Origin of the sequence: Nocardioides donggukensis, assembly GCF_014842875.1 — a bacterium.
GTDB classification, from domain to species: Bacteria; Actinomycetota; Actinomycetes; order Propionibacteriales; family Nocardioidaceae; genus Nocardioides; species Nocardioides donggukensis.
The window spans coordinates 227,720-341,460 of sequence record NZ_JACYXZ010000002.1; the positions used below are offsets into that span (position 1 = coordinate 227,720).

107 protein-coding genes and 1 tRNA gene (2 of these 108 running past the window's edge) are annotated in these 113,741 nt (G+C 72.9%); 77 read left to right on the forward strand and 31 right to left on the reverse strand.

Going from position 1 to position 113,741, the window contains the following annotated elements:
* Together IE331_RS07455 and IE331_RS07460 are read left to right on the forward strand one after the other, a co-directional pair.
* Positions 1-544 carry the end of an LLM class flavin-dependent oxidoreductase gene (locus IE331_RS07455; RefSeq protein ID WP_192142160.1) on the forward strand. It extends 584 nt beyond the left edge of the window, so only the last 544 of its 1,128 coding nucleotides appear in the window; its start codon lies off the left edge, out of view; it ends in the stop codon at positions 542-544.
* Positions 541-1,164 carry a CE1759 family FMN reductase gene (locus tag IE331_RS07460; protein WP_192142162.1) on the forward strand — a complete coding sequence of 208 codons (624 nt, stop codon included), beginning with the start codon at positions 541-543 and terminating at the stop codon, positions 1,162-1,164. The genes IE331_RS07455 and IE331_RS07460 overlap by 4 nt, the downstream gene beginning before the upstream one ends.
* Before the next feature lie 28 nt (positions 1,165-1,192).
* Here IE331_RS07460 and IE331_RS07465 read toward each other — a convergent pair whose 3' ends face one another.
* Entirely contained in the window at positions 1,193-1,714 is a 522-nt protein-coding gene (locus IE331_RS07465) for a YbhB/YbcL family Raf kinase inhibitor-like protein (RefSeq protein ID WP_192142164.1), read from the reverse strand.
* Positions 1,715-1,764: 50 nt separating this feature from the next.
* Between IE331_RS07465 and cobT the strand changes: the two genes are divergently transcribed.
* From cobT to IE331_RS07485, 4 genes are all read left to right on the forward strand, one after another.
* Positions 1,765-2,823, forward strand: coding sequence for a nicotinate-nucleotide--dimethylbenzimidazole phosphoribosyltransferase (gene cobT / locus IE331_RS07470; protein WP_201931374.1), 1,059 nt, complete (start codon positions 1,765-1,767; stop codon positions 2,821-2,823).
* Positions 2,820-4,040: a uroporphyrinogen-III C-methyltransferase gene (gene cobA / locus IE331_RS07475; protein WP_192142168.1), complete on the forward strand. Its 1,221-nt coding sequence runs from the start codon at positions 2,820-2,822 to the stop codon at positions 4,038-4,040. The genes cobT and cobA overlap by 4 nt, the downstream gene beginning before the upstream one ends.
* A complete protein-coding gene (locus tag IE331_RS07480; RefSeq protein WP_192142170.1) occupies positions 4,033-4,836 on the forward strand; it encodes a TrmH family RNA methyltransferase in 804 nt (267 codons plus the stop codon). Before cobA ends, IE331_RS07480 begins: the two co-directional genes overlap by 8 nt.
* A 65-nt stretch (positions 4,837-4,901) precedes the next feature.
* Positions 4,902-5,327 carry a hypothetical protein gene (locus tag IE331_RS07485; protein ID WP_192142171.1) on the forward strand — a complete coding sequence of 142 codons (426 nt, stop codon included), beginning with the start codon at positions 4,902-4,904 and terminating at the stop codon, positions 5,325-5,327.
* A gap of 10 nt (positions 5,328-5,337) precedes the next feature.
* Here the strand turns inward: IE331_RS07485 and IE331_RS07490 are convergent, their stop codons facing one another.
* On the reverse strand, positions 5,338-6,690 hold the full coding sequence (locus IE331_RS07490) for an HNH endonuclease (protein ID WP_192142172.1): 1,353 nt from the start codon (positions 6,688-6,690) through the stop codon (positions 5,338-5,340).
* A gap of 84 nt (positions 6,691-6,774) precedes the next feature.
* Entirely contained in the window at positions 6,775-7,656 is an 882-nt protein-coding gene (locus IE331_RS07495; protein WP_192142173.1) for a haloalkane dehalogenase, read from the reverse strand.
* A 41-nt stretch (positions 7,657-7,697) separates the two neighbouring features.
* On the opposite strand from IE331_RS07495, the gene IE331_RS07500 reads away from it, so the two are divergent.
* Positions 7,698-8,450 carry a GTP pyrophosphokinase gene (locus tag IE331_RS07500; RefSeq protein WP_318646793.1) on the forward strand — a complete coding sequence of 251 codons (753 nt, stop codon included), beginning with the start codon at positions 7,698-7,700 and terminating at the stop codon, positions 8,448-8,450.
* 7 nt (positions 8,451-8,457) lie between these two features.
* Here the strand turns inward: IE331_RS07500 and def are convergent, their stop codons facing one another.
* Positions 8,458-9,078: a peptide deformylase gene (def, locus tag IE331_RS07505; RefSeq protein WP_192142174.1), complete on the reverse strand. Its 621-nt coding sequence runs from the start codon at positions 9,076-9,078 to the stop codon at positions 8,458-8,460.
* Between the two features lie 82 nt (positions 9,079-9,160).
* Between def and IE331_RS07510 the strand changes: the two genes are divergently transcribed.
* Both IE331_RS07510 and IE331_RS07515 read left to right on the forward strand, forming a co-directional pair.
* Positions 9,161-10,537 (forward strand): acyl-CoA dehydrogenase family protein, encoded by a 1,377-nt coding sequence (locus IE331_RS07510; protein ID WP_192142175.1) that lies wholly within the window; start codon positions 9,161-9,163, stop codon positions 10,535-10,537.
* Positions 10,537-11,751, forward strand: a complete 1,215-nt coding sequence (locus IE331_RS07515; RefSeq protein ID WP_192142177.1) for an acyl-CoA dehydrogenase family protein — start codon at positions 10,537-10,539, stop codon at positions 11,749-11,751. The genes IE331_RS07510 and IE331_RS07515 overlap by 1 nt, the downstream gene beginning before the upstream one ends.
* A gap of 10 nt (positions 11,752-11,761) precedes the next feature.
* Here IE331_RS07515 and IE331_RS07520 read toward each other — a convergent pair whose 3' ends face one another.
* Positions 11,762-12,049: a YiaA/YiaB family inner membrane protein gene (locus IE331_RS07520; RefSeq protein ID WP_192142179.1), complete on the reverse strand. Its 288-nt coding sequence runs from the start codon at positions 12,047-12,049 to the stop codon at positions 11,762-11,764.
* A gap of 93 nt (positions 12,050-12,142) precedes the next feature.
* On the opposite strand from IE331_RS07520, the gene IE331_RS07525 reads away from it, so the two are divergent.
* The 3 genes from IE331_RS07525 to IE331_RS07535 all read left to right on the forward strand — a co-directional run bounded on the left by IE331_RS07525 (position 12,143) and on the right by IE331_RS07535 (position 16,271).
* Positions 12,143-13,456 (forward strand): DUF2252 domain-containing protein, encoded by a 1,314-nt coding sequence (locus IE331_RS07525; RefSeq protein WP_192142181.1) that lies wholly within the window; start codon positions 12,143-12,145, stop codon positions 13,454-13,456.
* Positions 13,457-13,482: 26 nt separating this feature from the next.
* Complete coding sequence (locus tag IE331_RS07530; protein ID WP_192142183.1) at positions 13,483-14,919, forward strand: GuaB1 family IMP dehydrogenase-related protein; 1,437 nt, start codon at positions 13,483-13,485, stop codon at positions 14,917-14,919.
* A 134-nt stretch (positions 14,920-15,053) separates the two neighbouring features.
* Complete coding sequence (locus IE331_RS07535) at positions 15,054-16,271, forward strand: CAP domain-containing protein (RefSeq protein ID WP_192142185.1); 1,218 nt, start codon at positions 15,054-15,056, stop codon at positions 16,269-16,271.
* Here the strand turns inward: IE331_RS07535 and IE331_RS07540 are convergent.
* Complete coding sequence (locus IE331_RS07540; protein ID WP_192142187.1) at positions 16,189-16,863, reverse strand: LysR family substrate-binding domain-containing protein; 675 nt, start codon at positions 16,861-16,863, stop codon at positions 16,189-16,191. The two genes, IE331_RS07535 and IE331_RS07540, sit on opposite strands and share 83 nt — an antisense overlap.
* 95 nt (positions 16,864-16,958) lie before the next feature.
* On the opposite strand from IE331_RS07540, the gene IE331_RS07545 reads away from it, so the two are divergent.
* The 8 genes from IE331_RS07545 to IE331_RS07580 all read left to right on the forward strand — a co-directional run bounded on the left by IE331_RS07545 (position 16,959) and on the right by IE331_RS07580 (position 23,938).
* On the forward strand, positions 16,959-17,144 hold the full coding sequence (locus tag IE331_RS07545) for a hypothetical protein (RefSeq protein WP_192142189.1): 186 nt from the start codon (positions 16,959-16,961) through the stop codon (positions 17,142-17,144).
* Between the two features lie 75 nt (positions 17,145-17,219).
* Complete coding sequence (locus IE331_RS07550; protein WP_192142191.1) at positions 17,220-17,945, forward strand: response regulator transcription factor; 726 nt, start codon at positions 17,220-17,222, stop codon at positions 17,943-17,945.
* A 162-nt stretch (positions 17,946-18,107) separates the two neighbouring features.
* Positions 18,108-19,184, forward strand: coding sequence for a sensor histidine kinase (locus tag IE331_RS07555; protein ID WP_192142193.1), 1,077 nt, complete (start codon positions 18,108-18,110; stop codon positions 19,182-19,184).
* Between the two features lie 110 nt (positions 19,185-19,294).
* On the forward strand, positions 19,295-19,750 hold the full coding sequence (locus tag IE331_RS07560) for a hypothetical protein (protein ID WP_192142195.1): 456 nt from the start codon (positions 19,295-19,297) through the stop codon (positions 19,748-19,750).
* A 107-nt stretch (positions 19,751-19,857) separates the two neighbouring features.
* Entirely contained in the window at positions 19,858-20,565 is a 708-nt protein-coding gene (locus IE331_RS07565; RefSeq protein ID WP_192142197.1) for a type 1 glutamine amidotransferase domain-containing protein, read from the forward strand.
* Between the two features lie 42 nt (positions 20,566-20,607).
* Positions 20,608-21,027 (forward strand): PPOX class F420-dependent oxidoreductase, encoded by a 420-nt coding sequence (locus tag IE331_RS07570; protein ID WP_192142198.1) that lies wholly within the window; start codon positions 20,608-20,610, stop codon positions 21,025-21,027.
* Between the two features lie 110 nt (positions 21,028-21,137).
* Positions 21,138-22,571 (forward strand): M1 family metallopeptidase, encoded by a 1,434-nt coding sequence (locus tag IE331_RS07575; protein WP_201931376.1) that lies wholly within the window; start codon positions 21,138-21,140, stop codon positions 22,569-22,571.
* Positions 22,572-22,759: 188 nt separating this feature from the next.
* Positions 22,760-23,938 carry an IS481 family transposase gene (locus IE331_RS07580; protein WP_201931378.1) on the forward strand — a complete coding sequence of 393 codons (1,179 nt, stop codon included), beginning with the start codon at positions 22,760-22,762 and terminating at the stop codon, positions 23,936-23,938.
* Positions 23,939-23,995: 57 nt separating this feature from the next.
* On the opposite strand, the gene IE331_RS07585 is transcribed toward IE331_RS07580, so the two are convergent.
* Positions 23,996-24,081: transfer RNA gene (locus IE331_RS07585), tRNA-Leu, on the reverse strand.
* 80 nt (positions 24,082-24,161) lie between these two features.
* Between IE331_RS07585 and IE331_RS07590 the strand changes: the two genes are divergently transcribed.
* Both IE331_RS07590 and IE331_RS07595 read left to right on the forward strand, forming a co-directional pair.
* Positions 24,162-25,478 (forward strand): M20/M25/M40 family metallo-hydrolase, encoded by a 1,317-nt coding sequence (locus IE331_RS07590; RefSeq protein WP_192142200.1) that lies wholly within the window; start codon positions 24,162-24,164, stop codon positions 25,476-25,478.
* A 403-nt stretch (positions 25,479-25,881) separates the two neighbouring features.
* Complete coding sequence (locus tag IE331_RS07595) at positions 25,882-27,399, forward strand: HNH endonuclease signature motif containing protein (RefSeq protein WP_192142201.1); 1,518 nt, start codon at positions 25,882-25,884, stop codon at positions 27,397-27,399.
* Positions 27,400-27,840: 441 nt separating this feature from the next.
* On the opposite strand, the gene IE331_RS07600 is transcribed toward IE331_RS07595, so the two are convergent.
* Both IE331_RS07600 and IE331_RS07605 read right to left on the reverse strand, forming a co-directional pair.
* Positions 27,841-28,068, reverse strand: coding sequence for a DUF5703 family protein (locus IE331_RS07600; RefSeq protein ID WP_192142202.1), 228 nt, complete (start codon positions 28,066-28,068; stop codon positions 27,841-27,843).
* A gap of 5 nt (positions 28,069-28,073) precedes the next feature.
* Complete coding sequence (locus tag IE331_RS07605) at positions 28,074-29,024, reverse strand: aldo/keto reductase (protein ID WP_192142203.1); 951 nt, start codon at positions 29,022-29,024, stop codon at positions 28,074-28,076.
* A gap of 94 nt (positions 29,025-29,118) precedes the next feature.
* On the opposite strand from IE331_RS07605, the gene IE331_RS07610 reads away from it, so the two are divergent.
* Positions 29,119-29,943 carry an undecaprenyl-diphosphate phosphatase gene (locus IE331_RS07610; RefSeq protein WP_318646794.1) on the forward strand — a complete coding sequence of 275 codons (825 nt, stop codon included), beginning with the start codon at positions 29,119-29,121 and terminating at the stop codon, positions 29,941-29,943.
* A gap of 3 nt (positions 29,944-29,946) precedes the next feature.
* Here IE331_RS07610 and corA read toward each other — a convergent pair whose 3' ends face one another.
* A complete protein-coding gene (corA, locus tag IE331_RS07615; protein ID WP_192142204.1) occupies positions 29,947-30,927 on the reverse strand; it encodes a magnesium/cobalt transporter CorA in 981 nt (326 codons plus the stop codon).
* A gap of 33 nt (positions 30,928-30,960) precedes the next feature.
* Between corA and IE331_RS07620 the strand changes: the two genes are divergently transcribed.
* The 4 genes from IE331_RS07620 to mshC are packed head-to-tail and all read left to right on the forward strand — an operon-like array spanning position 30,961 to position 34,251.
* The gene (locus IE331_RS07620; RefSeq protein ID WP_192142206.1) at positions 30,961-31,668 is read left to right on the forward strand and encodes an MSMEG_4193 family putative phosphomutase; all 708 of its coding nucleotides are present in this window, start codon (positions 30,961-30,963) and stop codon (positions 31,666-31,668) included.
* Positions 31,669-31,677: 9 nt separating this feature from the next.
* Positions 31,678-32,256, forward strand: coding sequence for a DUF3090 domain-containing protein (locus IE331_RS07625; RefSeq protein WP_192142208.1), 579 nt, complete (start codon positions 31,678-31,680; stop codon positions 32,254-32,256).
* A complete protein-coding gene (locus tag IE331_RS07630) occupies positions 32,246-32,998 on the forward strand; it encodes an SCO1664 family protein (RefSeq protein WP_201931380.1) in 753 nt (250 codons plus the stop codon). Before IE331_RS07625 ends, IE331_RS07630 begins: the two co-directional genes overlap by 11 nt.
* Before the next feature lie 26 nt (positions 32,999-33,024).
* Entirely contained in the window at positions 33,025-34,251 is a 1,227-nt protein-coding gene (gene mshC, locus IE331_RS07635) for a cysteine--1-D-myo-inosityl 2-amino-2-deoxy-alpha-D-glucopyranoside ligase (RefSeq protein WP_192142210.1), read from the forward strand.
* A gap of 19 nt (positions 34,252-34,270) precedes the next feature.
* Here the strand turns inward: mshC and IE331_RS07640 are convergent, their stop codons facing one another.
* The gene (locus IE331_RS07640; protein WP_192142212.1) at positions 34,271-35,119 is read right to left on the reverse strand and encodes a PAC2 family protein; all 849 of its coding nucleotides are present in this window, start codon (positions 35,117-35,119) and stop codon (positions 34,271-34,273) included.
* 145 nt (positions 35,120-35,264) lie between these two features.
* Between IE331_RS07640 and metH the strand changes: the two genes are divergently transcribed.
* Positions 35,265-38,993, forward strand: coding sequence for a methionine synthase (metH, locus tag IE331_RS07645; protein WP_192142222.1), 3,729 nt, complete (start codon positions 35,265-35,267; stop codon positions 38,991-38,993).
* A gap of 51 nt (positions 38,994-39,044) precedes the next feature.
* Here metH and IE331_RS07650 read toward each other — a convergent pair whose 3' ends face one another.
* Complete coding sequence (locus IE331_RS07650) at positions 39,045-40,469, reverse strand: sugar transferase (RefSeq protein ID WP_192142224.1); 1,425 nt, start codon at positions 40,467-40,469, stop codon at positions 39,045-39,047.
* Positions 40,470-40,547: 78 nt separating this feature from the next.
* On the opposite strand from IE331_RS07650, the gene IE331_RS07655 reads away from it, so the two are divergent.
* From IE331_RS07655 to IE331_RS07685, 7 genes are all read left to right on the forward strand, one after another.
* Positions 40,548-41,714, forward strand: a complete 1,167-nt coding sequence (locus IE331_RS07655; RefSeq protein WP_192142226.1) for a cellulase family glycosylhydrolase — start codon at positions 40,548-40,550, stop codon at positions 41,712-41,714.
* Positions 41,711-42,859 carry a glycosyltransferase family 4 protein gene (locus tag IE331_RS07660; RefSeq protein ID WP_192142228.1) on the forward strand — a complete coding sequence of 383 codons (1,149 nt, stop codon included), beginning with the start codon at positions 41,711-41,713 and terminating at the stop codon, positions 42,857-42,859. Before IE331_RS07655 ends, IE331_RS07660 begins: the two co-directional genes overlap by 4 nt.
* 83 nt (positions 42,860-42,942) lie before the next feature.
* On the forward strand, positions 42,943-44,979 hold the full coding sequence (locus tag IE331_RS16950) for a polysaccharide deacetylase family protein (RefSeq protein WP_192142230.1): 2,037 nt from the start codon (positions 42,943-42,945) through the stop codon (positions 44,977-44,979).
* Positions 44,976-46,424: an O-antigen ligase family protein gene (locus tag IE331_RS07670; protein ID WP_192142231.1), complete on the forward strand. Its 1,449-nt coding sequence runs from the start codon at positions 44,976-44,978 to the stop codon at positions 46,422-46,424. The genes IE331_RS16950 and IE331_RS07670 overlap by 4 nt, the downstream gene beginning before the upstream one ends.
* Positions 46,421-48,559 (forward strand): glycosyltransferase, encoded by a 2,139-nt coding sequence (locus IE331_RS07675; RefSeq protein ID WP_192142233.1) that lies wholly within the window; start codon positions 46,421-46,423, stop codon positions 48,557-48,559. The genes IE331_RS07670 and IE331_RS07675 overlap by 4 nt, the downstream gene beginning before the upstream one ends.
* A 13-nt stretch (positions 48,560-48,572) precedes the next feature.
* Positions 48,573-50,012, forward strand: coding sequence for an oligosaccharide flippase family protein (locus IE331_RS07680; protein WP_192142237.1), 1,440 nt, complete (start codon positions 48,573-48,575; stop codon positions 50,010-50,012).
* Complete coding sequence (locus IE331_RS07685; RefSeq protein WP_192142239.1) at positions 50,009-51,181, forward strand: aminoglycoside phosphotransferase family protein; 1,173 nt, start codon at positions 50,009-50,011, stop codon at positions 51,179-51,181. The genes IE331_RS07680 and IE331_RS07685 overlap by 4 nt, the downstream gene beginning before the upstream one ends.
* Here the strand turns inward: IE331_RS07685 and IE331_RS07690 are convergent.
* The 4 genes from IE331_RS07690 to IE331_RS07705 are packed head-to-tail and all read right to left on the reverse strand — an operon-like array spanning position 51,159 to position 55,921.
* Positions 51,159-52,442: a hypothetical protein gene (locus IE331_RS07690; RefSeq protein WP_192142241.1), complete on the reverse strand. Its 1,284-nt coding sequence runs from the start codon at positions 52,440-52,442 to the stop codon at positions 51,159-51,161. The genes IE331_RS07685 and IE331_RS07690 overlap by 23 nt on opposite strands.
* On the reverse strand, positions 52,439-53,614 hold the full coding sequence (locus IE331_RS07695) for a GNAT family N-acetyltransferase (protein WP_192142244.1): 1,176 nt from the start codon (positions 53,612-53,614) through the stop codon (positions 52,439-52,441). Before IE331_RS07695 ends, IE331_RS07690 begins: the two co-directional genes overlap by 4 nt.
* 10 nt (positions 53,615-53,624) lie before the next feature.
* Positions 53,625-54,791 carry a hypothetical protein gene (locus IE331_RS07700; protein ID WP_192142246.1) on the reverse strand — a complete coding sequence of 389 codons (1,167 nt, stop codon included), beginning with the start codon at positions 54,789-54,791 and terminating at the stop codon, positions 53,625-53,627.
* 5 nt (positions 54,792-54,796) lie between these two features.
* Positions 54,797-55,921: a GNAT family N-acetyltransferase gene (locus IE331_RS07705; protein ID WP_192142248.1), complete on the reverse strand. Its 1,125-nt coding sequence runs from the start codon at positions 55,919-55,921 to the stop codon at positions 54,797-54,799.
* A 234-nt stretch (positions 55,922-56,155) separates the two neighbouring features.
* On the opposite strand from IE331_RS07705, the gene IE331_RS07710 reads away from it, so the two are divergent.
* The 4 genes from IE331_RS07710 to IE331_RS07725 are packed head-to-tail and all read left to right on the forward strand — an operon-like array spanning position 56,156 to position 61,477.
* Positions 56,156-56,749 carry an RNA polymerase sigma factor gene (locus tag IE331_RS07710; protein WP_192142250.1) on the forward strand — a complete coding sequence of 198 codons (594 nt, stop codon included), beginning with the start codon at positions 56,156-56,158 and terminating at the stop codon, positions 56,747-56,749.
* Complete coding sequence (locus IE331_RS07715; protein WP_192142252.1) at positions 56,746-57,372, forward strand: hypothetical protein; 627 nt, start codon at positions 56,746-56,748, stop codon at positions 57,370-57,372. The genes IE331_RS07710 and IE331_RS07715 overlap by 4 nt, the downstream gene beginning before the upstream one ends.
* Positions 57,369-60,212, forward strand: coding sequence for a CHAT domain-containing protein (locus tag IE331_RS07720; RefSeq protein ID WP_192142254.1), 2,844 nt, complete (start codon positions 57,369-57,371; stop codon positions 60,210-60,212). Before IE331_RS07715 ends, IE331_RS07720 begins: the two co-directional genes overlap by 4 nt.
* The gene (locus tag IE331_RS07725; protein ID WP_192142256.1) at positions 60,209-61,477 is read left to right on the forward strand and encodes a S8 family peptidase; all 1,269 of its coding nucleotides are present in this window, start codon (positions 60,209-60,211) and stop codon (positions 61,475-61,477) included. The genes IE331_RS07720 and IE331_RS07725 overlap by 4 nt, the downstream gene beginning before the upstream one ends.
* Positions 61,478-61,529: 52 nt before the next feature.
* On the opposite strand, the gene IE331_RS07730 is transcribed toward IE331_RS07725, so the two are convergent.
* Positions 61,530-61,973 (reverse strand): ferritin-like domain-containing protein, encoded by a 444-nt coding sequence (locus IE331_RS07730; protein WP_192142258.1) that lies wholly within the window; start codon positions 61,971-61,973, stop codon positions 61,530-61,532.
* 147 nt (positions 61,974-62,120) lie between these two features.
* On the opposite strand from IE331_RS07730, the gene IE331_RS07735 reads away from it, so the two are divergent.
* From IE331_RS07735 to IE331_RS07760, 6 genes are all read left to right on the forward strand, one after another.
* A complete protein-coding gene (locus IE331_RS07735) occupies positions 62,121-62,819 on the forward strand; it encodes an HAD family hydrolase (protein ID WP_225579816.1) in 699 nt (232 codons plus the stop codon).
* Between the two features lie 130 nt (positions 62,820-62,949).
* Positions 62,950-64,596 (forward strand): ABC transporter substrate-binding protein, encoded by a 1,647-nt coding sequence (locus IE331_RS07740; RefSeq protein ID WP_201931381.1) that lies wholly within the window; start codon positions 62,950-62,952, stop codon positions 64,594-64,596.
* Between the two features lie 85 nt (positions 64,597-64,681).
* Positions 64,682-65,686, forward strand: coding sequence for an ABC transporter permease (locus IE331_RS07745; RefSeq protein ID WP_192142262.1), 1,005 nt, complete (start codon positions 64,682-64,684; stop codon positions 65,684-65,686).
* The gene (locus IE331_RS07750; RefSeq protein WP_192142264.1) at positions 65,683-66,633 is read left to right on the forward strand and encodes an ABC transporter permease; all 951 of its coding nucleotides are present in this window, start codon (positions 65,683-65,685) and stop codon (positions 66,631-66,633) included. Before IE331_RS07745 ends, IE331_RS07750 begins: the two co-directional genes overlap by 4 nt.
* Positions 66,634-66,638: 5 nt before the next feature.
* Positions 66,639-67,649 carry an ABC transporter ATP-binding protein gene (locus tag IE331_RS07755; RefSeq protein WP_192142266.1) on the forward strand — a complete coding sequence of 337 codons (1,011 nt, stop codon included), beginning with the start codon at positions 66,639-66,641 and terminating at the stop codon, positions 67,647-67,649.
* Entirely contained in the window at positions 67,646-68,689 is a 1,044-nt protein-coding gene (locus IE331_RS07760) for an ABC transporter ATP-binding protein (protein ID WP_192142268.1), read from the forward strand. The genes IE331_RS07755 and IE331_RS07760 overlap by 4 nt, the downstream gene beginning before the upstream one ends.
* 1 nt (position 68,690) lies before the next feature.
* Here the strand turns inward: IE331_RS07760 and IE331_RS07765 are convergent, their stop codons facing one another.
* Positions 68,691-69,593, reverse strand: coding sequence for a RecB family exonuclease (locus tag IE331_RS07765; RefSeq protein WP_192142270.1), 903 nt, complete (start codon positions 69,591-69,593; stop codon positions 68,691-68,693).
* Positions 69,594-69,668: 75 nt separating this feature from the next.
* On the opposite strand from IE331_RS07765, the gene IE331_RS07770 reads away from it, so the two are divergent.
* The 4 genes from IE331_RS07770 (at position 69,669) to IE331_RS07785 (ending at position 74,047) form a co-directional block, all read left to right on the forward strand.
* Positions 69,669-70,832, forward strand: coding sequence for a site-2 protease family protein (locus IE331_RS07770; RefSeq protein ID WP_201931384.1), 1,164 nt, complete (start codon positions 69,669-69,671; stop codon positions 70,830-70,832).
* Positions 70,833-70,883: 51 nt separating this feature from the next.
* Positions 70,884-71,840, forward strand: a complete 957-nt coding sequence (locus IE331_RS07775) for a tRNA (adenine-N1)-methyltransferase (RefSeq protein ID WP_192142272.1) — start codon at positions 70,884-70,886, stop codon at positions 71,838-71,840.
* A gap of 98 nt (positions 71,841-71,938) precedes the next feature.
* On the forward strand, positions 71,939-73,678 hold the full coding sequence (gene arc, locus IE331_RS07780; protein WP_192142274.1) for a proteasome ATPase: 1,740 nt from the start codon (positions 71,939-71,941) through the stop codon (positions 73,676-73,678).
* 15 nt (positions 73,679-73,693) lie between these two features.
* The gene (locus IE331_RS07785; RefSeq protein ID WP_192142276.1) at positions 73,694-74,047 is read left to right on the forward strand and encodes a hypothetical protein; all 354 of its coding nucleotides are present in this window, start codon (positions 73,694-73,696) and stop codon (positions 74,045-74,047) included.
* A 19-nt stretch (positions 74,048-74,066) separates the two neighbouring features.
* Here the strand turns inward: IE331_RS07785 and IE331_RS07790 are convergent, their stop codons facing one another.
* Entirely contained in the window at positions 74,067-74,693 is a 627-nt protein-coding gene (locus IE331_RS07790; protein ID WP_192142278.1) for a class I SAM-dependent methyltransferase, read from the reverse strand.
* Positions 74,694-74,751: 58 nt separating this feature from the next.
* On the opposite strand from IE331_RS07790, the gene dop reads away from it, so the two are divergent.
* The 13 genes from dop to IE331_RS07855 all read left to right on the forward strand — a co-directional run bounded on the left by dop (position 74,752) and on the right by IE331_RS07855 (position 87,982).
* Positions 74,752-76,260: a depupylase/deamidase Dop gene (gene dop / locus IE331_RS07795; protein WP_192142280.1), complete on the forward strand. Its 1,509-nt coding sequence runs from the start codon at positions 74,752-74,754 to the stop codon at positions 76,258-76,260.
* 62 nt (positions 76,261-76,322) lie between these two features.
* Positions 76,323-76,526 (forward strand): ubiquitin-like protein Pup, encoded by a 204-nt coding sequence (locus IE331_RS07800; RefSeq protein WP_192142282.1) that lies wholly within the window; start codon positions 76,323-76,325, stop codon positions 76,524-76,526.
* A 4-nt stretch (positions 76,527-76,530) separates the two neighbouring features.
* Positions 76,531-77,373, forward strand: coding sequence for a proteasome subunit beta (gene prcB / locus IE331_RS07805; protein ID WP_201931392.1), 843 nt, complete (start codon positions 76,531-76,533; stop codon positions 77,371-77,373).
* Between the two features lie 14 nt (positions 77,374-77,387).
* The gene (prcA, locus tag IE331_RS07810) at positions 77,388-78,218 is read left to right on the forward strand and encodes a proteasome subunit alpha (protein ID WP_192142284.1); all 831 of its coding nucleotides are present in this window, start codon (positions 77,388-77,390) and stop codon (positions 78,216-78,218) included.
* A gap of 53 nt (positions 78,219-78,271) precedes the next feature.
* On the forward strand, positions 78,272-79,633 hold the full coding sequence (pafA, locus tag IE331_RS07815; RefSeq protein ID WP_192142286.1) for a Pup--protein ligase: 1,362 nt from the start codon (positions 78,272-78,274) through the stop codon (positions 79,631-79,633).
* Positions 79,634-79,699: 66 nt separating this feature from the next.
* Positions 79,700-80,668, forward strand: a complete 969-nt coding sequence (locus IE331_RS07820; RefSeq protein ID WP_192142288.1) for an FKBP-type peptidyl-prolyl cis-trans isomerase — start codon at positions 79,700-79,702, stop codon at positions 80,666-80,668.
* Between the two features lie 31 nt (positions 80,669-80,699).
* On the forward strand, positions 80,700-81,683 hold the full coding sequence (locus IE331_RS07825; RefSeq protein ID WP_201931404.1) for a helix-turn-helix transcriptional regulator: 984 nt from the start codon (positions 80,700-80,702) through the stop codon (positions 81,681-81,683).
* Positions 81,680-82,660 carry a helix-turn-helix transcriptional regulator gene (locus tag IE331_RS07830; RefSeq protein WP_192142290.1) on the forward strand — a complete coding sequence of 327 codons (981 nt, stop codon included), beginning with the start codon at positions 81,680-81,682 and terminating at the stop codon, positions 82,658-82,660. Before IE331_RS07825 ends, IE331_RS07830 begins: the two co-directional genes overlap by 4 nt.
* Before the next feature lie 35 nt (positions 82,661-82,695).
* A complete protein-coding gene (locus IE331_RS07835) occupies positions 82,696-82,998 on the forward strand; it encodes a Sec-independent protein translocase subunit TatA (RefSeq protein ID WP_225579671.1) in 303 nt (100 codons plus the stop codon).
* A gap of 7 nt (positions 82,999-83,005) precedes the next feature.
* Positions 83,006-83,848, forward strand: a complete 843-nt coding sequence (gene tatC, locus IE331_RS07840; RefSeq protein WP_192142292.1) for a twin-arginine translocase subunit TatC — start codon at positions 83,006-83,008, stop codon at positions 83,846-83,848.
* A 30-nt stretch (positions 83,849-83,878) separates the two neighbouring features.
* Positions 83,879-84,307 carry a hypothetical protein gene (locus tag IE331_RS07845; RefSeq protein WP_192142294.1) on the forward strand — a complete coding sequence of 143 codons (429 nt, stop codon included), beginning with the start codon at positions 83,879-83,881 and terminating at the stop codon, positions 84,305-84,307.
* Between the two features lie 10 nt (positions 84,308-84,317).
* Positions 84,318-85,199, forward strand: a complete 882-nt coding sequence (locus IE331_RS07850; RefSeq protein WP_192142296.1) for a diacylglycerol/lipid kinase family protein — start codon at positions 84,318-84,320, stop codon at positions 85,197-85,199.
* Complete coding sequence (locus IE331_RS07855; protein ID WP_192142298.1) at positions 85,196-87,982, forward strand: DEAD/DEAH box helicase; 2,787 nt, start codon at positions 85,196-85,198, stop codon at positions 87,980-87,982. The genes IE331_RS07850 and IE331_RS07855 overlap by 4 nt, the downstream gene beginning before the upstream one ends.
* On the opposite strand, the gene IE331_RS07860 is transcribed toward IE331_RS07855, so the two are convergent.
* Positions 87,969-88,541 carry an urease accessory UreF family protein gene (locus IE331_RS07860; protein WP_192142300.1) on the reverse strand — a complete coding sequence of 191 codons (573 nt, stop codon included), beginning with the start codon at positions 88,539-88,541 and terminating at the stop codon, positions 87,969-87,971. The two genes, IE331_RS07855 and IE331_RS07860, sit on opposite strands and share 14 nt — an antisense overlap.
* Positions 88,542-88,684: 143 nt before the next feature.
* Positions 88,685-89,623 carry a 5'-3' exonuclease gene (locus IE331_RS07865; RefSeq protein ID WP_225579672.1) on the reverse strand — a complete coding sequence of 313 codons (939 nt, stop codon included), beginning with the start codon at positions 89,621-89,623 and terminating at the stop codon, positions 88,685-88,687.
* A gap of 62 nt (positions 89,624-89,685) precedes the next feature.
* On the opposite strand from IE331_RS07865, the gene IE331_RS07870 reads away from it, so the two are divergent.
* Positions 89,686-90,126, forward strand: coding sequence for an Lrp/AsnC family transcriptional regulator (locus tag IE331_RS07870; RefSeq protein WP_192142302.1), 441 nt, complete (start codon positions 89,686-89,688; stop codon positions 90,124-90,126).
* Here the strand turns inward: IE331_RS07870 and IE331_RS07875 are convergent.
* Both IE331_RS07875 and IE331_RS07880 read right to left on the reverse strand, forming a co-directional pair.
* A complete protein-coding gene (locus IE331_RS07875) occupies positions 90,116-91,243 on the reverse strand; it encodes a MalY/PatB family protein (RefSeq protein WP_192142304.1) in 1,128 nt (375 codons plus the stop codon). The two genes, IE331_RS07870 and IE331_RS07875, sit on opposite strands and share 11 nt — an antisense overlap.
* A 23-nt stretch (positions 91,244-91,266) precedes the next feature.
* The gene (locus IE331_RS07880; RefSeq protein WP_192142306.1) at positions 91,267-92,727 is read right to left on the reverse strand and encodes a KamA family radical SAM protein; all 1,461 of its coding nucleotides are present in this window, start codon (positions 92,725-92,727) and stop codon (positions 91,267-91,269) included.
* Positions 92,728-92,881: 154 nt separating this feature from the next.
* Between IE331_RS07880 and kdd the strand changes: the two genes are divergently transcribed.
* From kdd to IE331_RS07920, 8 genes are all read left to right on the forward strand, one after another.
* The gene (kdd, locus tag IE331_RS07885) at positions 92,882-93,937 is read left to right on the forward strand and encodes an L-erythro-3,5-diaminohexanoate dehydrogenase (protein WP_192142308.1); all 1,056 of its coding nucleotides are present in this window, start codon (positions 92,882-92,884) and stop codon (positions 93,935-93,937) included.
* A complete protein-coding gene (locus tag IE331_RS07890) occupies positions 93,934-95,472 on the forward strand; it encodes an amidohydrolase (protein WP_192142310.1) in 1,539 nt (512 codons plus the stop codon). Before kdd ends, IE331_RS07890 begins: the two co-directional genes overlap by 4 nt.
* Positions 95,469-97,043 carry a lysine 5,6-aminomutase subunit alpha gene (gene kamD, locus IE331_RS07895; RefSeq protein WP_192142312.1) on the forward strand — a complete coding sequence of 525 codons (1,575 nt, stop codon included), beginning with the start codon at positions 95,469-95,471 and terminating at the stop codon, positions 97,041-97,043. Before IE331_RS07890 ends, kamD begins: the two co-directional genes overlap by 4 nt.
* A complete protein-coding gene (kamE, locus tag IE331_RS16955; RefSeq protein ID WP_192142314.1) occupies positions 97,040-97,777 on the forward strand; it encodes a lysine 5,6-aminomutase subunit beta in 738 nt (245 codons plus the stop codon). The genes kamD and kamE overlap by 4 nt, the downstream gene beginning before the upstream one ends.
* Positions 97,777-98,163 (forward strand): 3-aminobutyryl-CoA ammonia lyase, encoded by a 387-nt coding sequence (gene kal / locus IE331_RS07905; RefSeq protein ID WP_192142316.1) that lies wholly within the window; start codon positions 97,777-97,779, stop codon positions 98,161-98,163. The genes kamE and kal overlap by 1 nt, the downstream gene beginning before the upstream one ends.
* Before the next feature lie 416 nt (positions 98,164-98,579).
* Positions 98,580-100,151, forward strand: a complete 1,572-nt coding sequence (gene lnt / locus IE331_RS07910; RefSeq protein WP_201931407.1) for an apolipoprotein N-acyltransferase — start codon at positions 98,580-98,582, stop codon at positions 100,149-100,151.
* Positions 100,148-100,912 carry a polyprenol monophosphomannose synthase gene (locus IE331_RS07915; RefSeq protein ID WP_192142320.1) on the forward strand — a complete coding sequence of 255 codons (765 nt, stop codon included), beginning with the start codon at positions 100,148-100,150 and terminating at the stop codon, positions 100,910-100,912. Before lnt ends, IE331_RS07915 begins: the two co-directional genes overlap by 4 nt.
* Positions 100,909-101,442, forward strand: coding sequence for an FxsA family protein (locus IE331_RS07920; protein ID WP_192142322.1), 534 nt, complete (start codon positions 100,909-100,911; stop codon positions 101,440-101,442). The genes IE331_RS07915 and IE331_RS07920 overlap by 4 nt, the downstream gene beginning before the upstream one ends.
* A gap of 16 nt (positions 101,443-101,458) precedes the next feature.
* On the opposite strand, the gene IE331_RS07925 is transcribed toward IE331_RS07920, so the two are convergent.
* From IE331_RS07925 to IE331_RS07935, 3 genes are all read right to left on the reverse strand, one after another.
* Positions 101,459-101,839 carry an RNA polymerase-binding protein RbpA gene (locus tag IE331_RS07925; RefSeq protein ID WP_192142324.1) on the reverse strand — a complete coding sequence of 127 codons (381 nt, stop codon included), beginning with the start codon at positions 101,837-101,839 and terminating at the stop codon, positions 101,459-101,461.
* 220 nt (positions 101,840-102,059) lie between these two features.
* Positions 102,060-103,466, reverse strand: a complete 1,407-nt coding sequence (locus tag IE331_RS07930) for an MFS transporter (protein ID WP_192142326.1) — start codon at positions 103,464-103,466, stop codon at positions 102,060-102,062.
* A 4-nt stretch (positions 103,467-103,470) separates the two neighbouring features.
* Positions 103,471-104,295, reverse strand: coding sequence for a glycerophosphodiester phosphodiesterase (locus IE331_RS07935; RefSeq protein WP_201931408.1), 825 nt, complete (start codon positions 104,293-104,295; stop codon positions 103,471-103,473).
* 48 nt (positions 104,296-104,343) lie between these two features.
* Here IE331_RS07935 and IE331_RS07940 point away from each other — a divergent pair, with 48 nt between their 5' ends.
* Entirely contained in the window at positions 104,344-104,604 is a 261-nt protein-coding gene (locus tag IE331_RS07940) for a TFIIB-type zinc ribbon-containing protein (protein ID WP_192142330.1), read from the forward strand.
* Positions 104,605-104,638: 34 nt separating this feature from the next.
* On the opposite strand, the gene IE331_RS07945 is transcribed toward IE331_RS07940, so the two are convergent.
* A complete protein-coding gene (locus IE331_RS07945) occupies positions 104,639-106,165 on the reverse strand; it encodes a UDP-N-acetylglucosamine 1-carboxyvinyltransferase (protein ID WP_192142332.1) in 1,527 nt (508 codons plus the stop codon).
* A 110-nt stretch (positions 106,166-106,275) separates the two neighbouring features.
* Here IE331_RS07945 and IE331_RS07950 point away from each other — a divergent pair, with 110 nt between their 5' ends.
* The 3 genes from IE331_RS07950 (at position 106,276) to IE331_RS07960 (ending at position 109,072) form a co-directional block, all read left to right on the forward strand.
* On the forward strand, positions 106,276-107,292 hold the full coding sequence (locus IE331_RS07950; protein ID WP_192142334.1) for a zinc-dependent alcohol dehydrogenase family protein: 1,017 nt from the start codon (positions 106,276-106,278) through the stop codon (positions 107,290-107,292).
* Positions 107,293-107,324: 32 nt separating this feature from the next.
* Positions 107,325-107,870: a hemerythrin domain-containing protein gene (locus tag IE331_RS07955; RefSeq protein ID WP_192142336.1), complete on the forward strand. Its 546-nt coding sequence runs from the start codon at positions 107,325-107,327 to the stop codon at positions 107,868-107,870.
* Positions 107,871-108,208: 338 nt separating this feature from the next.
* Positions 108,209-109,072, forward strand: a complete 864-nt coding sequence (locus tag IE331_RS07960) for a putative protein N(5)-glutamine methyltransferase (RefSeq protein WP_192142338.1) — start codon at positions 108,209-108,211, stop codon at positions 109,070-109,072.
* On the opposite strand, the gene IE331_RS07965 is transcribed toward IE331_RS07960, so the two are convergent.
* On the reverse strand, positions 108,999-109,541 hold the full coding sequence (locus tag IE331_RS07965; RefSeq protein ID WP_192142340.1) for a hypothetical protein: 543 nt from the start codon (positions 109,539-109,541) through the stop codon (positions 108,999-109,001). The two genes, IE331_RS07960 and IE331_RS07965, sit on opposite strands and share 74 nt — an antisense overlap.
* A gap of 70 nt (positions 109,542-109,611) precedes the next feature.
* On the opposite strand from IE331_RS07965, the gene IE331_RS07970 reads away from it, so the two are divergent.
* Positions 109,612-111,984, forward strand: coding sequence for an ATP-binding cassette domain-containing protein (locus tag IE331_RS07970; RefSeq protein WP_192142342.1), 2,373 nt, complete (start codon positions 109,612-109,614; stop codon positions 111,982-111,984).
* A gap of 34 nt (positions 111,985-112,018) precedes the next feature.
* Here IE331_RS07970 and IE331_RS07975 read toward each other — a convergent pair whose 3' ends face one another.
* From IE331_RS07975 to IE331_RS16505, 3 genes are all read right to left on the reverse strand, one after another.
* Positions 112,019-112,261 carry a helix-turn-helix domain-containing protein gene (locus IE331_RS07975; protein WP_192142344.1) on the reverse strand — a complete coding sequence of 81 codons (243 nt, stop codon included), beginning with the start codon at positions 112,259-112,261 and terminating at the stop codon, positions 112,019-112,021.
* Positions 112,261-112,740 (reverse strand): DUF2975 domain-containing protein, encoded by a 480-nt coding sequence (locus tag IE331_RS07980; RefSeq protein ID WP_192142346.1) that lies wholly within the window; start codon positions 112,738-112,740, stop codon positions 112,261-112,263. Before IE331_RS07980 ends, IE331_RS07975 begins: the two co-directional genes overlap by 1 nt.
* 68 nt (positions 112,741-112,808) lie before the next feature.
* On the reverse strand, positions 112,809-113,309 hold the full coding sequence (locus IE331_RS16505) for a sortase domain-containing protein (protein ID WP_201931417.1): 501 nt from the start codon (positions 113,307-113,309) through the stop codon (positions 112,809-112,811).
* Positions 113,310-113,678: 369 nt separating this feature from the next.
* On the opposite strand from IE331_RS16505, the gene IE331_RS07990 reads away from it, so the two are divergent.
* Positions 113,679-113,741: the 5' portion of a peptidylprolyl isomerase gene (locus IE331_RS07990; RefSeq protein ID WP_192142349.1), read on the forward strand. The gene runs 627 nt beyond the window's last position; only the first 63 of its 690 coding nucleotides appear in the window; its start codon is at positions 113,679-113,681; its stop codon lies beyond the right edge, outside the window.

Sequence of the window (113,741 nt, forward strand, 5' to 3'; positions counted from 1 at the left end):
CGGCTTCTTCGCCAACCACATCTTCTGGCCGGCGTCGCACACCCGTCAGATGGTGGCGCTGTACCGACGCCGCTTCGAGCACTACGGTCACGGCTCCGCGGACCAGGCGATCGTGGGCCTGGGCGGGCAGGTGTTCATGCGGCACAACAGCCAGGACGCGGTGCGCGAGTTCCGCCCGTACTTCGACAACGCCCCGGTCTACGGCCACGGACCCTCCCTCGAGGACTTCACGTCGCAGACCCCGCTCACGGTCGGCTCGCCCCAGCAGGTGATCGAGCGCACCCTGGGTTTCCGGGAGTACGTCGGGGACTACCAGCGGCAGCTGTTCCTGATGGACCACGCGGGGCTGCCCCTGAAGACGGTGCTGGAGCAGCTCGACCTGCTCGGCGAGGAGGTCGTGCCCGTGCTCCGTCGCGAGTTCGCCGCCCGGAAGCCCGTCCACGTGCCGGACGCACCCACCCACGCGACACTCCGGGCGGCCCGTGAGCACGCCGCACCGTCCCTGGACGAGCTCGGCGCCCGCGCCGTGGCGGCCGAGCGATGACCCGGCACGTCGTGGTGGTCTCCGCCGGGCTGGGGGTGCCGTCGTCGACCAGGCTGCTCGCCGACCGGCTGGCCGCCGCCACCGAGGCCTCCCTGGCCGCCCTCGGTGAGTCGGTGGCGACCCGGATCGTCGAGCTGCGGCCACTCGCCCATCCGCTCGCCGACCACCTCCTCACCGGATTCCCCGCGGGGGACCTCGTCGAGGCGGTCGCCGCCATCCGCCGGGCGGACGCCGTGATCGCGGTGACACCCGTCTTCAGCGCGTCCTACAGCGGCCTGTTCAAGTCGTTCTTCGACGTGCTGGAGCCGGGCACGCTGGCGGGCACGCCGGTGCTGCTCGCCGCGACCGCGGGCACCGCCCGCCACTCACTGGCGCTCGAGCACGCCCTGCGCCCCCTGTTCGCCTACCACCGGGCGCTCACGGTGCCCACCGCGGTCTTCGCCGCCAGCGAGGACTTCGGCAGCGCCGCCGACGGTCGACTCGCCGACCGGGTGGCGCGGGCCGCGGGCGAGCTGGCCGACCTCGTGGCCGGGCGACCGCTCGGGCCCGAGGACCCCGACCCCGACGGTCTCGACGATCTCGACGAGCCGGAGCCCTTCGAGACGCTGCTGGGTCGCTAAGACGGGCGCCCCGTGGGGCGCCCGCGCCTCAGTGCGCGTAGGTGCCGGTGATGATCGCCCGGCCCAGGGTCTTGAAGGCCAGGTTGAACGCGACCACCGCGGGGCTCGAGTCGCCGTCGACACCGAGGTGCCGCTCGCCGACCGCGTGCACCACGAACTGGTAGCGGTGCACCTGGTCGCCCGGCGGGGGAGCGGCGCCCATGAAGCCCTTCCCGCTGCCGTCGTGTCGCACGTGGAAGGCGTTCCCCGGCAGCTCGCCCTCGGCGGCACCGGTCTCGAGGGAGGTCACCTCCGCCGGCAGGTCGACCAGGACCCAGTGCCAGAACCCGCTCGGGGTGGGGGCGTCGGGGTCGAAGCAGGTGACCACGTAGGACTGCGTGCCCTCGGGTGCGCCGGACCAGCTCAGCTGGGGCGAGGTGTTCCCGCCGTCGGCCACCTGGTCGGGCTTCAGCGGCTGGCCGTCCGTGACGTCGGTGCTGGTCACCGAGAACGACGGCACCGCAGGCAACAGGTCGTAGGGGTCGGGGGCGACAGGTCGGTCGAGGCTCATGCTCCGAACCTAGTCACCCGGCCCCAACCCCGTCGATGGACAATGGCGCGGTGACCACCGAGCCGCTGCTCCCCGCTGCCCTCGCGGCGATCCGCCCCCTGGACGCCCCTGCGATGGAGGCCGCGCGCCGTCGGCAGGCCGAGCTCACCAAGCCGGCCGGGTCGCTCGGCGTCCTGGAGGACGCCTCGGTGCGGCTGGCGGGGATCCACGGGACCTGCCCGCCGCCGTACCCCGACGAGTTCGTGGTCGCCGTGTTCGCCGCCGACCACGGGGTCGTGGCGAGCGGGGTCACGCCGTGGCCCCAGGAGGTCACCGGCGCCATGGTGGAGAACTTCCGCAGAGGTGGCGCCGCCGTCAACGTCCTCGCGGCCGAGGCGGGTGGCACCGTCGTCGTGGTCGACATCGGGGTCGTCGGCGACGTCGACGAGGACGCCGTCGTCTGGTCCCGCAAGGTGCGTCGCGGGACCGCCGACCTGGCGCACGGCCCCGCCATGAGCCGGACCGAGGCCGAGCAGGCGATCGAGGTGGGCATCGGGGTGGCGGCCGAGCTGGTCGACGCCGGGTACGGCGTGATCGCGACCGGCGACATGGGCATCGGCAACACCACGGCGTCGGCCTGCCTGGTCGCGCACTTCACGGGGCTGCCGGCCGAGGAGGTCACCGGACCTGGCACGGGCGTGGACGACGCCACCCTCAAGCACAAGACGGACCTCGTGGCCGGCGCCGTGGGTCGGCTCGCCGAGGACGCCGACCCCATCGACGTGCTCGCCGAGGTCGGGGGGCTCGAGCACGCCGGCCTGGTCGGGCTGGTGCTCGGCGCGGCCTCCCGACGGGTGCCCGTCGTCCTCGACGGCGTCATCGCCGGTGCTGCCGCCCTCGTCGTGCGGGCCCTGGCCCCGGACGCGGTCGACCACTGCTTCGCCGGGCACCGCAGCACCGAGCCCGGCCACCACGCCGCGCTGGCGCTGCTCGGCCTGCGCCCGCTCGTCGAGCTCGACCTCCGGCTGGGGGAGGGCACCGGTGCCGCGCTGGCGTTCCCGCTGGTGCGGGCCTCGGCGGCCGTGCTCCGGGACATGGCCACCTTCGACGACGCGGGGATCGGCTCGTGAGCGACCACCCGTCGTACCCGCCCTACCCCTCCGGGCTCCGGCTGGCCGGGCGCCGGGTCGTGGTGGTCGGCGGTGGGCACGTGGCCCAGCGCCGGGTCCCGGTGCTGATCGGGGCCGGCGCCGAGGTGCACGTGGTCTCACCCGAGGTCACGCCCGCCATCGAGGGCCTGGCGGCGGAGATCACGATCGCCCTGCGCCCGTTCCGGGAGGCAGACCTGGACGGTGCGTGGTACGTCATCGCCGCGACCGACGACCGGGCCGTGAACGAGGCGGTCTCCCTGGCCGCGGAGGAGCGCCGGATCTTCTGCGTCCGTGCCGACGACGCCCGTGAGGCCTCCGCCTGGACCCCGGCGATCGGCCGGCACGAGGGGCTCACGGTGGCGGTGCTGGCCAACCGCGAGCCGCGCAGGTCGGCCGGGATGCGCGACGAGATCATGCAGGCCCTGCGCGAGGGCGTGATCAGCATCGCCCAGGACCGGACGCCCGGCGTGGTCCTGGTCGGCGGCGGGCCGGGGGACCCCGAGCTGGTCACGATCGCCGCCCGCAACGCGCTGGCGTCGGCCGACGTCGTGGTGGCCGACCGGCTCGCGCCGCGCGAGCTCCTCGACGAGCTGGCCCCGGGGGTCGAGCTGATCGACGTCGCGAAGCTGCCCCGCGGACGGTCCGCCTCCCAGGAGGAGATCAATCGGGTGCTGATCGAGCACGCCCGCGCCGGCAAGCGGGTGGTCCGGTTCAAGGGCGGTGACAACTTCGTCTTCGGCCGCGGCTACGAGGAGGTCCTCGCCTGCGCCGAGGCCGGGGTCCCGGTGACCGTCGTGCCGGGGCTGACGTCGGCCATCTCGGTGCCCGCCCGGGCCGGCATCCCGGTCACCCATCGCGGGGTCGCCCACGAGTTCACGGTCATCTCGGGGCACCTGCCCCCCGGACATCCGGACTCGCTCGTCGAGTGGCCGGCCGTGGCCGCGCTGCGAGGCACCGTGGTGCTGCTCATGGCCGTGCAGAACGCGCCGGCGATCGCCTCGGCCCTCATCGCCGGGGGTCGATCGAGGGACACCCCGGTCGCGGTCGTCATGGAGGGCACGATGCCGGGGGAGCGGACCGTGCGGTCGACGCTGGCGGGCCTCGAGGCCGACCTCGAGGCCGCCGCGGTCCGGCCCCCGGCGATCATCGTCGTCGGCGACGTGGTCGCCGTCTCCGCGCCGGGTCACGATGGCTGAGCTGATCCGGGTCGCGGACGGCGCCGACCCGCGTCTCGCGGACTACCGCGACTTGCGGGACGTCTCGTTGCGCAAGCACCTCGAGGCCGAGCACGGGCTCTTCCTCGCCGAGGGCGAGAAGGTGGTCCGTCGGGCGCTGGAGGCCGGCTTCCCGGCCCGGTCCTTCCTCATGGCCGAGCGGTGGCTGGAGGGCCTCGCGGACGTCCTGGACCGCTCCGACGCGCCCTGCTTCGTGGTCGAGGAGAAGCTGGCTGAGGAGGTCACCGGCTTCCACGTGCACCGTGGGGCGCTGGCGTCGTTGGAGCGGCGGCCGCTGCCCTCGCTCGACTCCGTGCTGGCGGGCGCCCGCTCGGTGCTGGTGCTCGAGGACATCGTCGACCACACGAACGTGGGTGCGATCTTCCGCAGCGGTGCCGCGCTGGGCTTCGACGCGGTCCTGCTCTCGCCGCGGTGCGCGGATCCGCTCTACCGGCGTGCGGTGAAGGTGGGGATGGGCGCGGTGTTCTCCGTCCCGTGGACCCGTACCTCCGACTGGGCCGGCGCCCTGCCCGCCCTCTCCGAGCGGGGCTTCACGACGGTCGCCCTCACTCTCGCCCCCGACGCGGTGCCGGTCGACCGAGCGGTCGCGGGGCTCGACCGGGTCGCGCTGGTGCTCGGCTCGGAGGGGCACGGACTCTCACCGCGCTGGGAGCAGACCGCCGACCGGCGGGCCACGATCCCGATGCGCGAGGGGATCGACTCGCTCAACGTGGCCGCGGCGACGGCGATCGCCTGCTACGAGACGGCCCGGCGCTGACGGCCCCGGCGCGGGGGAACCCCTCGGAGCGCTGCGGCGTCACACCCACCATGATGATTCTCGGGATGATCCACCGTCACCGACAGACCGCACCCGCCTCCCGCGTCCGGCTCGCGGGCGCGGCCCTGTGTGGCAGCCTGCTGCTGGGCGCGTGCGCGCCCACGCAGGACACCGGTGCCGACAGCGGAGGAGACGACGCGCCCATGACCCCTCCGACCGCGTCGGCGCCGGGTGCCGACTCCGACCCGGCCCGCGCCGCGGTGGCCGACCTCGCCGCCGAGCTCTCCGTCGAGGACGCGGCGATCACCGTGGACTCCGTCGAGGACGTCACCTGGCGCGACGGCAGCCTGGGGTGCGCCGAGCAGGGCACGATGTACACGCAGGCCCTGGTCGAGGGCACGAGGATCACGCTCTCGGTCGACGGCGAGACCTACGAGTACCACGCGGGAGGGGACCGTCCCCCGTTCCTGTGCCCGGACCCCACCGAGTGACCGACGAAGGTCAGGACGCCGTCAGGTGGTCCACGAGCGCGGCCTCCAGCCGCGCGGGTGGGGAGGTGTCGCGCCTACCGGGCAGCGGCGGGGAGTGCGTGCGGTAGGCGTGCCCGGCCGGCGTCACCGTGACCACGGTGTGCCGGGGCTCGGTGAGCATCGGCGCCGCGACCCACCCGGGCGCCTCCTTGGCGTAGTTGCAGGCCTCGCAGAGGCCTTGGGCGTTGACGGCCGAGGTCTGCCCACCCTCGCGCACCGGCACGACGTGGTCGCGGTGCCGGATCGGGGCGTCGCACCACGGGGTGCGACAGGTGTCGCCGTCCCGCACCGCGATCAGCTCGGCGAGCCCGGCGGGGAAGGTGCGGGACATCGACTCCATGGCGACCAGGTCGTGGTCCGCCGGGAACGCGAACACCCGGCGCAGGCTGGCCAGCCCCTCCCGGGTCGCGCGCCGCACCACGTCGCGGCACAGCGAGGCAGGCAGGGAGCCGGCGCCCCGCAGCTGGCCGGGCTCGTCGCTCGAGCCGAACAGGGTCTCGGTGCCGACGACCAGATTCACCCGCACCCCGACCGGCCGGACCGGATCGGCGCCGGTCACGCGCTCGACCAGCACGTCGGCCTTGACCTGGTCGCGGGTGCGGCCGTCGCCCGCAGCCCGGGCCGAGTCGGCCGCCTCGCCCAGGGCCTGCAGCACCGTGGCGTAGTGCTCCTGCCGGACGACTGCCGAGATCCGGGCGGTGCCGTCGTGCAGCGTGCGGGCGGTCACCCGGCGGGCGGCACGGGCGGCCGCGAACCGACGGCCGGTGGCCGCCGCGTCCACCCGGTGCACGATCCGGCGCACCTGCTCGCGGAGCTGGCGGTCGCCTCGGTGCGGGACCGATCGATCCCTCGCCAGCTCGACGTCGACGGCACGACGGTCCGCGGCGCCCAGCTGCGCCGTCTCGTCGGCGATCACCATGGCCCGCGACTCGGAGAGGTCCCCGCAGCTGAGCGCGCCCAGTGTGTGGGGGAGGTCGCAGGTCAGTGCCCGGGCGAGCTCGAGGTGCCGGCGTCCTCGGTGCGGGCCCTCGCGCCGCGCGAGGCCGACCTGTGCCCCGATGCTCACGTCCGGGTCGAGACGGCGGCCGCCGCAGATCGTGGCAGCCTCGATCCCGGCCGACTGCGACCGGGCGAGGGCCTGGGTGATCCTGGCCTGAGCCCCGGCCGCGGCCGCCTTGATCCGCTCCAGTGCCTCCAGCCGGCCGACCCGCTCCTCGTCGTCGGCCGCCCTCTCGATCATCGCCAGCCGCTCCACCAGCTCGCCGAGGTCCGAGGTCGAGAGTCGGCTCCGGGCGGCTTCGAGGATGAGACGCGGTTCGCTCATGTGTTCGAGTGTAGGCGTGCCCACCGACAATGCCCTGATCCTGCTGACGCCGGGTGGACCGCCTCCTCCGGGGGCCGGTCCGCCTCAGGGCGTCCGGCGGTCCGTCAGCCAGGCGGCGATGGCCTCGCCGATCTCGTCCGGGCTGTCCTCCTGGATGAAGTGCAGGCCGGGGACGGTGACCTCGGTCTGGTTCGGCCAGGTGCGGGCGAACTCGCGCTGCGGCCCGGTCAGGATCGTGCCCGGATCGGCGTTGACGAAGAGCTTGGGCACCTGCGAGGCGGCCAGCCACTCGGCGTACGACGCGACGATCTCGGCCACGTCGGCGGGCTCGCCGTCGATCGGGATCTGGCGCGGCCAGGTCAGGGTGGGACGGCGGTCCTCGCCGGGAGTGGCGAACGGACGGCGGTACTCCTCCATCTCCTCGTCCTCGAGGGTGCGCAGGATCGACGCCGGCAGGATCGCCTCGACGAACAGGTTCTTCTCCAGGACCATCGACTCACCCGCCTCCGAGCGGAGGCCCTGGAAGATGCCCCGAGCCGACTCCGGCCACTCCTCCCACGTGACCGGTCGGACGATGGCCTCCATGTAGGCGATGCCGGCGACCCGGTCGCGGTGCCGGTTCGCCCAGTCGAAGCCCAGTGCCGAGCCCCAGTCGTGGACGACCAGCGTGACCCGGTCCCCGAGGTCGAGCCGGTCGAGCAGTCCGTCGAGGTGCTCGCGATGCTCGACGAACGTGTAGGAGTCGGCGCCGGGGTCGTCGAGCTTGTCCGAGTCGCCCTGTCCGAGGAGGTCCGGCACGATGCAGCGGCCCCGACCGGACAGGTGCGGGAGCACGTTCCGCCAGAGGTACGACGAGGTCGGGTTGCCGTGCAGGAGCACGATCGGGTCGCCCGTTCCGACCTCGTGGTAGGCCATCCGCCTGCCGTGGACGGTCAGGTACTGCTTGCTCAGCGCCGCGGTGCTCATGTGCGCGAGTCTCGCACGCGGCGACGCCCTACGGTGGTGTGGTGGACCTCGACAACGGGCAGCCGATCGACCTGGAGACCCTCAGCGACCTGCACCAGCTGAGGGAGCAGTTCACCCGCTTCATGATGCAGTACAAGTTCGGCATCGACGAGGTGGCGACGAAGATCTCGATCCTGCAGGAGGAGTTCGCGCACCTGCACTCCTACAACCCGATCGAGCACGTGCAGTCCCGCCTCAAGTCGCCCGAGTCGATCATGGAGAAGGTGGCGAGGCGCGGGTGCGGCCCGACGTTCGAGGAGATCCGCTCGGAGATCACCGACATCGCGGGAGTGCGGGTCACCTGCAGCTTCGTCTCCGACGTCTACCGGGTCTACGAGATGCTGGCCGACCAGCCCGACCTCACGGTGCGCCAGGTCAAGGACTACGTCGCGCAGCCCAAGCCCAACGGCTACCGCAGCCTGCACGCCCTCGTCGAGGTCCCGGTCCACCTGTCCGACCGGATCGTGCCGGTCGTCATCGAGGTCCAGCTGCGCACCGTCGCCATGGACTTCTGGGCCAGCCTCGAGCACAAGATCTACTACAAGTTCGACGCCGCGGTGCCCCAGGAGATGGTCGACGAGCTGCGCGAGGCCGCCCACACCGCGGCCGACCTGGACCACCGGATGGAGGTCCTGCACCGGCAGCTGCACGGCGATGCCGCCGCGCCTCGCGACCCCGCCTCGAGCGTCCTCGTGCCGGACGACCGGGTGGTCGCCCTCCTGCACAGCATGCGCGCGCAGGACGAGACCCGCTGAGTGCCGGTCAGGTCCGGTCGTCGGCCGGCCAGCCGTCCGGGAACTCCTCGACGGCCTTGTCGTGCTGCTTGCCGAGCCGCTTGCGCGCCTTGGCGCTGAGCCGGTCGCCGAAGACGGTCCCGTTGGTGTGGTCGGTCTCGTGCTGGAGCGCCCGGGCCAGCAGCCCGTCGCCCTCGAACCGCACCGGCGAGCCGTCCAGGCCGGCCCCCTCGACGACGGCCGCGTCGGGGCGGGCGCACTCGACGTAGGCGCCCGGGAACGACAGGCAGCCCTCGTCGTCGTCGTCGAGCCGGCGGTCCTTGCCCTCCGGCAGCGTCAGCACCGGGTTGCAGACGACGCCCTGCACCTGCCGTCCGGACGCGTCCGGGCAGTCGACGACGAAGACCGCCAGGTCGACCCCGATCTGGCAGGCGGCCAGGCCGACGCCGTCGGCGGCCCGCATCGTGGCCACCATGTCCGCCACCAGGGCGGCGAGGTCGTCATCGAACGCCGTGACCCGCTGCTGCGGTGCGTGCATGACCGGTGTGCCCCAGCGGGTGATCGGGCGGACCGTGCCCCCCTCGGGGAGCGGTCCGTACGGCGCGTGCGGGGCCGGCCCGGCAGGGTCCCCGGGAGTCGTGATCGCCATGGTCGCCCAGTCTAGGGCGGCGTGACCCGGGTCATGGACGCGAGGTGTGGCGCGAAGTGTAACTCCGAGTTACATTTCGATCATGTCCCTCATCAAGGCAACCAGGAGCGCGGTGTCGCCGGGTGGCAAGCACGGCGTGAGCGGCACCGAGTCCCGCGATCCGATCGGCTACGCCGTGCTGGCCCTCAACAAGCTCGCGCAGAGCGAGCTGATCGACCGGCTCGGCCTCCGCCGCCCGGCCGAGCGGGGCGTGTTCACGGTGACCCGCGGGGGGTTCCGGGCCGCCGGTGCCGCCAGCCGGGCGTTCACGCGCCGGGGCCGGCCGGGCCACCCGGGCCTCCGGGTCCCGTCGGCGAACCCGAGCGGCGTCTTCGACCTCACCCCCACCGAGGACGAGCAGATGCTGGTCGACGTGGTCACCGAGCTCGCCGCCGAGGTCCTGCGCCCCGCCGCCGCGCAGGCCGACGAGACCTGCCTCGCCCCCGAGTCGCTGCTCGCCGCCAGCCAGGAGATCGGCCTTCCGATCCTCGGGGTCCCCGAGCAGCTGGGCGGGATCTCCGAGGAGCGCTCGGCGGTCGCCGGCACGCTGGTCGCCGAGGCTCTGGCCCGGGGCGACATGGGCCTCGCCGTCGCCACCCTGGCCCCCGGTGCCGTGGCCACCGCACTGTCCCTGTGGGGCACCGACGAGCAGCAGGCCACCTACCTCCCCGAGTTCACCGGTGACGACGTCCCGGCGGCCGCCCTCGCGCTCACCGAGCCGGGCGTCCTCTACGACGTGCTGTCGCCGGCGACCACCGCCACCCGCACGGCTGACGGCTTCGTCCTCGACGGCGTCAAGAGCCTGGTCCCGCGGGGCGCCGACGCCGAGCTGTTCGTCGTCGGCGCACAGCTCGAGGGTCGGCCGGTGCTGTTCCTGGTCGAGTCCGGAGCCGACGGCCTCGAGGTCGAGGGCGACCCGGCCATGGGCCTGCGCGCCGCCGCCATGACCCGGGTCCGGCTGTCCGGCGTCCGGGTCCCGGCCGGCGCCGTGCTCGGCCAGGCCGACGGGTCGACGTACACCGAGTGCGTCCGACTCTCCCGACTGGCGTGGTGCGCCCTCGCGGTCGGCACCGGTCAGGCCGTGCTCGACTACGTGACGCCGTACGTCAAGGAGCGGGAGGCGTTCGGCGAGCCGATCGCGCACCGGCAGTCGGTGGCGTTCATGGTCGCCGACATCGGCATCGAGCTCCAGGCGATGCGGCTGCTGACCTACCGGGCCGCCGCCCGCGCCGCGCAGGGCAAGGACATCGGCCGGGAGGTCGCGCTGGCCCGCAAGGCCTGCGCCGACCACGGGATGCGGATCGGCCTGGACGGCGTCCAGCTGCTCGGGGGCCACGGGTTCGTCAAGGAGCACCCCGTCGAGCGGTGGTACCGCGACCTGCGGGCCATCGGCGTCATGGAAGGAGGGGTGTTGGTCTGATGATCAACCTCGAGACCCCCAGGAAGCACCGGGCGCTGGTCGACCAGGCCCACCAGGTCGCGATGAACATGCTGCGGCCGATCTCCCGCAAGTACGACCGTGCCGAGCACGAGTACCCCAAGGAGCTCGACATGCTCGCGGCCATGATCGACGGGCTCTCCGAGTCCGGCGCCTCCGAGGGCGCCGGCGCCGCCGGGGTACGCCGCGACGAGGGCGAGCCGGACCGGGGCCCCAGCCGGAACGGCGCGAACCTCGCCTCGGTGCTCTCCGTCGCCGAGATGTGCTGGGGCGACGTCGGCCTGCTCCTGAGCATGCCCCGCCAGGGCCTCGGCAACTCCGCCATCGCGTCGGTCGCCAGCGACGAGCAGCTCGAGCGGCTCCGGGGCACGTGGGCGGCGATGGCCATCACCGAGCCCGGCATCGGGTCGGACTCGGCGAACATCACCACCACCGCCCGCAAGGACGGTGACGAGTACGTCCTCAACGGCGAGAAGATCTTCGTCACCTCGGGTGAGCGCGCGGACAGCGTCGTGGTCTGGGCGACCCTGGACAGGTCGCTGGGCCGGGCGGCGATCAAGTCCTTCGTCGTCACCAAGGGCACGCCCGGGATGCGGGTCGAGCGCCTCGAGCACAAGCTGGGGATCAGGGCCTCGGACACCGCGGTGATCATCTTCGAGGACTGCCGGGTGCCGGCCGAGAACCTCCTCGGCACCCCCGACGTCGACGTCAAGCAGGGCTTCGCCGGCGCGATGGCCACCTTCGACAACACCCGGCCGCTCGTCGCCGCGATGGCGATCGGGTGCGCCCGGGCCGCGCTCGACCTGACCCGGGAGCTGCTGGCCGACGCCGGCGTCGTCGTCGACTACGACCGGCCGGCCCAGACCCAGTCGGCTGCGGCCGCCACCTTCCTCCGGCTCGAGTCCGACTGGGAGGGCGCCCGGCTGCTCACGCTCCAGGCGGCCTGGATGGCCGACAACCGGGAGCCGAACTCGCTGGAGGCCTCGATGGCGAAGGCCAAGGCCGGTCGCGTCGGCTCGGACGTCACCCTGAGCTGCGTCGAGCTGGCCGGGGCGGTCGGCTACTCCGAGGGCGAGCTGCTGGAGAAGTGGGCGCGGGACTCCAAGATCCTCGACATCTTCGAGGGCACCCAGCAGATCCAGCAGCTCATCGTCGCCCGCCGGCTGCTCGGCCTGTCCAGCGCCCAGCTGCAGTAGGGCGGCGCGCTCAGCCGAGCTGGTTGAAGGGGTCGTGCTCGGCCAGGATCTTCTCGACGCGGGCCTGGTCGAGCCGCGACACCACGGCCGAGCTCTCGTGGGCGTCGCGCACGCACTTGGCGAGCGTGAAGGACGACGTGGTGAGGAACAGGGTGGCGATGCCGAGGAAGGCGCGGATCCAGGGGTCGACGGGCAGGTAGAGGATCGCCCAGAGGATCGCCAGCAGGGCGATCCCGAAGGAGATCGCCGCCTGTGCGTAGAAGGCGTTGGTCATCGTGGTCTTGGGTGTGTTCGTCATGCCACGAGACTCCCGCGTCGCGCCCCGCGGGGGACCCGCCCGCGCACCCAACTGCGACTGAGTACCCGACCCCAGGCGTGGCAGGGTGGGGGGATGACCACCACGGACAAGCGCACCGACCGGATCGTCAGCGTGCTCGACGACGCCTTCGCGGACCTCATGAAGGCCGATCCCGTGGCCTTCCGGGGGAAGTACCGCAAGATGGCGGCCGACCCGCACTCGTTCTTCCGCGGCACCGCCTGCCTGTTCTACGCCGACGTGACCGGGATGGAGGACCCCTACGTCACCGACCGGAGCGACCGGATCTGGATCCACGGGGACCTGCACGTCGAGAACTTCGGGACCTACCTGAACTCGGACGGCCGGATGGTCTTCGACGTCAACGACTTCGACGAGGCGTACGTCGGCCACTTCACCTGGGACCTGCAGCGCTTCGCCGCCTCGCTGGCTCTGGTCGGCTGGCAGAAGGCACTGCCCGAGGACGACGTACGCCGCCTGATCGGCCGCTACCTGCGCGCCTACCTGTCCCAGGTCGACCACTACCGCCGCACGGAGGACGACGAGGACTTCGCGCTGCACCTGGACAACACCAGCGGGCCCATCCACGACGCGCTGGTGACCGCGCGCTGCCGCAAGCGGGCCGACCTGCTGGCCGGCACGACCGCCCGGGAGGCGGGGGAGCGGCGGTTCCGCGAGGACCCGACCATCCGGCGGCTGAAGAAGACCGAGCGGGAGAAGGTGGTGGCCGCGTTCGGCCGCTACCTGGAGACCATCCCCGCGGACAAGCGCTACGACCGCGACCTGTTCTACGAGCTGCGCGACGTCGTCGGGAAGTCGGGGTTCGGGATCGGGAGCGCCGGGCTGCCCGCCTACAACCTGCTCGTCGAGGGATGGAGCGAGGCGCTCGACAACGACGTGGTGCTGACCATGAAGCAGGCCAACGTCCCGGCCGTCAGCCGCTTCGTGGACACCGCGAGGGTCGAGTCCTACTTCGCGAACGAGGGGCAGCGGACCGTGGTGAGCCAGCGGGCCCTGCAGGTGCACACCGACCCGATGCTCGGGCACACCACGATCGACGGTGCGGGGTACGTCGTCGCCGAGCTGTCGCCGTACGAGGTCGACCTCGACTGGGACGACCTCACCGAGCCGGACGACATCGCCCAGGTGGTCGAGCTGCTGGGGCGGGCCACCGCCAAGATCCACTGCGCCTCCGACGAGGACAGCGAGCAGGACCTGGTCGACTTCCAGGTGGAGGACGCGATCGCCGACGGGCTGGACCGGCGCCGCAAGGAGTTCACGGCCTGGGTGACCGACTTCGGCCTCGAGTACGCCGACCGGGTGCGCGAGGACCACGCGTTGTTCGTCGCGGCCTTCCGTGAGGGCCGGATCGGGGTCTCCGCCACGTAGCCGGACCGGGCGGTAGATTCGTCGACGTGCGCTACCTCGACGACGCGGCCCCGCCGCACGACCTGACCTACGACGACGTCTTCATGGTCCCGCGGCACTCCGCGGTCGCCAGTCGGTACGACGTCGAGCTGGCCACCGACGACGGCACCGGCGCGACCCTGCCACTGGTCGTGGCCAACATGACGGCGGTGGCCGGCAAGCGGATGGCCGAGACCGTGGCCCGGCGCGGTGGGCTGACCGTCATCCCTCAGGACATCCCGATCCCCGTGGTGGCCGAGGTGGTCAGGTTCGTCAAGTCCCGGCACCTGGTGTTCGACACCCCGATCGAGCTGACGCCGCACCAGACGGTGGCCGAGGCGCTCGCGCTCATCCCGAAGCGCTCCCACGGTGCCGCCGTGGTCGTGCAGGAGGGGCGTCCGGTCGGCGTGGTCGGCCTGGCCGACTGCGGGGAGGTGGACCGGTTCGCCCAGGTCCAGGACGTCATGGACCGGCAGCTCGTCCGGCTGGCCGCGGACGCCGACCCGCGAGCGGCCTTCGACGCCCTCGACGCCGCCCGGGTCCCGCTGGCCACGGCCGTCGACGAGGAGGGACGCCTGCTCGGGGTGCTCACCCGGATCGGTGCGCTGCGGGCCACGCTCTACCGTCCCGCCGTCGACGGCGACGGCGCGCTGCGGGTCGCCGCGGCGGTGGGGGTCAACGGGGACGTGGCCGCCAAGGCGAAGGAGCTGGTGGCCGCGGGGGTCGACTGCCTGGTCGTCGACACTGCCCACGGCGACCAGGACCGGATGGTGGAGGCGCTGCGGGCGATCCGGGCCGGCGATCCGGGCGTGCCCGTCGCCGCGGGCAACGTGGTCTCGGCCGAGGGGACCCGCACCCTTATCGAGGCCGGCGCGGACATCGTCAAGGTCGGCGTCGGCCCCGGCGCGATGTGCACCACCCGGATGATGACCGGGGTCGGCCGGCCCCAGTTCTCGGCGGTGGCCGAGTGCGCGGCCACCGCCCGCGGCCTGGGTCGACGGGTCTGGGCCGACGGTGGGGTGCGGCACCCGCGCGACGTCGCCCTGGCCCTGGCGGCAGGCGCGTCCTCGGTGATGATCGGCTCGTGGTTCGCCGGCACCCACGAGTCCCCGGGCGACCTGATGGTCGATCCGGACGGGCGCGAGTTCAAGGTGTCGTTCGGCATGGCCTCGGCCCGGGCTGTCGCCAACCGGACCACGGGGGAGTCCGCCTACGACCGGGCCCGCAAGGGGCTCTACGAGGAGGGGATCAGCTCCTCGCGGATGTACCTCGACCCGCAGCGACCGGGCGTGGAGGACCTCATCGACCAGATCTGCTCGGGGGTCCGGTCGGCCTGCACGTACGCCGGCGCCACCACGCTCGGCGAGCTGCACGAGCGGGCCGTGGTCGGCCTCCAGTCGGCCGCCGGGTTCCACGAGGGCAGGCCCCTGTCGTCGAGCTGGTGAGTCCCGCGGGCCCCACCGGTCACGACTAGACCACCGGATCCCCTTTTCACTCTTCGTCACACGCGCCACGCGCGCCCTCAATAGCATCCCCATGCTCGCTGATGACGCAGCGACACGCGACTTGGGGACGATTCATGAGACTTCGTGCAGCGTTGGTGGCCTGCCCGACGGTGGTGGGGGCCGTCGTCGCGCTGGGGGTCCCGGCCCAGGCGGTCGACTCCTCGAGCTACCAGCACCACCGGGCTCGCGCCGAGTCCGTGATCGACGGCTTCTACGACAGCTGGCTGGTGCACGAGCAGGCCCCCTTCTCCTGGAGCGGCGACGTGTCCGCATGCCGACCGGGTCGGCCCTCCGACGCGGTGACGGCCTCGACGTTCGCCCAGATCAACTACTTCCGGGCGGTGGCCGGGCTGCGACCGGTGGGGGTGCTCGGCGACCTGGACGGGGCGGTCCAGCAGACGGCGCTGATGATGGACGCCAACCGGGCCCTCAGCCACGACCCTCCGCAGTCCTGGGCCTGCCGGACCAAGCTCGCGGCCCGCACGGCCGGTCGGTCCAACCTGGCCCTGGGCAGCACGGTGCGCGGAGCACCCGCGATCACGCAGTACGTCCTCGACCCGGGCCGGCACAACAAGCAGGTGGGCCACCGCCGCTGGCTCTTCAACCCGCGGACCGCGCGCATGGCCAGCGGCTCCACGCGTCGGGCCAACGCCCTCGCCGTGGTGGGGATGCCGCAGCACAGCGAGCCGGTGCCGTCGTACGTGCCCTGGCCCGCCCGGGGTGCCTTCCCCTCGCCGCTGGAGCCGCGCGGGCGCTGGTCCCTCAGCGCCTCGCGGCCGGGGACCGACTTCTCCCGGGCGCGGGTCCGGGTCCTCGGTCCGAAGGGCAACCGGATCCCGCTGACCCGCCGGAAGGTGAAGGACGGCATGGGCCCCAACACCCTCGTCTGGCAGATGTCGAGGGTGAAGCGACCCTCCGTCGGGCAGGAGCTGAGCTACCGGGTGCGGGTCACCAAGGTCCGCCGGAACGGCCGTCGCCTGGACCCGGTGAGGTGGACGGTGACGCTGGTCCGCCCGGACCGGCCGGTCCTCAGCACCGCGGCGCCGACGATCTCCGGGACCCCCGAGGTCGGGAGCACCCTGGTCGTCTCCGACGGCGCGTGGTCACCGGCGCCGAGCAGTCTCGAGCACCAGTGGTTCCGCGACGGCGAGCCCCTCGTCGGACAGGTCCACCGGTTCTACCGGCTACAGGAGCGCGACGCCGGGACCGTCATCTCCGTCCGCGTCCGCGCCGGGGTCCGCCACTACGTCTCCGGTCGGGTGACGGCGCAGGTGTCGGTGCCCGGTCGCTGACCGGTCCTCGCGAGCTCCGGGCGGTCCGGCCGCGGACAACGCCGACAAAGGTCTGGACCAGTTCGTCCTCCTCGGTCGCGGTCGGCCAGGCCAGCGCGACCCGGGTGCCGGGCAGCTCCGGCACGGGCCGGTGGACGACGTCGCGCCGGTGGTGCAGCCGCGCCAGTGACATCGGCAGCACGGCCACGCCGGTGCCCGAGGCCACCACCTCGACGGCCTCCGCGACGCTCATCTCCGGGAACGGCAGCTGCTCGGCCACCACGGTCTCCGACCAGCCCGGCACGTCGCCGTACACCAGCTGCTCGTGGGCGAGATCTGCCAGTGGTACCTGGTCGTACGCGGCCACCGGGTGCTCCTTGTGGGCGACGACCACGGCGACCTCGACGTACAGCGGGATCACGTGCAGCCGCTCCTGGTCGAGGGGGAGCCGGACGAAGCACATGTGGACCGAACCGTTGTCCAGGGCCTGCCGCTGGTCCTGCTCGGGCACCGGCACCAGCTCGAGCGGGACCTGCTCCCGCTCCCGCCAGGTGCGTGCCCACTTGTCCGGCGTGACACCGGGGACGAAGCCGATCCGCAACGAGGTCACCACGCCCAGAGCCTAGGGGTACTTGACCGCCGGCCAGCAGAGGAGTTCACTCGAACGCGGGGGGATGTCGTCGTGACCGACTACGGAGGGGCATCAGAATGACCGTTCACATCTGCAGGGACTGCGGGGACGAGGTGCCGGGCGGCGAGGCCGTGCTGCGCTCGATGTCCTTCCGCCAGGTCGCCTACTGCCGGGGCTGCTGGAACGCCAACCACGGTTCGCCCGTGCCGGCCCAGCGGGTCAGCCAGGAGGACGCCTGGGACCGGAACCGCCAGGACGCCTGAGTCCGCGGGCCGGAATCTTCGCGGACACCCCGCGAAGCCTCACGATGCCGGACCCGGAACGCTAGCGTGTGCACCATGGGAGGATCTCGGCTGACGGCTGTGGTCGTCGAGGACGACGCGGACCTGCGTGGGCTGCTCACGGAGGTCCTCACGCGCTCCGGCTTCTCGGTCACCGCCGCCGCCGACGCCAGCACCGGGCTCGAGGCCGTGCGCCGCACCGACCCCGAGCTGGTCACGCTCGACCTCTCCCTGCCGGACTTCGACGGCATGGAGGTCTGCCGGGTGATCCGGGCCGAGAGCGACGCCTACATCCTGATCCTCAGCGGGCGCACCGGCGAGCTGGACAAGCTGCTGGGACTCGAGACCGGCGCCGACGACTACCTCACGAAGCCGTTCAGCCCGCGGGAGCTCGCCGCGCGGGTCGCGGCGCTCATGCGCCGGCCGCGACGGCTCAGGACCGAGTCCGAGTCCGACCGCACGGAGTCGAACACCTACCGCAGCGACGGGCTGGTCGTCGACACCCGCAAGCACACGGCGGTACTCGACGGCGTGGAGCTCGAGCTGACCCGGACCGAGTTCGGTCTCCTGGCGGCCCTCATGAGGGAGCCGGACCGCGCCTGGTCGCGCGCCGACCTCCTGCAGGAGGTCTGGGGCTCGGAGTGGGGTGCCGACGGCCACCTGGTCGAGGTGCACATCGGGAACCTGCGCCGCAAGCTCGGCGACGACGCGCAGCGCGGCCGGTTCGTCCGGACCGTGCGAGGCGTCGGCTACCGCCTGGGCGAGGACCCGGTCCACACTTGACGAAGCCTTGAGCCGACCTTGACGGCTCGCGTATTCCACGTGGCCCTCGGGGGCTTCTAGATTGATGGGTGTCTGGTCGCGCGGGTGAACACCCCCTGTGCGTCCGCGCGACCAGACCCACCACCGTCGCCGACAGGTGACCTTCCAGGGGGGACGGCACCGATGGCAGCACCTCCCGGAGACGGCTCGGGACAGCCGAGCGACCCGGCGAGGCGCGCGGCCTTCGACCTGAGCCCGGTGCCCACGGCGATCCTCTCCCTCCCCGACCTGCAGGTCGTCGAGGTGAACGCGGCGTTCGCGACGTTGCTGGGCCGGCGGCGCCCCACCGACCTGGTCGGCGAGCCGGCGTCGGCGCTGGTCGACCCGGTCGACGTCGTGGTGCCGCGGGCCCGGCGGGCGCCGTCGGTCGGACGCTCCCGCAGGGTGCGGCTCCGGCCGGCCGGGGGCACGGTGCTGGTCGTGGACGCGACGATGTCCCGGGTGGGAGTCGACGAGCCGTTCCTGGTGCTGCACGTGCTGCCCGAGCGGGTCGGAACCGGAGCGCTCTACGACCTGGGTCAGGAGCTGAGCAACCCGCTCACCAGCGTGGTGGGCTCGTTGGAGCTGCTGGCCGACGGGGAGCTCGGCCCGCTGACGGCCGACCAGGCCCGCATGGTGGCCGCGGCCAGCCGCAACGCTGCCCGCCTGGCGGCCATGACCGAGAACCTGCTGTCCCTGGATCCCGAGGGCGTCAGCCGGGCGCACGGCCGGACGGCCGACGTCGACGCGGTGGTGCAGGAGACCGTCCGTCGTGCGGAGGAGGCGGACCGCGGGCGGCACGTCGTCGAGGTCCGGCCCCTCGGGCGGCGGGTGCTGGTGGACCTCCCGGAGGACCGGCTGGCCCGGGTGCTGACCGAGCTGCTGGAGAACGCCGTGACCTACACCCCCGCGGGTGGCCACGTGCTGGTCACCACGGTCGAGCCGAACGGCGACGCGCGCGGGGTGGTCGAGGTGAGCGTGACCGACACCGGCGTGGGGATCCCGCGCGCCGAGCACGAGCTGGTCTTCGAGCGCTTCACCCGCGCCAGCACGGGCACGATGCTGCGGCCCAACGCGGCCGGGCTGGGCCTGGCCGCGGTCCGGCGATGCGTCGAGGGCTTCGGCGGGGAGGTCTACCTCGACTCCGCCGTGGGCGTCGGGTCCCGGTTCCTCCTGCGCCTCCCGCGCAGCGGGCCGGCGGCGGCCCCCGACCAGGGTTGAGACGGTCCGGCCACCGGGCGGGTTCCCAGCGAACTCACAGGTCGCTCCGGAGTCGGTCATAGATCCGCCCGACAGGCTGCGGAGGACGACCCCGAACCGGAGGAGATCCCATGAACCGCACGAAGACCATGACCGCAGCCGCCGTCGCCGCCGGCGCCGCCCTCGCCCTGGGGGTCCCCACCCTCGCGTCGGCCGACGACGAGTCGCAGGGGGCGCCCTCGGCGGTCGAGGCCGAGGAGCGGCACACCGAGATGCGGACGGAGTTGGCGGAGCGACTGGCCGACGAGCTCGGCCTCGACGCCGAGGAGGTGGACGCGGCCCTGGAGAAGGTCACCGGGGAGCTGCGCGAGGAGCACGCCGCGGAGCGGCTCGCCGCGCTCGAGGAGCGCCTGGACGCGGCCGTCGAGGAGGGCCGGATCACCCGGGAGGAGGCCGACGCCATGCTCGAGCGGGCCGAGAGCGGCGAGCCCCGTGGGCACCGGGGAGGCTTCGGCGGTCCTCACGGCGGGCGTCACGGCGGCGCGACCGACGGGGAGGCCGAGACCTCGTCGTACCGGGTGGTCTGACGTCCACGCAGGGAGGCGGAGCAGGGCGGCGTCGGGAATTCCCGACGCCGCCCCGTCGTTGGCCGGGAAGCACCAAGGACATCCAGCCCCCATGCATTGGAGCACCTGTGAGCAAGATCCTGTTCGTCGTGACCGGCTCGGACCACTGGACCCTGACCGACGGCACCAAGCACCCGACCGGGTACTGGGCCGAGGAGCTCGTGGCGCCGTACGACGCGTTCACTCAGGCCGGCCACGAGGTCGTGGTGGCGACGCCCGGTGGCGTGGTCCCCTCCGTCGACCGGGGCAGCCTGGCTCCGGAGGTCAACGGCGGCGAGGCCAACGCGGCCACGCTGGAGAAGAAGCTCGAGGAGATGGCCGAGCTCCGCAACCCGCTGACGCTCGAGCAGGTCGACCTCGGCGACTACGCCGCGGTGTTCTACCCGGGCGGGCACGGTCCCATGGAGGACCTCGCCGTCGACCCGCGCTCGGCGCAGCTGCTGACCGACACGCTGGCCTCGGGCAAGCCGCTCGGCGTGGTCTGCCACGCCCCGGCCGCGCTCCTCGCGACCGAGGGCGCCGAGGGCGGCTCGCCGTTCGCGGGCTACCAGGTCACCGGCTTCACCAACGCCGAGGAGCAGCAGGCCGGCCTCGCCGACAAGGCGCCGTGGCTCCTGCAGGACCGGCTGGTCGCCCTCGGCGCGGACTTCCAGGAGGCCGAGCCGTGGTCGGAGAACGTCGTGGTCGACCGGAGCCTGCACACCGGTCAGAACCCCGCGTCCTCGGGCCCGCTGGCCCAGGCGATGCTGCGCACCCTGGGCACCCACGGCGCCTGAGGCGCTTGCGCGGCCTGCGGGCCCGGGTCGAGACTGCGTCGCATGGACACCACCGACGCCATCGCCTGGGCCCGCAGCCGCAAGCACGCCGTGCTGGTGACGATCCGCGCCGACGGGAGGCCGCAGACCTCGGACGTCCTCTACGGGCTCGACGGTGACACGTTCCTGATCTCGGTCACCGACGACCGGGCCAAGACCGCGAACATGCGACGGGACCCGCGGGTCGTCCTGCACGTCTCGGAGCCCTCGTCGTGGTCCTACCTGTCCCTGGACGGGACGGTCGAGCTCACCGAGGTGACCACGACGCCGGGGGACGCCGCCAGCGATGCCCTCTGCGCCTACTACGAGGCCACCGCGGGCCACCCCCACCCGGACTGGGACGAGTACCGCGCCACGATGGTCGCCGAGGGTCGACTGGTCGCCCGGTTCACCCCGAGGGCGGCGGTCGGCCAGACCCACTGACCGGTCACTCACTGGCCACTCACTGGGGGCGCCTCCTCTTCCACCCGACGTACGCCGGTCCTAGCATGCGAAGCGGGGGCCGGAGCGGCGGAGGAACAGGGGTGTTGGGCATGGGCGCACGGATGGGCGGACTCGGAGTCCTGGCAGGGATCGCGGCGCTCGCCGCCCTGGGTGCCGGGCAGACAGCCGTCGTGGCGGCCCCGGGTGACCCGGGGACACCGCGGTACCAGGCCGGCAGCGACGGCATCGGGGACGACTACTTCCCCCTGACCGGCAACGGCGGCATCGACGTCACGCACTACGACCTGGAGCTGCGGTACACACCGCCGGACCCGGCCCCGGCTCCCCGGGAGGGCACGCTCGAGGCGACCGCGACCCTCGACCTCACACCGACCCAGGACCTGCACCAGTTCAACCTCGACCTGCGCGGGCTCACGGCGACCTCGGTCCGGGTCGGCCGGAAGCCGATGGCCTTCAGCCAGGTGGAGAACGAGCTCGTCGTCACCCCGCGGCCGAAGCTGAAGACCGGGCGCGCCGTCGAGGTGGTCGTCGAGTACGGCGGCACGACGATCCGCCCGACCGACATCGAGGGCGCGCTGTACGGCTGGGTGACCACTCGGGACGGAGCGATCGTGGTCAGCGAGCCGGACGGCTCGGCGACCTGGTTCCCGGTCAACGACCACCCCCGCGACAAGGCGACGTACTCGTTCGACATCACCGTCCCCGACGGCCTGGTCGCCGTCGCGAACGGCGATCTCGTCGGTGAGCGCAGCGCCGGCGGCTGGACGACCTGGTCGTGGGACGCGCCCGACCAGATGGCGGCCTACCTGGCCACCGCCAGCGTCGGCAACTTCGAGCTGCGCGAGTACGCCGCCCCGAACGGGCTGCCGATCATCGACGCGATCGACCGGGACCTGCCCGCCACGGCCGACGACGGCCTGACCCAGCAGGGCGAGATGATCGTGTTCTTCGAGTCGCTGTTCGGGCCCTACCCGTTCACCTCCTACGGCGCCATCGTCGACGACGACTCGGTCGGGTACGCGCTCGAGACGCAGACCCGCCCGGTCTACTCGCGGGTGGCCAACGAGGGCACGGTCGCGCACGAGCTGGCCCACCAGTGGTTCGGCAACGCGGTCAGCCCGCACCGCTGGCAGGACATCTGGCTCAACGAGGGCTGGGCGACCTACGACTCCTGGCTGTGGACCGAGCACGACGGCGGCAGCACGGCGCAGGCGCGGTTCAACGCGGTCATGAACCGCCCCGCGACGAGCTCGTTCTGGAACCTCGAGATCGCCGACCCGGGGCCGTTCGGACTGTTCGCCGGGGCCGTCTACGACCGCGGCGCCGCCACGCTGCATGCGCTTCGGGTGAAGATCGGCGACGAGGCGTTCTTCGAGACCGCCCGCGAGTGGGTCACCCGGTACGACGACTCGACGGCGACCACCGAGGACTTCGAGGCGCTCGCCGAGGAGATCTCCGGGCAGGACCTGGACGCCTTCTTCGACGTCTGGCTGCACACGCCCACCAAGCCGACCAGCTGGTGACAGCGGGCTGAGGAAACGACAGGAGCTCCCGACGCGAGAACCGCGTCGGGAGCTCCTGATCTGTGTGTCCGAGGGGGTGTCCTGGTTCAGGACATCGGAATGGGGTGTCTCAAGACATCGGCATAGCGTGTCTCAAGACATCGGCATAGCCGGGGGCCCGGACTGGGGCCATGTCGAAACGTCGCTTGGTGATCACTGCCGTGCTGGCCGGTGAGACCCAGTCCGAGGTCGCCCGCCGCTACGGCGTCTCCCAGGGCTGGGTCAGTCGACTCATGGCCCGCTACCGACGCGAGGGCGAGGCCGCGTTCGAACCGCAGTCCCGCCGCCCTCACAGCTCACCGTCAGCAGCATCGGCCGAGACGGTCGAGACGGTGCTGCGGCTGCGTAAGGACCTGACCCAGCAGGGTCTCGACGCCGGACCGGAGACGATCGGCTGGCACCTGAAGCACCATCACCACATCCAGGTCTCGCGGGCGACGATCTCGCGGATCCTGAACCGCCACGGACTCGTGGTTCCCGACCAGTCGAAGCGTCCGCGGTCCTCGTTCATCCGCTTCGAGGCCGAACAGCCCAACGAGACCTGGCAGTCCGACTTCACCCACTACCGCCTCGCCACCGGCCCGGACATCGAGATCCTCTCCTGGCTCGACGACCACTCCCGCTACGTCCTATCGGTCACCGCCCACCACCGCGTCACCGGCCCGCTGGTGCTGGCCACGTTCCGTGCCGCGGTCGATCTGCACGGCTGCCCGGCCTCGACGCTGACCGACAACGGGATGGTCTTCACCACCCGCCTCTCTGGTGGTCCCCGGGGCGCCGGCACCCGCAACGGCTTCGAGCACGAGCTGCGACGCCTCGGCGTGCTCCAGAAGAACAGCCGGCCCAACCACCCCACCACCTGCGGCAAGGTCGAGCGCTTCCAGCAGACGCTGAAGAAGTGGCTACACGCCCAAGCGGATCAGCCCAGCACCCTCGCCGAGCTCCAGGCCCTGATCGACGTCTTCGTCGAGACCTACAACCACCACCGCCCCCACAGATCGCTACCGCATCGCGCGACCCCAGCGACCGTCTACGGCACGCGCCCGAAGGCCGAGCCAGGCGACCGCAGCAGCGACACCCACGCACGAGTGCGCACCGACCGCATCGACTCCGGCGGCAAGGTCACCCTGCGCCACGCAGGCCAGCTCTACTCCATCGGCATCGGCCGAACCCACGCCCGAACCCGCGTCCTGCTCCTCATCGACGACCTCGAGATCCGCATCATCGACGCCGCCACTGGCGAACTGCTGCGCGACCTCGTCCTCGACATCTCCAAGCGCTACCAAGGAACAGGAAGACCACCCGGACCACTACCCCAAAAGCACTAAGCCCGAACCCACAAACGTGGGTCCGGGCTATGCCGATGTCCTGAGACATCACATGTGTGTCCGAGGGGGGACTTGAACCCCCACGCCCTAATACGGGCACTAGCACCTCAAGCTAGCGCGTCTGCCAATTCCGCCACCCGGACGAGTGCGGAGAAACCATAGCAAGAGCCCGCTGGATTCCACGCATCGCCCCGGCCCTCGCGCAGGGTGTCAGGATGGCCCCATGGCGACCGACGACGAGCGTAAGACCTACGACCCGGCGGGCGAGGTCGTGGACCTGTGCCGCGAGCTCATCCGCATCGACACGTCCAACTACGGCGACTCCAGTGGGCCGGGGGAGCGGAAGGCGGCGGAGTACGTCGCCGGGCTGCTCGACGACGTCGGGATCTCCAGCAACATCTACGAGTCCGAGCCCGGTCGGGCGTCGCTGATCGCCCGGTGGGGGGACGGCCCCGGGGAGCCCCTGCTGCTGCACGGCCACCTGGACGTCGTACCCGCCGCGGCCGAGGACTGGCAGGTCGACCCGTTCGCCGGGGAGATCAAGGACGGCTACCTCTGGGGCCGCGGCGCGGTCGACATGAAGGACTTCGACGCCATGGCGCTCTCGGTCGTCCGGGCCCGCGCCCGGGCCGGCGCCCAACCGGACCGTCCGCTGGTGATGTGCTTCACCGCCGACGAGGAGGCGGGCGGCCACAAGGGAGCCGAGTTCGTCATCGAGGAGCACGCCGACGAGATCGCCGACTGCACCGAGGCCGTGGGGGAGGTGGGAGGCTTCACGACCACTGTCCGCGGGAAGCGGATCTACCTCATCGAGGCCGCCGAGAAGGGGATGGCGTGGATGCGCCTCACCGCCCGGGGCCAGGCCGGACACGGCTCGATGATCAACAGGCACAACGCGGTCACCGAGCTGGCCGGCGCGGTCGCCCGCATCGGTGCGCACCAGTGGCCGGTCCGGCTCACGCCGGCCATGGAGGTGCTCCTGGCCTCGGTCGCCGACATCGCCGGGACCGAGGCCACCCCCGAGAACGCCGAGGCGCTGGTCGAGGAGTTCGAGAGCTCCGCCCGGATGCTCGGAGCGGTCATCCGCAACACCGCCAACCCCACAATGCTCAGTGCCGGCTACAAGGTGAACGTGATCCCCACCGAGGCGACCGCCCATGTCGACGGCCGGTTCCTGCCGGGCCACGAGGACGAGTTCTTCGAGACCCTGGCCGAGCTCTGCGGGGAGCACGTCACGTGGGACTTCGTCTCCCACCAGCAGCCCTGGGAGACGCCGTACGAGGGTGCGCTCGTGGACGCCATGACCCAGTCGATCCTCGCCGAGGACCCGGACGGCATCGTCGCGCCCTACCTCATGAGCGGGGGCACCGACGCCAAGCACTTCCGCAAGCTGGGGATGGCCTCCTACGGCTTCGCGCCGCTGCGGCTGCCGCGCGACCTCGACTTCGGCGCGCTGTTCCACGGCGTCGACGAGCGGGTCCCCGTCGACGCGCTCGAGTTCGGTGCCCGGGTGTTCGACCGCTTCCTCGACCAGGTCTAGCTCCGCCCGCCGGTGGTTGAGGAGGCCGCACCCGGTGGTTGAGGAGGTCGCGCCCGGTGGTTGAGGAGGTCGCGCCCGGTGGTTGAGGAGGTCGCGCAGCGACCGTCTCGAAACCACGCCCCCGCCGCCCCTCGCCGGTTGAGCCGCGAGCCCTGGCGAGCGTGTCGAAACCAGGCCGCCGGCGCCCCTCGCCGGTTGAGCCGCGAGCCCTGGCGAGCGTGTCGAAACCCGCCGCCGGCCACCTCCGCCGGTTGAGGAGGTCGCGCAGCGACCGTCTCGAAACCCACCGCCGGCCACCTCCGCCGGTTGAGCCGCGAGCCCTGGCGAGCGTGTCGAAACCCCTTGTGCACGACCGGTTCTCGACCCGGGCGGATTGTCAGTGGGTCCGGTTAGCGTGGTTGCCATGAGGACGAAGACCACCGAGACGACGAGCACCGCGGGCACCGCGGGTGCGGTGTTGGCCTCGGCGCGGTCGAACCGGGAGGCCGCGGACGCGGCCGAGGTCCGGCTCCTCCAGGACGCGTGCGCGTGGGCGGACCTGCACCCCCCGGAGGGGATTCACCCGGCGGCGACGGTGTGCACGGCGTTGTTCGGTGACACCGGCCTCCCGTTGGCTGGGCAGGGTGCACCGGCGGTGGCGGAGTTCTGCGTGGCCGAGTTCGCCGCGAGTGTGGGGTTGGGCACCGAGTCCGGGAAGGCGCTGATCGGGGAGGCGCTCGAGTTGCGGCACCGGTTGCCGAACCTGTGGTCGCGGGTGATGGCCGGGGACCTGGCCGCCTGGAAGGCGCGTCGGGTCGCGGCCGCCACCATCGTCCTGTCCCCGGTAGCGGTGGAGTTCGTGGACGTGGCGGTCACGCCGGTGGCGCACAAGGTCACCCCCGGCCAGGTCGACCGGCTGGTTGCGGAGGCGATCGGCCGGTGCGACCCGCAGCTGGCCCAAGAGCGGGCCGACCGGGCGGTCGCGGGCCGGCACGTGTCGATCACCCACGGCCAGGTCTCCTTCGACGGCACCAGCCAGGTGCACGGCATCTTGGACCTGGCCGACGCGCTGGACCTCGACACCGCCGTGGCCAACGGTGCCGCACAGCTCAAGGCGCTCGGCTCCACCGAGGACCTGGACGCCCGCCGGGCCACCGCACTCGGCGGCCTGGCCCGCCGGCAGCTAGCCCTGGACCTCAACCCCGACACCCCCACGACCGACAGCGACGCCAGCAGCGGCATCGACAGCGACGCCGACGCGGGTCTCGACGAGACAGACGGCACGGCGGTAGGCGCCACAGGCGGCATCGGCGACGAGCCTGCCGCGGCCCAGACCGCCGGCGGTGGCCGGACCGGTGCGGGGGTGAAGCCGCGGCAGGCGGTGCTCTACCTGCACCTGGCCGCGGAGGCGATCACCGGCACCGGTCACCGCACCGAGACGGCTGGGCAGTCAGGTCAGCCCGGGCGGTCGGGGGTGGTGGGGCGCTGTGAGCTGTCCCGGTCCCCGGTCACCGCCGACCAGATCCGCACCTGGCTGGCCCACCCCGACGCCCAGGTCGTCATCAAGCCGGTGCTCGACCACCAGGGGCTGGTCCCGGTCGACGCCTACGAGGTGCCGGACCGGATGGGCGAGGCGATCCGCCTCAGGGACGGGACGTGTGTGTTCCCGTGGTGCACCCGCCCGGCCCGGTCCTGCGATGCCGACCACGTGGTTCCCTACGACCCCGACGGCCCACCGGGCCAGACCGCGACCGACAACCTGGGCGCGCTGTGTCGGCGGCATCACCGGCTCAAGACCCACGGCGCTTGGGCGTGCCAGACCCCCGTGCCGGGGGTGTTCGAGTGGACCTCCCCGCACGGGCTGAGGTTCCGACGCGACCGCACCGGCACCCTCGACATCACCGACCCGGCCCGCCCGGCCGGTTCCCCGCCCGAGCATTGAGGACCACGCCCCACACCCCACCCAGGCAGCAACGGGTGGGGACAGTGGTATGTCCACCGGTGGTTGAGCGAGTGGTTTCGAGACGCTCGCTGGCGCTCGCTCCTCAACCACCGGGGACCGCGCTTTCGCGCCGGTTCCTGAGGAGGCGCGCCAGCGCCGTCTCGAAGGGCAACCACCGGGGACCGCGCCCGGTTGTCGGTGGTTGAGGAGGGCCGCCAAGGCCCGTCTCGAAACCAGCACGCCGGCCGAGGGGGGTGGTTTCGAGACGCTCGCTGGCGCTCGCTCCTCAACCACCGGGGACCTCGGGCGCTCGCTCCGGGTCCTGAGGAGGCGGGCCAGCGCCGTCTCGAAGGCAACCACCGGGGACTGCTGGCGCTCGCTCCGGTGCCTGACGGGCGGCGCTGGCGAAGTCTTGGGGACGCCGAACCGGGGAAGAGGGACTCAGAAGAACATCGTCGTGCGGGTCTGGCGGATGATCTTCCGGCGCAGCACGACCCGGCGGGTGCCGTCGGCACCGATCCGCATCCGGTCCAGCTCCCAGCCGCCGTGCTCGGCGCGCTCGACGAGGAGCCGGGTGACCACGTTACGGCTGAACTCGCGCGGCAGGAGAACCCTGTCGAACTCCCACTCCACGTTGCGCCGGTGCGCTCGTCTCGCGGCAGTCGGCATGGGCGTCACTCTCCTTGCGACACGTCGTCGAGCGCCTCGACGATCTCCGGGGGCAGGCTGAGCTCGTCGATGCCGAGCGCGGCCTTGAGCTGGGCGGCGGTGCGGGCACCCACGATCGGCGCGGTCACCCCGGGCCGGTCGCGGACCCAGGTCAGCGCGACCTCGACCGGGTGCCAGCCGAGCCCCTCGGCGGCGCGTGAGACCGCCTCCACGACCCGCTGCGACCGGTCGTTGAGGTAGGCGCCCACGAAGCCGGAGAAGTGGGGCGACGCGGCCCGGGAGTCGGCCGGGGTGCCGGTGCGGTACTTCCCGGTGAGCACGCCGCGACCCAGGGGGGACCACGGGAGCACGCCGAGGCCGAGCGCGGCGGCCGCCGGCAGCACCTCGTGCTCGACGGAGCGGTTCAGCAGCGAGTACTCCACCTGGGTCGAGGCGAGGGGGGTCCGGCCCGGCACCGCCCTCTGCCAGGTCGCGGCCTGGGCGGTCTGCCAGCCGGTGTAGTTCGAGATCCCGACGTACGCCGCCCGGCCGCTCGTCACCGCCCGGTCGAGGGCGGCCAACGTCTCCTCGAGCGGGGTGTCGTCGACCCAGGTGTGCACCTGCCACAGGTCCACGTGGTCCACGCCGAGCCGCTCCAGCGACTGGTCGAGCGTGCGCAGCAGCGTGCCGCGCGAGGCGTTCGTCTCGCGCACCCCCTTGTGCCGCGAGATGCCCGCCTTGGTCGCGACGACCACGTCGTCGCGGGGGACGACGTCGCCGAGCAGCCGTCCGATGAGCCTCTCGGACGCACCGTCGCCGTAGCCGGCGGCCGTGTCGAGCAGGGTGCCGCCCGCCTCCACGAACCCGGTGAGCTGGTCCCGGGCCTCGTGCTCGTCGGTGTCGCGGCCCCAGGTCAGCGTGCCCAGGCCGAGCCGGGAGACCTTGAGGCCGGTGGCACCGAGTGTGCGTTGCTGCATGGGGCCAAAGGTAGTCACCCACCCGCGGCGCCGGCCTCGCGGCTCGCCGTACGACCTGTCGGGGCGCGCTCGAGGGAGCCGTAGGCTGCCCGTCGTGATCGACTTCCTCAAGGCCGTCGTGCTCGGCATCCTGCAGGGGCTGACCGAGTTCCTGCCGATCTCGAGCAGCGCCCACCTGCGGATCTTCCCCGAGCTGTTCGGCTGGGGCGACCCGGGTGCCGCGTTCACGGCGGTCATCCAGATCGGCACCGAGATCGCGGTGCTGCTCTACTTCCGCAAGGACATCTGGCGCATCGCCAGCACCTGGCTGCGGTCGCTGGTCCGGCCCGAGTACCGCGGCCACCTCGACGCCCGCATGGGCTGGTACATCATCGTCGGCTCGCTGCCGATCGTGATCCTCGGCATCACCCTCAAGGACACGATCGAGAACGACTTCCGCAACCTCTGGGTGATCGGGACGACGCTCATTGTCCTCGGCATCGTGCTGGGCATCGCCGACCGGATGAGCGCGAACAACCGCACGATCAAGAGGATGAACATCCGGCACGCCGTGCTCATGGGGCTGGCCCAGGCGATGGCGCTGGTCCCCGGCGTCTCCCGGTCCGGCGCGACCATCTCGATGGGGCGGATCCTCGGCTACGAGCGGGAGGCGGCCACCCGCTACGCGTTCCTGCTCGCGATCCCGGCCGTCGTCGGCGCCGGGCTCTTCGAGCTGCCCGAGATCCCGAACGGCGACAACGCGTTCGGCTGGGGCCCGACGATCACGGCCACCGTGGTCTCGTTCATCGTCGGGTACGCCGCCATCGCCTGGCTCCTGCGCTACGTGTCCACGAACTCCTACCTGCCGTTCGTGGTCTACCGCATCGGGCTGGGCAGCCTGACGCTGGTGCTGGTGGGCGCCGGCGTGCTCGCCGCCTGAGGGCTACAGCCAGCCGGACTTCTTGAAGAACACCAGCGCGCTGAGCGAGGCCAGCACCATCAGGCCCAGCGCCATGGGGTAGCCGAACGCCCAGTGCAGCTCGGGCATGTTCTCGAAGTTCATGCCGTAGATCGCCGCCACCAGCGTCGGTGCCGCGACCAGGCCGACCCCGGCGGAGATCTTGCGCATGTCGTCGTTCTGCTGCACCGAGATCCGGGCCAGGTGCGCCTCGAAGGCCGAGGACAGCAGGTTGTCCAGGTTGTCGACGGTCTCCGCGACCCGGGCCAGGTGGTCGGCGACGTCCCGGAAGAACGGCGCCGCGTCCGGCTCCATGCCGCGCACCACCCCGCCCGCCGCCTGCCGCATCGGGTCCCGCAGGGGCAGGACCGCCCGGCGCACCTCGGCGATCTCGCGCTTGAGCGTGTAGATCCGCACCGAGTCGTCGGTCCGGGCCGGCGAGAACACCGACGCCTCGACCTCGTCCACGTCCTCCTCGAGGGACGCTCCGACCCGCTCGTAGCTGTCCACCACCCGGTCGCACACCGCGTAGACCACGCCGGTCGGGCCGTGCTCGAGCAGCTCCGGGTGCGACTCGAGGTAGCGCCGTGACGAGTGCAGCTCGGTGCCCTCCCCGTGCCGCACGGTCACGATGAAGTCCGCGCCGATGAACATGTTGATCTCGCCGGTCTCGACGGCGTCGTACTCGTCGACGTACCAGAGCGTCTTGAGCACCATGAACAGCGAGTCGTCGTAGCGCTCCAGCTTCGGTCGCTGGTGCGCGTGCAGGGCGTCCTCCACGGCGAGCGGATGCAGCCCGAACGCCGCCGAGACCTCGGCGAGCTCCTGCTCCGAGGGCTCGTGCAGCCCGATCCACACGAAGTCCGCGCCGCCGCGGACACCGGCGCGGACCCCGGCCAGGTCGGAGGCGTCGCAGTCCAGGTCAACCCGGGACCCGTCCCGGTAGAGGGCGTTGTCGACGATCACGGGCCCGAGGCTACGCCGGATACGCTCACCGGCATGGCAACCGTGATCCTCCTCCGACACGGCCGCACGACCGCGAACGCCACCGGAGTGCTGGCCGGCCGGTCCCGCGGCGTCGACCTCGACGAGGTGGGCCGTGCCCAGGCGGGGCGGTCGGCCGAGCGTCTGGCGGCGGTGCGGCTGGAGCGGATCGTCACCAGCCCGCTCGCCCGGTGCCGCCAGACCGCCGCCGCCGTGGCGGAGCAGCAACCGGCCGCCACCGGGGTGCAGACCGACACCGGCCTGCTCGAGTGCGACTACGGCGACTGGACCGGCCGCCCCCTCAAGGAGCTGGCCCGGGAGAAGCTCTGGGCCACCGTCCAGCAGCAGCCCTCGGCCGCCGCGTTCCCCGGCGGCGAGTCGCTGCCGGCGATGATGGCCCGCGCGGCAGGAGCCGTACGCCGGCTCGACGCCGAGGTCGCCGCCACCGCGGGACCCGAGGCGGTCTGGGTGGCGGTCAGCCACGGCGACATCATCAAGGCGGTCCTCGCCGACGCCCTGGGCCTGCACCTCGACTCGTTCCAGCGGATCGTCGTCGACCCGGCCTCGGTGTCGGTGGTCCGCTACACCGGCGCGCGGCCCTACGTCGCCGGGATGAACACCCACGCCGGGGACCTGTCCTGGCTCACTCCGCCCCGCCGCAGGGGTCGACGCCGCGGTCGCTCGACCGACGCGCCGGTCGGCGGCGGGACCGGGCCGGAATAGGCTGGCGGCATGGAACCCCTCGTCCATGACTTCGACCCACCCGAGCGCTTCGTGGCCGGCACCGTCGGCGAGCCCGGACAGCGCACGTTCTTCCTGCAGGCCCGCGCCGGCACCCGCGTGGTGAGCGTGGCGCTGGAGAAGCAGCAGGTGGCGGTGCTCGCGGAGCGGCTCGACGACCTGCTCGACGAGCTCATGAAGGCCGAGGAGACCACGGCTGTGGTCCCGGCCGTCGCGCCGCTGGACCTCGAGGACACCGACCCGCTCGAGCAGCCCATCGAGGAGGAGTTCCGCGCCGGCACCATGACGCTGTCGTGGGACGCCACCGACGAGCGGGTGGTGATCGAGGTGTTCCCGTTCAACGAGGCGGCCGTCGTCGCGCCCGACCAGGTCGACGAGGACTTCACCGAGCCCGAGCCCGAGGAGGTGCTCCTGGTCCGGCTGACCGCGGCCGCGGCCCGGGCGTTCGTCAAGCGCACGTCGTCGGTGCTCGAGGCGGGGCGCCCCACCTGCCCGTTCTGCGGCAGCCCGATCGACGCCGACGGCCACCTCTGCGTCCGCGCCAACGGCTTCCGGCGACGTGACCCCTGACCCGACCGCGGAGCTGACCCTGCAGGGGCGGATCATGCCCGCCTCCAACGCGACGTTCCTCGGCTCCGTGGCCGGCCGGAAGGTCGTCTACAAGCCGGTGGCGGGGGAGCGGCCGCTGTGGGACTTCCCGGACGGCACGCTCGCGGGGCGTGAGGTCGCGGCGTACGTCGTCTCCGAGGCGCTGGGCTGGGACCTGGTGCCGCCGACGATCCTGCGGGACGGACCGCACGGCCCGGGCATGGTCCAGCTGTGGGTGGACGTCGACGAGGACCCCGACCCGGTGGACATCGTCCCCGAGGGTCAGGTGCCGGCCGGCTACCTCCACGTGCTCGACGCCCTCGGCCCCGACGACACCCCTGTCTCGCTGGTGCACGAGGACTCCGCGGACCTGCGCCGGATGGCCCTGTTCGACGTGCTCGTGAACAACGCCGACCGCAAGGGTGGGCACGTGCTGGCGGTCCCGGGCGGCGCCCGGCAGGGGGTGGACCACGGTGTCTCGTTCCACGTCGAGAACAAGCTGCGCACGGTGCTGTGGGGGTGGCTGGACGCGGCGCTGACCGCGGAGGAGCGCCGGGCGGTGGCCGGGCTCGCCGAGGATCGGGCGCTCGCCGAGCGGCTCGGGGAGCTGCTCGCGCCGACCGAGGTGCGTGCCCTGCACCGGCGGTGTGCGGCACTGCTGCGCGCGGGCGTGTTCCCGGCGCCGAGCGGGGAGTGGCCGGCGATCCCCTGGCCTGCGTTCTGACCGACGGCTTGGTTAGGCTGCCCGACATGCGTACGTGGTCACCGCCGGAGCTGCCTTCCCTGCCGAGCAGGGGACCCGAGGTGTCCCTGTTCGACACCGCGACCGGCAGCCTGGTGCGGACCTCGCCGTCGGGCCCGGCCCGCCTCTACGTCTGCGGGATCACCCCCTACGACGCCACCCACCTCGGCCACGCCGCGACGTACGTCGCCTTCGACCTGCTCAACCGGGCCTGGCGGATCGCCGGGCACGAGGTGCTCTTCGTGCAGAACGTCACCGACGTCGACGACCCGCTGCTGGAGCGGGCCGCCAAGGTCGGCGTCGACTGGCGCGAGCTGGCCGAGCGGGAGACCCAGCTGTTCCGCGACGACATGGTGGCGCTCCGGGTGCTGCCCCCGCAGCACTACGTCGGGGCGGTCGAGTCGATCCCGCTGGTCGTCGACCTGGTGGAGCGGCTGCAGGCCGCCGGCGCCGTCTACTCGGTGGACGGCGACCTCTACTTCTCGGCCGAGGCCGACGACGGGTTCGGCGCCGTCTCCGGCTGGGACCGGCAGCGGATGCTGGAGGTCTACCCGGAGCGCGGCGGCGACCCGGACCGCCCGGGCAAGAAGGACCCGCTCGACAGCGTCCTCTGGCGGGGCGAGCGCCCCGACGAGCCGGCCTGGGGCAGCCCGTTCGGGCCCGGCCGGCCGGGCTGGCACGTCGAGTGCTCGGCGATCGCGCTCCAGCACCTCGGGACCGGCTTCGACGTCCAGGGCGGCGGCAGCGACCTGGTCTTCCCGCACCACGAGATGTGTGCCGGGGCGGTCCAGGTGGCCCGCCCGGGCGAGCGGTTCGCGCAGGTCTACGCGCACGCCGGCATGGTCGGGTACGACGGCGAGAAGATGTCCAAGTCCCGCGGCAACCTGGTCTTCGTCTCCGCCCTGCGGCTCAGCGAGGTCGACCCCATGGCGATCCGGCTCGCCCTGATGCGGCACCACTACCGGGCCGACTGGGAGTGGACCGACGACCAGCTCTGGTCGGCCGTCGACGACCTGGCGCTGTGGCGGGGGGTGCTGGCCGGCGAGGCCGGCGCGCCGGCCGAGCCGGTCACCTCGGCGGTGCTGGCCGCGGTCGCCGACGACCTGGACGCGCCGGCCGCTCTGGCCGCGGTCGACGCCTGGGTCGCGGCCACCCGCGACGGAGACGTCTCCGAGCCGGGAGCCGGCGCCGCCGTCCGCCGGCTGCTGGACGCCTCGCTCGGCCTGGCGCTCTGACGACGTTCGGCCCGGCTGCTCAGGCCTCGGGGCCGCGCCGCTTGAGGTAGCGCTCGAACTCCCGGGCGATCGCGTCGCCGGAGGCCTCGGGCAGCTCGGTCGTGTCGCGGGCCTCCTCCAGCTCCTGGATGTACTCCGCGATGTCGGGGTCCTGCTCGGCGAGGTCGTCGACGCCGCGCTCCCAGGCCCGGGCGTCCTCGGCCAGGTCGCCCAGCGGGATGCTCACCTCGAGGAGCTCCTCGATCTGCCCGAGGAGCGCGAGCGTCGCCTTCGGGCACGGCGGCTGGGCCACGTAGTGGGGGACCGCCGCCCAGTAGGACACGGCCGGGATGTCCAGGCGTACGCAGGCGTCCTGGAAGACGCCGACGATCCCGGTGGGCCCCTCGTAGGTCGACTGCTCGAGCCGCAGCCGGTCCACCAGGTCCGGCTCGGTCGCGGTGCCGGTGACGGGGATCGGCCGGGTGTGCGGGGTGTCGGCCAGCAGGGCGCCGAGCGTGACGACGAGCGCGCCGCCGAGCTCGTCGCAGGCCGCGAGCAGCTCGGCGCAGAACTGCCGCCAGCGCATGTTCGGCTCGATCCCGCGGACCAGGATCACGTCCCGGTCCAGGTCGGGGGGCGAGGCCACCGCGATCTGCGTGCTCGGCCAGCTGATCCGGCGGTGCCCGTTCTCGTCGGTGCCGACGACGGGCCGGTTCACCTGGAAGTCGTAGAAGTCCTCCGGGTCGACGGCCCCCACGACCCGGGCCTGCCACGCGTCGATGAGGTGGTCGACGACCGAGGAGGCGGCGTCCGCGGCGTCGTTCCAGCCCTCGAATGCGGCGATCACCACGGGCTGGACCAGGTCGGGGAGGTCGTCGATCTCGATCACCCCACCACACTAGTCCCGGACGCCGGCCGGCGAGGATTTCGTGCGGCTCCCGGCCCGGTGCCACCATGCGGGATGCCGGTCCAGCACATGGACGGCCTGCCTAGGCTGGAGCGGACCGCTCCCGCCATCCCCTGAGAGGACGACCGTGCCGGAGAACCCGCTCGTCCGCCCGGATGCCACGGCCGCCCTGACGGCCGCGTTCGAGGAGCGCATCCTGGTGATCGACGGCGCGATGGGGACCGCGATCCAGCGCGACCGGCCCGACGAGGCCGGCTACCGCGGCGAGCGGTTCGCCGACTGGCCCAGCGACCTGCAGGGCAACAACGACCTGCTCACGCTGACCCAGCCCGAGATCATCGCCGGCATCCACCGCGAGTACCTCGAGGCCGGCGCCGACATCATCGAGACCAACACGTTCAACGCCAACGCGGTCTCGCTGGGCGACTACGACATGGCGGAGCTGGCGTACGAGCTGAACGTCGAGGCCGCGAAGCTCGCCCGGCACGAGGCGGACGCCGCGACCGAGCGCACCCCCGACCGGCCCCGGTACGTCGCGGGAGCCCTCGGCCCGACGACCCGGACGGCGTCGATCTCCCCGGACGTGAACGACCCCGGGGCCCGCAACGTCACCTTCGAGCAGCTCGTGGATGCCTACGCCGTGGCGGCGGCCGGGCTGGTCGACGGCGGGTCCGACCTGTTCTTCATCGAGACGATCTTCGACACCCTCAACGCCAAGGCCGCGATCTTCGCGATCGAGGGGCTGTTCGAGGAGCGTGGCCGCCGGTGGCCGGTGATCATCTCCGGGACGATCACCGACGCCTCGGGTCGCACCCTGTCCGGCCAGGTCACCGAGGCGTTCTGGAACTCCGTGCGGCACGCCCGGCCGCTCGCCGTCGGCCTGAACTGCGCGCTCGGAGCGAAGGAGATGCGTCCCTACCTGGCCGAGCTGTCCCGGGTCGCCGACACGTTCGTGTGCTGCTACCCCAACGCGGGCCTGCCCAACGCGTTCGGGGAGTACGACGAGACGCCGGAGGAGACCGCCGCGATCCTCACCGAGTTCGGCGCCAGCGGCCTGGTCAACCTCGTGGGCGGCTGCTGCGGGACGACCCCGGCGCACGTCGAGGCGATCGCCGCCGGCGTCGCCGACAAGCAGCCCCGGACACCCCCGCAGGTCGAGACCGCCATGCGGCTCTCCGGGCTGGAGCCGTTCACGATCACCTCGGAGAGCCTGTTCGTCAACGTCGGCGAGCGGACCAACATCACCGGGTCTGCGCGGTTCCGGAACCTGATCAAGGACGGCGACTACGACACCGCCCTCTCGGTGGCGGCGCAGCAGGTCGAGAACGGCGCGCAGGTCATCGACGTGAACATGGACGAGGGCATGATCGACGGCGTCGCCGCGATGGACCGGTTCATGAAGCTGATCGCCTCCGAGCCCGACATCAGCCGGGTCCCGGTGATGGTGGACTCCTCGAAGTTCGAGGTGATCGAGGCCGGGCTGCGCTGCATCCAGGGCAAGCCGATCGTGAACTCCATCTCCCTCAAGGAGGGCGAGGAGAAGTTCGTCGAGCAGGCCCGGCTCTGCCGTCGCTACGGCGCGGCCGCCGTGGTCATGGCCTTCGACGAGGACGGCCAGGCCGACGACCTCGAGCGGCGCAAGGCCATCTGCGGGCGGGCCTACCGGATCCTGGTGGACGAGGTGGGCCTCGACCCCTCCGACATCATCTTCGACCCGAACGTCTTCGCGGTCGCCACGGGCATCGAGGAGCACGCCGGCTACGGCCAGGACTTCATCGAGGCCACGCGCTGGATCAAGGAGAACCTGCCCGGCGTCAAGGTGTCGGGCGGCATCTCGAACGTGTCGTTCTCCTTCCGCGGCAACAACCGGGTCCGGGAGGCGATCCACGCCGTCTTCCTGTTCCACGCGATCCGGGCCGGGCTGGACATGGGGATCGTGAACGCCGGTGCGCTGGTCGTCTACGACGAGGTCGACCCCGAGCTGCGGGACCGGATCGAGGACGTCGTCCTCAACCGGCGCGAGGACGCGGCCGAGCGCCTGCTGGAGATCGCCGAGCGGTACCGCGGCGACGGCGAGGCGGTCGAGGAGAAGGCCGCCGAGGAGTGGCGGGGACTGCCCGTGGGGGAGCGGATCACCCACGCCCTGGTCAAGGGGATCGACACCTACGCCGAGTCCGACACCGAGGAGCTCCGGCTGGAGATCGCCGCGCGAGGGGGGCGGCCGATCGAGGTCATCGAGGGGCCGCTCATGGACGGGATGAACGTCGTCGGCGACCTGTTCGGGGCCGGCAAGATGTTCCTTCCCCAGGTGGTCAAGAGCGCCCGCGTCATGAAGAGGGCGGTCGCCCACCTGATCCCGTTCATCGAGCGGGAGAAGGCCGAGGACCCGGCCCTGGCCTCGGCCAAGGACACCAACGGGACCATCGTCATGGCGACCGTGAAGGGCGACGTCCACGACATCGGCAAGAACATCGTCGGCGTGGTCCTCCAGTGCAACAACTACGAGGTCATCGACCTCGGCGTGATGGTGCCGGCGCAGAAGATCCTCGCCGCCGCGCGGGAGCACGGGGCCGACATCATCGGCCTCTCCGGCCTGATCACCCCCTCTCTGGACGAGATGGTCAACTTCGCCTCCGAGATGCAGCGGGAGGGGCTGGAGATCCCGCTGCTGATCGGCGGGGCGACGACGTCGCGGGCGCACACGGCGGTCAAGGTCGACCAGAAGTACGACGGCCCCGTGGTCTGGGTCAAGGACGCCTCGCGCTCGGTGCCGACCGCGGCCGCGCTGCTGCACGAGTCCCGCCGGGAGGCGCTCCTGGCCGACGTGCGCACCGACTACGACGCACTCCGGGCCCGGCACGCCGGCAAGCAGGAGCGGCCGATGGTCACCCTCGAGCAGGCCCGCGAGCGACGTACCCCGATCAGCTGGGACGGCTACCGGCCGCCCGCACCCAGCCGGACCGGGGTGCACGTGCTGGACGACTACGACCTCGCCGAGCTGCGCGACTACATCGACTGGCAGCCGTTCTTCAACGCCTGGGAGATGAAGGGGAGGTTCCCCGACATCCTCAACAACCCGGCGACCGGCGAGACCGCCCGCGCCCTGTACGACGACGCGCAGGCCATGCTGGACCGGCTGATCGCCGAGAAGTGGGTCACCGCCCGCGGGGTCTACGGACTGTTCCCGGCGAGCGCGCACGGCGACGACCTCGAGGTCGACACCGGTGCCGGTCCGGTCCGGCTGCACCAGCTCCGTCAGCAGGGGGAGCACCGGGAGGGCGTGCCGAACCGGTCGCTGGCCGACTTCGTGGCGCCGGCGGAGACCGGGCTGGCCGACCACGTCGGCGCGTTCGCGGTCACCGCGGGCATCGGCCTGGGCCCCCGCGTGCAGCAGTTCCGCGACGAGCTCGACGACTACTCCGCGATCCTGCTCGAGGCGCTCGCGGACCGGCTCGCCGAGGCCTTCGCCGAGCGCCTGCACGAGCGGGTCCGGACCGAGTTCTGGGGGTACGTCGACGAGGAGACGCTCGGCAACGAGGACCTGATCGCCGAGCGCTACCAGGGCATCCGCCCGGCACCGGGCTACCCGGCGTGCCCCGAGCACACCGAGAAGCTGACCCTGTGGTCGCTGCTCGACGTCGAGGAGAACGTCGGGATCGAGCTGACCGAGTCGATGGCGATGTGGCCGGGCGCCTCGGTCAGCGGCTGGTACTTCTCCCACCCGCAGTCGCAGTACTTCGTCGTCGGCCGGCTGGGCCGGGACCAGGTCGCCGACTACGCCGAGCGCAAGGGCTGGAGCCTCGCCGAGGCGGAGCGCTGGCTGTCGGCGAACCTCGGCTACGACCCGGAGGACTGAGCCGGGCGATCGCGTCGACGGGCGCCCAGGAGGCCGGGGGAGCGGCCCGGCTCAGGAGACGGCGTCCTGGCTGTCCACGGCGACCGGGGGGCTCGGCCGGTGCCGTGGGCGGGCGCAGGACGCCCCGACCACGTGGCTGACGGTGCGGACCAGGATCTTCACGTCCATCCACATGGACCAGCCCTGGATGTAGTTGTGGTCGAAGATCGCGCGCTCGACGACGGAGGTGTCGCCGCGCAGACCGTGGACCTGGGCCCAGCCGGTGAGGCCCACGGGCATCCGGTGGCGGGCGCCGTAGATCGGGATGGACTCGGTGAACGCCTCGACGAAGTGCGGGCGCTCCGGACGAGGACCCACCAGGCTCATCTGCCCGACCAGCACGTTCCACAGCTGGGGCAGCTCGTCCAGCGAGGTGCGGCGGATGAACCGGCCGACCGGTCCGATCCGGGGGTCCCCCGTGATGGTCCAGGTGGTGTCCGCCTCACCGGGCGCGGTGGGACGCATCGAGCGGAACTTGACCAGCGTGAACCGCGAGCCGTCGAGCCCGACCCGCTCCTGGCGGAAGAACACCCCAGGACCTCCCTCCACACGCACGGCGAGGGCCACCGCGAGCAGCACCGGCAGGCTGATCAGCAGTGCCATCCCCGACACCACGATGTCGAAGCACCGCTTGGCCAGCCGGCCCGAGATCGCCGCCTGGCCGGGGGTGTAGCGGAGCAGGGGGATGCCCCAGGCCTCGTCCAGCCGGCGCGAGGTGGGCGGCACCACGTAGTCGGCCGAGGGTACGAGGAAGAGGTGGCAGCGCAGCCGCTCGCACACGCGCAGGATCTCCGAGACCTCGGCCGCGCGGTCGCTGTCGACGGCCACCAGCAGCTCACCCGCCTCGAGCTCCTCCATCAGCCGGCACAGCTCGTGGCGCCCGCCCAGCCAGGGCACGGGGGTCGGCTTGCGGGGAGGCTCGTTGTCGACCAGGCCGACCACCTCGAGACCGAGCTCGGGATGCTCGCCGAGCACCGTGCTGAGCGTGATCGCCAGGTCGCCGGCGCCGTACACCAGCGTCCGGTGGCGCACCGTCCCGCGGCTGCGCACGGCCCGGACCACGGCGTAGGCCGCCGCGCGCATCAGCGCGAGTGCGCCCAGGAGGCCCAGGACGTAGAGGCCGGCCGGCCGACCGAAGAGCGGCTGGGTCGAGAGGATCGCGGTGGCGGTCGTCCCGACGACGACGGCGATGCCGAGCGACGGCAGGTCGTCGAGCACGGAGAGCGTCAACCGGGACCGGAAGAGTCCCGCGGCGTGCAGGTAGGCGAGCGAGGCCGTCACCACGATGGCACCGGTGACCGGAGTCGAGTCCGGATGGAGCAGCGCGGTCACCGCCGCGATCGTCACGATGTCGCAGGCCATGAGGAGCGGGCCGGTCCGATGGCGCGTCGAGCGGGCCGCTGAGCTGCGTGCGACGGAGGCGATGAGGGTGGGCACGAGACCTCCGGCTCCGTCCGGCCTCGGCGCACCGCCGGCCGAGGATCACCCCACTAGTGCCGCCAGGACTGGCGTTTGATGCTTGCCATTGGCTCGATGTTCGCCTGCCTCCATACTGTGGTGGTGATCAGCCTGGTGACCGGATCGTCGACGCGCGGGACGAGGGCGCTCGTGGCCGGTCTCGTCGGCCTGCTCCTGCTGCCCGTCACCGAGGTCGTCGAGGGCCCGCGACCGTCGGACGCATCCGCGGACCTGCGGCTGGTCGCGGCGGCCGGGCCGACCCCTCCGACGCCGGACCTCGGCGTCCAGTTCCACGGACTGTGGTCCCACTACGACCGGGCGAAGCGTGCGGCGGTCCTCAACCGGATCTCCGGATCCGGGGCACGGTGGGTGCGGTTGGACGTCAGCTGGGCGATGATCCAGCCCCGACGCCGCTCCTACGACCTGGAGTGGGGCGTCCCGAGGGTCGACCGGGTGCTGAAGCAGGCGGAGCGGCGCGGGCTGCGCGTGCTCGTGACGTTCTGGCTGACACCTGGGTGGGCCAACGGGGGCCAGGGTGAGCGCGTCGCCCCGGACGACGCCTCCGACTACGCCACGGCGCTCGCGTGGGCGGCCCGGCGCTGGGGCGACCGCGTCGGGGCCTGGGAGGTCTGGAACGAGCCGAACTCCGAGGACTTCCTCGAGGGTGCCGACCCGGCCGGCTACACCGATCTCCTGTGTGCGGCACACGACGCGCTGCACCGCCAGGACGACACGGTCCGGGTCGTCCTCGGCGGCCTGATGTACAACGACGACGCGTGGTTGAGGCGCGCCTACGCCTCCGGGGCGCGAGGCTGCTTCGACATCCTGGGGGTGCATCCCTACATGGCCCCGGCCGACGCCCGACCCGAGCTGGAGGACGACGGGGAGATCTGGAGGATGCGGCACCTGGCCGCGATCCGCCGGGTGATGACGCGTCACGACGACCGACGACCCGTGTGGGCGACGGAGTTCGGGTGGAGCTCGCACCGCAACGCCGCGGGCGCTCCGGCGTGGAAGCGCGGCGTGAGCCAACGGAAGCAGGCCAAGTACGCCGTCCGCGCGATGACGATGCTCGGCCGCGACTACCCGTACGTCAAGAAGGCGTTCTGGTACAAGGCTCTCGCGAGCGGGGACGCCGGGCGTCACCACGACGGCTACGCCATGCTGCGGCGCGACCTGTCGCCCAAGCCCGTGTTCCGGGCGCTGCGTCGTCTGCTCCGGTGAGCGTGGGGGGCTCGCAGGACCGGCTCGACCCGCCCGTCCTGCACGTGTCGCAGCCCGTGGAGGCGGGGGTGGCGCAGGTGGTCGTCGACCTCGTCCGGGTGCAGGCCGAGGCCGGGCGGCGGGTCGTGGTGGCGTGCCCTCCGGGGCACTTGCAGGACCTGGCGGCTGCCGTCGGTGCGGAGGTCCTCACCTGGTCCGCCGGTCGGGGGCCGGGGGTCGGGACCCTCACCGAGCTCTCGGCGCTCTCACGCGTGATCCGCCGCGTGCGGCCCGGGGTCGTGCACCTGCACAGCTCGCAGGCCGGGATGGTGGGACGACTGCTGATCCGCGGCCGGCTGCCGACCGTGTTCAGTCCGCACGCCTGGTCCTGGCAGCCCATGACCGGGGCGGGCCGGCGGGCGGCGATCGCCTGGGAGCGCCGGGCCGCACGCTGGGCGCACGCGATCGTCTGCGTGAGCGACGGCGAGCGCCGGGACGGGCTCGAGCAGCGGGTCCCCGGCTCGCTGCTGGTGATCCCGAACGGTGTCGAGGCCGACCTCGAGGCCCAGATCGGCCACGACACCGAGGCGGTCGCCAGACGCGCACTCGGTCGGGGGAGGGGCACGCACCTGGTGGTCTGCTGTGCTCGGCTGGCCGAGCAGAAGGGGCAGGACGACCTGCTCTCCGCCTGGAGGCTGGTGAGCGAGGCATGTCCCGGTGCCGAGTTGGTGCTGGTGGGGGACGGCCCGATGCGCTCGGAGCTCGAAGTGTCCGCGGCCGACCTCGCGGGTGTGACGTTCGCCGGATGGCAGTCCCGGGTCGAGTGCCTGCGATGGATGCGGGCCGCCACGGTCGTGGTGTGCCCCTCCCGCTACGAGGCGATGTCGTTGGTGCCGCTGGAGGCCGCCGCTCTGGGCACCCCGGTGGTCGCGACCCGCGTGGAGGGGATGGCGACCACGATGTCGGCCGACGCGCGGCGGATGGTCGGGCCCGGCGACCCCGGGGCGCTGGCGGGTGCGTTGCTCGACCTCCTCCGGGACCGTGACGCGCTGGATCGGGGCGGCCGCGAGGCCGCGGCCTGGTCACGCGAGCAGGCGGCGACGTCGACGGCCGGCTCGGAGTACCTCGCGGTGTACGACCGGGTCCGCCGCGGCCACTCCGGGTGAACCGGAGGCGCACGCCAGCGACAGGTGACCCCTGAGCGTGCCACGATGGCCGTACTCGTTGTCGGGTGTGAGGGGATCGACGGGTGGCCGAGACTCTGCGACGGGTGCTGCGGTGGCGCTGGGCGCTGATCGCGGCCGTCGTGGTGCCCAGCGCCCTGGTCGCGGTGACGCTCGTCGAGCTCCAGCCCGAGCCGCACGAGGCCGTCAGCGTGATCGCGGTGGTCCCGGAGAGTCCCGAGCTCGCCAGCAACGACCTGGTCCAGCTGGCCGTCGATCGCTACGTGGTCCTGCTCCAGTCGGAGAGCGTGCTCCTCCGGGTCGCCGAGGAGTCCGGGATCCCCCTGTCCACGCTCCGCTCCGGAGTGAGCGTGTCGGCCGCCCCGCAGTCGGCGAACGTCCGGGTCGTGGCGTCCGCTCCGACGGCGGACCAGGCCCGGGCCGCCGCGAACGCGGTGGCCGAGGAGGGGGTCGGCCTGGCCGGGGACGATGCGACGGTCGGCGTCGAGATCCTCGCGGAGGCCACCGACCAGGCGCTGCCCCTGACGGCCTCCCCCCGGATCCTCCAGGCGGTCCTGATCCTGGCGGCGCTGGCGGTGGCGCTGGGGTGGGCCTCCGTCGTCGAGCTGACACGGCCCCGGGTCCGCACGGGCGAGGACGTCGAGTCGGTGACGGGGGTGGGGCTGCTGGGCGTCGTGCCGGGCCTGGGGAGCCGACGTCCGGTCACCCTGACCCCCGACCACGACACGCAGGCCGCCGCCCGCGAGCTCCGGCAGGGGTTCCTGGCCGGGGGGCGCGACGCCCCGTGCGGGACGACGTACGTCGTCGGGGTCGGACCGGGGGCGGAGGGCGCGACGATCGCCTGCTGGCTGGCCCGGGCAGCGGTCGACCAGGGTGAGTCGGTCGTCCTGGTCGACGCCGAGGTGGAGCGCGCCGATCTGAGTGCTGGACTCGGCCTGCCCGGCGACCCGGGTCTCGGCGACCTGCTCGATCGACCCGGGCTGCTCCGCACTGCCGTGATCGACAGCCACGGCGTCGACGTCGTCGCGACGCGGCCGTTCCCCGACGCCGGAGGCCTGCGAGGTGACCGGCTCGGCGCGGTGCTCAGGGCCGCCGAGGACCGTGCGGACCGGGTGCTCGTCCACGCCTCGACGGACCAGGGCCCGGTGTTGGCCGAGGCGGCCGGCGGAGCCGCCGACGTCCTGCTCGTCGTCGCCGCGGGCACCCCGGTCCCCGAGGTGCGTCGGGCCGCGGCCCGGATGCGGCGCCTCGGCCTGCCCCTCCGCGGGGCGGTGCTCAACCTCCCCGACCGAGGGGCGCGGGGTCGGTCCGGTCGCCCGCGCTGGAGCCGAGCCCCGGTCGTGCTGATGTACCACGGCTTCTGCACCGAGCGGCGCAGTGACGACCCCGAGAACCTCTTCGTCGAGGTCGCGGCGTTCGAGCAGCAGCTGACGTGGTTGCTCGAGCACGGCTGGACCCCCCTCGACCTCGACGGGTTCCTGGCCGCCCGAGCCGGGCGGAGGCCCTCGAGCAGGAGCTTCCTGGTGACCATCGACGACGGCTATGAATCCGTCGCCGAGCTGGCGGCTCCCGTGCTGCGCCGACTCGGGGTGCCGGCCCTGCTGTTCGTGCCCTCCGCGCTCGTGGGTGAGGAGGCACACTGGCTGGAGAGCCCCGCCCACGAGCCACTCCTGGACGCCGAGCAGCTGCGAGAGCTGTGCGACGGGCATGGCATCGAGGTGGGCGGGCACGGACGGGACCACCGGGATCTCCGGGGTCTGACGCCGGTCGAGCTGGACGGTGAGGTGGCCGGGGCCGGTGTCGAGCTGAGCGAGCTCCTCGACCGCGAGGTCCGCAGCCTGGCGTATCCCTACGGCGGCCACGACCCCGCCGCACGCGCCGCCGCCGAGCGGTCCGGAGCCCGCGTCGCCTTCTCCGTCCACGACGACGCCGGCCCCTTCGCCGTCTCCCGGGTCGACGTCAACGCCACCGACACCAGCCGGTCGTTCCGACTCAAGCTGATGCCGCAGTACCGGCGGGTCTGGAACGCGCTCCAGCGGGCTCCGTGGGTGCGCAGACTGGTGCGGCGGTCCATCGCCCGCACGCCCCAGCCGGAATCATGATGTCCGCGTCCATCGCCGGACCACGCGAGTCCGCCGCCGCTCCGGCCCTGCTGATGCTCGTCGTCACGGTGTCGGGCGTGCTCGGACTCGTCCTGGCGAGCGTCGGTCTGCGGTTCGGACCCGGCGGGCCCGTGGCGTTGCTGCTCGCCGCCGCACTCGTCTGGGTCGCCCTCGCCCGACCGCACGTCCTCGTCAGCGTGCTCGCCCTCGCCCTGCCCCTCGGCGCCCTCACGGTCGGCCCCCTCGAGCTGGTCCAGCTGGTCCTCATCCTGGTCGTGCTCGGGGCGCTGGCACAGGCGGGGCTGCGCGGTGACCTGGTGCTGCCGCCCTGGCAGATCTCGGTGCCGCTGGCCGGCATGCTCCTCGCGGCCGCCCTGGCCACCTCGGCCGCCCGCGACGCCGACGCGGCGTTCCGGCTGGATGTCCGCCTGCTGTTCGAGGTCCTGCTCGTGGTGGCGATGGTCACCGTGCTCCGCTCGGCCCGACACGTGGACCAGGTCGTCAACGCCCTGCTCCTCGCCGGGGGAGCGATCTCCGGCTGGGCCCTGGTCACCTCGGGTGAGGCCACGGCCTACCTGGACGGGGCGGTGCTGGCCGACCGGGCCAGTGGGCCGTTCGCCCAGCCCAACGAGCTCGGGTTGCTCGCGGCAGCCCTCCTGGTCCTGGCGGTCGGGGTCGGCATCACCACGACGCGGCCCACCACCCGGCTGCTCTGCGTGGCGTCCGGGGGGCTGCTCCTGGCCGCGCTGGCGGAGTCCTTCTCGCGCGGGGCCTGGATCGGTGCCGCCGCGGGACTCGTGGCGTTGGCGGTGCTCAGCCCGCCGTCCCGCCGAGCGCTGGCCCTGGTGTGCGTCCTGGGGGCGGGGACCGGCGGGCTGCTGGCCACCCTCGGCTCCTCGCTGTCGGCCGCCGTGGCCACCCGGTTGGCGAGCATCCCGGAGGCCTCGGGCAACCCCTACGACGAGCGGACCCTGATCTGGGCCGAGTCCCTGCGCCAGCTGCAGGACCGTCCGCTGACCGGCCAGGGACCGGGCTCGTTCTCGGCGGCGGCCCAGTCCGCGGCGGCCGAGTCCGCGGCGGGCGGGGCGCGGCTCGAGGCCGAGCACGGGCACCACCTCTTCCTCACCGTCGCGGCGGAGTACGGCCTGCTCGGCCTGACCGCACTGCTGGCGCTGATCGCCGGGCTGATCGCGATCACCACCGGTCGACGGGCGTGGGCCACGACACCGCCCGGCCGTGGGCGCAGCCTCCTGCCGGTGCTCGTGTCCGCACTCGTCGCGGTCACCGTGCACGGACTCCTGGACTATCCGCTGCGCAATGCCGTGGGCAGCACGACCGTGTGGTTGCTGGTCGGGCTCCTCGTGGCCGAGCACTCCCACCTCGCACGGAGAGTGGGGCCCGTGCACCCCGGCGCCGGGACGACCACCGAGGACCGATCCCGGTGACCGGGCCGCTGAGACCGCTGCGGTGCACGGTCATCACGCCGTACGGCGCCCTCGGTGGGTCCGAGCGCTGGCTGCTCGAACTGCTCGACGCCGGCGCCGCGCGGCTGGACGTCGTGGTGTGGCTCCTGCAGGACGGTCCGCTCCGGGCTGAGCTCGCCGCCCGCGGGGCGTCGGTGCAGGTCCTGCCGACAGGGCCCGGCGGGCGGTCCGTGGCGACCCGAGCACGCGACCTGGCCCGGCGGCTGCGCCGCAGCGACACCGACGTGGTCCTCGCCAACGGGGTCAAGGCGGCGCTGGTCGCCGTGCCCTCCGCCCGCCTGGCGGGCGTGCCGGTCGCGTGGGCCAAGCACGACTTCTCGTGGGACCGGGAGCTGGCGCGACCCCTCGGCGCTCTCAGCGACCTGGTCGTCGCCACGTCGGCGGCGGTCGGGGCCGCCACCGGACGGCGCGACGCGCTGCTGGTGCCGCCCCCGCGACCGGCCGGGACGCCGGCGTCCGCGATCGACGCACGCACCTTCTGGGCCGCGCAGGGGGTGCGGCTCGGGACGGCGCCGACCCTCGCCATGGTGTCTCGCCTGGTCCCCTACAAGGGGATCGACACCGCGATCCGGGCGTTGGCCTGCGACCTCGCGTCGCGCTGGCAGCTGGTGGTGGTCGGCCCGGCCGACCCGTCCGCCGCCGGGGAGGAGACCCGGCTGCGGAGCCTGGCCCTGGACCTGGCTGTGGCCGACCGGGTGTCCTTCGTGGGGGAGGTGGGCCAGGTCGGCCGATGGCTCACGGGATTCGACGCCGTGGCCGTGCTCACCCGGGCGGACGGGACCAGGTTCGGCCGCGAGGGGTACTCCATCGTCGCGCTGGAGGCGCTCGCCGCGGGCGTGCCGCTCGTGGGTGCCCGCGGCAGTCCCGAGGTGGAGCGGATGGCATCGTCGGCCGGCCGCGTGGTGGAGCCCGAGGACCCCGGCTCGGTGGCCCGAGCGTTGCACGACCTGCGTCGGCCCGACGTGCGCGCCCGGTGTGGCGCGGCGGCACGCGAGATCATCGTCCGGCACCCGGACGGGCAGGCGTGTGCCGGTCAGGTGATCGGCGCCCTGGCCACGGTGGCCGGTCGGCCGGGTGCGGGGTTGTCGGGCCCGCCGGTCACCGTGCTCACCTGCTTCCGCGACGAGGTCGGCCACATCGACGACGTGGTGGCCGCGGTCCTGCGCCAGCTCGGACCGCACGACGAGTACCTCCTGCTCGACGACCGCTCGACCGACGACACCGCCGCCGAGCTGGGCCGGTGGGCCGCCCGGGACCCGCGCCTGCGCCTGATCTCGGGTCCGGGCATCAACCTGTCCGCCGCCCGCAACCTCGGCTTCTCGGAGGCGACCCGTCCGGTCGTGGTGTGCACCGACGCCGGGTGCGCCCCCGCCCCGGACTGGCTGGCGGCCCTCCGCGCGCCGTACGCCGAGGCGGCCCCGGCGGAGCTGGTCGTCGGCGTCTACGACGTCGACGGTGGCGACCCGGTGCGTGAGGCCTGCCGGCTGGCCCTGTTCCCGTCGGTGGACGAGGCCCGACGGCGCACACCCTGGGTGCGGCTCGCGGGGAGGCTGACCGGGCGACGGTTCGACGCCCACCGCCTCGACGGGCGATCGATGGCCTGCACGGTCCGGGCGTGGGAGCTGGCCGGCGGCTTCGACGTCGCCCTCGGCAGCTCCGAGGACGCGGTGTTCGGGGAGGCCGTGCTCGCCGCCGGCGCCGGGAGCGTGCTCGCACTCGACGCGCGGGTCACCTGGGCGCAGGCCGACCGGCTCGGCGACACCGCGCGGATGTACCTGAAGTACGGCGAGTGGGGGGCCCGGGCCGGGTCGTGGCCGTTGGTCAGGCGCGACCTGGCCCGGGCCGGCGGCTACCTGCTCGCACCGGTCCTGCTGGCTCGCGGCGGGACCCGCACCCGGGTGGCCGTGATCGGCGCGGCGGCCGGCTACCTCGGTGTCCCCGTCTCCCGAGCGCTCCGTGGGAGGAGCGCGCCGACCACGCTCGCCCTGGTCCCGGCGGTGCTGGCGGTGAAGGACCTCGCCAAGGCGGTCGGCTGCGTCAAGGGCGGGATCGCACGCCTGGCCCGGCCCGGCGAGCGGAGCCGAGATGGCGGATAGACCGCCCCCCGCCGTGGGCGCGATCACCCACCGGGCGGCACGCAACGCCTCGGTCCGCGGAGTCGCAGAGATCCTCGGGAAGGTGGCCACCCTGGCGTGGACGGTCGCGGCGGCCCGGGTGCTCACTCAGGAGGACTTCGGTGCCGTGTCCTTCGCGATCGCGCTGATGTACCTGCTCAGCTCGTTCGCGGCGTGGGGCTTCGACGCCGGTGTGATGCGACGGGGGAGCGCCGAGGCCGCCGCGCTCCCGCGGGTCTACCTGGGGTCGCAGGTGTGGAAGACGGCGCTGGCGGTGACCGTGTTCGGGGTCGCCGCGCTGCTGACCCTGGGCAGCGAGCCGACCCGGGCGTCCTGGTTCGTGCTGGCGCTCATGCTGCTGGCCGGCTTCCCCGAGCTGTGGAGCCACACCGCCCGAGCCGTGGCCTCCGTCCGCCAGTCGCCCACGGGGGTCTCCACCGCTCTGGTCGTCCAGCGGCTGGTCACCGCCGTGGCGATCGTGGCGGCACTGGCGGCGGGGCTCGGACCGCTGGGGCTGGCGGCCGGGTTCCTGGCCGGCACGCTGGTCGGCTGGGGAGCGCACCACGTCGCAGTGCGCCGACTCGCCGTGCGTCCGCGCCTGCGTGGGCTCACCCGCGCCGACCTCCGGCTGGCCGCCTCCGGCACGTTCCTCATCGGCGTCAGCGGCCTGGTGATGATGCTGCTGTTCCGCGTCGACATGGTGCTGCTCGCCCGGTTGCGGGGCGATGCCGAGGTCGCCGTCTACTCGGTGGCCTACCGCCTGCTGGAGACCGTGCTCTTCGTCTCCTACGCCGTCCACCAGGCGGTCCTTCCGGTGATGAGCGCCACCTCCTCGGGCCCGCGTCAGCGCTCCGCCTACGAGCGGGCCCTGGCGGTGGTGGCGTTCGTGTACCTGCCGTTCGCCGTGGTGAGCGTGCTCGAGGGCGACGCCGTGGTCGGACTGCTCTTCGGCGAGGGCTACGAGGTCGAGTCGGGACGTGCGTTGGCCTGGCTCGCGCCCGCGCCGCTGCTCTTCGCCGGATCCCTGTTCGGGACGGCGCTGCTGATGGCCCTGCTCCGCTCCCGGGCGATGCTGGTCGCGTCGAGCGTGGCACTGCTGACCAACCTCGCCCTGAACCTGGTCCTGATCCCGCCCTACGGCGCCAGCGGGGCCGCCGCGGCCACGACCGCGGCCTACGCGGTGCAGACCGTGGTGGTCCTCGCCATCCTGCGCGGCCTGGACCCGCGCCCTCGGTTCCTCCCGCCGCTCGTGCCGGCCGCGGTCGCGTCGCTGGGCCTCGCCGCCGCCCTCGCCCTGGTCCGGGCGCCGGTCCTGGTGGAGCTGGGCCTGGGGGCCGGCGTCTACCTGCTCGGCTGGGTGCTGGTGGTGCGACGCATCGCCCCCGACCAGCTCTCGGTGGTCCGGCAGCTCGTGTCCCGACAGGTGCGGCGGTGACGCGGAGCTACGCGTTCGTCCGGCGGCCCCGGCCGGCGTGGGTGGACGTCGGGTCGCCGTACCCCGCGGAGCTCCTGCTCGACCTGCACTCCCACGCGCTCAACCACGGCATGCCCGCGAGGCGACGCGGGGGGCAACTGCTGGCGTGGGCGGGCCGACGCGGACTCCCGGTGGCGGGCGCGGCCGCGGTCCTGCGCCGGCTCCCCGCGCGCCCCGTGCCGCACCTGGACCGCCTCCTCGACGAGGTGGCGCGATCGTGGGACGTGCTCGCCGCCGGGTCGGACCGGATCCCGGCGGCCGTGCCGGCGCTGTCGGCACTGGCGATCCAACGCTCGTCCGGTCGCTACGTCTTCGTGTTCGGCGGGTCGCGTCACCCGGTGCTGCTGCTCAAGCCGGGGCCTCACGAGGGGCTGGGGGATGCCGAGGAGATCGCGCTGCGAGCGGCCGCCCCCGCGGCCGTCGCGCCGCGTCGGCTCACGTCCGTGGCCGGACTGAGCGTCGAGGAAGGACTGCCGGGCCGACCCCTGTGGGTGGTCCCACCCGGACGCCCCGGATGGTCGAGCTGCTACGCGACGGCGTACGACGGCCTCGGCGCCGGACTGGTCCGCGTCGGCGAGCTGACGGCACGTCGCGGCGGCCACGACCTCGACCACTACCTCGGCCTGGCCTCGGAGCATCTCCGCTGGTCGGCGGCTGGAACAGCCATGGCCGCCGTGGACGCCGCACGCCGGGACCTGCGGCGACTGGACGCCGCGAGCCTGCAGCACCGCGACCTGTCCGCCCAGAACTGGCTGGTGGACGGGTCGTCGTTCGTCGGGATCGTGGACTGGGAGACGGCCGACCCGGGCGGGGTGCCCGGCCACGACGCGCTCCAGGCCGCCGTGGCACTGCTCGAGCACGGCGTCGCCCTGCGCAGGTGGTCCCAGGAGGAGGTCGTCCGGACCTTCCGTCGGGCCTGGCCGGAGGAGCCGATCTTCTCGCTGGCCCGCGCCTGGCACCGGCACTGCGTGTGCGCCGCGACGGGCTCGGACCGCCTGGCGGACCCGCTCGTGATCGCGTTCTTCGCCCGGCGGCTGGGTCGACGGATCAGCGGCGGTGGTCCGGAGACGCTGTCGGTGGCCACCCTCACGGCGATGCTGGAGGTCGTCAGCGGTTCCGCAGGGCCCTGAGCCGGCCGAGTCGTCCCGGGCGTCGCAGGGTGCGCCAGGCCTGCTCCGCGAGGGCGGCGGCGACCTCGGACTCCGGGCGCTCGCCGTCGACGACGGTGACCCCCAACCTGCCGCTCTCCTCGACGTAGAGGTCACGCAACCGGGTGAGGTCCCGGGTGGTGTACTGCTCGGGCTTCCTCGCCCGGGCCGAGGCCGGAGAGACGTCGAGGAGGAACGCGGCGCGTGGGGCCGGTGACAGCCGTCTGACCAGCCATCGCGGGAACCCGGGCCTCCCGATGGCGGGATAGCGGTAGCGCAGGTGGGCGGACGAGTCCAGGACGTAGCGGTCGCAGATCAGCACCGTGCCGGAGCGGGCCCGGGCGGCCCGACGGTGCGTGCGTGCATTGGCCAGCGCGACCACGCAGCCCCACCCCCAGCTGAGGAGGGCACTGCGCTCCCTGGCCAGGTGGCCGCTGTCCGGCTCGGGCCGGGGACCGCCGGGATGGATCCGCAGCTCGCCGGACTCGTCGGGCTGCTCGGTCGGGCGCGGTGCAGGCAGGACGCCGCGCCTCGGGCGCACCCGACCCACGACCTCGACCGCCGCCTTGACCGGTGCGGAGACCCGATCGAGGACGGGGTCGCGACCGAGCTTGGTCCAGGCCACCTCCGCGTCGTACCCCAGGGCCTCCAGCGCTCGACGCAGGTGCTCGGCCTGGGTCGACTTGCCGGCGCCGTCGAGCCCGGAGAGCGAGATCACCCGTGCGGGGCGTGGGCGGCGGACGCCCCGGAGCCGGCGTCCGGGGTCGGCGCCGGCCCGGCGCAGCCCGTCGAGCGCGTCGACCAGACCCCACTCCACGGCCTGGTCGCGGGCCCGCGCCCAGGTGTCGGCGTCGAGGGCCGCGAGCCGGGCGCCGCGGCGCTCGTCCACGACCATGCCTCCGCGGAAGCGATGCGCCAGGAGCAGCAGGCGGTGCGGGGGAGAGGGCGCCATCAGGTGCCGGTAGCCCGGGATGGTGGAGGCATCCCGCAGGAGCGCCGTCCGGGTGACGACGTCGGGCAGCCAGGTCTCGAACCGCACCAGGTCCACGGCGAAGGCGGTGCCCCCGGCGAACCTGACGAAGGTCTCGCCCTCCTCGACCCAGCCGTGGCGGCTTAGGGTCGAGCGGAGCGGCGCCAGGGACGCCTCGGGCACGAGCAGGTCGAGGTCGCGACCCTGCGGCGGAAGGCTCCCCAGCACGACACAGGGACCCCGCAGCAGGAGGTCGACGTCCGCGGCGCTCATCGCTGCCCTCCGGTCCGGCCCGGGGGTCCCGGAGCCGGTGGGGATCGCAGCATGGTGGCTCGCTTGAGGCGTCGCCACGACGCATCCAGGCGCGGATCGGCGTCCCGGTGCCGCTTGGCCCAGCTCAGCGAGGCCCGCGCGGCCAGCGTCGTCCGCGCCGCCCGGGCCGAGCTCCAGGCCTCGAGCACCGAGACCGGTCGGACGTCGCTGGCGAGCTGCATCTTGGCCACGGTGATCCCTCGCTGGTGGTCCAGCTCCAGGCATCCGGTCTCGAGCGCCCGATCGAGGTCGGCGTCGCGCAGCACCCGCCCCGGGGAGAGCGCCTCCGCGCGCGGGGCGAAGCGGCCGTCCCAGATGCGGTACGCCGGGCCGTCGAGCAGCCCGATGTCGTAGGCCACCAGATCACCGTGCACCTCGGCGAGCGCCACCTCGAGCTCCGCCGACGACGCGAGCGAGACCACCAGGGCCGACCAGAACGCCAGGTAGCGGGGGTCGTCCAGGTCACTGCGCCGGTCCTGGTCGTGGTCGCGCTCCCGCCGGAGCGCGGCGAGCGCCGGCAGCAGCCCGGCGATCTCGTCGGCGTCGCGGACCTGGCGGATCGTCCCGCCGGCCCGCTCGAAGGTGCGGCGGGCGCGCCGACGCTTCTTGCGACCCGAGGGGGAGTAGTACTCCTCCGGCCCCGCTCCCGGCTGCAGGGACAGGTACGGCGAGGCGCGGTCCCACGGAACGGTCCACCGGCAGCCGGGGAGCAGCCGAGCGAGGTGGAACGCCGTCGGGTCCCCGGGGGGAAGGTGCTCGAGCCTCAGGTGCCACGGCCCGTCGAGCGCCTCGAGCCCGGCCACGATCCGCTCGGCCAGGGCGAGTGCCGCGGACCCGTCGACCGCGGGCAGCCGGGCGGCGTCCGAGGTGCCGTGACCCATCAGCACGACCTCGGTGGGGCCCCGCCGCCGGTGCCGGTGCCGCCGGTGCCGCCTGGCGAGCGGGGCGACCGCTCTCAGGTCCCCGGCCAGGTCACCGTCCGGACCGGGCACCGTGAGCAGCCACGGCTCCACCTCGAAGGCGGTGGCCCAGGCCTCCCACCAGGCCCGCCGGGCGGTGATCGGTGCCCCGGTCCGCACCAGCAGAGCGTCGAGCGCGACCTCGTCGACGCCCTCGAGCAGGCGGCTCGGCACCCCGACCACGCTAGCGACCTCCTCGGAGGCGGGAGCACGCCTCGTCGGCGACCAGGATCGGCAGCCGGCGGACCGGACCCCGGTCCGCCGGGTCCGCGACCGGGTGGGCCGCACCGGGCCAGGCGCGCAGGGTGCCCGCGAGGTCGCGGAGCGCTCCGCCACGGCGCTCGGCCAGGGCGCGTCGCAGGTCGCCCCCCAGCCAGCTGTAGCCGACCCCGGCCGCGCCGAGGCGGACCCCCGACGGCCGAGCGCCCGGGACGTCGGCATGGTCGTCCAGCCACAGCGCGGGCAGCGGGAGGCCGGCCGCCAGGGCCAGCGCCAGTGAGCCGTAGGGGCGACCGTTGAGGTCGATCAGCCGGGCCGGCCCGCGGGTCGGGCGGAGGAACTGCAGCTGCACCATCCCGATCCACCCGAGCCGCGCGAGCAGGCGTCGTACCTGCTCGGCCAGCTCGGGATCGGGTCGCACGGTGAACGCCCTGGTGCTGATGCCCGCACCCGGTGGCCAGGTGTGCGTGGCGTGCTGCTGGTGGAGTGCGACGAGGTCGCCCGAGCTGTCCCGGACGGCGGACACCGCGATCAGGTCTCCGTCGACCGGGCGCTGCAGGACGGGCGACCGCCCGGCGTCGACGACCGCTCGGACCGCTGCGGCGGGGGAGACGTCCGCGGGCACGTGGCGGGCCGAGGCCCAACCGCCGGAGGCGCTCTGGAGCCCCGGCTCCCAGTGCAGCCGAGCCTTGACCACCGCCGGCCCACGCCACGCGGCGACCGCCCGGTCGTCCGCGATCACGGTCTCCGGCACCGCGATCCCGACCGCAGCGGCCTCACGGACGAGGCCGAGCTTGTCCACGGCGTGGACGACGCGGTCGTGGGCCGCAAGCGGCACCCTGGCGGGGATCTGCTCGCGGTGGTGGGACAGGGCCAGCAGCTCGGGGTCGCCGCATCCGATCGCCACCTCGGCCCGGGTGGCGGCGGCCGCGGCGGCGACGGCGTCGACGAACCCGCCGACGTCGACGTCGGGGGGCGGAACGCGGTGCTCGCCGTGCACGTGCCGTGATCCGCCGGCGAGGCTGCGCCGAGCACCCGAGGCGACGGCGACCTCGTGGCCCGCCCGGCCCAGGCACCGAGCGGCGGCCAGCATCTCGCGGCTGGCGGCGTGACCGACGAGCAGGACGCGCATCGTGCTCACCCTCGATCGCCGATCGTCGGGACCGGGGCGGGTGCCCGCAGGCGGGTCCGCAGCCAGCGCGCCGACCGGACCACCTGCTCGGACCCGGCCCCCCTGCTCCAGGCTCGTGAGGTGACGACCCGCCGACTCGGGAGCAGGGGGTCGAGCACCGGGTGCCCCTCGACCGTGCACCCGTCCAGACGGCGGAGATCGGAGGCGGCGAAGCGCTCGAGCACGTGCGTCAGGAGCAGTCGACCCGGCGACATCCGCTGCCAGCGCTCGTCGTAGGCCGTCTTCCAGTGGAAGTGCGTGTCTCCGCACACCAGGTCGATCTGCGTGGCCAGCGGCGCGTCGGCGCCGGCCAGCACCAGCAGGCGCAACGATCCCACGTCCGCCGCCCGGCGGACCACCTCGCGCAGCATGTCGGCCTCGCCGGGGCGCTGCAGCATCGAGGTGCCGGCTCGTCCCTTCCACCCGGCGTCCTCGAGCCGGAGGAACGACTCGGCGGCACCGGACGCGAGCGCGGGAGCGGACGCGTCGAGCACCCGCAGCGGCCCCGCCTCCCGGTCGAGGCGACGACGCTTGGTGCGCAGTCGTGAGGACTCGACGACCAGCTCCCGGAGCGTCGCCCCGCCGCCGACGCGGTCGCCGTCGCGGGTCAGCAGTGCCCGTCGATAGGAGTGCCAGACCGTGGACCTCCACCCGGCGTCGCTGAGCGCTCCGTCGAGCGCGAGATCGACCGGCAGGCCGGTCGTCTGCTCGTCGAGGCCGAGCAGGCGGGCGCGCGGGGCGACGCGTGACACGGCCTCCACGAGGAGGGATGCGGCAACGGGGAGGTCGGCACCGCGCGCGAGGAGTGGCGTCGCCAGACCTTGCTGATCGTGCACCCAGGCGCCCATCGCCGGGAGCGGGACCCGTCGCCAGCGACCCCGGACGAAGGGGAGCAGGGACAGCAGGCGGCCTTCCTGCGACACCGTCAGGAGCTGCACCGCGCCGTTCGTGGACGGCACGGGCAGGTGCGTCGCAGCCGGCACCACGAACTCGGGGCGGAGGAACGCGTTGGGGCAGGCCGCGCGATCAGCCAGGGCCCGCCACGCCTCCTGCTGGCGCGGCGTGAGCGCGGCCGGGCTCCAGACGGCCACGTCGGCCCCACGCGCCGGCAGGGACGGGAGGCGACGGCGCGGGCGGTCCGTCAACTCGTCGCCACGCATTCCCCCGCCGATCTCGGTGTCCGCTGCCGGAATCGGCAGCCACCCCTCTAGTGGCGCGGGGGTCGCCGTTTGATACGCCGACCCGACGATCTCCGCCGTCTTGGACGGCGATGGACAGTCTCTCGGCGGGTCCTCCATACTGGAACGGGACGGGGAGTATCGGGGATGGACACTGACATCGATCAGCGTGCGTCGACGCTGAGCGGCACCACCACGCACGTCTCCGCGCGCAGCGACGCGGAGCTGCTGCAGGCCTGCAGAGAAGGTGATGCCGCCGCCTGGGGGGACCTGGTCCGGCGGTACGAACGGCTCGTGTTCTCCGTCGCCCTGCGCAACGGCCTGCCACGCCCGGACGCCGCAGACGTCACGCAGAGCACCTTCCTGGCGCTGCTCGAGTCGATGGGGTCCATGAAGGACGACCATCGGCTGTCGTCCTGGCTGATGACCGTCGCCCGCCGGAAGGCCTGGCGCCTGCGGGCCCGGGCGGCGCGCGAGATCCCGAACGGCACCGACGGCTTCCGCGAGGGGACGGCCGCCGACGGCGTGCAGGGATGGGAGCGCGAGGCCGATCTCTACGACGCCCTGGTCGCGCTGGGGTCGCCCTGCAACGAGCTGTTGCACGGCCTCTACCTCGATCCCGAGGAGCCCTCGTACGCCACGTTGGCCAGACGCTTCGACCGATCCGTCGGCTCGATCGGTCCGATGCGCGGCCGATGCCTCCAGCGACTGCGCGGCCTGCTCGGGGAGGACGCACGGTGAGGGACGACGAGATCGCCTGCGCCACCCTGCTGGACTGGCTCGAGGGACGGCTTCCCGACGACGCCTCCGCAGCCGTCGCCGAGCGGGTCAGGAACGGGGGCCCCGACCTGCGGGAGACGGTGGGGTGGCTGCGGGAGTTCCTCGAGTTCACGCGCACGCACTGGCTCCACGACGTACCCCCGATCGTGGGTCAGTCCCTGCGGGAGGCGTTCGACCAGCACCGTCGCGGGGGTGAGGCACCCGCGCCACGCCGCATCCGGCCCACGCTGCTCTTCGACAGCCGCTCCGAGCGCGAGCTCGTCGGCGTCCGAGGCGGTCCGATGCACCGGGCGGGTGACGTGATCCACCTCGCCTACACCTGCCCCGACGCCGACCTGCTCCTCGACGTCACCGTCCGGCCGACGGGCGACCTCGACCTGGCGGGCCAGGTGTTCGGGCGCGGCGGCCCCGGACCGCCCGTCTTCGAGGCCACCGTCCACGCGGGGGGTCGCACCAGCCGGAGCGTCGACGGCGACGACCTGGGGCGGTTCAGGTTCACTCACCAGCCCGTCCCCCTCGAGAGGCTGACCGCGACGAACGGCGACATCGTGCTCGATGTCGCGTTGGACGTCGGACGTCCATGACGCAGCAGCTCGACCTCCTGGTCGAGGACCTTCTCGGGGCGCCGGACCTCGGCGCGCGCCTGGGACTGCTCCGCGCAGCGGGCACCGTCGACCGGGAGGGCCTCCTCTGGCTCGAGGACGAGGTCGAGGCCCGGATCCACACCGCCCCCGCCCGGGCGCGAACGCTGGCCGAGCTCTGCGTCAGGGCCGCCGAGGAGCTCGGCCTGCCCCGCTCGGCAGCGCGGGCGGAGTACCTCCTGGCCCGCGTCGTCGCCGAGGCCGGCGACCTGGAGGGGGCGCTCGGCCTCATCGCGTCCGCGCGGGAGCGCTACCGGTCGGTCGGCGACGAGGTCCTCGCGCTGCGGACCGACCTCGGCCGGATGCAGGTGCTGGACGACCTGGGAGACCACCGGGGGGCGGTCGAGGTCGGGAACCGGGTGCTGAGGACGTTGCCGCAGGCGGGTGGCGACCGGGTCGCCGCCGCCGCCGTCGAGGCGGCGGTGATGTGCAACCTGGGCGTGGCGCACAGCTTCCTCGGCGATCACGAGACGTCGCTGGGGCTCTATGCCCGCGCGGAGACGGCCTACGCCGGGCTCCACCAGCCGGTGCAGGTCGCCCAGCAGCGGGCCAACCAGGGGATCGAGCTCTTGGCCCTCGGGCAGGCGCGCGAGGCGCGCGCTCGGCTGTGCTCCGCGCGCGCGGAGTTCGCGCGAGCCGGCGACCACCTCTGGACCGCGAAGTGCGCGGCCCACCTGGCCGACGCTCACCAGCACCTGGGCGAGCTGGTGGACGCCCTCGCGCTGCTGGACGAGGCCGGATCGGAGCTGGAGGACCTGGGCGCGACCGCCGAGCTGCTGCGCGTGCACGTCCAGCGGGCGCGCACCTACCTGTCGGCGGGACTGTTCGACGAGTCGGCCGCCGAGGCGGACCGCGCGATCGCCGAGGCGCAGGAGCTCTCGATGGGACACGACGAGGGGTTCGCCCGGCTGACCAAGGCCGCCGCACAGCTCAGCGCCGGCCTCCTGGTCGAGGCAGGCGTGGAGCTCGACGCCGCCATCGACATCTTCGACCGGGTCGGCGATCGGCAGTTCCGGGCCAGCGCGGATCTGCTGCGGGCCGAGCTGGCCGATCGACTCGGGGACGACGACGCGCGGCACGAAGCGCTGTCCCGGGCACTGGGGGCGCTCGAGGCGGGCGGCTGGCTGATCCCGCTGGGGTGGGCACTGCTCAAGCACGTCGACCTGTCCGAGGACGCGGGCGAGCGATCCCGGGCGCTGGACCGCGCGGACGAGATCGTCGCCACGGTCGGCGTGCCGGCCCTCCGGCACGGCCTCGCCGTGCGCCGGGCTCGGCTGTCGGCCGAGCGTGGAGCACACCACGAGACCGTCCGGCTGCTGGGTGACGCCGTGGCGGACGTCCAGCGATCCGGCAGCGGGCTGCCGGACCCGATCCTGCGGCTCGCGTTCCGGACCAGCCACATGGCCGCGTTCGACGACCTCGTCGACGCCCTGGTCCGCCGCGGGACGGACGGTGATCCGGCGAGGGCACTGCGCTACAGCGACGACGCCAAGGCCCGGACCCTGCTCGACCTGATCACCGGGACGATCGGGTCGCGGGGCGGCGACGGAGCCGTGGAGCGCGACGGGGACGACCGGCTCGGCCGGTCGATGGCCGACCTGCGGTCGACGTACGCCGTGCTGGGTGACAGCGCCGGCGAGGACGGGCTCGCGGACCACCTGGCGCGCGCCGAGCGACTGGAGACCGAGGTCAGCTCCCTGCGGGTGCGCGCCGCGTCGAGCTTCCGGGTCCCCGGGCCTCGCCGTGCGCACCACGACGACCCGGCGCCCGACGAAGGCCCGCCGAGCATCTCCTACCACTGCCACGGCCAGGACGTGATCGCCTTCGTGAGTCGCGGGTCCGGTGTGGTGACCGAGCGACTCGTCGGGGTGCTTCCCAGAGTGCGGCACCTGATCGACGACCTGGAGAGCCAGTGGGCCCGCTTCCAGCTCGGGTCCGGGTTCGTGGACCACCACCACGACGCTCTGCTGCTCACCTGCCGGGCGGTGCTGGGGGATCTGCACGACCTCGTCTGGGCTCCTCTGCGCACGCACCTGGCCGACCTGGCGACCGCGGAGCTGGTCGTCGTGCCGCACGGCCCGCTGCACCGGGTTCCGTTCCACGCGCTGTTCGACGGCACCGCACATCTGGTCGACGGCTGGATCCTCTCCGTCGCGCCGACCACCCCCCGCGCCGCGGTCGCCGGTCCGGCCCCCGTCCCGGCTCGCGACGTGCGCGTGCTGGCGGTGCCCGACGTGCGCAGCCCGCTCATCGCCGACGAGGCGAGGGCGATCGGGGAGCTGTTCCCGAACGCCGCCGTTCACATCGGACGCGGCACCTCCTTGGGCGTTCTGCGGGGCCTCGGAGAGCAGGCCATCGTCCACGTGGCCTGCCAGGGGATGTTCCGCCCCGACAACCCGCTGTTCTCCGCCATCCGGATGGGGGATCACTGGGTCACGGGGGTCGACGTCCTGGAGGCCGACCTGCGCGGTGCCCTGGTGACGCTGAGTGCCTGCGAGTCGGGCCGGCCGGGGGCCGGTGCCGCGGAACCGGTCGGCCTCGCCTGGTCGTTCCTCGCCGCGGGCGCCGCCGGAGTCGTGGTCAGCCAGTGGCTGGTCGACGACGCGACCACCCTCGAGCTGATGGTCGAGATGTACCGGCACATCGCCGACGGCGAGCCCACGCCGTCGGCCCTGGCCGCGGCGCAACGGCTGGTCGCGAGCCATCACCCCCATCCCTACCACTGGGCCGCCTTCAGCTACGTCTCGGCGCCGCCCGTCCGCACCCTGGAGGTCCTGCCATGATCGTTCGCCCGCACCTGGGTCCCGTCGTCGTCGGCGTCGTCTCCTGCGCGACGTTCGTCGTCCACCTACCGCCCTCGGCGGCCGACGGGTCGACCGGTGAGGTGGCGGGCGCCGCCTCGGCCGCGGTCGTCTTCCGGGTCTCCGGTGAGGACGCGGGCTCCTGTGCGCTCGACCAGGTCCTCGCACGGCACGACCTGGTGCTGGACGAGACGCTGCTGGCGTCCCGGAGGGTCCATCGCGCCCACGCGACCGACCCCGACCCGGCGACCGGAGCCAAGGCCGCCGCCGGCCTGGCCAAGCGGGTGGGCAAGGACGAGTGCCTCGCCTGGGCCGAGGCCGACAGCGCGATCGAGCTCGCGGACGACCAGTTCCACTCCTGGACCCCCGAGGGTCCGCTCCATGTCGACGTGCAGGACTGGCGCTCCCAGACCGCGACCGAGACCCTGGGACTGAGCGAGGCCCACGCCCGCGGCGAGGGTGCGGACGTCCTGGTCGCCGTGCTCGACACGGGTCTCGACGCAGGTCACCCGGCGCTGGGCGGTCGCTCCGTCGACGGGTGGGACTACGTCGACGACGATGCGTCCCCGACCGACGAGCCGTGCGGCTGCGACAGCGACGCCGACGGCTCGCCCGACGGCGCCGTCGGACACGGCACGTTCGTGGCCGGGACCGTCTCCCTGGTGGCCCCCGGAGCCTCGATCCTCCCGATGCGGGTGCTCGACGGCGACGGAGTGGGCTCCGTGTTCGCGGTGTCCGAGGCGATCGTCGACGCCGCCGACGCCGGCGCCGACGTCATCAACCTCAGCCTCGGCACCGACGACGACACCGCGTCCGCGGTGTTGGACGAGTCACTGAAGCATGCCGAGAGGTCCGGGGCTCTGGTCGTCGCGGCGGCGGGGAACAGCGGGGACGACGCCGAGCACTATCCGGCGAGCAGGGACGAGGTCTGGTCGGTGGCCGCCCTCGACGCCGGCAACGAGCGTCTCGCGGACTACTCCAACCACGGGGACTGGGTGGACGTGGCCGCGACGGGGGACCAGGTCGTCGGACCGGTTCCCGGAGGCTCCTTCGTGCAGTGGTCCGGCACCTCCGTGGCCGCCCCGATGCTGTCGGGTCAGTTCGCCCTCGTGATCGGCCTCGCCCCGGACGAGAGGAGCAGCAAGGTCGGCGCCTGGGTGGAGAAGACCGCCCACAAGCTCAAGCACGTCGACGTGCGCAAGGGCCGGATCGCCCTGGTCGCGAGCCTGGACAAGGCGTCCAAGTGACCTGGCGGCCGTCCTGTGGGACAGGGACGGCACAGACCTCGAGCGCGGCTGGTCAGGCCTGGCTCTGGAAGGCCTTGACCTCGTCGCGTGCGGCGAGGATCGCGGCGTGCTGACGGCTCACGACATCGCGGAAGCCGGCACTGAGGTCCTGCTTGAGCGCCTTGTCGTACTCGGACACGGCGTGGTCCTCCCCGGTCTGTGCGGTCTTGAGAAGCGCCTCGGCCGAGTCGCCGGTGAGGGCGTCCTTGAGTGAGAGCCAGCCGCGGTGCACGGTCGCGGCGACCGAGCCGCTCTCGTCGACGTCGTCGCCGTAGTCGTGACCCATGGAGACGATCTCGCGGTGGAACTCGGCGCGCTGCTCCGAGAGGCGCTGGAACGCGGAGGCCCACACCGGGTGGTCGTCGCTCTTCAGCTTGTCAGCTGCGCTGGCGAAGCCCTCCTCACCGTCCTTGAGGGTCTCGACCAGTTCCTTGGCTACCTGCTTGTCGTCCGACACGATGGCTCCCTCTACGAGGTGGATGTGGCTGGTGGGCAGTACCCGTGAGGTCGGCACTCAAACTCTGGATGCGCCGACCGGGTGTGCGGTGATCGGCACACCTTCGATCTAGGGTGGAACGTTGCCTGACGCCACTTGGAGGACACACTGAGCACCGCATTTCCGGGTAGACCTGCAGGTCAGCCGCCCAACGCCCGGAACACGTGGCCCGACGCCGTCCTGTGGGACATGGACGGGACCCTCGTCGACACCGAGCCGTATTGGATCGAGGTCGAGTACGAGCTCGCCGAGCGGCACGGAGGGCGGTGGAGCGACCAGCACGCGCTGGCACTGGTCGGCAACGACCTGCTGGACTCCGGTCGCTACATCCGCGAGCACATGGACATCGACGTGGAGCCGGCGCAGATCGTCGAGGAGCTCCTCGACGGCGTCGTCGCCCGGGTGGAGCGGCGGGTGCCGTGGTGCCCGGGCGCGGTGGAGCTGCTCGCCGACCTCCGCTCCCACCGCGTCCCGTGCGCCCTGGTGACGATGTCCTACCGTCGGTTCGTGGCACCGATCCTGGCGGCCCTGCCGCCGGACACGTTCGCCGAGGTGGTGACCGGAGACGCGGTCACGTTCGGGAAGCCGCACCCCGAGCCCTACCTGACCGCGGCCCGCCTCCTGGGTCTCGACCCCGGCGAGTGCGTCGCCATCGAGGACTCGAACACCGGGGCCCGGTCGGCGGAGTCCGCGGGGTGCCGGGTGATCGTGGTGCCGAACCACGTGCCGGTGCTGCCGGGGGAGCGGCGGACCTTCCGGGACTCGCTCGTGGGCCTTTCCGCGTCGGACCTCCTCGACCACAGGTAGCCTGCGAAATCGTTGCCGATTCGCGACCTGTTTCCCCGCATCTGTGGGCTGCGCCACTCCCGGCGATCGCGCTACTCTCCGCGAGATCTGCCGCGCAAGTCCTGCGCGGCACGAGACTGTGAGGTGAGACGTGCGATTCACATCAGTTCCTGCGCGCATGGGCCTGGTCGGGATGACCGCCGGTGCGTTGTTGCTGGCCGGTTGCGCCGAGAGCGGCCGGGACGGCGGCGAGGGCGGCGACGAGGGCGGCGGCACCTTCGTCTTCGCCGGCGCCGCCGAGCCCGAGCTGCTCGACCCGGCCTTCGCCTCGGACGGTGAGACCTTCCGGGTGGCCCGCCAGATGTTCGAGGGCCTCGTCGGCACCGAGCCGGGCACGCCGGACCCGGCGCCCCTGCTGGCCGAGTCCTGGGAGAACACCGAGGACGGTCTGAGCTACACCTTCCAGCTGCGCGAGGGCGTGAAGTTCCACGACGGCACCGACTTCAACGCCGACGCGGTCTGCGCGAACTTCGACCGTTGGTACAACTTCCCCGAGGGTGTCCAGAGCGACGACTTCGCCTACTACTACAGCAAGCTGTTCCGCGGCTTCGCTGAGGGCCCCAAGGCCGGCGACGGCATCTTCGAGTCCTGCGAGGCCAACGGCGAGTCCGAGGTGACGATCAACCTCACCGAGCCCTTCGCCGGCTTCATCGCCGCCCTGTCCCTGCCGGCGCTGTCGATGCAGAGCCCCTCGGCCCTCGAGGAGTACCAGGACGACGCCGCGGCGAACGTGAACACCACGGAGTACTCCACCGCGCACCCGACCGGCACCGGTCCCTTCCAGTTCGACTCCTGGGACCGCGGCAACCGGGTCACGCTGACCCGCTTCGACGACTACTGGGGCGAGCCGGCCAAGGTGGACACGGTCGCGGTCGTCGCGATCGCCGACCCCAAGGCCCGCGCCACGGCGGTCCAGAACGACGAGGTGGACGGCGCCGACCTGATCGGTCCCGCCGACATCGCGCCGCTCGAGGAGGCCGGGATGCAGGTCATGCCCCGTGACCCGTTCACGGTGCTCTACCTGGGCCTGAACCAGAAGCAGAAGCCGCTCGACGACATCGAGGTCCGCAAGGCGATCGCGCACGCGATCGACAAGGAGGCCGTCGCCAGTGCCTCGCTACCGGAGGGCACCGAGCTGGCCACCCAGTTCATGCCGCAGAGCGTCGTCGGCTGGAACCCGGACGTCACGCAGTACGAGTACGACCCGGAGAAGGCACGGCAGATGCTGAAGGACGCCGGAGCCGACGGCGCCACGATCGAGTTCAACTACCCGACCGACGTGAGCCGGCCCTACATGCCGTCCCCGGCCGACACGTTCAACGTGCTTCGGTCGCAGCTCAAGGAGGTGGGCCTGAAGATCAAGCCCGTCGCCGACGTCTGGTCCCCGGACTACCTGGACAAGATCACCGGTAGCCCCGACCACGGGATGCACCTGCTGGGCTGGACCGGCGACTACAACGACTCCGACAACTTCGTCGGCGTCTTCTTCGGCACGCAGACCGACGAGTTCGGGTTCGACAACCCCGAGCTCTTCAAGAAGCTGCAGGCCGCCCGTGGGGTCCCGACCCTCGAGGAGCAGACGCCGCTCTACGAGGAGATCAACGCCGACGTGATGGAGTTCCTGCCCGGCGTGCCGCTCGCGCACCCGGCGCCGTCGCTGGCGTTCGGCCCCGACGTCGAGGGCTACCAGCAGAGCCCGGTGAACGACGAGGTGTGGAACACGGTCAGCGTCGGCTGACCCGGTGTCCCGGGTGCACCGGCCCCGTCCGGGGCCGGTGCACCCACCCCTGTTCCACTGAGCAAGCAGTCAGGAGCCTCGTTCGATGCTGCGCTTCGCCCTCCGGCGGCTGGCCCTCATGGTGCCGGTTCTCGTCGGGTTGTCCATCCTGCTCTTCGCCTGGGTCCGGGCGCTGCCCGGTGACCCGGCACGGGCACTGCTCGGGCAGCGGGCGACCCCGGAGGGCATCGCCCGCGTCAACGAGGTCTACGGCTTCAACGAGCCGATCGTCCAGCAGTACCTGAAGTACGTGCAGGCCCTGCTCGGCGGCGACTTCGGCCGGTCGATCAAGACCGGCCAGCCGGTGCTGGACAGCTTCGTGGAGAAGTTCCCCGGCACCGTCGAGCTCGGTGTCACCGCGCTCCTGCTGGCGGTCGTCATCGGCGTGCCCATGGGCTACTACGCGGCCCGTCACCAGGGCCGCTTCCTCGACACGTTCATCGTGTCCGGATCGCTGCTCGGCGTGGTCACGCCGGTCTTCTTCCTCGCGATCCTGCTCAAGCTGGTCTTCGCCAACTGGCTGGACCTGTTGCCGACCAGCCTCCGGCAGGACCCCCGGATCGATGCCACCCACATCACCAACTTCTACGTCCTGGACGGCCTCCTGACCCGCGAGTACGACGCGGCGTGGGACGCGCTGGTGCACCTGGTGCTGCCGTCGGTGGCGCTCGCGACCATCCCGCTGGCGATCATCGTCCGGATCACCCGGGCCGCGGTCGCGGAGGTCCTCAACGAGGACTACGTCCGCACCGCCGAGAGCAAGGGCCTCGCAGGGCACGTGGTCTCCCGCAGGCACGTCCTGCGCAACGCGCTGCTGCCGGTCGTGACCACGATCGGGCTCCAGGCCGGGCTGCTGCTTTCGGGGGCGGTGCTCACCGAGACGGTGTTCGCGTGGAACGGGATCGGCAAGTTCCTGTTCGAGGCCATCGGCCAGCGTGACTACCCCGTCCTGCAGGGCTACATCCTGTTCATCGCGATCATCTACGCCCTGATCAACCTCGTCGTGGACATGGCCTACGGCGTCATCGACCCCCGGGTGCGTGTGTCATGACGATCCCTCTGCCCCCCTCGGGCGCCGGCACCGATCCGCTGCTCACCACCGCGGACGACGCCCCGGGCGTCAGCCTCTGGCGCGCGGCCTGGCGGCGGCTGCGCCGCAACCCGACGGCCATCGTCGGCGCGGTGATCGTCGCCGCGTTCATCCTGGTGGCGCTGCTGGCGCCGCTGCTGACGCCGTACGAGCCGGGGTCGGCGCGCTGGTCCGGCCAGGTCACGCCCACCAGCGTCCCGGGCCCCAGTCCCGAGCACCTGCTCGGGCTGGACCGGTTCGGCTCCGACCTCTTCACCCAGCTCGTGTACGGCGCCCGGCAGTCGCTCGTCTACGGCGTGGTGGCGACCGCGATCGGCCTGACCGCCGGCACCGCCCTGGGCACACTGGCCGGCGGTGCGGCCTCCGTGGGCGGACGGATCGGCGGCTGGGTCGACAACGCGGTGATGCGGCTCGTCGACATCATGCTCTCGGTGCCGAGCCTGCTGCTCGCGGTCAGCATCGCCGCCGTCCTGGGGCAGAACCCCTATGCGGTGATGATCGCCATCGGCGTCGCCCAGGTGCCGATCTTCGCGCGGCTGCTGCGTGGCTCGATGCTCTCCCAGGGACGATCGGACTACGTCCTCGCCGCCGAGGCCCTGGGTCTGCGCAAGCGCCGGATCGTCATGGGACACGTGCTGCCGAACTCGCTCGGCCCCACCGTCGTCCAGGCGACGCTCAACCTCGCGGTGGCGATCATCGAGGTCGCCGCCCTGTCGTTCCTCGGCCTCGGCCAGCCGGACCCGGCCGTCGCCGAGTGGGGCCGGATGCTGGTCGCCGCCCAGGACCGGTTCGAGGCGGCGCCCCAGCTGGCGCTGCTCCCGGGTGGCGCGATCGCGATCACGGCGCTGGGCTTCACGCTGTTCGGTGAGGCACTGCGCGAGGCCCTCGACCCACGAAGCCGGAGGTGACCGCCATGACGGGCGCACACGACCAGCCACTCCTCTCGGTCCGGGACCTCAGCGTCCGGTTCGGGTTGAAGGGGCAGCGCCAGGTGGCAGCCGTCGACGAGGTCTCCCTGGACATCTGGCCCGGGCAGCACGTCGCCCTGGTGGGGGAGTCCGGCAGCGGCAAGTCGGTGACGTCGCTGGCCGTGATGGGGCTGCTCCCCGATCGCGGGGTCGAGGTGGGCGGCGAGGTGCTCTACCGCGGGGAGGACCTGCTCACGAAGAGCCCGAAGGAGATGGCCGGGCTGCGCGGCAGCGAGATCGCCATGGTCTTCCAGGACCCGATGACCTCGCTGAACCCCGTCATCACGGTCGGCGTCCAGCTCACCGAGGTCCTGCTGCGGCACCTGCAGGTGTCCAAGGCGGAGGCCCGGGAGCGGGCCGTCGAGCTGCTCGGCCGGGTCGGCATCCCGGACCCCGCGCGCAGGCTCAGGGAGTACCCGCACCAGCTGTCGGGAGGGATGCGGCAGCGGGTGCTGATCGCGATCGCGCTGGCCTGCGAGCCGAAGCTGCTCATCGCCGACGAGCCGACCACCGCCCTCGACGTGACCATCCAGGCCCAGGTGCTGGAGGTGCTCAAGGACCTGGTCGCCGACACCGACGCGGCCCTGCTCATGATCACCCACGACCTCGGGGTCGTGGCGGGGCTGTGCGACGACGTGAACGTCATGTACTCGGGCAGGATCGTGGAGTCGACGAACCGGAACCGGCTCTTCGCCAACCCCCGACACCCCTACACGGGCGGGCTGCTGGCCAGCATCCCGCGCCTGGACTCCCCGCGCGGAGCGCCCCTGACCCCGATCCCGGGCTCGCCGACGCAGACCCTGCCGTGGACCTCCGCCTGCGCCTTCGCCCCCCGCTGCGGCAACCGGGTGGAGGCGTGCACCGAGCGCGCCCCCGCGCTGGAGGCCACCGGCGACCGGGACCTGCGCTGCTTCAACCCGCTCGCGGACGCCGACCTCACAGGAGCCGCCCGATGACCGAACCGCTCGTGCAGGTGCGTGGCCTGAAGGTCCACTTCCCGATCCGCAAGGGCCTGATCCTCGCCCGACAGACCGGCACCGTCCGGGCGGTCGACGGGGTCGACCTCGACATCGAGGCCGGCCGGACGCTGGGCCTGGTCGGCGAGTCCGGCTGTGGCAAGTCCACGCTCGGCCGGGCGATGCTCCGGCTGGCCCCCGTCACCGAGGGCAGCGTGGTCTTCGACGGCACCGACGTCGCCACCCTCGAGCGCGAGGCGCTGCGGTCCATGCGGCAGAACATGCAGATGGTCTTCCAGGACCCGCTGGCCAGCCTGAACCCCCGGCAGAGCGTCGAGACGATCCTCACCGAGCCGCTGCGGGCGCACGGGATCGCCTACGACTCCTCCCGGGTGCGCGAGCTGCTGGAGCTGGTCGGGCTGCCGTCGGCGGCCGCCCAGAAGTACCCCCACGAGTTCTCGGGTGGTCAGCGGCAGCGGATCGGGATCGCCCGGGCGATCGCGCTCGAGCCGCGGTTCGTCATCGCCGACGAGCCGGTCTCCGCCCTGGACGTGTCGATCCAGGCCCAGGTGCTGAACCTGCTGGAGGACCTCCAGCAGGAGCTGGGCCTGACCTACCTGGTGATCGCGCACGACCTGGCGGTGGTGCGGCACGTCGCCGACGACGTCGCGGTGATGTACCTCGGTGGGATCGTCGAGCAGGCCGCCTCCGACGACCTCTACTCCACGCCGATGCACCCCTACACCAAGGCGCTGATGTCGGCCGTCCCGGTCCCCGACCCCCGGGTGGAGGAGACGCGGGAGCGGATCATCCTCCAGGGCGACCTGCCCTCGCCCGCGAACCCGCCGTCCGGGTGCCGCTTCCACAGCCGCTGCCCGTTCCGCCAGGAGACCCGCTGCGACGACGAGCGCCCGGAGCTGGTCGAGGTGCGGCCCGGCCACACCGTGGCCTGCCACTGGGTCGAGGAGATCAACTCCGGCCAGATCCGGCCGCACGAGCTGACGCCGGACACGGTCGTCCAGCTCGAGGGCCACTCCTGAGTCAGGAGCCGGCCGGCTCCTCGGGCTCGGCGGTGGGCACCGGCAGCTGGAAGATCGGCAGCGGGGGAGGCGTCCCCCCGAACTCCGGGCAGAGCGACTGGTGGCTGCACCAGTCGCACAGTCGGCTCGGCCGGGGCCGCCAGTCCCCGGTCGTCTCGGCCCGTCGGATCGCCTGCCAGAGGGCCTCGACCTTCCGCTCGGTGGCGAGCAGGTCCGCCTCGTCGGGCTGGTAGCGCAGCACCTCGGCGTTGCCGAGGTAGACCAGCTGCAGCATCGACGGGACCACGCCGCGGGTGCGCCAGACGACGAGGGCGTAGAACTTCATCTGGAACAGCGCCTGGGCCTCGAACATCGGGCCAGGAGCGCGCCCGGTCTTGTAGTCGACGACCCGGATCATCCCGTTGGGCGCGATGTCGAGCCGGTCCACGAAGCCCCGCAGCAGCAGGCCGGAGTCGAGCAGGGTCTCGACGTAGAGCTCCCGCTCGGCCGGCTCGAGGAGGCGCGGGTCCTCCAGGTCGAAGTAGCGGTCCAGCACCTCGCGACACTCGGTGAGCCACCCGGCCAGCTCGGGCCCCTCCTCGCCGGTGAACATCTCCGCCAGCCCGGGCTCGACCTCCAGCAGCGTCTCCCACGCCGGAGCCAGCAGGTCCCGGGCCCGGTCCGGGGTGCGCTCCGGCGCCGGGAGGTCGAAGAGCTCCTCGAGGACCTTGTGCACCACCGTGCCGCGGACGGCGGCCGCCGACGGCTCCTCGGGCAGGCGGTCGATGCTGCGGAACCGGTAGAGGAGTGGGCAGGTCATGAAGTCGCCGGCCCGGCTCGGGGACAGCGCGCCCAGCACCCGCTCGCCGTCGACCGGCGTGGAGCGGGACTCGGCGGGTGATCTGCCCTGCGGCTGAGCGGTCATGGCCTGCACCCTAGGACACCTCACCGACAGCGCGCGGGGACCGGGGAACGGGGCCCGATCGGATAGTCTCGAAGGGTGTCCGAGAACGCTCCCGGGAGCCCCACCGCGACCGCCGACCGGCGGCCGCGGCCGCCCGGCACGCTCCGGATCGGCAAGGTGGCCGGCGTCGACGTGCTCATCACGCCGTCCTGGTTCCTGATCGCCGCGCTGCTGGCCATCGTGCTGGCCCCCATCGTCGAGCGGAGCCAGCCCGGCCTGGGCCCCTGGCGCTACCTGGCCGGCTTCGCGTTCGCGGTGCTGCTCTACCTCTCGGTGCTGCTGCACGAGGCCTCGCACGCGGTCATGGCGCAGCGCTTCGGGCACCCGGTCTCCTCGATCACCCTGCACTTCCTGGGCGGCATGACCGCTATCGAGGGCGAGTCCCGGCGACCCCGTGAGGAGTTCTGGATCGCGGTGGTCGGCCCGCTGACCTCGATCGCGGTGGGCGTCGTGTCGTGGTTGGCGTGGCAGGTCCTGCCCGGGGGCCTCATCGGCCTCGCGGTCGGCGGCCTGGCCGCGGCCAACCTCCTGGTCGGGGTGCTCAACCTGGTGCCGGGCCTGCCGCTGGACGGGGGGCGGGTGCTCAAGGCGGGGGTGTGGAGCCTCAGCGGCAACATGCACCGCGGCACGATCGCCGCGGGCTGGGGCGGTCGGCTGACCGCCGTCGCGGTGCTCGCCTGGCCGCTCCTGGGGGAGCGTCTGTTCGGCACCCGCCCGCAGCTGGTCGACTACCTGCTGGTGTTCGTGATCGCGCTGTTCCTCTGGACCGGGGCGACCGCCGCCATGCAGGGCGCCCGCATGCGCCGCGAGCTGCCGTCGCTGGTGGCCCGTGACCTGGCCCGCCGCACCCTCGCCGTCCCGGGCGACCTGCCGGTGGCCGAGGCGGTACGCCGCGCGCAGGAGGCCGGCGCCGGCGGGATCGTCACCGTGTCCGGCTCGGGGACCCCGGTCGGCATCGTCAACGAGGGCGCGCTGCTCGCCACGCCGGAGGACCGGCGTCCGTGGATGGCGGTCTCCTCGATCGCCCGCACGATCGAGGACGGGCTCAGCCTGCCCGTCGACATCGTCGGCGAGGACCTGATCCGCGCGATCACCCGGGTGCCGGCCCACGAGTACCTGCTCGTCGAGAAGGGCGGCGAGGTGTACGGCGTGCTGACCACCGCCGACGTGGACCGGGCCTTCAGCCAACGGCACCGCTGAGCCGGGCCGCCGGCTGCCGAAGGGCCCGCCGGACCCCCTAGAGTGCGCGCCATGCCTGAGGAGACCTACCCCGACGTCCCGCCCGAGGCCTGGTCCGGGGTGCACCGTGGACCGCTGCGCGAGGGCGAGTGGGTCCGGCTCACCGACAGCAAGGGCCGCCGGCACAACTTCTGCCTGGAGGCCGGCAAGCGCTTCTTCAGCAACCGCGGCCACCTCGAGCACGACGACCTCATCGGTCGCGAGGAGGGGTTCACGATCCCGTCCTCGGCGGGGGGCCAGTACCTCGTCTTCCGGCCCCTCCTGGCCGAGTTCGTGGTCTCGATGCCCAGAGGGGCCGCGGTGGTCTACCCGAAGGACTCCGCCCAGATCGTGGCCCTGGCCGACATCTTCCCGGGGGCCCGGGTGGTCGAGGCCGGCGTCGGCTCGGGTGCGCTGACCTGCTCGCTGCTGCGAGCGGTCGGGCCGCACGGTCGGGTGCTGTCCTGGGAGCGCCGGGAGGAGTTCGCCGACGTGGCCCGGCGCAACGTCACCCAGTTCTTCGACGGTGACCACCCGGCCTGGGACCTGCGGGCGGGAGACCTGGCCGAGGCCCTCCCGGCGTCCGGTGAGCGGGCCGACCGGGTGATCCTCGACATGCTGGCCCCCTGGGAGTGCGTCGACGCGGTCGCCGACGCCCTGGTCCCCGGCGGGATCCTCGTCGGCTACGTCGCGACCACCACGCAGCTCTCCCGGTTCGTGGAGACCCTGCGGGCGCACGGCGGGTTCACCGAGCCCCAGGCGTGGGAGTCGCTGGTCCGGGACTGGCACGTGGAGGGACTCGCGGTCCGGCCGGGGCACTCGATGATCGGCCACACCGCGTTCCTGGTGACCGCGCGCCGGATGGCGCCGGGCGAGCGGCCGCCGACCAAGAAGCGGCGGCCGGCCCCCGGCGCCTACGGGGTGGACTACACCGGTCCACGGCCGGACGACCTCCCGCCGCAGACCACCGAGGAGCCGTACGCCGAGTGACCGGGTGGTGTTGGCAACTGGGGCCCGACACAGGGGCCGAACCACTTCCGTTCGCCCTCCCAGTGGGTAAGGTCGCAACAAGTAGGAGGTGACGCACGATGTCGGCATCGAACGACCCACGCGGCTCCGAGGAGCTCCTGAACCAGGTCCGGTTCCTGGAGGCCGAGGTCACCGACCTGCGCCGCCGGCTCGCGGACGGCCCGGTGCACTCGCGCTCGCTCGAGCAGCGCCTGGCCGACACCCAGCGCTCGCTCGCGGCGGTGACCTCGCAGAACGAGCGCCTCGCCCAGACCCTGCGGGAGGCCCGGGACCAGATCACCACGCTGAAGGAGGAGGTCGACCGGCTGGCGCAGCCACCGGCCGGCTTCGGCACCTTCCTCGCGCGCAACGACGACGACTCCATCGACGTCTTCACCGGCGGCCGCAAGCTGCGGGTCAACGTCAGCCCCAGCGTCGACCTCGACGAGCTGCGCCGCGGCCAGGAGGTCATGCTCAACGAGGCGCTGAACGTCGTCGCCGCCCTCGACTACGAGCAGGTCGGGGAGGTGGTGATGCTCAAGGAGATCCTCGCCGACGGCGACCGGGTCCTGGTCATCGCCAACGCCGACGAGGAGCGCGTCGTACGCCTGGCCGCGCCCCTGCGCGAGGAGACCCTGCGGGCGGGCGACTCGCTGCTGCTCGACGCCCGCGCCGGCTACGTCTACGAGCGGGTGCCCAAGTCCGAGGTCGAGGAGCTCGTGCTGGAGGAGGTCCCCGACATCGACTACGAGCGGATCGGAGGCCTGGTCGGGCAGATCGACCAGATCCGGGACGCGGTCGAGCTGCCCTACCTGCACCCGGACCTGTTCAAGGAGCACCAGCTCAAGCCGCCCAAGGGCGTGCTGCTCTACGGGCCTCCCGGCTGCGGCAAGACGCTGATCGCCAAGGCGGTCGCGAACTCGCTGGCCAAGAAGGTCGCGGCCCGGACCGGCAGCTCGGGCAAGTCCTACTTCCTGAACATCAAGGGCCCCGAGCTGCTCAACAAGTACGTCGGCGAGACCGAGCGGCACATCCGGCTGGTGTTCCAGCGGGCCCGGGAGAAGGCCAGCATGGGCACGCCCGTGATCGTGTTCTTCGACGAGATGGACTCCCTGTTCCGCACCCGCGGCTCGGGGGTCTCCTCGGACGTCGAGAACACCATCGTCCCGCAGCTGCTCAGCGAGATCGACGGGGTGGAGACGCTCGAGAACGTCCTGGTGATCGGCGCCTCCAACCGCGAGGACATGATCGACCCGGCGATCCTCCGCCCGGGCCGGCTGGACGTGAAGATCAAGATCGAGCGCCCGGACGCGGAGTCCGCCCGCGACATCTTCTCCAAGTACCTCACCTCCGACCTGCCGCTGCACACCGACGACCTGGCCGAGTTCTCGGGCGACCGGGAGGCGTGCGTGGCCGGCATGATCCGGGCGACGGTCGAGCGGATGTACTCGGAGACCGAGGAGAACCGGTTCCTGGAGGTCACCTACGCCAACGGGGACAAGGAGGTCCTGTACTTCAAGGACTTCAACTCCGGGGCGATGATCCAGAACATCGTCGACCGGGCCAAGAAGATGGCGATCAAGGAGCTCCTCGACCACGACCAGAAGGGGTTGCGGGTCCAGCACATGCTGCAGGCCTGCGTGGACGAGTTCAAGGAGAACGAGGACCTCCCGAACACCACCAACCCCGACGACTGGGCGCGGATCTCGGGCAAGAAGGGGGAGCGGATCGTCTTCATCCGGACCCTCATCACCGGCAAGCAGGGCACCGAGCCCGGCCGCTCCATCGACACCGTCGCCAACACGGGGCAGTACCTCTAGCAGGGAGTCGCGCCCATGGGCGACGAGCAGGTCGAGAGAGGCGATCTCGAGGCCCTGCTCGCCGCCCGGCAGGAGCTCGGCGAGGCCTACGAGCCTGCCCTGGTCGACTCGTTCGCCGAGCGGATCGAGCGGGCGGTGGCCGAGCGCGCGGAGAGCCGAGTCTCCCTGCAGGCGCACCGGCAGCAGATGGAGGCCCGGGCGGTGCAGAAGCAGTTCGCGCTGGGGGTCGGCTCGGTGGTGGCATCGATCCCGATCAGCATCGTGCTCGGCGTGACCGGTCAGCTGGTGGCGCTGCTTATCGCGTGGGTGGGCATCGTCGTGGTCAACGTGGCGCACGCCATGGTCGCCAGGCCGCGGCGGGAGGAGTGAGTGGCCCGACGCCCGAGCCTCAGGCGGGTGCCCGGGCGGTCCCGACGTACCCGAACGTCCACGGCCGGGAGACGGTCGGCCCCGGCAGGTAGGCACCGGTCAGGTCCTCGATCTCGAGACCGGCGGCCTCCAGCAGGGCGGGGATGTCCCGGCTGAGGTGGCAGCCGCCGGCGACCCGGCGCTGGACCGGGTCCAGCCGGCGCTGCCACCGGGCGACCCGGGGGTCGGGGGCGGCGCCGTGCTCGAGCACGTGCAGGCGGCCGCCGGGCCGGAGCACCCGGCGCACCTCCAGCAGCGCCCGCACCGGATCCGGGATCGTGCAGAGGGTGAACGTCGACAGCGCGGCGTCGCAGGAGGCGTCCGCCTCGGTGAGCCGCTGCCCGTCGAGCCCGGAGCGCTCCACGGTGAGCGAGGCGGCCGCCCGGCGTCGCTCCGAGAGCCGCCAGGCCAGGTCGGACGGCTCGACCGCGCACACCGTGTGCACCGCTGCCGGGTAGTGGGGGAGGCTGAGGCCGCTCCCGAACCCGATCTCGAGCACCCGGCCGTGCAGGCCGGCGGCCAGCGCCGCGCGCCGCTCGTCGAGGTCCGGCCCGGCACAGGCGCGGTCGACGAGGCGGGGCAGCGCGTGCTCGGACCAGACCCCCATGGCGCCATGGAACCGCCTCGCCCCGGCCGGCGCAAGCCCGCGCTTGTAGGCTCCGCACATGAGTGTTCGCCGGGTCATGGGTACCGAGGTCGAGTACGGCATCTCGGTGCAGGGACAGCCGGCGGCGAACCCGATGGTCGCCTCGAGCCAGGTCGTGAACGCCTACGCCACCGCCACCGTCCGGGCCCGCCGGGCGCGGTGGGACTTCGAGGAGGAGTCACCCCTGCGCGACGCGCGCGGCTTCGACATGTCGCGGCAGGTGGCCGACGCCAGCCAGCTCACCGACGAGGACATGGGCCTGGCGAACATCATCCTCACCAACGGCGCCCGGCTCTACGTCGACCACGCGCACCCCGAGTACTCCACCCCCGAGGTGACCAACCCGCTGGACGTCGTCGCCTGGGACAAGGCCGGGGAGCAGGTCATGCTCGACGCCTCGCGGCGCGCCTCCGCGCTCCCGGGCGGGGCGCCGATCGTGCTCTACAAGAACAACACCGACAACAAGGGCGCCTCCTACGGCGCGCACGAGAACTACCTGATGCGGCGCTCGACGCCGTTCGCGCACATCGTGCGACACCTCACGCCGTTCTTCGTCTCCCGCCAGGTCGTCTGCGGGGCCGGCCGGGTCGGGATCGGCCAGGACGGACGCGGTCACGGCTTCCAGGTCAGTCAGCGTGCCGACTACTTCGAGGTCGAGGTGGGGCTGGAGACGACGCTCAAGCGCCCGATCATCAACACCCGCGACGAGCCGCACGCCGACCCGGAGAAGTACCGCCGTCTGCACGTGATCATCGGGGACGCCAACCTCGCCGAGGTTTCGACGTACCTCAAGGTCGGCACCACCGCGCTGGTGCTGGCGATGATCGAGGACCGCTACCTCACCCGCGACCTCGCCCTCGAGACGCCCGTGGCCTCGCTGAGGGCGATCTCCCACGACCCGACCTGCACCGGGCTGGTCCGGCTCATGGACGGCCGCCGGCTGACCGCCGTCCAGCTGCAGATGGAGTACCTCGACCTCGCCCGCAAGTACGTCGACGAGGTGCTGGGCGCCGACGTCGACACCCAGACCCGCGACGTGCTCAGCCGGTGGGAGTCGGTGCTGACCCGGCTCGAGACCGACCCCCTGTCGTGCGCCACCGAGCTCGACTGGGTGGCGAAGCTGCGGCTGCTCGAGCAGTACCGCGACCGGGACGGCCTGGAGTGGGACGACCCGAAGCTGGCGCTGATCGACCTGCAGTACTCCGACATCCGCCCGGACAAGGGGCTCTACCACCAGCTGGTGCGGCGCGGCCGGATCGAGCGGCTGCTCGACGACGCCACCGTGGAGGCGGCCATGCACGACCCGCCGCACGACACCCGCGCCTACTTCCGCGGTCGCTGCCTGGAGAAGTACGCCGAGCACGTCGCGGCCGCGTCGTGGGACTCGGTCATCCTCGACCTCCCCGGTCGCGAGTCGCTGCAGCGGATCCCGACGATCGACCCGCTGCGCGGCAGCCGGGCGCACGTCGGCGAGCTGCTCGACCGCTGCGACACCGCCGAGCAGCTCTTCGCCGCCCTGACCCGCTGAAAGCTCGACGGGATCGGCCCGGTTCCGCCACCGATGCGGGTGGACTGGATAGGGTCACCGGTATGGCACAGGAGCAGAAGCAGCCGAAGAAGTCCACGGAGGACGCCGAGGCGGCGGAGGTGTCCGAGACCTCCGAGTCGGCGGTCACCGAGCGCAAGGAGCAGCTCGACGAGGACATCGACGCGATCCTCGACGAGATCGACGACGTGCTGGAGTCCAACGCCGAGGACTTCGTGAAGTCGTTCATCCAGAAGGGCGGCGAGTGACCCGGTGAGCGTGCCCGTCGCCGGGTCCCGGCTGCCCGATGCCTTCCTGACCCCCGGCACCTCGTCGTTCGCTGACTTCCTGGGTGCCGCTGCCCCCGACCTGCTGCCGTCGGCGCGGTCGGTGCCCCAGGGCAACGCCGGCGACCTGGCCCCGCACGGCACCACGATCGTGGCCGCCACCTTCCCCGGAGGGGTGGTGATGGCCGGCGACCGGCGCGCCACCATGGGCAACGTGATCGCCCAGCGGGACATCGAGAAGGTCTTCCCCGCCGACGAGTTCAGCTGTGTCGGGATCGCCGGCACGGCCGGGCTGGCCGTGGAGATGGTGCGGCTGTTCCAGACCGAGCTCGAGCACTACGAGAAGATCGAGGGCACCACGCTGTCGATGGACGGCAAGGCGAACCGGCTGGCCGCCCTGATCCGGGCCAACCTCGGCATGGCGATGCAGGGCCTGGCCGTGGTGCCGCTGTTCGCCGGCTACGACCTGACCGCGGAGCAGGGACGGATCTTCTCCTACGACGTGACCGGCGGCCGCTACGAGGAGACCGCCTTCCACGCGGTGGGGTCCGGCTCGATGTTCGCCCGCGGGGCGTTGAAGAAGCTCTACCGCGAGGACCTCGACGAGAGCGGGTGCGTCACCGCGACCATCCAGGCGCTCTACGACGCCGCCGACGACGACTCGGCCACGGGCGGTCCCGACCTGGCCCGCCGGATCTTCCCCGTCGTGCAGGTGACCACCGCGAGCGGGGGCCGCCGCCTGCCCGACGCCGAGGTGGCCGCCGTGGCCGACACCGTGATCGCCGCCCGGATGGACCGGCCCGACGGCCCGGCCGCGGCCCTGACCTGAGGGGACACCGACCCATGAGCATGCCGTTCTACGTCTCGCCCGAGCAGCTGATGAAGGACCGCGCGGACTTCGCGCGCAAGGGGATCGCCCGGGGACGGTCGGTCGTCGCCGTCCAGTACGCCGACGGCGTGCTGTTCGTCTCGGAGAACCCCTCCCAGGCCCTGCACAAGGTCTCGGAGATCTACGACCGGATCGCGTTCGCCGCCGTCGGTCGCTACAACGAGTTCGAGAACCTCCGGATCGCGGGGGTCCGGCTGGCGGACATGCGCGGCTACGCCTACGACCGCCGCGACGTCACCGGCCGCGGGCTGGCCAACGCCTACGCCCAGACCCTCGGCACGATCTTCTCCAGCGGCGGCGAGAAGCCCTACGAGGTGGAGATCTTCGTCGCCGAGATCGGCGACGAGGCGGCGGACGACCAGATCTACCGGCTCACCTACGACGGGCAGGTCGCCGACGAGCACCGCTTCGCCGTGATGGGCGGAGCCGCGGACGTGGTCGCCGAGCGGCTCACCGAGCGGCACGTCGACGGCGCGCCGTTGCGGGACGCGGTGTCGGTGGCGGTGGCCGCCCTCGGCCACTCCGACAGCGGTGACCGGGTGATCCCGGTCGAGGACCTCGAGGTCGCCGTGCTGGACCGGACCCGCACCCGGCCGCGCAAGTTCCGCCGGCTCCCGGTCGCGGTGCTCACCGAGCTCCTCGGGGCGCGGGAGGCCTCCGAGCCGGAGCCGGCTCCCTCAGGGGCCCCGGAGTCCGCCACGGAGTCGTCCCCGGAGCCCACCCCGGAGTCGGGGGACCAGCCTCCGGTGGCGCCACCGGGCGATCCGGGCGAGCCGCTGACGTGAGCCGGGCCTGCGTGGCGCCCACGCGGTTCGCCCCCCGGGCCTAGGCTGTCGGCATGGACCGCCGGATCTTCGGGATCGAGAACGAGTACGGCGTCACGTGCACGTTCCGGGGGCAGCGGAGGCTGAGCCCGGACGAGGTGGCCCGCTACCTGTTCCGCAAGGTCGTGTCCTGGGGCCGCTCGAGCAACGTCTTCCTCCGCAACGGCGCCCGGCTCTACCTCGACGTGGGCAGCCACCCGGAGTACGCCACCCCCGAGTGCGACGACATCGTCGAGCTGGTCACCCACGACAAGGCCGGCGAGCGGGTCCTCGAAGGGCTGCTCGTGGACGCCGAGCAGCGGCTCCACGACGAGGGCATCTCGGGCGACATCTACCTGTTCAAGAACAACACGGACTCGGCCGGCAACTCCTACGGCTGCCACGAGAACTACCTGGTCGGCCGGCAGGGCGAGTTCAGCCGGCTGGCCGACATCCTGATCCCGTTCCTGGTCACCCGGCAGATCGTGGTCGGGGCCGGCAAGATCATCCAGACCCCGCGGGGTGCGTCGTACTCGGTCAGCCAGCGTGCCGAGCACATCTGGGAGGGCGTCTCCAGCGCCACCACCCGCAGCCGGCCGATCATCAACACCCGCGACGAGCCGCACGCGGACGCCGAGAAGTACCGCCGGCTGCACGTGATCGTGGGCGACTCGAACATGAGCGAGACGACCACCATGCTCAAGGTGGCCAGCTGCGACCTGGTGCTGCGGATGATCGAGGAGGGCGTGGTGATGCGCGACCTCACGATGGAGAACCCGATCCGGGCGATCCGGGAGATCTCGCACGACGTCACCGGTCGGCGCAAGGTGCGCCTGGCCAACGGCCGCGAGGCCAGCGCCCTGGACATCCAGCTGGAGTACCTCACCAAGGCCCGGGACTTCGTCGACCGCCGGGAGCTGCGGACGCCGGTGATCGACGCCGCTCTCGACCTCTGGGAGCGGGGCCTCAAGGCCATCGAGTCCGAGGACCTCGACTCCGTGGACCGGGAGATCGACTGGGTGATCAAGTGGAAGCTCATCGAGCGGTACCGGCACAAGCACGGGCTGCCGCTCGGCCACCCGCGGATCGCCCAGCTCGACCTCGCCTACCACGACATCCACCGCGGGCGCGGGCTCTACTACCTGCTCGAAAAGCGCGGCGCGGTGGCCCGGGTGACCAGCGACCTCGCGGTCTTCACCGCCAAGTCGGTGCCGCCCCAGAACACGCGGGCCCGGCTCCGGGGCGAGTTCATCAAGCGGGCGCAGGAGCGGCGCCGCGACTTCACCGTCGACTGGGTGCACCTCAAGCTCAACGACCAGGCGCAGCGCACCGTCCTCTGCAAGGACCCGTTCCGGGCCGCCGACGAGCGGGTGCAGCGGCTCATCGACGGCATGTGAGGCCGGCGCCCGCCCTCCGGCTAGGCTGTGCCCGCTCGTCGACCCCCACGTCAAAAGGTGATCCCCTTGCGTCGCGTCCCCGCCCTCCCCGGTTCCTCCGCCGTGCTGCCCGCGGTGCTGCTGGCCCTCGGGCTGGGCGGCCTGACCGCCTGCGGCACCGACGACGGGAGCGGGAGCATCGACGGCGGCGCCGCCGCAGCCGGGACGGTGACGGTCTCGGGTGACTTCGGGAAGGCGCCCAAGGTCAAGTACGACGGGAGGCTGGGGCAGGAGACCTCCGAGACGACCGTCCTCACGGAGGGCGAGGGAGCCGACGTCGAGGACGGCGAGTCCGCGATGGTGCACCTCTACATCGGCAACGGCTTCAGCGGTGAGAAGGCCTACAGCACCTACGACGACAACCGTCCGACCGTGCTCGAGGTCGGGGAGAACAGCCTCCCGGCCCTGCGCGAGGCCGTGGTCGGGCACCCCGCCGGCTCCCGCGTCCAGGTGCTCGCCGCGCCCGAGGACGCCTACGGCGAGGCCGGCAACCCGAACCTCTTCATCGGCAACGGGGACTCCGTGGTCTTCGTCGTGGACATCCTCTCCACGGTCCTCGACGGGCCCGAGGGCGCTGAGCAGGAGGCGCCGGCCGGCCTCCCGTCGATCACCGAGACGGACGGCACGGTCACCGCGCTCGACTTCGCCGACGCCGAGCCGGCCGGCAAGGGCCTGCAGGTGGTGACGCTGGTGGAGGGCGAGGGCCCCGAGATCGAGAAGGGCTCGTTCCTGGCGATGCACTACCTCGGGCAGGTCGAGGGCAAGAAGAAGCCGTTCGATGAGAACTACTCCGCCGAGGCGATCACGCCGTTCCGGATCGGCAAGGGCGACCTCATCAAGGGCTGGGACGAGGGCCTCGTGGGCGTCCCCGTGGGCAGCCGGGTGATGCTCGTCGTGCCGCCGCGCTTCGGCTACGGTGCCAAGGGCAACGACGGCGCCGGCATCAAGGGCACCGACACGATCTACTTCGTGATCGACGTGCTCGGCGTCAGCTGAGCACCGAGACCGGCCGGGCAGGGGGAGCAGGGTGACCAAGAGCGAGCGGCTCCTGAACCTGCTCATCCTGCTGCTCGTCCAGCGGCACTACCTCCCGAAGGCACGGATCCGGGAGATGGTGCCCCCGTACCGCTCCGCCACCGACGAGGCCTTCGAGCGGATGTTCGAGCGGGACAAGGACGAGCTGCGGGCGCTCGGCGTCCCGGTCCAGGTGGCCGGCACCGACGCGTTCTTCGACGACGAGCCCGGCTACCGGATCCGTCAGGAGGAGTTCGCGCTGCCGGGCATCGATCTCACCGCCGACGAGGCGGCGGTGGTCGGCCTGGCCACCCGGGTGTGGCAGCACGCGGGGCTGGCCGCGGCCACCAGCGACGCGTTGGCGAAGCTGGCCGCCGGGGGCGTGAGCGTCGACCGCAGCCGGCTCGACCTCGCGCCCGTGGTCGTGACCGACGACGACCCGCACTTCGAGGCCTTCTGGCAGGCCTCGCTCGACCGGGTCCGGGTGAGCTTCGGCTACCGCCGACGCGGCAGCGCCGAGCCCGCGACCCGCACCCTGGAGCCCTGGGGCGTGGTGTCCTTCTCCGGGCGCTGGTACGTCGTGGGCCGCGACGTGGACCGGGGCGAGGAGCGGATGTTCCGGCTCTCCCGGGTCCAGGGCCCGGTCCGGCGGTCCGGACGGGGCGGTGCGTTCTCGGTGCCCGCCGGCACCGACCTGCGCGAGCTGACCCGCCGGCTGGCCCCCGGCCCGGCCACCCAGCAGGCCACCGTCCTGGTGCGGGCCGGCACCTGCCTGGCGCTGCGGCGCGCCGCGGCCGTCGTGGGGGAGGGCGTCGGGGAGGGCGTGACCGGCCCGGACCCGAGCAGCGACTGGGACCGGCTGCAGGTGGAGTTCTCCTCGCCGGACATGCTCGCCGACGAGCTGCTCGCCCTCGGCGCCGACGTCTACGTCGAGGACCCGCCGGCCGTGCGGGACGCCGTGGTCTCCCGGCTCGCCGCCGTGGTGGGGTCGGCATGAGCGCCGGGGCCAAGGAGCAGGTCGGCCGGCTGCTGGCGCTGGTGCCGCTGATCCAGCGGCGCGGTCCGATGCGGGTCGCCGACGCCGCCCGGGAGCTGGACGTGGATCCCGGGCAGCTGGTGAAGGACCTGCGGGTGCTGGTCTACTGCGGCTGGCCGGGGTGGCTGCCCGGCGATCTGATCGAGGTCGACCTCGACGCCCTGGACGGCGAGCAGGTCATCCGGATCACCAACGCCGACTACCTCCGGGCGCCGCTGCGGCTCTCGCCGGCCGAGGCATCGGCGATCATCGTGGCGCTGCGGACCCTGCGTGCCTCGGCGGAGCCGGCCACGCTCGACAGCCTGGACCGGGCGCTCGCCAAGCTGGAGGCGGCCGCGGAGGACGGCCGGGCCGCTGCCCACGTCGACGTGCTGGTGCCCGACGAGGCACGCGAGCTGGCCGGCATCCGGTCCCGCCTCGACCAGGCGGTGCGGGAGGGTCGACAGGTGCGGCTGACCTACCACGTCCCGGCCCGCGACGAGAACACCGATCGCGTCGTCGACCCGATGTCTCTCGTCGACGCCCACGGCAAGGGCTACCTCCAGGGCTGGTGCCACGCCGCCGAGGCCCGGCGACTGTTCCGCCTGGACCGGATCGTCGAGGCAGAGGTGCTGGGGGCCGCCGCCACCGAGCACCCCGAGGAGGTGCCGGTGGACCTGTCGGAGGGGCTGTTCCGACCGTCCCCGGACATGCCGGTGGTCACCCTGGCCCTGGCCCCGGAGGCACGCTGGGTGGCGGAGTACTACCCGGTGCAGGACTCCCGGGAGACCGGCGACGGGGGGCTCGAGGTCGACCTCGTCGTCGCCGACCGGCGCTGGCTGCTGCGGCTGCTCCTGCGGCTGGCACCCCACGCCGAGGTCCGCGAGGGCGGCGAGCTGGCCGGGGAGTTCCACGACGCGGCCCGGGCGGCACTCGGCCTGTATGACGACCCGGCGTAGGATGACCACGTCACGACGGACAATGTGAGGACCTCATGAGCACGCACATCACCGGCCACCTCATCGGCGGCCTCGGCACGCCCGAGCTGCTGATCATCTTCGCCGTGATCATCCTCCTGTTCGGTGCCGCCAAGCTGCCCGAGCTGGCGCGCGGCAGCGGCCGGGCGCTGCGGATCTTCAAGGCCGAGACCAAGGGTCTCGACGGGGGAGACGAGTCCGACGACGTGGAGTCGGGCACCGACCGCGGGACGATGAGCGCCGAGGAGCGGGAGCTCAAGGCCCGCAACGCCGAGTCGGAGCGGATCGCGCGCGAGCACCGCGACGGCACCACCAGCTGACTTGGCCATGTCCGTGACCGGCCTGGTCGACCTGGTCCGCGGTCGACCCCGGCACCCGATGGGTGCCGACGGGCGGATGGCCCTCTCGGACCACTTCCGCGAGCTGCGGGCCAGGCTGATCAAGTCGGCGATCGCCGTGGTGGTGGCGTTCGGCTTCGCGCTGTACTTCTACGACCAGCTGCTCGACCTGATCACGGTCCCCTACTACGAGGCCGTGGAGGGGCTCGACGGCAGGGTGGACACCCGGCTCGTCGTGAACAACATCACCGGCGGCCTCATGCTGCAGCTCAAGCTGTGCGGGGTGGCCGCGATCGTCGGGGCCAGTCCGGTGTGGCTCTACCAGATCTGGGGCTTCCTCCTGCCCGGCCTGCACCGCAACGAGCTGATGTGGTCGCGGATCTTCGCCGCCGTCGCCGGGCCGCTGTTCTTCGCCGGGGTCGCGCTCGGCTACTTCGTGCTCCCCAAGGGCATGGAGGTGCTGATCAACTTCACGCCGGCCGGCTCGGAGAACCTCAACGAGTTCTCCACCTACTTCAGCTTCGTGACCCGGATGCTGCTGGTGTTCGGGATCGCGCTCGAGATCCCGCTGTTCGTGGTGATGCTGAACCTGGTCGGGGTGCTCTCCGGCCGGGCGATCGGGCGGCACCGCCCGTGGATCGTGCTGGGCACGTTCGTCTTCGCGGCCGTCGCCACCCCGAGCACCGACCCGTTCGCGATGTCCGCGCTCGCGATCACCATGAGTCTGCTGTTCCTGATCTCGGAGATGATCGCACGCACGGTCGACCGGATCCGGGGCCGGAACCGGTCCGGCACCGACCAGTGGGCCGACGACGAGACGTCCACGCTGTGAGCGGCGGGTGAGCAGCGGGTGAGCGGCGGGGTGAGCGCACCGGCGCTGGCTCCGGTCGACCCGTTCGACCTCCCGGACTGGCTGGGCACTGCCGAGGTCACCTGGTCCACGGACGTCGCGGGCCACCGGGGTGCCGGTCGCCTCGGCAGCGGGCACCTGGTCCGCGGTCGGCTGGCGCACGCGGGCGAGGAGCACCCGTGCGACCTGCTCGCGGTCGACGAGGCCTATCCGACGCCGGTGGCCGACGAGGACACCCGGCGACTGGCCCACCAGGCCTGGCGCAACGAGCAGGTGCTCCTCGTGGAGGCCCAGGGTCGGCTGGCGCTCGCGGTCCCCGGCACCGACTTCGGCGCGGACCGGGTGCTCGACGCCCTGGGCCGGCTCGCCAAGGCGGTCGGCGCCCGACCTGAGAGCTACGTCGCCGCGCTCCGGCTCGGTGTGGTCGGCCACGGCGGCTAGTCTCCCCCCCGTGGCCCGCTCCTCCCGACAGATCGCACTCCTCGTCAACCCGACGGCCGGCCGTGGTCGGGGCGCGCGATCGGCAGTGCTCGCGGCCGCCCGCCTGCGCGAGGCCGGCTTCGTGGTGCGCGAGCTGGTCGGCCGCGACGCCGAGGAGGCCCGCGAGCTCGGCTCCGCCGCGGTCGCGGAGGGTCCCGAGGCGCTGGTCGTGTGCGGCGGCGACGGCCTGGTGCACCTCGGTGCCGGCCTGGTCGCCGGCACCGGCACCGCCCTCGGGGTGATCCCGGCCGGCACCGGCAACGACCTGGCCCGCTACCTCGACCTGCCCCGGACCGACCCGGTGGCCGCCGCCGACCGGATCGTGGCCTCCCGGACCCGTCGGATCGACCTGGCCCGCTCCGGCGGCCGGCACTTCGTCACCGTCCTGGCCGCCGGGTTCGACGCGGTCGTCAACGAGCGGGCGAACCGGATGCGGTGGCCGCGCGGGCAGATGCGCTACACCCTGGCCACGATCGCCGAGCTGCGCACGTTCCAGCCGATCCGCTACACCCTGGACCTGGACGGGGTCGAGCGCCGTGCGGAGGCGATGCTGGTCGCCGTGGGCAACGGCCCCTCGTTCGGCGGGGGCCTGCGGATCACCGAGGGCGCCTCCTTCGACGACGGCTGGCTCGACGTGGTGCTGATCCGCCCGCTCTCGCGGGCCGAGCTGGTCCGGGCCTACCCCCGGCTGTTCAACGGCACCATCGTCGACCACCCCGCCTACGAGCGGCACCGGGTCCGGCGGGTGACCCTGGCGGCGCCCGACATCGTCACCTACGCCGACGGCGAGCGCTTCGGGGCGCTCCCCCTGACCGTGGAGTGCGTCCCCGGTGCCCTGACGGTGATCGCATGAGCGACCAGCAGGAGGGCGCGGCGGCCCGCTACGCGGCGTACCGACGCGGCCGGGAGCACCCGGTCTTCCACGAGTTCGCCGGCCTCTACGACTTCGGGCTCGACGACTTCCAGGTCCGCGCCTGCCACGAGCTGGAGGAGGGGCGCGGGGTGCTGGTCGCCGCCCCGACCGGCTCCGGCAAGACCATCGTCGGGGAGTTCGCGGTGCACCTGGCGCTGGCCGGCGGACGCAAGTGCTTCTACACCACCCCGATCAAGGCGCTGTCGAACCAGAAGTACCACGACCTGGTCCAACGGTACGGCGCCGACCGGGTCGGCCTGCTGACCGGCGACAACACCGTCAACGGCGAGGCCCCGGTGGTGGTGATGACCACCGAGGTGCTGCGGAACATGCTCTACGCCGGATCCCGCACCCTGTCGGGACTGGGGTTCGTGGTCATGGACGAGGTGCACTACCTCGCCGACCGGAGCCGGGGTGCGGTCTGGGAGGAGGTGATCATCCACCTGCCCGAGAGCGTCGCCGTCGTCTCGCTGTCGGCGACGGTCTCCAACGCCGAGGAGTTCGGCGAGTGGCTGGCCACGGTCCGGGGCGAGGTCACCACGATCGTCGAGGAGCAGCGCCCGGTGCCGCTCTACCAGCACGTCCTCCAGGGCCGGCGGCTGCACGACCTGTTCGCCGACACCGAGGAGCTGGCCCAGGCCGGCTTCGCCCAGGAGGGGGCCCGGGTCAACCCGCAGCTGATGCGACTGGCCCGCGACGACTGGGCCTCCAGCCGGATGGGCGACCGACGGGACAAGAAGGGCCAGCGGGGGAGGGGACACCGCCCGCAGGGCCGCCGGCCGCACCTGGCCAGCCGTCACGAGGTGGTCGACCGGCTGGAGCGGGAGGGCCTGCTGCCGGCGATCGTGTTCATCTTCAGCCGGGTCGGCTGCGACGCCGCGGTCACCCAGTGCCTCCAGGCCAACCTGCGCCTGACCACGCCCCAGGAGCGCGACGAGATCTTCGCCTTCGTCGAGGAGCGGTGCCGGCACCTTCCGGAGGAGGACCTCCACGTCCTCGGCTACCACGAGTTCCTCGACGGCCTCACCCGAGGCGTGGCCGCCCACCACGCGGGGATGCTGCCGACGTTCAAGGAGTGCGTCGAGGAGCTGTTCCTGCGCGGCCTGTGCCGGGTCGTCTTCGCGACCGAGACCCTGGCGCTGGGCATCAACATGCCCGCCCGCACGGTGGTCCTCGAACGGCTCAGCAAGTGGAACGGCGAGGCGCACGTCGCGCTGACGCCGGGGGAGTACACCCAGCTCACCGGGCGGGCCGGTCGGCGCGGCCTCGACGTCGAGGGGCACGGGGTGGTGCTCTGGGAGCCCGGGATGAACCCCAAGGAGGTGGCCGGCCTCGCCTCGACCCGGACCTACCCCCTGCGGTCGTCGTTCCGGCCGTCCTACAACATGGCCGTCAACCTCGTGCACCAGTTCGGCCGGGAGCGCGCCCGCGAGCTGCTGGAGTCGTCGTTCGCCCAGTTCCAGGCCGACAAGGCCGTCGTGGGGATGGCCCGACAGCTCCGCAAGTCCGAGGACGCCCTGGACGGGTACGTCGAGGCCGCGCACTGCCACCTGGGCGACTTCATGGAGTACGCCCGGCTGCGGCGCAGGCTCTCCGAGGTCGAGAAGGACGCCGCCCGCGCCCGGCGCACCGACCGCCGGGGCGAGGTGATCGCCTCCCTCCGGGCGCTCCGGCCGGGTGACGTGATCGAGGTGCCGGCCGGCAAGTTCTCCGGGCTCGCCGTCGTGGTGGACCCCGGGTCCGCGGGTGAGGAGCCCCGGCCCTACGTGCTGACCGTGGGCCGGCAGGCCCGACGGCTGAACCTCGCCGACTTCCCGACCCCGGTCGCCGCGATGACCCGGATGAAGGTGCCCAAGAGCTTCTCCGGCCGCAATCCCCAGATGCGACGGGATCTCGCCGCCGCCCTGGCGGCCCGGGGGAGCAGCCTGCGGCCTCCGTCGGGCGGCGGCCGCGCCCACCCGGACGACCGTCGGGGACCGGGTGGGACCGACCCGGAGGCGGACCGGATCCGGGTCGAGCTGCGGGCCCACCCGTGCCACGCCTGCCCGGAACGGGAGGAGCACGCCCGCTGGGCGGAGCGCTGGTTCAAGCTGGACCGGGACACCAGGACGCTGAGACGCCGGGTCGACCAGCGCACGAACACCATCGCCCGGCAGTTCGACCGGGTCTGCGAGGTGCTGGAGGCGCTGGAGTACCTCGACGGCGACGAGGTGACCGTGCGCGGCCGGCACCTGCGCAGGATCTACTCCGACATGGACCTGGTCGCCTCCGAGGCGATCCGGACCGGGCTGTGGTCGGGGCTGGACCCCTCCGAGCTGGCAGCCGTGCTGTCCGCCCTCGTCTTCGAGGCCCGACGCCCCGACGACGCCCGGGCACCCCGGATCCCCGGCGGTCGGGTGGCCGACGCGCTGCGCGACCTGGTGCACCTGTGGTCGGAGCTGGAGGCGCTCGAGCGGGACCACCGCCTGGACTTCCTGCGCGAGCCGGACGCCGGCTTCGCGTGGGCGGCCCACCGCTGGGCCGAGGGTGACGAGCTCGACGACGTGCTGGGCGTGGTCGACCTGGCGGCGGGCGACTTCGTGCGCTGGATGAAGCAGCTCCTGGACCTGGCCCTCCAGGTCGCCGACGCCGCGGCCGGGACCCCGTTGCGCGACGTCGCGCGGGAGACCGCGGACCGGCTGCGGCGCGGAGTGGTGGCCTACTCCTCGGTCAGTGGGGTGTGACGACCCGCAGGTCGGCCCCGGTGGCCGGGATCCGGTCGGGATCGGTCAGGCCGGCCACCTGGTCGGCCATCGCCCTGATGTCGGGCAGCACGGTCTGGGTCCAGACCAGGGTGTCGGCCGGGTCCAGGTCGGCCAGCGAGCCCTGGACGTCGTCGTAGCCGACCAGCCGGGCCAGGACGTCTGCGTCGAGGCCCACGTGGGCCGCGATCATCCCGGCCGCGACCGGGAGCGGCAGCGGCGAGACGAACGGCAGCAGCTCGGGGCACTCCACCGCCGCGGCCGCCAGCAGGTCACGCCCGGCGCCGCGGGACGCGGCCCGGGTGACCGGGTTCGGCGTCCGGGCCGCCCACGCCGAGGTCACGGGCGCCAGGCTCATCTCACGGACGGCCGCCGCGCGGGCCACGACTGCGGTCGCGGCCTCCACCGTGGTGACGGTCAGCAGCCGCGCCCGGCACCGGTACACCGGTGTCCCCCCACGGGACGCCGGGTCGGTGCCGGGCAGGCTGCCCTCGCTCGTCCGTCGCCGGGCGAGCAGGCTCAACATCCAGGTTTCGTTCATCGTCACTCCCCACCCACGACGATGGCACGGAACGGAGGAGTGCGAGCGGGGTTCGGGGAATTCGGCGCAGTCGTGGCCTCCCCGTGGTCGGGCTGTGGTCCTCCCGTGGGGCGGCCGTGCCCGGGCCGATCACTCCGGGCCGATCACTCCGGGCCGGCCAGCACGTCCACGAGTCGGGTCACGGACCCGCCGAGGCCCCACTGCTCGGCGATCGCGGACAGCAGCTCGGGCTCGACCGGGGCGGCGGGCAGCCGCAGGTCGAGCTCGCCGAGGTCGATGTCGCGCGCCACCGCGACCACCGTCGGCGCGACCGCGAGGTAGTCGGCGGCCTCGCGCACGCGGCGGCGCGGTGCCGGGCCGATGTCCGCGTCCGGGTCGTCCGCGGCCGCCACGATGCCGGTCAGGTCGCCGAACCGGCCCAGCAGCGTGGCCGCCGTCTTCTCGCCGATCCCGGTCACGCCGGGCAGCCCGTCGGAGCTGTCCCCGCGCAGCGTGGCGAAGTCGGCGTACTGCCCCGGCTCCACGGCGTACTTGGCCCGCACCCACTCGGCGGTGACCCGCTCGTGCCGGCCGACGCCGCGGGCGGTGTAGAGCACCCGGACTCGGGCGTCGTCGTCGACGAGCTGGAACAGGTCCCGGTCGCCGGTCACGATGTCGACCGGCATGCCGGCGCCGGTCGCCAGGGTGCCGATGACGTCGTCGGCCTCAAACCCGTCGGCGCCGACCACGGTGATCCCGAAGGCCTCGAGGATGGCGGTGATCAGCGGGATCTGCGTCTCGAGCGGGTCGGGCACCTCCTCCAGGTCCGGCTGGTCCCCGGGGCGGACGGCGACCACCCGGTGTGCCTTGTAGGACGGCAGCAGGTCGACCCGCCACTGGGGGCGCCAGTCGTTGTCCCAGCAGCAGACGAGGTGGGTGGGCCGGTACTCGTCCACGAGCCTGGTGATGAAGTCGAGCAGGCCACGCACCGCGTTCACCGGGGTGCCGTCGGGTGCCCGGACGCTGTCCGGGACCCCGAAGAACGCCCGGAAGTACAGCGAGGCGGTGTCGAGGAGCATGAGCCTGTCGGTGGGCGTCGGCATGGCGCAGAGCCTAGTCGTGCGGGCGTCACCCCGGCGGCGCCCGGTTCGCTACGCTGCGGGGCGTGGAAGACACCGATCGCCTGATCCTGACCCTGCTGGGCGCCGACGGCAGGATGTCCTACACCGACCTGGGCAAGGCGGCGGGGCTCTCCACCTCGGCGGTGCACCAGCGGGTCAAGCGGCTGGAGGCCCGGGGCCTGATCAAGGGCTACGGCGCGACCGTCGACCACGCCCAGATCGGCCTCCCGCTCACGGCCTTCATCTCGATCCGGCCGATCGACGCCTCGGCACCCGACGACTCCCCGGAGCGGCTGGCCGGCATCGTCGAGATCGAGTCCTGCTGGTCGGTCGCCGGCGACGAGTCCTACATCCTCAAGGTCCGGGTCTCCACGCCGACCGACCTCGAGGACCTGCTCGCCCGGATCCGGGCGGCCGCGAACGTCTCCACCCGGACCACGATCGTGCTCTCGACGCCCTACGAGAACCGACCGGTCACGGGCTGAGCGCGGCCGCGAGCCGGGTCACGGCCAGGCCCAGCCGCTCCGGCGTGGTGGCCAGGTTCAGGCGCAGGTGCCCGGCCAGGCCCGGCTCGTAGAGCTGTCCCGAGGCCAGCCGGACGCCGTGTCCGAGCGCGGCCGCGGCCGGGTCGTCGACGCCGTGGGCGCGCAGGTCCAGCCAGGCCAGGTAGGTGGCCTCCAGCGGCCGGGTGCGGGCCAGCGGCAGGTGCTCGGCCAGCAGTTCGGACAGGACCGCCCGCTGGTCGTCCAGCCGCGCCACCAGGGAGGCGAGCCAGTCGTCGCACTCGGTCCAGGCCACGGTGGCGGCGATCATCCCCAGCGGCGAGTAGCCGTGGTTCTGCGAGGTCGGGACCGACCACAGCCGCGAGCGGTCGTCGGCCTCGAGCGCGACCACGGCGGCGCAGTGCAGGCCCGCCGTGTTGAAGGACTTGGAGACGCTGGTGACCGCGATCCCCTCGGGGTCCACCGAGAGGTACGGCGTGAAGGTGGCGCCGGGCAGGGTCAGCGGCCCGTGGATCTCGTCGGAGACCACGCGGGCGCCGTACCGCGCGGCGAGGTCCCGCAGGCCCTCCAGCTCGCCCCGGCGCGGGACCCGGCCCAGGGGGTTGTGCGGGTTGCAGAGCAGGACGGTGCGGGCACCGGCGTCGAGGGCCCGCTCGACGGCGGCCAGGTCCAGCGCCGCGTCGGGGGAGTCGGGGTCGGTCCGCACCCAGACCGGCTCGCGGCCGGACAGGGCCACGACCTCGCGGAACGGCGGGTAGCAGGGCAGTGGCACCACCACCGGTCCCGGCGGGCAGAGCACCTCCAGCGCCAGCCGGATCCCGGAGACGACGTCGGCGGTCGGCACCGCCGCGTCGGGCGGGACCTCCCAGCCCCAGTGCCGGGAGGCGAACCCGGCGAGCGCGGCACCGATGCCGCCGTCCCCGAAGGGCGCGTAGCCCGCGACGCCGCGCCGGACGGCCTCCGCCACGGCATCGGTGACCGGCTCCGGTGGGGCGAGGTCCATCTCGGCCACCCAGGCCGGGACCGTCCCCTCCGGGACCGCGCCCCACTTGCAGGGCAGGGCGGCGCGGGCCTCGGCGTCGGTCAGGTCGCGGATCACCGCCCCACCGTAGCCAGAGGGGGTCAGTGCGCCTGGAGGGCCGCCGTACGCCGGGACGCCTCGGCCGCCTCCGCCGGGGTCAGCCCGGTGCCGTGCCGACGCTCGTGCTCGGCGACGTTGCGCGCCCACCACTCCTGCCCCTCGGGCGGCAGGGTGTGGATCGGGTCGTAGTACTGGTAGGTGCGGTCCAGGGCGTCGGCGTCGTCGGCCTCGATCGAGGTGCGGTAGTTCTTGGTCCAGCCACTGATGCCGAGCACGGTGTCGTACTCGGCGAGCTGGTGCACCCAGCGCTTGCCGACGAAGGGGACGTCGCACACGATCCGCGGCGTCGCGAAGCCGGGGAGGTAGCCCATGAGGTGGTGCTGCAGTCGCTGCGCGTCGCCGACCGAGACCCGCCAGTGCTCCGAGAACGGGATCATGTCGCACATGTAGAAGTAGTAGGGCATCACCTGGGCGCCGTCGAGCAGGGCGAAGCACAGGTCGAGCAGCGCGTCGGGATCGGCGTTCACCCCGTCGAGCAGCACGCCCTGGTTGCGCACGTCGCGCACCCCGGCCTCGAGCATCGCGCGGGAGGCCTCGGCCACGATCGGGGTGATCGAGATCGCGTGGTTGGCGTGGGTGTGGATCGCCAGCGACACGCCCCGGTCCCGGGCCAGCCGGGCCACCCGCTCCACGCCGGAGCGGACCTCGTCCTGCAGCCAGTGCTGGGGAAGGCCGATGAGGGCCTTGGTCGCCAGCCTGATGTCGCGGACGTTCTCGACCTCGAGGACCCGGGTGAGGAAGTCCTCGAGGCGCGGCCACGGCATGTTGGCGACGTCGCCGCCGCTGACGACGACGTCACGCACCGACGGCGTACGCCGCAGGTAGTCGAGCATGTCGCTGATCCGGTCGGTCGGCTTGCCGGCGAACTTGAGCTTGTCGACCACCGCCGTGGAGTTGCCGACCAGGTCCATCCGGGTGCAGTGGCCGCAGTACTGCGGGCAGGTCGGCAGCAGCTCGGCCAGCACCTTGGTCGGGTAGCGGTGGGTCAGTCCCTCGGCCACCCACATGTCGTGCTCGTGCAGCGAGTCGCGGGTGGCGTGCGGGTGCGAGGGCCAGTCGGTCCGCCGGTCGGAGAAGACCGGGATCATGTAGCGCCGGACGGGGTCGGCGTAGAACGCCTCGGTCAGCGACCCGGGCCCGCCCGGGGTGAGCGCCGGGACCATCGTGTTCATCATCTGCGGCGGGATCAGCATCGACATCGTCGCCCGCTCGGCCTGGTCCCGCTCGAGGTCTGCGTAGAAGCCCTCGTCCAGCAGGTCGCCCATGAGCGCGCGCAGCTGGCGGACGCTCTTGACGCAGTGCGCCCGCTGCCACTGCACGGAGGCCCAGTCCTCCGCGGTGACGCCCTGCCAGCCCGGGAAGCGGGTCCAGTCCGGCTCGACCAGGGCCGGCCGCGTGTAGCGGTAGGGCTGGCCGGTGCGGGTGCCGGTCTCGATGCTCATGGTTCCTCCAGCTCGGTGCGGGTACGGCGCTGCGGCGCGTCTGTTGTGTGACGTGGACCGCCTCTGCCAGAGTAGGAGAAGAACCTCCGGCCCGTCCAATGCCACGCCGGACGATTTCTTGTCGAACACCCGATTGCATGGAGGACAGGCGGACATGTCGGCCGAGAACAGTGATCCCACCGGCCTGCACCGGGTCGTCGGCGAACCCGGGGTGCTGCCCCAGGCCGCCGAGCGGCTGGACACCCGCCGCGAGCTGTGGCCCGACGAGGTGCGGATCCGGGTGGAGCGGCTCAACCTGGACGCCGCGTCGTACCGGCAGCTGGAGCGGACCCACGTCGACGGGGCCGCGATCCGGCAGGCGGTGCTCGACATCGTCGCCGCCCGCGGCAAGATGCAGAACCCCGAGACCGGGTCGGGCGGCATGCTCATCGGAACCGTCGAGGAGGTCGGCCCGGCCTCGCCGCTGGGCCTCTCGGTCGGCGACCGGGTCGCCACCCTGGTCTCGCTGACGCTCACCCCCCTCGTCGTCGAGGACGGCCTGGCCGGGTGGGACGGCCGGGGGGAGCAGGTCCCCGCCGACGGGTACGCCGTCCTGTTCGGCCGCTCGGTCGCGGCGGTGCTGCCGCCGGACCTGCCCGACGACCTGGCGCTGGCGGTCATGGACGTCTGTGGCGCGCCGGCGCTGACCCGGCGGGTGGTGACCGACCACCGCGTCCGTCAGCCCGGCACCAGCAACGGCCCGGTCGTCGCGGTGATCGGGGGTGGCGGCAAGTCCGGGTCCCTGTCGCTGGCGGCCGCCCGGGACGCGGGTGCCGCCCGCACCGTCGGCGTCGTGCCGACCGAGGAGGAGGCGCGTCGGCTGGAGAAGGCCGGCCTGGCCGACGCGGTGGTGGTGGCGGACGCGCGGGACCCGCTCGCGCTGCGCGACGCGGTCGCCGGCGCCGGTGGGCCCGCGGACGTCACCGTCGTCTGCGTCGACGTCCCCGGGTGCGAGGGCGGCGCGATCCTGGCCACCGCCGACCGCGGCACGATCGTGTTCTTCTCGATGGCCACCTCCTTCTCCGCGGCCGCACTGGGCGCCGAGGGGCTGGCCGCCGACGTCACCATGCTGGTCGGCAACGGCTACGCCCCCGGGCACGCCGACTACGCACTCGACCTGGTGCGTGCCCACGACGGGGTCCGCGAGCTGTTCGCCGGGAGGGACCGATGACCCGGCTGCTGCGCGGCGGGGTGATCCACACACCCGAGGGGCCCGCGACGGCGATGGCGGTCGCCGAGGGCCGGATCGTGTTCGTGGGCGACGAGGACCGTGCCGAGCGCTACACCGGGGCCGACGAGGTCGTCGACCTCGAGGGCCGCCTGGTGACACCGGCCTTCGTCGACGCCCACGCCCACCTGGTGCAGACCGGTGAGCAGCTCGGCGGGCTGGACCTCACCGGGTGCGGGGACCTCACCGAGGCACTCGACCGGGTCGCCGACCACGCCAGCAGGCACCCGGAGTCCGCGGTCGTGGTGGGCGCCGGGTGGGACGAGACCACCTGGCCGGACCCCACCCATCCCACCGCCGACCTGGTCGAGCGGGCCGCGCCGGGCCGACGGGTCTACCTGGCCCGCGTCGACGGGCACTCCGCGGTCGTCTCGCACGGCCTCCTCGCCGAGGCGCCGGGGGCCGAGGACTGCGCCGGCTGGTCCCCCGACGGGTGGGTGGACCGGGACGCCAAGCTGCGGGTCACCGACCGGCTGGGCAACCTGATCGGGCCGGGCGACCGGCTCGCCCACGCCCGCCTGGCGCTGCGCACGATGGCCGGCCTCGGCATCGCCGCGGTGCACGAGAACGCCGCCCCGCACATCGGGCCGGACTGGGAGATCGGGGTGGTGCGCGAGGCCGCCGCCGAGGTCGGCGTCCACGTCACGACGTACTGGGGCGCGCTGGCCTCCTACGAGGACGCGACCCGGCTCGGCGTCGCCGGGCTCGCGGGCGACCTCAACGCCGACGGAGCGGTCGGCTCCCGGACCGCGGCGCTGCGCCAGCCCTACCGGGACCAGGCCGGTCACTGCGGGCACGGGTTCCTCGATGCCGCGCAGGTGGCCGAGCACGTGGTCGGGTGCACCGAGCGCGGCATCCAGGCCGGCTTCCACTGCATCGGCGACGCCGCCCTCGACGAGGTCGGTGCGGGCTTCGCCCGGGCCGCGGAGCTCGTCGGCGCCGCGGCGATCCGGGCCCGCCGGCACCGGCTGGAGCACTGCGAGATGCCCTCGGAGGCGGTGGTGCGGACGCTCGCCGAGCTGGGGGTGGTGGCCAGCGTCCAGCCGATGTTCGACGACCTGTGGGGCGGGCCGGAGGCGATGTACGCCGAGCGGCTGGGGGAGCGCTGGCGGGTCGTCAACCCCTTCGGCGACCTGCACCGCGCCGGCCTGACGCTGGCGTTCGGCTCCGACAGCCCGGTCACGCCGCTGGACCCGTGGGGCGCGGTGCGGGCGGCCGTCAACCACCGCACGGCCGGGCAGGAGCTCGACTACGCGACCGCCCTGTTCGCGCACACCCGCGGCGGCTGGGCCGCGGCCGGCATCGACGACGCGGGGGTGCTGACCCCCGGCAGCCGCGCGTCGTACGCGATCTGGGACGCCACCGGGCTGCCGGACCCGGCCCGGGGCGCACCCTCGCCCGCCTGCCTGACCACGGTCGTCGACGGGCGCACCATCCACGCACAGCAGCGCAGCACACCGACCCCGGAGGACGCATGACCAGCAAGCTCGACCTCGACCCGGCAGCGGTCCGGGCCGCCCGGCGGCTCGCCGAGCGGGCCGGCGCACCGATCGTCGACCTGGCCCGCAGGCACACGACCGTGGCCGTGGAGCGGGCCACGCTGCGCCTGGCCGGGCTGACCGGCGCGGACAGCGACGGGATCCCGTGGGTGAACCGGCTGCTCGACTGCGTCCGCGCCGACCTCGCCGAGGACGGGGGCCTCCAGCACGGTGCCGCGCTCCCGGTCTGGGACGCGCTGCGCCGCGAGGGCATCGAGGACCTCTCGACGCTCGCCCAGAAGGCCTCCGCCGGGTCGGTGCGGTTCCGGCTGCCCGAGGGTGCCGACGCCGACGTCGCCCGGGCCGCGTCCCGCCGCCAGGTCGGCGCCGGCGTGGCGGCGCTCGACGCCCGCCGGGCCGAGCGGGAGCGCTTCGTCTCCGAGGTCGGCGACGCACCGGCCACGCCGTGGATCTACCTGATCGTGGCCACCGGCGACATCCACGAGGACATCCCGCAGGCACAGGCCGCGGCCCGGGCCGGGGCGGACGTGATCGCCGTCATCCGGTCCACGGGCCAGTCCCTGCTGGACTACGTCCCCGAGGGCGCCACCCGGGAGGGCTTCGCCGGCACCTACGCCACCCAGGAGAACTTCCGGCTGATGCGGGCGGCCCTCGACGAGTCGAGTCGCGAGCTGGGTCGCTACATCCGGCTCACGAACTACGCCAGCGGGCTGTGCATGCCGGAGATCGCCGTGCTCGCCGGCCTCGAGCGGCTCGACATGATGCTCAACGACTCGATGTACGGGATCCTCTTCCGCGACATCAACCCGGTCCGGACCTTCGTGGACCAGCGCCTGTCGCGTCAGATCCACGCCCGGGCCGGGATCATCATCAACACCGGCGAGGACAACTACCTCACGACCGCGGACGCCGTGGAGGCCGCGCACACGGTCACCACCAGCCAGCTGCTCAACGAGTACTTCGCCAAGGAGGCCGGACTCGCGGACTGGCAGCTCGGACTGGGGCACGCCTTCGAGATCGACCCCGACGTCCCCGACTCCTTCCGCATGGAGCTGGCACACGCGCTGCTGGCCCGCGAGCTGTTCCCCGACGCGCCGCTGAAGTGGATGCCGCCGACCAGGCACATGACCGGCGACGTGTTCCGCGGCAACCTGCTGGACGGGTTCTTCAACCTGGCGGGCGCGCTCACCGGACAGGGGATCCTGCTGGTCGGCATGATGACCGAGGCGGTGGTCACCCCCTGGCTCTCGGACCGGGACCTGGCGCTGCAGAACGTCCGCTACGTCATGAACGCCGCCGGGCGGCTGCACGAGGACTTCCACCCCAGCCCCGGCGGCTTCATCCACGAGCGGGCCCGCCAGGTGCTGGGGGAGTCCACCGCCCTCCTCGAGCGGATCATCGAGCATCCCGACGGCCTGCTCGACGCGATCGCCGACGGCACCTTCGGCCTGATGAAGCGGCCGGCCGACGCCGGCCGCGGTCTGGACGGGGTGGCCGAGAAGTCCGACCTGTACTACAACCCCGCGAGCGACATCCTGGAGGCACCGTGAGCATCGTCCGCCCCTACGGCGACACCACCGGCGACGGCATGGTGCAGCTCAGCTTCACGCTCCCGGTGCCGCACTCGAAGGTGGCCGAGGGCGCCGCGGCCCAGCTCGCCGGGAAGATGGGCATGGACCCGGCGCTGGTGGTGCACGCGAGGCCGATGGGCCCCGACTTCACCTTCTTCGTGGTCTACGGGCGCGTGCACCACCTGGTCGACACCGACCAGGTGGAGGTCGTCGAGCGCGACTACCCCCTGCTCACGCCCAAGGAGGTCAACGCCGCCGTCAAGGAGCGGCTGCGCAGGCGACTGGTGGTCGTCGGCGGGTGCATCGGGACCGACGCCCACACCGTCGGCATCGACGCGATCCTCAACATCAAGGGCTTCGCCGGCGAGAAGGGCCTGGAGTACTACCGCGAGCTCAAGGTCGTGAACCTCGGTGCCCAGGTCTCGGTGCCGCACCTCGTGGAGCGGGCCCGGGCCGAGGAGGCCGACGCGGTCCTGGTCTCCCAGGTGGTCACCCAGCGCGACACGCACCTGCTCAACACCCGGGAGATGGCGGCCGCCTTCCGCGAGGCCTACCCCGAGCACCGCCGCCCCCTGCTGGTCGTGGGGGGACCGCGCTTCGACGAGACCATGGCGGGGGAGCTCGGCGTGGACCGGGTCTTCGCCCGCGGCACCACGCCGGGCGAGGTGGCCAGCTTCCTGGTCGCACGGCTGACCGGACAGGAGGCGTCCTGATGACCGCCGAGATCGGCAGCACCGTGACCCACCGGCGCTACGTGCCCTACGCCCACGCCCACTACGCCGGGAACCTCGTGGACGGCGCCTACTCGCTGGCCCTCTTCGGGGACGTCGCGACCGAGCTGTGCATCCGCACCGACGGTGACGAGGGCCTGTTCGCCTCCTACTCGGACGTGCAGTTCGCCGCCCCGGTCCGGGCCGGCGACGTCCTCGAGATCACCGCGGAGGTCATCCGGGTGGGCCGCCGGTCCCGCGAGCTGCGCTTCGCGGTGCACGTCGTCGCCCGGGGCGCCGCCAGTCCGGAGCGGCCCGGGGCCGCAGCCGTGCTGGAGCCACCCCTGCTCGCGACCAGCGCGATCGGCACCGTGGTGGTGCCCGGCTGAGCCGGTCTGGACCGGTGCGGCCCGCGGGCCCGGCGTGTCGGCACGGACACGCCGAGCCGGCATGGATTCTGAGGGAAATCAGAGGAAGGTGCCGGCTCCCGGCGACCCGTCCTGACCTGCGCGAACGCGGGAACCGACTGGTCAGGACCGGGTTGACAGCGCGGCCGCGATTGGCGAGGGTGCCGGGGTCCGCTCGTGCAGGTCGTGGCGGCGGACCGATGTCCGAGTGGCCGGGTCGGCGGGTCGAGCACCACGATGCCGTCCGACGTGGTTCACGGAGTTCGGTCCCGCCTCCCGAGGGTGGACGCGGAAGGGGGTCCGGGCTCCGTAGACAACTTCCCGTCGCCGGTAGCCAGTCGTCGGCGGGTTGGTCCGAAGGGCTCGGAGCCCCTTCCGCGACTGCGTACTCTGGCCGCGTGCATCCCCGGTACCTGCCCAGCCCGGTCGGGCTGGTCGCGTTGGTCGCCGGCGTGGGTCTGGCCCTCACCTTCGAGCCCGTCGGGCTCGCCTTCCTGCTGCCCGTGGCGCTGGCCGGGTTCTTCTGGTGCGTCCGGGGCCGGTCGGCCCGGTCGGGGGCCGGCCTGGGCCTGGTCTTCGGCGCCGGGTTCGTGTTCACCCTGGTCCTCTGGCTGCGGGTCATCGGCTGGGACGCGCTGCTGGCGCTCGGGTCCTTCCAGACCCTCTACTTCGCCGCGCTCGGGGCCGGCCTGGCCCGGGTGTCGCGGCTGCGGTGGTGGCCCCTGTGGACCGCGGTCGTCTGGCTGGGCGTCGAGGTGGTGCGGGGGACCTGGCCCCTCGGCGGCTTCACCTGGGGGCGACTCGGCTTCGCGACCATCGACACGCCGTACGCCGGGTGGCTCCCCTGGGTGGGGGCGAACGGCACCGGTCTGGTCGTCGCCGGCTCGGGGGCCCTGCTGCTGTGGGCGGCGCTGTGGGTGCGCGAGCGGCCCCGCCCGGTCGCCGGCGTCCTGGCCGGCGGCACGGTGGCCGTGCTCGTCCCCGGACTGCTCGGGTCGGGACCCCTCGGGTGGGTGCTCGACGAGCGAGGGACGACGACCGTCGCGGTCGTCCAGGGCGACGTGCCCGGAGACGGTGACGACCTGCTCGCCTACAACCGGGAGGTCACCCAGAGCCATCTCGACCTCACCCGCGACCTCGGCGCCGACGTCGCCGCCGGCGTGGTGCCGCAGCCCGACCTGGTCCTGTGGCCGGAGAACTCCACCGCCGTCGACCCGTTCCGGGACCGGTCGCTGCGCGCCGGCATCGAGGCCGCCGTCGACGCTGTGGACGCGCCGGTCATGGTGGGCGCCATCGTGGACGCCCCCGACGAGAGCCAGGTCCTGAACCAGGGCATCGTCTTCCACCCCGGGACCGGCGCGGGGGACCGGTACACCAAGCGGCACCCGGTCGCGTTCGGCGAGTACATCCCCTTCCGGGCCGCCCTCGGCTCGCGGAACTTCGGCCGCCTCGACGTCATCCCCCGCGACATGCTCAGCGGCACCCGCACCACGCCGGTCCGGGTCGACGGCCTGCGGGTGGCCGGCTCGATCTGCTTCGACATCGCCTACGACGACGCGATCGCCGACCAGGTGCGGGGCGGTGCGGAGATCCTGACCGTGCAGACCTCGAACGCGCTGTTCATCCACACCGGTCAGATCGAGCAGCAGTTCGCGATCAGCCGGGTCCGGGCCCTGGAGACGGGCCGGACCGTGGTCGTGGCGGCCGTCAACGGCCGGAGTGGGGTCATCGGACCGGACGGCGAGGTGGTCGAGGGCATCGAGCCGCGCACGCGCTCGGTCCTGGTGCGGGAGGTCGGGCTCGTGGGGGGCACCCCGCCCTCCCAGGTCCTCGGGCCGTGGCTGGGCCGGATCGCCGTGCTGGTGGCCCTGATCGCCGTCGCGGCGGCAGGCACCACGCGCCGGCCCGCCCTCCCGTATCGTCGGCGCCGGACCGGACGAGCACAGGAGCACGAGGTGGGCGCACGATGAGCACCGGGCGACCGGGTGGGGCCGGCGGCAGCATCCTGATGGTGGTGCCGACCTACAACGAGGCCTCGAACCTGGCCTGGATCGTCGGCCGGCTGCGCGCCGCCGAGCCGGAGGTCGACGTCCTCGTCGTCGACGACGACTCTCCCGACGGCACCGGCAGGCTCGCGGACGAGCTGGCCGCGGACGACCCCGCCGTCCAGGTGCTGCACCGGAGCCGGAAGGAGGGCCTCGGCGCCGCCTACCTCGCGGGCTTCCGCGTCGCCCTCGAGGCCGGCTACGACGTCGTGGGGGAGATGGACGCCGACGGCTCGCACCAGCCCGAGCAGTTGCACCTCCTGCTGGACCGGCTGGCCGAGGCCGACCTCGTGATCGGCTCCCGGTGGGTGCCGGGCGGGTCGGTGGTGAACTGGCCGCGCTTCCGGCGGCTGCTCTCCCGGGGCGGGAACCTCTACGTCCGGATGCTGCTCGGGATCCCGGTGCGCGACGCCACCGCCGGCTTCCGGGTCTTCCGCCGCTCCGCCCTCGAGTCGATCGACCTCGACAGCGTGGAGTCGGCCGGGTACGTCTTCCAGACCGACCTGGCCCTGCGCGTCGTCCGGGCGGGGCTGAGGGTCGCGGAGGTGCCGATCGAGTTCGTGGAGCGTGAGCGCGGGGACTCCAAGATGACGCCGCAGGTGGCTGCCGAGTCCCTCCGACGGATCACCCGCTGGGGTGTCAGCGAGCGGGCCCACCGGCTCGTGGCGCGCTGGGGGCGACGATGAGCACGGGGTCGACGGGCACGGGTCGGGTCCGGCGGATCCCCGGCTGGCTGTTCGCACTGCTCTTCTTCGGGGTGCCCCTGCTCGAGATCGTCGCGCTGATCCAGGTCGGACAGGTGATCGGCCCGGGCTGGACGATCCTGCTGCTGGTCGCCGACAGCATCCTCGGGGCCTGGCTGATCAAGCGGGAGGGGGGCCGGGCGTTCCGGGCCCTCACCGAGGCGCTCTCGAGCGGCCGGATGCCGGCCCGGGAGCTGGCGGACGGGATCCTGATCCTCAGCGGCGGCATCCTCATGCTCACGCCCGGCTTCCTCACCGACCTGCTGGGCATCCTGCTGATCCTGCCGGTCACCCGCCCGGTCGCCCGCGGCCTGCTCACCCGGGTCGTCGCCGCCCGGCTGCTCGCGCCCCCGCCCGGTGGGATGTCTGGCCGAACGGGCCCCGACGCACGACGCCCCCGACCCGGCCCCGAGGGGCACGTGGTCGAGGGCGAGGTCGTCGACGACAGCGAGGACGACGAGGGGACGACGTAGTCGCCGCCCGCAGCGCTCAGGCGGTCGCCTTGCGCTTCTTGCCGCGGTGCAGGTGGGCCGGGCCGATCTCGCCACCGCGGAGCAGCTCGAGCCGCTCGGTGAGGATGTCCTCGAGCTCGTCCATCGACCGACGCTCCAGCAGCATGTCCCAGTGCGTGCGGGCCGGCTTCTCGGCCTTCTCCTCGGGGAGGATGCCGTCCACACTCAGCGACACAGCGCCGCAGCGCGGGCACTCCCAGTTCGCCGGGATGTCGGCCTCGACCGACATCGTGATCTCGAACTCGTGCCCCTGCGGGCAGGCGTAGCCGACCTGCTGCCGGGCCGCGAACTCGATGCCGCGCTCGTCCTCGAAGCTCTGGCCTCCCAGCCGGGCTCCGCGCAATGTCCGCTCTGCCATGGGCCACCTCCGGTTGCCGTGTGGTGTGTCTGTGTCAAGGGGACGGTCCAGACCATCCGTTATGACGCGAAGGCGGATCTGCCGCGCATCATTGTTCCAACGTACGCCCACGGTGGATGATTCCGTCCCGCGGCCGATGTGGCCCATCCCATAGCGGCCCCGGGCAACCCCGTGACGATCTGGGGGTACCCGATGCCGGGTCGGGCAAACCCCTCGGGGTCTAGATCACCGACGGGCGCTGGTTGCCGGCCTCCCTGATGCCGCGGGCGGTGTCGACCCGCAGCAGCAGCAGCCCGCCGATCACGAAGAAGCCGATCAGCGCGAAGATCGCCGGCCGGTAGGAGCCGGTCAGCTGGAAGACCAGGCCGAAGGTGAGCGTCCCGAACCACGACGTCCCCCGGTCCATCGCGTGGTAGAAGCTGAAGAACTCGCCCTCGCGCCCCTGGGGGATGAGCAGCGAGAAGTAGGAGCGGGCGAGCGCCTGGGTCCCGCCGAGCACGATGCCGATGGCCACGCCCAGCGCGTAGAACGGGAGCGCCTCACCGGCCGGGACCACCAGCGCCAGGGTCACGATCAGCATCCAGACGACCAGGCCGGTCAGGATCACCCGCTTCGCGCCGAACCGGTCCGCGGCCCGGCCGAAGACCAGGGCCCCGAAGAAGGCCACGAACTGGACCAGCAGGATCGTGGTGATCAGCGTCCCGGTCTCGAAGCCGAGCTCCTTCTCGCCGAAGGTGGAGGAGGACACGATCACGGTCTGGATGCCGTCGTTGAAGAACAGGTAGGCGAGCAGGAACGTCAGCGCCATCGGGTAGTTGCGCAGGTCCTTGAGCGTCGCCCAGAGCTGCCCGAAGCTCTGCTGGACGATGCCGCCGGACTCCGGGACGACGTGGGTCGGCGCCCGGTTCTGCAGCCGCAGGTAGGGGATGAACGTGAACGCCGCCCACCAGATCGCCGCCGACAGCATCGACAGGCGCACCGCCAGGCTGGTGTCGATGCCGAACGGCAGCAGCTGCACGACGGCCAGGTTGATCGCGAGCAGCAGGCCGCCGCCGAGGTAGCCCCACGCCCAGCCGCGTGAGGAGACCCGGTCGCGCTCCTCCTCGTCCGCGATCAGCGGCAGGATCGCGTCGTTGACCACGGTGGAGGCACCCAGGCACAGGTTGGCGCCGATCACCGCGATCGCGCCGATCTGCCAGTTGCCGTCGGTGCAGAAGAACAGCAGCGAGGCGAAGCCGGCGCCCACCCACGCGAACCCGGCCAGCATGCCCTTCTTGTTCGCGGTCCGGTCGGCCACCGCGCCCAGCAGGGGCAGGAGCACCGCCGAGAGGATCGTGGAGAAGGTGATGATGTAGGACGGCAGCGAGCCGGGTGCCACCGTGAGCCCGAGCACGCTCAGGTCCTCGCGGCACGGGTTGCCGGCCTCGCCCATGAAGCCGCACGCGGCCTGCTCGGCGACCGTGATCAGGTACGGCGCGAACAGCACCGTCGCGATCGTCGTGACGTAGGCGCTGTTCGCCCAGTCGTACCAGTACCAGGCCTTCTGCTCCCGGGCCCGGGCCAGTGGTCTCAGGTCGGCCACCCCACCGGGCCCCGCGGGTCCGGGTGCGTCAGCGTCGTCGGGCATCGGCTCAGTCCTCCCAGTGCCCGTCCGCCACGAGCACCGCCTTGAGTATGTCGGTGCGGTCGGTCATCAGGCCGTCGACGCCCCGCGCGATCAGCTCCCGCATCTCGTCCGCGTCGTCGACGGTCCAGACGTGGACGTGCTTGCCGGCGGCGTGCGCGCGGCGTACCAGGCCCGGCCCGACCACCCGGAGCCGGCCGCGCCGGTGCGGCACCTGGAGCGCGCTCACGCGGCGCCCGGTGAGCAGGTCGGCGAGCCGGCCGCTCGGGCTGAGCACGAACACGGCCACCTCCGCCGGGCTGGCCGAGGTGGCGACCCGACCCCCGGTGAGGCGGCGGAACCGGGTCAGGTGGGCCCGCCGGAAGGAGCCGACCAGGACCCGGTCGTGGGCGTCGCGGTCCTCGATGAACCGGGCCAGCAGGTCGACCGCCCCCGCGGCCTTCAGGTCGAGGTTGAAGCGCGTCTCCGGGAACGCGTCGAAGAGCTCGGCCAGCGTGGGCACCGACTCCCGACCGTCGACCAGCGCCTCCCGCACCTCGTCGTGCGTGAGCGCGGCGATCTCCCCGGCGCTGTCGGTGACCCGGTCGAGCACGGTGTCGTGGAAGGCCAGGAGGACCCCGTCGCGGGTGGCGTGCACGTCGGTCTCGAGGTAGGCGTAGCCGAGCTCGACCGCGTGCCGGAACGCCGCCATCGTGTTCTCCAGCCCCTCGAGACCGGGGTGGAAGGCGCCGCCCCGGTGCGCGAACGCGAGCACCCCCGGCGGGTCGTCGAGGTAGGGATGGCCCGTGCGTCGACGGCGCCGCGATTGCGGGTGGGCGTGGTGTCCTGACACGGGGCACATTCAACACGCAACCGGCGCCGGAAGGGGTACGGTCGAGACATGGACGCACTGGACTGCCCGCGCTGCGGCGCCGAGATGGTCACCCGATCCGTGGGGACCAGCCACGTGAACCAGTGCCCCGAGGGGCACGGTGTCTTCCTGGAGCGTGCCGAGCTGGGTGCGCTCGCGGACGCCGAGAACGGCTGGCACCGCGAGGACGGCCACCACACCGCGCCGCTGCCGCGGATCACCGCCGACATGGTGCCTCCGCCGCCGTCGCGCCCGCGCGCCTCCGCCTGGGTGGAGACGCTCTTCTCCTGATCGGCCGGCAGCGGGCCGCGCCCGACGCTTGGGCTCAGATGTCGCGGAAGGTCACGATGTTGGCGCCGAGCTCGTTGAGCCGCTCGGCGAGGTCCTCGTACCCACGGTGGATGACGTAGGTCGACCGGAGCACCGAGGTGCCCTTCGAGGCCATCATCGCGAGCAGGATCACCACGGCCGGCCGCAGCGCCGGGGGGCACACGATCTCGGTGCCGGACCAGTGCGTCGGGCCCTCGACCAGCACCCGGTGCGGGTCGAGCAGCTTGACCTGGCCGCCGAGCTTGGTGAGCTCGGTGAGGTAGATCGCCCGGTTCTCGTAGACCCAGTCGTGCAGCAGGGTCTGGCCCTCGGCGACGGCCGCGATCACGGCGAAGAACGGCAGGTTGTCGATGTTCAGGCCGGGGAACGGCATCGGGTGGATCTTGTCGAGCGGCGCCCGCAGCCGAGACTCGCGCGTCGTGACGTCCACCAGCCGGGTGCGCCCGTTCTCGGCGTCGTACTCCTCCGAGCGGGAGTAGTTGAAGCCCATCTCCTCCAGCGTCGCCAGCTCGATCTCGAGGAACTCGATCGGCACCCGCCGGATGGTGATCTCGGAGTTGGTCACGATCGCCGCGGCCAGCAGGGACATCGCCTCGATCGGGTCCTCGCTGGGGGCGTAGTCGACGTCGACGTCGATGTCGCGGACACCGGTGACGGTCAGCGTGGTGGTGCCGATGCCGTCGACGGTGACCCCGAGCCGCTGCAGGTAGAAGCAGAGGTCCTGGACCATGTAGTTCGACGAGGCGTTGCGGATCACGGTGGTGCCCGGGTGCAGCGCCGCGGCCATCAGCGCGTTCTCGGTGACGGTGTCGCCGCGCTCGGTGAGCACGATCGGACGGCCCGGCTCGATCGCCCGGTTCACCGAGGCGTGGTAGCTGCCCTCGGTGGCCTTGACGTCCAGGCCGAACGGCCGCAGAGCCGACATGTGCGGCTCGATGGTGCGGGTGCCGAGGTTGCAGCCCCCGGCGTACGGCAGGTCGAAGCTGTCCTCGCGGTGCAGGAGCGGACCGAGGAACATGATGATCGATCGGGTGCGCCGGGCGGCCTCCTCGTCGATGTTGACCAGGTCCAGCTCGGCGGGGGGCACGATCTCCAGGTCGTTGTTGCCGTTGAGCCAGCGGGTCTGCACGCCGATGCTGTCCAGGACCTCGAGGAGCCGGTTCACCTCCTCGATGCGGGCCACCTTGCGCAGGGTGGTGCGGCCCTTGTTCAGCAGGGAGGCGCACAGCAGGGCGACGCCCGCGTTCTTGGACGACTTCACGTCGATCGTGCCGGAGAGGGTGGTGGGACCGGTCACCCGCAGGTGGGTGGGCCCGGCGCCGAGCGCGACGATCTCGGAGTCGAGCGCGGCGCCGATGCGAGCCAGCATCTCGAGCGAGAGGTTCTGGTGCCCCTTCTCGATGCGGTTCACCGCGGACTGGCTGGTGCCCAGGAGGTCGGCCAGCTGCTGCTGCGTGAGGCTGCGGTGCTTGCGGGCGTCCCGGATCAGGTTGCCGATCCGACCGAGGTAGTCAGTGGTCATGGCGGACACGGTATCTCAGATATGAGATAGCGCAACCTCGGCGCGCGCCCGGAGGTCGGGGGAGGGGAGTGCCGCGGGTGGCTGCCCACCCGACTGCAAGGATGACACGCATGCGCGCCACCACCATCCATGCCGCCCGTGACATCCGCCTCTCCGACGTGCCCGACCCGCGGATCGACAAGCCCACCCAGGCGATCGTGAAGGTCGTGGCCGGCTGCGTCTGCGGATCCGACCTGTGGCCCTACCGGGGTGAGAACGACATCACCGCGGGGGACACGATCGGCCACGAGGCGGTCGGCGTGATCGAGGAGGTCGGCGCGGAGGTCCGCTCGTTCGCGCCCGGTGACTTCGTGGTGATCCCGTTCTGCCACGCCGACAACACCTGCCCGCACTGCCGGTTCGGGATGCACGCGGCCTGCGACAACCTCGGCTTCACCGCGAGCGGCCAGGCCGAGTACACGCTCGTCCACGAGGCCGAGGGCAGCCTGGTGAAGACCGACGGCATGCCCGACCCGGGGATGATCCCGTCCCTGCTGGCGCTCTCCGACGTGATGTCGACCGGCTGGCACGCGGCCGTCTCCGGCGGTGTGCAGAAGGGTGGCACCGCCGTGGTCGTCGGGGACGGCGCGGTCGGCCTGTGCGGGGTCCTGGCCGCCTCGCACATGGGCGCCGAGCGGGTGATCGCGATGTCCCGGCACGCCCCGCGCCAGGAGATCGCCCGCACCTTCGGCGCCACCGACATCGTCGAGGAGCGCGGCAAGGAGGGCGCTGAGCGGATCTTCGAGCTGACCGACGGCGTCGGGGCCGACGCCGTCCTCGAGTGCGTCGGCACGGACCAGGCCATGAAGACCGCCCTGCGGGTGGCGCGTCCCGGTGCCCGGGTCGGGTTCGTGGGCGTCCCGCACGGGATCGAGCTGCCGGTGCGGGCGATGTTCCAGCGCAACGTCGGCCTCGGCGGTGGCATGGCGCCGGTGCGTGCCTACCTGCCGCACCTGCTCGACCTGGTGCTCGACGGCGCGATCGACCCGGGTCCGGTCTTCGACCTGACCCTGCCGCTGGACCAGGTCGACGAGGCCTACCGGGCGATGGACGAGCGGCGCGCGGTCAAGGTGCTGCTGCAGCCCTGACGGTGCTTGTCGTGTCTGGCAGAGTGGCCGCCATGAGCGACTCCATCGACCTCGGCCGCCCCGTCTCCGGGGACGTCATCGACCTGATCCTCGAGGACCACCGGCGGTTCGAGGAGCTGCTCCGGCAGATGCGCGACGCCAGCGCCGACCGGGACGGCGCGCGCCGCGCGTTCTCCACCCTGCACGTGGCGCACGCCGGGGCCGAGGAGGAGCACGTGTACCCGGTGCTGCGCCGTCGGGACGCCATCTCCGACCACGACGCGGAGCACGGCCAGGAGGAGCACGCCGAGGGTCACGAGGCGCTGCTCGCGGTGCTGGAGCTGAAGGGCACCGACACGCAGTCCTACGAGGACGCCGTCGAGAAGCTGGCCACCGCGGTGAACCACCACCTGACCGAGGAGGAGCTCTCGATCCTCAACCCGGCCCGCGACGAGGTCGCGGAGCGCACCCGGCTCGAGCTGGGGGAGACGTTCGCCGCGGCCCGGAACCGGCTGGTCGACGAGGACTGCGGCACGCTCGAGAGCGTCCGGAGGATCGTCCGGGCGGCGAACCGCGAGGGTCTGCTCGACGAGGACTGAGCTCCCGTGTCGCGGCGCCTAGGCCAGGGCGTACGCCATCGGCGTCGACCCGGGCACCGGCGGCGGCACGCAGCCGCACTCGTCGGAGCAGGACAGGTACGTGTGCGTCCCGTGTCCGCACCCCGGGCACGGCATGTCGTGCGAGAGATGGGTCGATGTGCTCTCTGCGGTGTCCCACATGATGCTTCCTCCCGTCGAGTCTCGGCTCCACCTGTGAGGAGCGGAACGGTTCCGCCCTGGATACGAGTGACGCACGGGGAACGCGGCTCCGGGCGTTCCCTCACGCGGGATGGCCCGGAGTTGGCCAGAACTGACCAGTGCCGCCGCGCAACCGGGCCATGAGGCCGGACCGACCGGCCACGGGCCCGGGTGACGACGATCGGCTGGTCGCCCGACTGCGGGCGGCCGGCTGTGTCTTCGCCGAGGACGAGGCGCTCCTGCTGCGGCAGGAGGCGGGCCCGGATCCGGCACGGCTGGAGGAGCTCGTCGCCGCCCGGGTCGCGGGTCGGCCGCTGGAGGCGCTGCTCGGCTGGGCGGAGTTCTGGGGCGTCCGGGTGGTCGTCGAGCCCGGGGTCTTCGTGCCCCGACGCCGGACCGGGCTGGTGGTGGACGTGGCCCTCGACCGGCTGCGCGGGAGCGGACCGGGGGAGGTGGTGGTGGACCTGTGCTGCGGAGCGGGTGGGATCGGAGCGGCCCTGCTGTCCCGAAGGCCCGACCTCGACCTGCTGGCGGTGGACGTGGACGAGCAGGCGGTGCGGTGCGCCGCGCGCAACGTCGTACCGCTCGGTGGCCGGGTCGCGCGGGGCGACCTCTACGACGCCCTGCCGGAGAACCTGCGCGGTCGAGTGCGGGTGCTGGCCGTGAACGCGCCGTACGTGCCGACGGACGAGCTCTCGCTCCTCCCGCCGGAGGCCCGCCTGCACGAGCGCCGGGTCGCGCTCGACGGCGGCCCGGACGGGCTGGACGTGCAGCGCCGGGTGGTCCGTGGTGCCCCGGAGTGGCTGGCGCCGGGCGGCTGGCTGCTCGTGGAGACCGGCCGGGCGCAGGTGGAGGGCACCCTGGCGCTGCTCGCGGCAGCGGGGCTGGACGCCGGGGTCGCGCGGGACGACGCGCGGCACGCGACCGTCGTCAGCGGTCGTCGAAGTCCGGAGGGGAGTGGACCGGCACGTTCTCGTGGTCGCGCTGGCGGACCGCACGCTTGATCTGCTGCAGGTTGTTGCGGAGCAGGTCTGAGACCAGCTCGTCCATGCGCGGGTCGCCGAGCATCTCGATGAGCACCCGCAGCGTGGTCTCGGAGACCTCCGAGACGATCAGGTCGTAGCCGGGCAGCTTGCCGATCAGCCGGACGTTGGGGTCGTGCTTGACCTTCTCGGCGACCAGCCGCTTGAGCTCGTCGTGGTTCTCCACGAGCGCGGCCGAGATGTTGCGCGTGTAGTGGCCGGTCTGAATCACGTCGGCGACCTCGTCGAGCACCATGATCGTGATCGGGCGCTTGATCACCGAGATCACCCGCTCCCGGAGCCGGTTGATCTTGTGGATCGCCCACGGCGTGCGCAGCCCGCGGCGGACCAGGGCGCCGGTGAGCAGTGCGGAGAGGATCGTGAGCAGGAGCAGGGCGCCGAGGATCACCAGCACGAGCTCCGAGGTGTCGAGGTCGCGAAGCCAGGTCATCGGCACATCCTGTCGCACGGCCGCCGGGAACGGGGCTGCGCAACCCCTCGCGGCGTGGCACGATCTCGGCGTGCCCCGCCCGTCAGTCCCCGCCCCGGCCGCCGACCGTCACGACCTGATCCGCGTGCAGGGGGCCCGAGAGAACAACCTGCGCGACATCCACGTCGAGCTCCCGAAGCGCCGGCTCACGGTGTTCACCGGCGTGTCCGGCTCGGGGAAGAGCTCGCTGGTCTTCGGCACGATCGCGGCCGAGTCGCAGCGGCTGATCAACGAGACCTACAGCGCGTTCGTGCAGGGCTTCATGCCCACCCTCGCGCGGCCCGACGTCGACGTGCTGGAGGGGCTGACCACGGCGATCATCGTCGACCAGGAGCGGATGGGCGCCAACCCGCGCAGCACGGTCGGGACCGCGACCGACGCGAACGCGATGCTGCGGATCCTCTTCAGCCGGCTCGGCGAGCCGCACATCGGACCGCCGACGGCGTTCGCCTTCAACGTCCCGACCCGCACCGCGAGCGGGGTGATGCGGACCGAGAAGGGCGGCCGGGAGGAGAAGTCGGTGGTCCGGAACGCGGTCTACCAGGGAGGCATGTGCGCGCGGTGCGAGGGGATGGGGTCGGTCAGCGACTTCGACCTCACGGCGCTCTACGACGACAGCCTCTCGCTGGAGGGCGGCGCGCTGACCGTGCCCGGCTACAGCATGGACGGGTGGTACGGCCGGATCTTCCGGGGCGCCGGCCTCCCGATGGACAAGCCGATCGCGAAGTACACCCAGAAGCAGCTCCGGACGCTGCTGTACGCCGAGCCCACCAAGATCAAGGTGGACGGCATCAACCTCACCTACGAGGGCCTGATCCCGAAGATCCAGAAGTCGATGCTCTCCAAGGACGTCGAGGCGATGCAGCCGCACATCCGTCGCTTCGTGGAGCGGGCGATCACCTTCACGACCTGCCCGGACTGCGACGGCACCCGGCTCAGCGCCGAGGCGCTGTCCTCGAGGATCGGCGGGCGGAACATCGCGGACCTCTGCGCGATGCAGATCAGCGACCTCGCCGCATGGATCGGCGGGCTCTCCGAGCCGTCGGTGGCCCCGCTGCTCACGGGGCTGCGGCACCTGCTCGACTCCTTCACCGAGATCGGGCTCGGCTACCTCTCGCTGGATCGGCCGGCCGGCACGCTGTCCGGGGGCGAGGCCCAGCGCACGAAGATGATCCGGCACCTCGGCTCGTCGCTGACCGACGTCACCTACGTCTTCGACGAGCCCTCGATCGGCCTGCACCCGCACGACATCGAGCGGATGAACGACCTGTTGCTCCGGCTGCGCGACAAGGGCAACACGGTGCTCGTCGTCGAGCACAAGCCGGAGACGATCGCGATCGCCGACCACGTGGTCGACCTCGGTCCGGGCGCCGGCAGCGACGGCGGCACGGTCTGCTTCGAGGGCACCGTCGCCGGCCTGCGCGACAGCGGGACGACGACCGGCCGGCACCTCGACGACCGGGCCGCGCTCCGGGACCCGGTCCGGCAGCCGTCGGGCTCGATGGAGGTCCGTGGCGCGTCCACGCACAACCTCCGGGACGTCGACGTCGACCTCCCGCTGGGCGTGCTGTGCGTGCTCACCGGCGTGGCCGGCTCCGGCAAGAGCTCGCTCATCCACGGCTCGGTGGCGGACCGCGAGGGCGTGGTGGTGATCGACCAGGGTGCGATCCGGGGCTCGCGGCGCAGCAACCCGGCGACGTACACCGGCCTGCTGGACCCGATCCGCAAGGCCTTCGCGAAGGCGAACGGCGTGAAGCCGGGGCTGTTCAGCTCGAACTCCGACGGCGCCTGCCCGGCGTGCAACGGGGCCGGGGTGATCTTCACCGAGCTCGGGGTGATGGCGACGGTCGAGACGACGTGCGAGGAGTGCGAGGGCAGACGGTTCCAGGCCGGCGTCCTCGAGTACACCCTCGGCGGCCGGAACATCGCCGAGGTGCTGGCCCTGTCGGTGACCGAGGCGGAGCGGCTGTTCGGGGACGGCGAGGCGACGAACCCGGCGGCGCACCGGATCCTGCGCCGGCTGGCCGACGTGGGGCTGGGTTATGTCAAGCTGGGACAGCCGCTGACCACGCTCTCGGGAGGAGAGCGGCAACGGCTCAAGCTGGCCGCCAGGCTGGCCGAGAAGGGCAGCGTCTACGTCCTCGACGAGCCGACCAGCGGCCTGCACCTCGCCGACGTCGAGCAGCTGCTCGGGCTGCTGGACCGGCTGGTGGACGCCGGCACGTCGGTGATCGTCATCGAGCACCACCAGGCCGTCATGGCGCACGCGGACTGGATCATCGACCTCGGCCCGGGCGCCGGGCACGACGGCGGCCGGGTGGTATTCGAGGGCACGCCCGCCGACCTGGTCGCGGACCGGTCCACGCTCACGGGGCAGCACCTCGCGGCGTACGTCGGCGCCTGAGCGCCAGACTCGGGTATTGCGCCGATAACGTACATTATGTCAACTCACGCAGAGGTGCGTCCGGGGCGACCTCCTCCTCCACCCACTCCAGCAGGTCCCCCGGCTGGCACTCGAGCACCCGGCACATGGCCTCGAGGGTGCTGAACCGGACCGCCTTGGCGCGGCCGTTCTTGAGGACGGCGACGTTGGCCGGCGTGAGTCCGACCAGCTCGGCGAACTCGCCCACGCCCATCTTGCGTCGGGCGAGCTCCACGTCGATCCGCACCACGATCGGCATCAGATGACCGCCTCGAGGTCGGTGCGCAGGCTCGTGGCCTGCCGGAGCAGGGCCCGCATCACCACCATCAGCAGCACCACGACTCCCCCGGCCAGCACCATGCCGAAGAGCAGCACCGGGAGTCCCGGCCCGCGGATCAGCGCGGTGAAGTAGACGAAGACGACCACGAGCATCAGCCAGGCGGCCGCCATCGCCCAGACGATCGCGTCGACCCACGCGAAGGCGCCCTCGCTGAAGATGTGGTCCTCCCTGACCAGCGTGAGCAGGCGCCAGGTGCACACGATCACGACCTGCGCGCAGGCGAGCTCCAGGACCGCGAAGGTCAGCAGCGGCCACCGCAGGTAGGCCAGCTCGGGCTCCTGCTCGGCCATGTGGGCCAGCTGCCCGGGCATGCTGAGCAGCTGGGCGACGACCAGGCCGAGGAAGAGCAGTGCCAACAGCGCCCGGAGCGGCACGACCACTCGATTGACGAGTCTCATACATCGACAATGGCCGGATATCTATCGATTGTCAATGGCTCGCCGGCTATGACCACTCCTCGACGAGCTCAGCCGGCGATCGGACGGCTGCGCCGCAGGACCCCGATCTTGTCGATCCGGTGCTCGGGGTTGCCGAACCGGTCCGACCAGGTGTTCCCCGCGGCCCGGTCCTCGGGGGTGGCGCACGTGGAGAGCGTGATCATCGCCCGCGTCGGACGGGCGCCCGGACGGCCCGGCACGGCGGCGCGCTGGGCGCGCAGCGACGCCGGCGACCGGAACGACGTACGCCGGGTCGAGACGATCTCGTAGGTGTAGCGCACCCCGCCGGCGACCAGGTTGACCCGGTCGCCCCGCTGCAGGCGCGGCAGCTCGAGGAAGGCCTGCGTCGAGGACAGGCGGTGCGCGGTCACCTGGTAGTTGCCGATTCCGCCCGGTCCGGTGCCGCCGCGCGGCCCGTGCGGGCTGGCGGCCACCCCGCGGTCCTGGATCGCGGTGCCCGGTGCGTCGTCGGTGAAGCCGCGGTACGGCACGACCGGCAGGTCGGTGATCCCCAGACGAGGGACGGCCAAAGAGGCCCGGACCGGCCTCCCGGACGACGGCTTCGGCCCGGGAGGCTCCGCGGGGGCCGACGTCGAGGGCGAGGGGGCGGCCTTCGACGGGGACGGGGAGCTCGGCGGGGCGCTGGACGGGGACCGCGACGGGGTGGACGGCGCCGATGCTGCGTCCGATTCCGGTTCCGATGCTGGGTCCGGTGCGGCTGCGCCCCCACAGCCGACCAGCAGGGCCCCCAGGATGAGCCCCGTGAGGAGTCCCGCCTGCGCGCGGACCACGAGGCCGGTGCGCCGGGTCGTCAGCATCAGTCCAGCGTACGTGGCGCCCCGCGGCATCTGCGGGACTCGCCGGGCGTCACCCATCGGGGCCCGGCTACCATCCCCCGCATGCTGACTCGTGCCCTGCCGGCCGCTGCCGCGGCCCTCCTGCTGCTGTTCTCCGCCTGCTCG

Bases quoted from the DNA above. Each gene is read 5' to 3' on its own strand.
- IE331_RS07545 (WP_192142189.1), top strand. From the start codon at position 16,959: ATGACCGTTCACATCTGCAGGGACTGCGGGGACGAGGTGCCGGGCGGC.
- IE331_RS07930 (WP_192142326.1), bottom strand. From the start codon at position 103,466: ATGCCCGACGACGCTGACGCACCCGGACCCGCGGGGCCCGGTGGGGTG.
- IE331_RS07920 (WP_192142322.1), top strand. From the start codon at position 100,909: ATGAGCACGGGGTCGACGGGCACGGGTCGGGTCCGGCGGATCCCCGGC.
- IE331_RS07535 (WP_192142185.1), top strand. From the start codon at position 15,054: ATGAGACTTCGTGCAGCGTTGGTGGCCTGCCCGACGGTGGTGGGGGCC.
- prcA (WP_192142284.1), top strand. From the start codon at position 77,388: ATGAGCATGCCGTTCTACGTCTCGCCCGAGCAGCTGATGAAGGACCGC.
- tatC (WP_192142292.1), top strand. From the start codon at position 83,006: ATGTCCGTGACCGGCCTGGTCGACCTGGTCCGCGGTCGACCCCGGCAC.
- IE331_RS07975 (WP_192142344.1), bottom strand. From the start codon at position 112,261: ATGCCGATCGTGGTGCGGATCGACGTGGAGCTCGCCCGACGCAAGATG.
- IE331_RS07710 (WP_192142250.1), top strand. From the start codon at position 56,156: ATGGACACTGACATCGATCAGCGTGCGTCGACGCTGAGCGGCACCACC.
- IE331_RS07570 (WP_192142198.1), top strand. From the start codon at position 20,608: ATGGACACCACCGACGCCATCGCCTGGGCCCGCAGCCGCAAGCACGCC.
- IE331_RS07960 (WP_192142338.1), top strand. From the start codon at position 108,209: ATGAGGCCGGACCGACCGGCCACGGGCCCGGGTGACGACGATCGGCTG.
- IE331_RS07955 (WP_192142336.1), top strand. From the start codon at position 107,325: ATGAGCGACTCCATCGACCTCGGCCGCCCCGTCTCCGGGGACGTCATC.
- IE331_RS07510 (WP_192142175.1), top strand. From the start codon at position 9,161: ATGTCCCTCATCAAGGCAACCAGGAGCGCGGTGTCGCCGGGTGGCAAG.
- IE331_RS07925 (WP_192142324.1), bottom strand. From the start codon at position 101,839: ATGGCAGAGCGGACATTGCGCGGAGCCCGGCTGGGAGGCCAGAGCTTC.
- IE331_RS07575 (WP_201931376.1), top strand. From the start codon at position 21,138: ATGGGCGCACGGATGGGCGGACTCGGAGTCCTGGCAGGGATCGCGGCG.
- IE331_RS07760 (WP_192142268.1), top strand. From the start codon at position 67,646: ATGACCGAACCGCTCGTGCAGGTGCGTGGCCTGAAGGTCCACTTCCCG.
- arc (WP_192142274.1), top strand. From the start codon at position 71,939: ATGTCGGCATCGAACGACCCACGCGGCTCCGAGGAGCTCCTGAACCAG.
- mshC (WP_192142210.1), top strand. From the start codon at position 33,025: ATGCGTACGTGGTCACCGCCGGAGCTGCCTTCCCTGCCGAGCAGGGGA.
- IE331_RS07700 (WP_192142246.1), bottom strand. From the start codon at position 54,791: ATGCGCGTCCTGCTCGTCGGTCACGCCGCCAGCCGCGAGATGCTGGCC.
- IE331_RS07515 (WP_192142177.1), top strand. From the start codon at position 10,537: ATGATCAACCTCGAGACCCCCAGGAAGCACCGGGCGCTGGTCGACCAG.
- IE331_RS07495 (WP_192142173.1), bottom strand. From the start codon at position 7,656: ATGAGCACCGCGGCGCTGAGCAAGCAGTACCTGACCGTCCACGGCAGG.
- IE331_RS07755 (WP_192142266.1), top strand. From the start codon at position 66,639: ATGACGGGCGCACACGACCAGCCACTCCTCTCGGTCCGGGACCTCAGC.
- IE331_RS07980 (WP_192142346.1), bottom strand. From the start codon at position 112,740: ATGAGACTCGTCAATCGAGTGGTCGTGCCGCTCCGGGCGCTGTTGGCA.
- IE331_RS07745 (WP_192142262.1), top strand. From the start codon at position 64,682: ATGCTGCGCTTCGCCCTCCGGCGGCTGGCCCTCATGGTGCCGGTTCTC.
- dop (WP_192142280.1), top strand. From the start codon at position 74,752: ATGAGTGTTCGCCGGGTCATGGGTACCGAGGTCGAGTACGGCATCTCG.
- IE331_RS07550 (WP_192142191.1), top strand. From the start codon at position 17,220: ATGGGAGGATCTCGGCTGACGGCTGTGGTCGTCGAGGACGACGCGGAC.
- IE331_RS07800 (WP_192142282.1), top strand. From the start codon at position 76,323: ATGGCACAGGAGCAGAAGCAGCCGAAGAAGTCCACGGAGGACGCCGAG.
- IE331_RS07940 (WP_192142330.1), top strand. From the start codon at position 104,344: ATGGACGCACTGGACTGCCCGCGCTGCGGCGCCGAGATGGTCACCCGA.
- IE331_RS07460 (WP_192142162.1), top strand. From the start codon at position 541: ATGACCCGGCACGTCGTGGTGGTCTCCGCCGGGCTGGGGGTGCCGTCG.
- IE331_RS07915 (WP_192142320.1), top strand. From the start codon at position 100,148: ATGAGCACCGGGCGACCGGGTGGGGCCGGCGGCAGCATCCTGATGGTG.
- IE331_RS07775 (WP_192142272.1), top strand. From the start codon at position 70,884: ATGCCTGAGGAGACCTACCCCGACGTCCCGCCCGAGGCCTGGTCCGGG.
- IE331_RS07690 (WP_192142241.1), bottom strand. From the start codon at position 52,442: ATGAGCGCCGCGGACGTCGACCTCCTGCTGCGGGGTCCCTGTGTCGTG.
- IE331_RS07655 (WP_192142226.1), top strand. From the start codon at position 40,548: ATGCTTGCCATTGGCTCGATGTTCGCCTGCCTCCATACTGTGGTGGTG.
- IE331_RS07860 (WP_192142300.1), bottom strand. From the start codon at position 88,541: ATGAACGAAACCTGGATGTTGAGCCTGCTCGCCCGGCGACGGACGAGC.
- IE331_RS07485 (WP_192142171.1), top strand. From the start codon at position 4,902: ATGATCCACCGTCACCGACAGACCGCACCCGCCTCCCGCGTCCGGCTC.
- IE331_RS07790 (WP_192142278.1), bottom strand. From the start codon at position 74,693: ATGGGGGTCTGGTCCGAGCACGCGCTGCCCCGCCTCGTCGACCGCGCC.
- IE331_RS07625 (WP_192142208.1), top strand. From the start codon at position 31,678: ATGGAACCCCTCGTCCATGACTTCGACCCACCCGAGCGCTTCGTGGCC.
- IE331_RS07620 (WP_192142206.1), top strand. From the start codon at position 30,961: ATGGCAACCGTGATCCTCCTCCGACACGGCCGCACGACCGCGAACGCC.
- IE331_RS07725 (WP_192142256.1), top strand. From the start codon at position 60,209: ATGATCGTTCGCCCGCACCTGGGTCCCGTCGTCGTCGGCGTCGTCTCC.
- IE331_RS07785 (WP_192142276.1), top strand. From the start codon at position 73,694: ATGGGCGACGAGCAGGTCGAGAGAGGCGATCTCGAGGCCCTGCTCGCC.
- IE331_RS07890 (WP_192142310.1), top strand. From the start codon at position 93,934: ATGACCCGGCTGCTGCGCGGCGGGGTGATCCACACACCCGAGGGGCCC.
- def (WP_192142174.1), bottom strand. From the start codon at position 9,078: ATGGCGATCACGACTCCCGGGGACCCTGCCGGGCCGGCCCCGCACGCG.
- IE331_RS07830 (WP_192142290.1), top strand. From the start codon at position 81,680: ATGAGCGCCGGGGCCAAGGAGCAGGTCGGCCGGCTGCTGGCGCTGGTG.
- IE331_RS07600 (WP_192142202.1), bottom strand. From the start codon at position 28,068: ATGCCGACTGCCGCGAGACGAGCGCACCGGCGCAACGTGGAGTGGGAG.
- IE331_RS07750 (WP_192142264.1), top strand. From the start codon at position 65,683: ATGACGATCCCTCTGCCCCCCTCGGGCGCCGGCACCGATCCGCTGCTC.
- IE331_RS07720 (WP_192142254.1), top strand. From the start codon at position 57,369: ATGACGCAGCAGCTCGACCTCCTGGTCGAGGACCTTCTCGGGGCGCCG.
- IE331_RS07765 (WP_192142270.1), bottom strand. From the start codon at position 69,593: ATGACCGCTCAGCCGCAGGGCAGATCACCCGCCGAGTCCCGCTCCACG.
- IE331_RS07595 (WP_192142201.1), top strand. From the start codon at position 25,882: ATGAGGACGAAGACCACCGAGACGACGAGCACCGCGGGCACCGCGGGT.
- IE331_RS07855 (WP_192142298.1), top strand. From the start codon at position 85,196: ATGAGCGACCAGCAGGAGGGCGCGGCGGCCCGCTACGCGGCGTACCGA.
- IE331_RS07945 (WP_192142332.1), bottom strand. From the start codon at position 106,165: ATGACCACTGACTACCTCGGTCGGATCGGCAACCTGATCCGGGACGCC.
- IE331_RS07950 (WP_192142334.1), top strand. From the start codon at position 106,276: ATGCGCGCCACCACCATCCATGCCGCCCGTGACATCCGCCTCTCCGAC.
- IE331_RS07835 (WP_225579671.1), top strand. From the start codon at position 82,696: ATGAGCACGCACATCACCGGCCACCTCATCGGCGGCCTCGGCACGCCC.
- IE331_RS07590 (WP_192142200.1), top strand. From the start codon at position 24,162: ATGGCGACCGACGACGAGCGTAAGACCTACGACCCGGCGGGCGAGGTC.
- IE331_RS07520 (WP_192142179.1), bottom strand. From the start codon at position 12,049: ATGACGAACACACCCAAGACCACGATGACCAACGCCTTCTACGCACAG.
- IE331_RS07525 (WP_192142181.1), top strand. From the start codon at position 12,143: ATGACCACCACGGACAAGCGCACCGACCGGATCGTCAGCGTGCTCGAC.
- kal (WP_192142316.1), top strand. From the start codon at position 97,777: ATGACCGCCGAGATCGGCAGCACCGTGACCCACCGGCGCTACGTGCCC.
- kdd (WP_192142308.1), top strand. From the start codon at position 92,882: ATGTCGGCCGAGAACAGTGATCCCACCGGCCTGCACCGGGTCGTCGGC.
- IE331_RS07880 (WP_192142306.1), bottom strand. From the start codon at position 92,727: ATGAGCATCGAGACCGGCACCCGCACCGGCCAGCCCTACCGCTACACG.
- IE331_RS07965 (WP_192142340.1), bottom strand. From the start codon at position 109,541: ATGACCTGGCTTCGCGACCTCGACACCTCGGAGCTCGTGCTGGTGATC.
- IE331_RS07555 (WP_192142193.1), top strand. From the start codon at position 18,108: ATGGCAGCACCTCCCGGAGACGGCTCGGGACAGCCGAGCGACCCGGCG.
- IE331_RS07605 (WP_192142203.1), bottom strand. From the start codon at position 29,024: ATGCAGCAACGCACACTCGGTGCCACCGGCCTCAAGGTCTCCCGGCTC.
- IE331_RS07670 (WP_192142231.1), top strand. From the start codon at position 44,976: ATGATGTCCGCGTCCATCGCCGGACCACGCGAGTCCGCCGCCGCTCCG.
- IE331_RS07865 (WP_225579672.1), bottom strand. From the start codon at position 89,623: ATGCCGACGCCCACCGACAGGCTCATGCTCCTCGACACCGCCTCGCTG.
- IE331_RS07480 (WP_192142170.1), top strand. From the start codon at position 4,033: ATGGCTGAGCTGATCCGGGTCGCGGACGGCGCCGACCCGCGTCTCGCG.
- IE331_RS07465 (WP_192142164.1), bottom strand. From the start codon at position 1,714: ATGAGCCTCGACCGACCTGTCGCCCCCGACCCCTACGACCTGTTGCCT.
- IE331_RS07490 (WP_192142172.1), bottom strand. From the start codon at position 6,690: ATGAGCGAACCGCGTCTCATCCTCGAAGCCGCCCGGAGCCGACTCTCG.
- pafA (WP_192142286.1), top strand. From the start codon at position 78,272: ATGGACCGCCGGATCTTCGGGATCGAGAACGAGTACGGCGTCACGTGC.
- kamD (WP_192142312.1), top strand. From the start codon at position 95,469: ATGACCAGCAAGCTCGACCTCGACCCGGCAGCGGTCCGGGCCGCCCGG.
- IE331_RS07560 (WP_192142195.1), top strand. From the start codon at position 19,295: ATGAACCGCACGAAGACCATGACCGCAGCCGCCGTCGCCGCCGGCGCC.